Annotated in this window: 101 protein-coding genes and 2 pseudogenes (2 of these 103 cut by a window edge); 77 read left to right on the top strand and 26 right to left on the bottom strand. The window is 36.5% G+C overall.

What is annotated here, in order from left to right; genetic code table 11:
* Positions 1-7197, top strand: the 3' portion of a protein-coding gene (locus EM4838_RS10600) for a QWxxN domain (protein ID WP_071867783.1). It extends 2301 nt beyond the left edge of the window; the window shows 7197 of its 9498 coding nt (coding positions 2302-9498); its start codon lies off the left edge, out of view; its stop codon occupies positions 7195-7197.
* A gap of 576 nt (positions 7198-7773) precedes the next feature.
* Here the strand turns inward: EM4838_RS10600 and EM4838_RS10595 are convergent.
* Entirely contained in the window at positions 7774-8616 is an 843-nt protein-coding gene (locus EM4838_RS10595) for a DUF2238 domain-containing protein (protein ID WP_023520102.1), read from the bottom strand.
* Between the two features lie 281 nt (positions 8617-8897).
* Here EM4838_RS10595 and EM4838_RS10590 point away from each other — a divergent pair, with 281 nt between their 5' ends.
* Both EM4838_RS10590 and EM4838_RS10585 read left to right on the top strand, forming a co-directional pair.
* Positions 8898-10409: a flavocytochrome c gene (locus tag EM4838_RS10590; RefSeq protein WP_071867782.1), complete on the top strand. Its 1512-nt coding sequence runs from the start codon at positions 8898-8900 to the stop codon at positions 10407-10409.
* Positions 10410-10541: 132 nt separating this feature from the next.
* Positions 10542-11978 carry an IS1182 family transposase gene (locus EM4838_RS10585; protein ID WP_071868096.1) on the top strand — a complete coding sequence of 479 codons (1437 nt, stop codon included), beginning with the start codon at positions 10542-10544 and terminating at the stop codon, positions 11976-11978.
* A gap of 51 nt (positions 11979-12029) precedes the next feature.
* Here EM4838_RS10585 and EM4838_RS10580 read toward each other — a convergent pair whose 3' ends face one another.
* The 6 genes from EM4838_RS10580 to EM4838_RS10555 form a co-directional block, all read right to left on the bottom strand.
* Positions 12030-13016 carry an NAD(P)H-quinone oxidoreductase gene (locus tag EM4838_RS10580; RefSeq protein WP_071867905.1) on the bottom strand — a complete coding sequence of 329 codons (987 nt, stop codon included), beginning with the start codon at positions 13014-13016 and terminating at the stop codon, positions 12030-12032.
* Positions 13017-13018: 2 nt separating this feature from the next.
* A complete protein-coding gene (locus EM4838_RS10575) occupies positions 13019-13669 on the bottom strand; it encodes an NAD(P)-binding oxidoreductase (protein ID WP_071867904.1) in 651 nt (216 codons plus the stop codon).
* A gap of 143 nt (positions 13670-13812) precedes the next feature.
* Positions 13813-14427, bottom strand: coding sequence for an ECF transporter S component (locus tag EM4838_RS10570; RefSeq protein ID WP_071867903.1), 615 nt, complete (start codon positions 14425-14427; stop codon positions 13813-13815).
* A gap of 16 nt (positions 14428-14443) precedes the next feature.
* Positions 14444-14995: a phosphopantothenoylcysteine decarboxylase gene (gene coaC / locus EM4838_RS10565; protein ID WP_065095578.1), complete on the bottom strand. Its 552-nt coding sequence runs from the start codon at positions 14993-14995 to the stop codon at positions 14444-14446.
* A gap of 13 nt (positions 14996-15008) precedes the next feature.
* Positions 15009-15737: a phosphopantothenate--cysteine ligase gene (locus tag EM4838_RS10560; protein ID WP_071867902.1), complete on the bottom strand. Its 729-nt coding sequence runs from the start codon at positions 15735-15737 to the stop codon at positions 15009-15011.
* Entirely contained in the window at positions 15734-16723 is a 990-nt protein-coding gene (locus EM4838_RS10555) for an acrylyl-CoA reductase family protein (protein ID WP_071867901.1), read from the bottom strand. Before EM4838_RS10555 ends, EM4838_RS10560 begins: the two co-directional genes overlap by 4 nt.
* A gap of 231 nt (positions 16724-16954) precedes the next feature.
* Here EM4838_RS10555 and EM4838_RS10550 point away from each other — a divergent pair, with 231 nt between their 5' ends.
* The 8 genes from EM4838_RS10550 to EM4838_RS10515 all read left to right on the top strand — a co-directional run bounded on the left by EM4838_RS10550 (position 16955) and on the right by EM4838_RS10515 (position 26438).
* On the top strand, positions 16955-17497 hold the full coding sequence (locus EM4838_RS10550) for a helix-turn-helix domain-containing protein (protein WP_019723760.1): 543 nt from the start codon (positions 16955-16957) through the stop codon (positions 17495-17497).
* 17 nt (positions 17498-17514) lie between these two features.
* Positions 17515-18600, top strand: a complete 1086-nt coding sequence (locus EM4838_RS10545; protein ID WP_010734779.1) for an ABC transporter ATP-binding protein — start codon at positions 17515-17517, stop codon at positions 18598-18600.
* Positions 18601-18611: 11 nt separating this feature from the next.
* Positions 18612-19418, top strand: coding sequence for an ABC transporter permease (locus EM4838_RS10540; RefSeq protein ID WP_071867900.1), 807 nt, complete (start codon positions 18612-18614; stop codon positions 19416-19418).
* Positions 19415-20245, top strand: coding sequence for an ABC transporter permease (locus tag EM4838_RS10535; protein ID WP_071867899.1), 831 nt, complete (start codon positions 19415-19417; stop codon positions 20243-20245). Before EM4838_RS10540 ends, EM4838_RS10535 begins: the two co-directional genes overlap by 4 nt.
* Positions 20242-21315 (top strand): ABC transporter substrate-binding protein, encoded by a 1074-nt coding sequence (locus EM4838_RS10530; RefSeq protein WP_071867898.1) that lies wholly within the window; start codon positions 20242-20244, stop codon positions 21313-21315. The genes EM4838_RS10535 and EM4838_RS10530 overlap by 4 nt, the downstream gene beginning before the upstream one ends.
* Before the next feature lie 439 nt (positions 21316-21754).
* Positions 21755-23023, top strand: a complete 1269-nt coding sequence (locus EM4838_RS10525; protein WP_100917276.1) for a hypothetical protein — start codon at positions 21755-21757, stop codon at positions 23021-23023.
* Between the two features lie 2 nt (positions 23024-23025).
* Entirely contained in the window at positions 23026-24555 is a 1530-nt protein-coding gene (locus EM4838_RS10520) for an AAA family ATPase (RefSeq protein WP_071867897.1), read from the top strand.
* Positions 24556-24863: 308 nt separating this feature from the next.
* On the top strand, positions 24864-26438 hold the full coding sequence (locus tag EM4838_RS10515) for a hypothetical protein (protein WP_100917275.1): 1575 nt from the start codon (positions 24864-24866) through the stop codon (positions 26436-26438).
* A gap of 304 nt (positions 26439-26742) precedes the next feature.
* On the opposite strand, the gene EM4838_RS10510 is transcribed toward EM4838_RS10515, so the two are convergent.
* Both EM4838_RS10510 and EM4838_RS10505 read right to left on the bottom strand, forming a co-directional pair.
* Positions 26743-27204: an ImmA/IrrE family metallo-endopeptidase gene (locus tag EM4838_RS10510; protein ID WP_071867895.1), complete on the bottom strand. Its 462-nt coding sequence runs from the start codon at positions 27202-27204 to the stop codon at positions 26743-26745.
* 28 nt (positions 27205-27232) lie between these two features.
* Entirely contained in the window at positions 27233-27610 is a 378-nt protein-coding gene (locus EM4838_RS10505; RefSeq protein WP_071867894.1) for a helix-turn-helix domain-containing protein, read from the bottom strand.
* 1223 nt (positions 27611-28833) lie between these two features.
* Between EM4838_RS10505 and EM4838_RS10495 the strand changes: the two genes are divergently transcribed.
* Genes EM4838_RS10495 through EM4838_RS10485 form a run of 3 tightly spaced genes read left to right on the top strand, consistent with a single transcriptional unit; the run spans position 28834 to position 29797 of the window.
* Entirely contained in the window at positions 28834-29160 is a 327-nt protein-coding gene (locus tag EM4838_RS10495; protein ID WP_071867893.1) for a hypothetical protein, read from the top strand.
* Positions 29160-29567, top strand: a complete 408-nt coding sequence (locus tag EM4838_RS10490; RefSeq protein WP_071867892.1) for a DUF961 family protein — start codon at positions 29160-29162, stop codon at positions 29565-29567. Before EM4838_RS10495 ends, EM4838_RS10490 begins: the two co-directional genes overlap by 1 nt.
* 35 nt (positions 29568-29602) lie before the next feature.
* Positions 29603-29797, top strand: coding sequence for a hypothetical protein (locus EM4838_RS10485; protein WP_071867891.1), 195 nt, complete (start codon positions 29603-29605; stop codon positions 29795-29797).
* 13 nt (positions 29798-29810) lie between these two features.
* On the opposite strand, the gene EM4838_RS10480 is transcribed toward EM4838_RS10485, so the two are convergent.
* Positions 29811-30221 (bottom strand): hypothetical protein, encoded by a 411-nt coding sequence (locus EM4838_RS10480; protein ID WP_081367467.1) that lies wholly within the window; start codon positions 30219-30221, stop codon positions 29811-29813.
* Positions 30222-30399: 178 nt separating this feature from the next.
* Between EM4838_RS10480 and EM4838_RS16875 the strand changes: the two genes are divergently transcribed.
* The 23 genes from EM4838_RS16875 (at position 30400) to EM4838_RS10355 (ending at position 54616) form a co-directional block, all read left to right on the top strand.
* A complete protein-coding gene (locus EM4838_RS16875) occupies positions 30400-31578 on the top strand; it encodes a C39 family peptidase (protein WP_071867890.1) in 1179 nt (392 codons plus the stop codon).
* A 159-nt stretch (positions 31579-31737) separates the two neighbouring features.
* The gene (locus EM4838_RS10465; RefSeq protein ID WP_071867889.1) at positions 31738-33321 is read left to right on the top strand and encodes a thioester domain-containing protein; all 1584 of its coding nucleotides are present in this window, start codon (positions 31738-31740) and stop codon (positions 33319-33321) included.
* A 53-nt stretch (positions 33322-33374) separates the two neighbouring features.
* The gene (locus EM4838_RS10460; protein WP_071867888.1) at positions 33375-34112 is read left to right on the top strand and encodes a class A sortase; all 738 of its coding nucleotides are present in this window, start codon (positions 33375-33377) and stop codon (positions 34110-34112) included.
* An 11-nt stretch (positions 34113-34123) separates the two neighbouring features.
* Entirely contained in the window at positions 34124-34672 is a 549-nt protein-coding gene (locus EM4838_RS10455) for a hypothetical protein (RefSeq protein WP_071867887.1), read from the top strand.
* A gap of 6 nt (positions 34673-34678) precedes the next feature.
* The gene (locus tag EM4838_RS10450; protein WP_418254962.1) at positions 34679-36190 is read left to right on the top strand and encodes a type 1 periplasmic-binding domain-containing protein; all 1512 of its coding nucleotides are present in this window, start codon (positions 34679-34681) and stop codon (positions 36188-36190) included.
* Between the two features lie 577 nt (positions 36191-36767).
* Positions 36768-37199, top strand: coding sequence for a hypothetical protein (locus EM4838_RS10440; protein WP_071867885.1), 432 nt, complete (start codon positions 36768-36770; stop codon positions 37197-37199).
* Positions 37200-37466: 267 nt separating this feature from the next.
* Entirely contained in the window at positions 37467-38750 is a 1284-nt protein-coding gene (locus EM4838_RS10435; protein ID WP_071867884.1) for a replication initiation factor domain-containing protein, read from the top strand.
* A 23-nt stretch (positions 38751-38773) separates the two neighbouring features.
* The gene (locus tag EM4838_RS10430) at positions 38774-39388 is read left to right on the top strand and encodes a Phi-29-like late activator (protein WP_071867883.1); all 615 of its coding nucleotides are present in this window, start codon (positions 38774-38776) and stop codon (positions 39386-39388) included.
* Positions 39389-39423: 35 nt separating this feature from the next.
* Entirely contained in the window at positions 39424-39861 is a 438-nt protein-coding gene (locus EM4838_RS10425) for a hypothetical protein (RefSeq protein ID WP_071867882.1), read from the top strand.
* A gap of 166 nt (positions 39862-40027) precedes the next feature.
* Positions 40028-41053, top strand: a complete 1026-nt coding sequence (locus EM4838_RS10420; RefSeq protein ID WP_071867881.1) for a conjugal transfer protein — start codon at positions 40028-40030, stop codon at positions 41051-41053.
* A 3-nt stretch (positions 41054-41056) separates the two neighbouring features.
* Entirely contained in the window at positions 41057-41275 is a 219-nt protein-coding gene (locus EM4838_RS10415; RefSeq protein WP_016631968.1) for a TcpD family membrane protein, read from the top strand.
* A 1-nt stretch (position 41276) separates the two neighbouring features.
* A complete protein-coding gene (locus tag EM4838_RS10410) occupies positions 41277-41666 on the top strand; it encodes a TcpE family conjugal transfer membrane protein (RefSeq protein ID WP_071867880.1) in 390 nt (129 codons plus the stop codon).
* A gap of 68 nt (positions 41667-41734) precedes the next feature.
* Complete coding sequence (locus EM4838_RS10405; RefSeq protein ID WP_071867879.1) at positions 41735-44254, top strand: ATP-binding protein; 2520 nt, start codon at positions 41735-41737, stop codon at positions 44252-44254.
* An 11-nt stretch (positions 44255-44265) separates the two neighbouring features.
* The gene (locus tag EM4838_RS10400; RefSeq protein ID WP_081367465.1) at positions 44266-46368 is read left to right on the top strand and encodes a CD3337/EF1877 family mobilome membrane protein; all 2103 of its coding nucleotides are present in this window, start codon (positions 44266-44268) and stop codon (positions 46366-46368) included.
* Positions 46358-47488, top strand: a complete 1131-nt coding sequence (locus tag EM4838_RS10395) for a glucosaminidase domain-containing protein (RefSeq protein WP_100917274.1) — start codon at positions 46358-46360, stop codon at positions 47486-47488. The genes EM4838_RS10400 and EM4838_RS10395 overlap by 11 nt, the downstream gene beginning before the upstream one ends.
* A 112-nt stretch (positions 47489-47600) precedes the next feature.
* Positions 47601-48107, top strand: coding sequence for an EF0163 family protein (locus EM4838_RS10390; RefSeq protein ID WP_100917273.1), 507 nt, complete (start codon positions 47601-47603; stop codon positions 48105-48107).
* Positions 48108-48146: 39 nt separating this feature from the next.
* A complete protein-coding gene (locus EM4838_RS10385; RefSeq protein ID WP_100917272.1) occupies positions 48147-48557 on the top strand; it encodes a hypothetical protein in 411 nt (136 codons plus the stop codon).
* A gap of 68 nt (positions 48558-48625) precedes the next feature.
* Positions 48626-48835, top strand: a complete 210-nt coding sequence (locus tag EM4838_RS10380; RefSeq protein ID WP_071868086.1) for a DUF3173 family protein — start codon at positions 48626-48628, stop codon at positions 48833-48835.
* Between the two features lie 8 nt (positions 48836-48843).
* Positions 48844-50010 carry a site-specific integrase gene (locus EM4838_RS10375; RefSeq protein WP_071868085.1) on the top strand — a complete coding sequence of 389 codons (1167 nt, stop codon included), beginning with the start codon at positions 48844-48846 and terminating at the stop codon, positions 50008-50010.
* 148 nt (positions 50011-50158) lie between these two features.
* On the top strand, positions 50159-51220 hold the full coding sequence (locus tag EM4838_RS10370; RefSeq protein ID WP_071868084.1) for an SIR2 family protein: 1062 nt from the start codon (positions 50159-50161) through the stop codon (positions 51218-51220).
* Complete coding sequence (locus tag EM4838_RS10365; protein WP_071868083.1) at positions 51210-53498, top strand: hypothetical protein; 2289 nt, start codon at positions 51210-51212, stop codon at positions 53496-53498. Before EM4838_RS10370 ends, EM4838_RS10365 begins: the two co-directional genes overlap by 11 nt.
* Before the next feature lie 495 nt (positions 53499-53993).
* Positions 53994-54341: a type II toxin-antitoxin system RelE/ParE family toxin gene (locus EM4838_RS10360; protein ID WP_071868082.1), complete on the top strand. Its 348-nt coding sequence runs from the start codon at positions 53994-53996 to the stop codon at positions 54339-54341.
* On the top strand, positions 54341-54616 hold the full coding sequence (locus EM4838_RS10355; protein WP_071868081.1) for a helix-turn-helix domain-containing protein: 276 nt from the start codon (positions 54341-54343) through the stop codon (positions 54614-54616). The genes EM4838_RS10360 and EM4838_RS10355 overlap by 1 nt, the downstream gene beginning before the upstream one ends.
* Before the next feature lie 216 nt (positions 54617-54832).
* On the opposite strand, the gene EM4838_RS10350 is transcribed toward EM4838_RS10355, so the two are convergent.
* The 3 genes and pseudogenes from EM4838_RS10350 to EM4838_RS10340 all read right to left on the bottom strand — a co-directional run.
* A complete protein-coding gene (locus EM4838_RS10350; protein ID WP_071868080.1) occupies positions 54833-54979 on the bottom strand; it encodes a putative holin-like toxin in 147 nt (48 codons plus the stop codon).
* Positions 54980-55285: 306 nt separating this feature from the next.
* Positions 55286-55432: a putative holin-like toxin gene (locus EM4838_RS10345; RefSeq protein ID WP_010734785.1), complete on the bottom strand. Its 147-nt coding sequence runs from the start codon at positions 55430-55432 to the stop codon at positions 55286-55288.
* Positions 55433-55742: 310 nt separating this feature from the next.
* Positions 55743-55838 (bottom strand): annotated as a pseudogene (locus EM4838_RS10340) (putative holin-like toxin); the annotation flags it as partial.
* 800 nt (positions 55839-56638) lie between these two features.
* Between EM4838_RS10340 and EM4838_RS10335 the strand changes: the two are divergent.
* The 8 genes from EM4838_RS10335 to rhaM all read left to right on the top strand — a co-directional run bounded on the left by EM4838_RS10335 (position 56639) and on the right by rhaM (position 67050).
* A complete protein-coding gene (locus tag EM4838_RS10335; RefSeq protein WP_071867282.1) occupies positions 56639-59497 on the top strand; it encodes an LPXTG cell wall anchor domain-containing protein in 2859 nt (952 codons plus the stop codon).
* A gap of 394 nt (positions 59498-59891) precedes the next feature.
* Positions 59892-60524, top strand: a complete 633-nt coding sequence (locus EM4838_RS10330; protein WP_071867283.1) for a response regulator transcription factor — start codon at positions 59892-59894, stop codon at positions 60522-60524.
* Positions 60525-61655: a sensor histidine kinase gene (locus EM4838_RS10325; RefSeq protein ID WP_071867284.1), complete on the top strand. Its 1131-nt coding sequence runs from the start codon at positions 60525-60527 to the stop codon at positions 61653-61655. It abuts the gene before it with no gap.
* Positions 61656-61719: 64 nt separating this feature from the next.
* Entirely contained in the window at positions 61720-62655 is a 936-nt protein-coding gene (locus EM4838_RS10320) for an ABC transporter ATP-binding protein (RefSeq protein WP_071867285.1), read from the top strand.
* 11 nt (positions 62656-62666) lie between these two features.
* Positions 62667-63767 carry an ABC transporter permease gene (locus EM4838_RS10315; RefSeq protein ID WP_071867286.1) on the top strand — a complete coding sequence of 367 codons (1101 nt, stop codon included), beginning with the start codon at positions 62667-62669 and terminating at the stop codon, positions 63765-63767.
* Entirely contained in the window at positions 63767-64897 is a 1131-nt protein-coding gene (locus tag EM4838_RS10310; protein WP_071867287.1) for an ABC transporter permease, read from the top strand. The genes EM4838_RS10315 and EM4838_RS10310 overlap by 1 nt, the downstream gene beginning before the upstream one ends.
* 357 nt (positions 64898-65254) lie before the next feature.
* Entirely contained in the window at positions 65255-66325 is a 1071-nt protein-coding gene (locus EM4838_RS10305; protein ID WP_071867288.1) for a hypothetical protein, read from the top strand.
* Between the two features lie 401 nt (positions 66326-66726).
* Complete coding sequence (rhaM, locus tag EM4838_RS10300; protein WP_071867289.1) at positions 66727-67050, top strand: L-rhamnose mutarotase; 324 nt, start codon at positions 66727-66729, stop codon at positions 67048-67050.
* Positions 67051-67122: 72 nt separating this feature from the next.
* Here the strand turns inward: rhaM and EM4838_RS10295 are convergent, their stop codons facing one another.
* Complete coding sequence (locus EM4838_RS10295; protein ID WP_071867290.1) at positions 67123-69063, bottom strand: ABC-F family ATP-binding cassette domain-containing protein; 1941 nt, start codon at positions 69061-69063, stop codon at positions 67123-67125.
* 215 nt (positions 69064-69278) lie between these two features.
* Here EM4838_RS10295 and EM4838_RS10290 point away from each other — a divergent pair, with 215 nt between their 5' ends.
* Complete coding sequence (locus tag EM4838_RS10290; RefSeq protein ID WP_010734798.1) at positions 69279-69935, top strand: redox-sensing transcriptional repressor Rex; 657 nt, start codon at positions 69279-69281, stop codon at positions 69933-69935.
* Between the two features lie 249 nt (positions 69936-70184).
* Positions 70185-72428, top strand: coding sequence for an ATP-binding cassette domain-containing protein (locus tag EM4838_RS10285; RefSeq protein ID WP_071867291.1), 2244 nt, complete (start codon positions 70185-70187; stop codon positions 72426-72428).
* 75 nt (positions 72429-72503) lie between these two features.
* Here EM4838_RS10285 and EM4838_RS10280 read toward each other — a convergent pair whose 3' ends face one another.
* The 3 genes from EM4838_RS10280 to EM4838_RS10270 all read right to left on the bottom strand — a co-directional run bounded on the left by EM4838_RS10280 (position 72504) and on the right by EM4838_RS10270 (position 74075).
* Positions 72504-73349 (bottom strand): IS3 family transposase, encoded by an 846-nt coding sequence (locus EM4838_RS10280; RefSeq protein ID WP_157811375.1) that lies wholly within the window; start codon positions 73347-73349, stop codon positions 72504-72506.
* Positions 73346-73624, bottom strand: coding sequence for a helix-turn-helix domain-containing protein (locus EM4838_RS10275; protein WP_071867292.1), 279 nt, complete (start codon positions 73622-73624; stop codon positions 73346-73348). Before EM4838_RS10275 ends, EM4838_RS10280 begins: the two co-directional genes overlap by 4 nt.
* A gap of 100 nt (positions 73625-73724) precedes the next feature.
* The gene (locus EM4838_RS10270) at positions 73725-74075 is read right to left on the bottom strand and encodes a thioredoxin family protein (protein ID WP_071867293.1); all 351 of its coding nucleotides are present in this window, start codon (positions 74073-74075) and stop codon (positions 73725-73727) included.
* 278 nt (positions 74076-74353) lie between these two features.
* On the opposite strand from EM4838_RS10270, the gene EM4838_RS10265 reads away from it, so the two are divergent.
* From EM4838_RS10265 to EM4838_RS10255, 3 genes are all read left to right on the top strand, one after another.
* Positions 74354-75277: a permease gene (locus tag EM4838_RS10265; RefSeq protein ID WP_071867294.1), complete on the top strand. Its 924-nt coding sequence runs from the start codon at positions 74354-74356 to the stop codon at positions 75275-75277.
* A gap of 10 nt (positions 75278-75287) precedes the next feature.
* On the top strand, positions 75288-76127 hold the full coding sequence (locus tag EM4838_RS10260) for a TIGR03943 family putative permease subunit (RefSeq protein ID WP_062804858.1): 840 nt from the start codon (positions 75288-75290) through the stop codon (positions 76125-76127).
* 289 nt (positions 76128-76416) lie between these two features.
* Positions 76417-77601, top strand: a complete 1185-nt coding sequence (locus EM4838_RS10255) for a multidrug effflux MFS transporter (RefSeq protein WP_071867295.1) — start codon at positions 76417-76419, stop codon at positions 77599-77601.
* A gap of 122 nt (positions 77602-77723) precedes the next feature.
* Here the strand turns inward: EM4838_RS10255 and EM4838_RS10250 are convergent, their stop codons facing one another.
* A complete protein-coding gene (locus EM4838_RS10250; protein ID WP_071867296.1) occupies positions 77724-78197 on the bottom strand; it encodes a threonine/serine exporter family protein in 474 nt (157 codons plus the stop codon).
* A 15-nt stretch (positions 78198-78212) separates the two neighbouring features.
* Positions 78213-78965 carry a threonine/serine exporter family protein gene (locus tag EM4838_RS10245; protein WP_023520080.1) on the bottom strand — a complete coding sequence of 251 codons (753 nt, stop codon included), beginning with the start codon at positions 78963-78965 and terminating at the stop codon, positions 78213-78215.
* Positions 78966-79189: 224 nt separating this feature from the next.
* Between EM4838_RS10245 and EM4838_RS10240 the strand changes: the two genes are divergently transcribed.
* The 7 genes from EM4838_RS10240 to EM4838_RS10210 all read left to right on the top strand — a co-directional run bounded on the left by EM4838_RS10240 (position 79190) and on the right by EM4838_RS10210 (position 82833).
* Entirely contained in the window at positions 79190-79579 is a 390-nt protein-coding gene (locus EM4838_RS10240) for a TetR/AcrR family transcriptional regulator (protein WP_071867297.1), read from the top strand.
* Between the two features lie 3 nt (positions 79580-79582).
* Positions 79583-79963, top strand: coding sequence for a hypothetical protein (locus tag EM4838_RS10235; protein WP_071867298.1), 381 nt, complete (start codon positions 79583-79585; stop codon positions 79961-79963).
* A 284-nt stretch (positions 79964-80247) separates the two neighbouring features.
* Positions 80248-80967, top strand: coding sequence for a DNA/RNA non-specific endonuclease (locus tag EM4838_RS10230; protein ID WP_071867299.1), 720 nt, complete (start codon positions 80248-80250; stop codon positions 80965-80967).
* 258 nt (positions 80968-81225) lie between these two features.
* Positions 81226-81492 carry an IreB family regulatory phosphoprotein gene (locus EM4838_RS10225; RefSeq protein WP_002290885.1) on the top strand — a complete coding sequence of 89 codons (267 nt, stop codon included), beginning with the start codon at positions 81226-81228 and terminating at the stop codon, positions 81490-81492.
* A complete protein-coding gene (ruvX, locus tag EM4838_RS10220; protein WP_019723844.1) occupies positions 81489-81920 on the top strand; it encodes a Holliday junction resolvase RuvX in 432 nt (143 codons plus the stop codon). Before EM4838_RS10225 ends, ruvX begins: the two co-directional genes overlap by 4 nt.
* 21 nt (positions 81921-81941) lie before the next feature.
* Complete coding sequence (locus EM4838_RS10215; protein WP_010734809.1) at positions 81942-82247, top strand: DUF1292 domain-containing protein; 306 nt, start codon at positions 81942-81944, stop codon at positions 82245-82247.
* Positions 82248-82398: 151 nt separating this feature from the next.
* The gene (locus EM4838_RS10210; RefSeq protein ID WP_071867300.1) at positions 82399-82833 is read left to right on the top strand and encodes a GNAT family N-acetyltransferase; all 435 of its coding nucleotides are present in this window, start codon (positions 82399-82401) and stop codon (positions 82831-82833) included.
* A 62-nt stretch (positions 82834-82895) separates the two neighbouring features.
* Here the strand turns inward: EM4838_RS10210 and EM4838_RS10205 are convergent, their stop codons facing one another.
* From EM4838_RS10205 to EM4838_RS10195, 3 genes are all read right to left on the bottom strand, one after another.
* Positions 82896-84218, bottom strand: a complete 1323-nt coding sequence (locus EM4838_RS10205; RefSeq protein ID WP_071867301.1) for a 2-hydroxycarboxylate transporter family protein — start codon at positions 84216-84218, stop codon at positions 82896-82898.
* Positions 84219-84481: 263 nt separating this feature from the next.
* On the bottom strand, positions 84482-86122 hold the full coding sequence (locus EM4838_RS10200) for a malolactic enzyme (protein WP_071867302.1): 1641 nt from the start codon (positions 86120-86122) through the stop codon (positions 84482-84484).
* Positions 86123-86325: 203 nt separating this feature from the next.
* Positions 86326-87720, bottom strand: coding sequence for an aminotransferase-like domain-containing protein (locus EM4838_RS10195; protein WP_071867303.1), 1395 nt, complete (start codon positions 87718-87720; stop codon positions 86326-86328).
* Positions 87721-87814: 94 nt separating this feature from the next.
* Here EM4838_RS10195 and EM4838_RS10190 point away from each other — a divergent pair, with 94 nt between their 5' ends.
* Together EM4838_RS10190 and EM4838_RS10185 are read left to right on the top strand one after the other, a co-directional pair.
* Positions 87815-88774: an ornithine cyclodeaminase family protein gene (locus tag EM4838_RS10190; RefSeq protein WP_071867304.1), complete on the top strand. Its 960-nt coding sequence runs from the start codon at positions 87815-87817 to the stop codon at positions 88772-88774.
* Positions 88775-88781: 7 nt separating this feature from the next.
* Complete coding sequence (locus tag EM4838_RS10185) at positions 88782-89564, top strand: PhzF family phenazine biosynthesis protein (protein ID WP_071867305.1); 783 nt, start codon at positions 88782-88784, stop codon at positions 89562-89564.
* 235 nt (positions 89565-89799) lie between these two features.
* On the opposite strand, the gene EM4838_RS10180 is transcribed toward EM4838_RS10185, so the two are convergent.
* Positions 89800-90903 (bottom strand): alpha-hydroxy-acid oxidizing protein, encoded by a 1104-nt coding sequence (locus tag EM4838_RS10180; RefSeq protein WP_071867306.1) that lies wholly within the window; start codon positions 90901-90903, stop codon positions 89800-89802.
* Between the two features lie 242 nt (positions 90904-91145).
* On the bottom strand, positions 91146-91913 hold the full coding sequence (locus EM4838_RS10175; protein ID WP_071867307.1) for a DeoR/GlpR family DNA-binding transcription regulator: 768 nt from the start codon (positions 91911-91913) through the stop codon (positions 91146-91148).
* A gap of 170 nt (positions 91914-92083) precedes the next feature.
* Between EM4838_RS10175 and ulaG the strand changes: the two genes are divergently transcribed.
* The 11 genes from ulaG to EM4838_RS10120 all read left to right on the top strand — a co-directional run bounded on the left by ulaG (position 92084) and on the right by EM4838_RS10120 (position 105531).
* The gene (gene ulaG, locus EM4838_RS10170) at positions 92084-93145 is read left to right on the top strand and encodes an L-ascorbate 6-phosphate lactonase (RefSeq protein WP_071867308.1); all 1062 of its coding nucleotides are present in this window, start codon (positions 92084-92086) and stop codon (positions 93143-93145) included.
* 169 nt (positions 93146-93314) lie between these two features.
* On the top strand, positions 93315-93770 hold the full coding sequence (locus tag EM4838_RS10165) for a PTS sugar transporter subunit IIA (RefSeq protein WP_071867309.1): 456 nt from the start codon (positions 93315-93317) through the stop codon (positions 93768-93770).
* Between the two features lie 182 nt (positions 93771-93952).
* Complete coding sequence (locus EM4838_RS10160; protein WP_071867310.1) at positions 93953-95443, top strand: PTS ascorbate transporter subunit IIC; 1491 nt, start codon at positions 93953-93955, stop codon at positions 95441-95443.
* Positions 95444-95458: 15 nt separating this feature from the next.
* The gene (locus EM4838_RS10155; RefSeq protein ID WP_071867311.1) at positions 95459-95770 is read left to right on the top strand and encodes a PTS sugar transporter subunit IIB; all 312 of its coding nucleotides are present in this window, start codon (positions 95459-95461) and stop codon (positions 95768-95770) included.
* Positions 95771-96412: a 3-keto-L-gulonate-6-phosphate decarboxylase UlaD gene (locus EM4838_RS10150; RefSeq protein WP_019722444.1), complete on the top strand. Its 642-nt coding sequence runs from the start codon at positions 95771-95773 to the stop codon at positions 96410-96412. It abuts the gene before it with no gap.
* A 1-nt stretch (position 96413) separates the two neighbouring features.
* Positions 96414-97265: an L-ribulose-5-phosphate 3-epimerase gene (locus EM4838_RS10145; protein ID WP_071867312.1), complete on the top strand. Its 852-nt coding sequence runs from the start codon at positions 96414-96416 to the stop codon at positions 97263-97265.
* 170 nt (positions 97266-97435) lie between these two features.
* The gene (locus EM4838_RS10140) at positions 97436-98506 is read left to right on the top strand and encodes an ABC transporter permease (protein ID WP_071867313.1); all 1071 of its coding nucleotides are present in this window, start codon (positions 97436-97438) and stop codon (positions 98504-98506) included.
* A gap of 15 nt (positions 98507-98521) precedes the next feature.
* Positions 98522-99190 carry an ABC transporter ATP-binding protein gene (locus EM4838_RS10135; protein ID WP_034687532.1) on the top strand — a complete coding sequence of 223 codons (669 nt, stop codon included), beginning with the start codon at positions 98522-98524 and terminating at the stop codon, positions 99188-99190.
* 17 nt (positions 99191-99207) lie between these two features.
* Positions 99208-99783 carry a TetR/AcrR family transcriptional regulator gene (locus tag EM4838_RS10130; RefSeq protein ID WP_071867314.1) on the top strand — a complete coding sequence of 192 codons (576 nt, stop codon included), beginning with the start codon at positions 99208-99210 and terminating at the stop codon, positions 99781-99783.
* A 530-nt stretch (positions 99784-100313) separates the two neighbouring features.
* Positions 100314-102902: a glycosyl hydrolase family 18 protein gene (locus tag EM4838_RS10125; protein ID WP_071867315.1), complete on the top strand. Its 2589-nt coding sequence runs from the start codon at positions 100314-100316 to the stop codon at positions 102900-102902.
* Between the two features lie 346 nt (positions 102903-103248).
* A complete protein-coding gene (locus EM4838_RS10120) occupies positions 103249-105531 on the top strand; it encodes a glycosyl hydrolase family 18 protein (protein WP_071867316.1) in 2283 nt (760 codons plus the stop codon).
* Between the two features lie 127 nt (positions 105532-105658).
* Here EM4838_RS10120 and EM4838_RS10115 read toward each other — a convergent pair.
* A pseudogene (locus EM4838_RS10115) lies at positions 105659-106560 on the bottom strand (N-acetylmuramoyl-L-alanine amidase family protein).
* A gap of 82 nt (positions 106561-106642) precedes the next feature.
* Complete coding sequence (rnhC, locus tag EM4838_RS10110) at positions 106643-107557, bottom strand: ribonuclease HIII (protein WP_071867317.1); 915 nt, start codon at positions 107555-107557, stop codon at positions 106643-106645.
* Positions 107558-107762: 205 nt separating this feature from the next.
* Between rnhC and zapA the strand changes: the two genes are divergently transcribed.
* The 7 genes from zapA to EM4838_RS10075 form a co-directional block, all read left to right on the top strand.
* Complete coding sequence (zapA, locus tag EM4838_RS10105) at positions 107763-108197, top strand: cell division protein ZapA (RefSeq protein WP_071867318.1); 435 nt, start codon at positions 107763-107765, stop codon at positions 108195-108197.
* A 29-nt stretch (positions 108198-108226) separates the two neighbouring features.
* Positions 108227-108775, top strand: coding sequence for a CvpA family protein (locus EM4838_RS10100; RefSeq protein WP_071867319.1), 549 nt, complete (start codon positions 108227-108229; stop codon positions 108773-108775).
* A gap of 109 nt (positions 108776-108884) precedes the next feature.
* Positions 108885-111245 (top strand): endonuclease MutS2, encoded by a 2361-nt coding sequence (locus EM4838_RS10095; RefSeq protein WP_071867320.1) that lies wholly within the window; start codon positions 108885-108887, stop codon positions 111243-111245.
* A gap of 85 nt (positions 111246-111330) precedes the next feature.
* Positions 111331-111645 carry a thioredoxin gene (gene trxA, locus EM4838_RS10090; RefSeq protein WP_010734835.1) on the top strand — a complete coding sequence of 105 codons (315 nt, stop codon included), beginning with the start codon at positions 111331-111333 and terminating at the stop codon, positions 111643-111645.
* A gap of 267 nt (positions 111646-111912) precedes the next feature.
* The gene (uvrC, locus tag EM4838_RS10085) at positions 111913-113691 is read left to right on the top strand and encodes an excinuclease ABC subunit UvrC (protein WP_071867321.1); all 1779 of its coding nucleotides are present in this window, start codon (positions 111913-111915) and stop codon (positions 113689-113691) included.
* Positions 113692-113834: 143 nt separating this feature from the next.
* Positions 113835-114734, top strand: coding sequence for an ABC transporter ATP-binding protein (locus tag EM4838_RS10080; RefSeq protein WP_071867322.1), 900 nt, complete (start codon positions 113835-113837; stop codon positions 114732-114734).
* On the top strand, positions 114727-115343 hold the beginning of the coding sequence (locus tag EM4838_RS10075; protein ID WP_071867323.1) for an ABC transporter permease. The gene runs 646 nt beyond the window's last position; only the first 617 of its 1263 coding nucleotides appear in the window; its start codon is at positions 114727-114729; the stop codon falls past the right edge of the window. Before EM4838_RS10080 ends, EM4838_RS10075 begins: the two co-directional genes overlap by 8 nt.

Raw genomic sequence — 115343 nt, 5'->3', positions numbered from 1 at the left:
TTGATGCAATGGCGAAATAATAATCTTTTTAAAAATTATCAATTTAAATCTTTAGAAAAAGCATATACGGTAATACCAATATTCAATACTAGTCAATCCATGTCAACTACACCTACGAGAATATCAAAAAAAGGAGATGGCGCAATTCTCCCTCAAATGAACGATGCTAAGCGCCAAAAGAAAAAGGGAGCATCTACGATAAAAGAAAATTCGGAAGTTGATGAAAAAGCTTTTGGCGAACGGTTGAATAAAATTAATAGTATAATTGTTGCATTTTTAGAGGGGAAACCTTCTCCTGTACCAACTTCTGAGAAATTAGCACCTATGTGGTATGAACAGGAGATGTTCAATAAGATCAATCTAACGCAAAATGTCAATGATGCAGTCAAAAAATTTCTATGTGAACAAAAAGTCCCCTGTGAGAATTTATCTCCCCTTCAGTTGATTCTTGCCACACAAGAGTTTCTAAGAAGAGACGGAAAAGAGGTTGAATTAAGTAGAAACAAACAGGTTGCTGAAATCATCCTTAATTCTTCGGGACTAACAGGCCAAACAATAGCGGATACTCGTGCGATTGCTATCATATTGCAATGGCGAAACAATAATATTTTTAGAGACTACAATTTTTTTCCAGCCAAGGGACATGAGGAAGTAGACATCTTAAACAATGATCTAATTGGAATAATCACTTCTGTTCGGCCGAATACCTATGGCTCACTCCCTGTGGATATCGTGACAACGGTGAACAACATGCATGTCGCTTATATGAAGAAATTGCCTTTACCCATTTCTATAGAAGAACCGCTTATCCCCTTATGGTACGACTATGAACTGTTTCAAGATCGGGAAAAAACAAAGAACGCCAATCAATTCGTGCAGAAATTTCTCTATAGTCAACAGTTTTTTAATGATGATCGATCACCACAGGGAATCGTTCTAGCCGCACATGAATGGATAAATGATGGGCAGGTAGATTCAAAGATTTTAGAAAGGCAAAAACAACTTGTTCCGAACATTCTTGCGGGGTACGGAATGGTGAGACAAAATCTAACTGCTGTCGAGGAAACAAATATTTATTTCCAATGGAAAACTAACAATATGTTAAGTAATTACCAATTTATTGAGCTAAAGCTACCAGTAGAGAAGGGAAAAGTGACAGAAACCAGTGAGATGAAAGTGATACCGTCCACTATGGAAGATTCTGATTTAGCATTAGTGCATACAATCGTTGTCGATATTGTCAAGAATGTATCTCCTGTGACACATTATTCCGAACCGTTACCAATTCTCTATTTTCATTTTGGCCTTTTTTTAAGACGAGATGAAACAAACATGGTGAATCAAAAATTGAAGGAGTTTTTTTCTAAAGCAGGAATCGAGATCAAAGACACCACGAGCAATGAGTTAGAAAAAGCACAATTTCAATGGATTGAAAAAGGGGGAACAAGTGAAAGCAATGATACCTCTGAAAGAGAACAGTTCTTAGCATATTTTATCGCAAAAACATATGGACTAACGGACATTCGATTTGGGGAATTTTGGTCCTCTATTAAAACACAAGAGATTTTTAATCAATGGAAGAGTAATACTTTATTGGAAGGATATACTTTCAAGGAAGTGAGTCCTGAGACGATTCATTATCAATTAGGGAAAATAGAAAATCAGAACGTCGTACGATTAAATTTACAAAATAAAGAAAGTAAGCAACTTTTTAGTGATTTCATCAATGATCGCTCGCCAACTATTTCTAAAGCGCAGCCAATCAGTAAGTTCTATCATCATCAGTTGATTTTCGATCAACGAGGAAAAACGCCTGCGGTGAATGAAGTTGTTAAAAAATTTTTGCGGGATCGTGGGATCTCTTTTAAACATCCTACTACAAGTGAATTAGTTCGACAATTACAAGTGTGGCTTCTTGAAGGACCTACGTACGAAGCGATTATCGAAAGGGAAATACAAATAGCAAGGATCATACAAGCGGAATATGGGAGCAGTGAAGAAGAGGTAACAGCAAAAGACGCTCGCTATATTATACTTCAATGGGAGAATAATAATGTACAAATCGACTATACCTATAAAGAGAGCAGGGAATGGGATGCTATCGACATCAGTGAAATTGAAACAACTGTTGTGCAGCAAGAAAAGATTGACGCGTTTACTCGTGAAAATAATGCAGTTCTTATCACAGATATTGCTATCGAGGACCAGAAGGAGAGCATACTTGAACTGACAGAGCAACAAAAAGAGAACATACAGAAAAAAATCGTTTATTTTTTAGCTGCGAGAGATATCAAGGTGGACATCACTAAGCCGAATGAGCTAATTTTAAAAACAGCAGAATGGGCAACGATAAAAGTGAACGATGAAGTGAAAATCAATAGCACTAATGTGAAAATGTTGGCAAATCTTATTCTTGGAAAAAATGCCGGTGCAGAGATTGCAGATGAAAAGGCAGAAGTGACCTTTAAAAACTGGTTATATGATATGGCTAGTGGCCTCCCTATAACGCCTGCTGAACCATCAAAAGAGGAGAAAACCTCCACAAAATCAGTAACACCCACAACAACACCCAAAATAGTAACGAGTACGCAATCTTCCAACATGAATGAGAACCAAAGGCCAAATTATGTAGCACCCAATTGGCGTGATCCTAATTTGAAGGCCCAAGTAGCACAGTTTTTCCGTCAAGAAGGGGTATTAAAAGGGGAAGCAACCCAAGCCAACATCCTCGTTGCAATGGGAACATGGTTTACACAAGAAGGAACAGGGATGGTTCTCAGTTATGACAAACTACAAAAATTCTCTAAAGTGATTTTAAACCAATTAAAACTTTACGGCGGTGGACAAGGAGAAAAAATTTCGGATAGAGCTGCGCGATCGACCATTATGAATTGGGTGTTTGAAAATGTACTAGGTAGCTCGGTTGAGGTATACATGCTCAAGAAAATCCTCGATTCACCCGATCCATCCCAATTTACTATTGGTAGTCTCAGAAAGTTATTTGAAATTGACGAATTGAATGCAGAGACTAAGGTTTTGGAAATCCCTGAAGACAAACTCACAGTTGTTAAAAAATTATGGGTACTGTTTCTCAAAGAAGTGTTACCTAATTATTTACTGGATGTCAGTATGTTACCCGATGAGACCCCTATCTCTAATTATAATTCCTTGATGCAGCTCACAGGAACGAGGTTATTAGAAGATGCAGGAATTCGCACATCGTTCACCCAAGAAGAAATTCAAAAATTTGGTAGTCTATATTGGGAAAAAATCAGTAAAACTGGTGTGAAAAGGTTGGATGAATTGCGTTATATTGTCACGCCCGCTATGTTAGCTGTTGCCCAGTTAAATCCAGGTCTTTTACTTAAAGCCTTGGAAGAAGGAAATTATCAAGAAGTTGCTGTGAACACTTTCTTGAACTATTGGAAAAACAGTTATTTTATTCTTAGAGAAAGTTTGGAATCACTTTATGAAGCTTATGGCACATATCAAAAAGAAGCAATCAATTGGCGTCGAAAACAGGTTTTAGCCAAAGAAGTAGCACAGTTATGCGCTCAATATGACAAAGATCGAGCAAGATTATTTACTTCTTATGCGATAGAACAAGACTATCTCTCTGGAGCACTTACTGCATGCCGTAACTATACGCCCCCGAATCTAGAAGAGTGGTATACGCGATTGACGAAAGCCGTGTCAGACGCCTATTATCCATTCGATCAAAAACTGATAGAGTTTGCTCTGTTAAAGTTTAACGAGAAAGAGCAAGAGTTTATGTTCTCGCCTGAAACGCAGATCTATGAGGCAACTGCCAAATTAAAACATGTCATGGAGGTTTCAACGATTCCCAATGGATATCGTCTTCCACCTGACTTGATCATTGAACTTGAATTAGAGAACACCGATCTGTTTGTGGCAGTGAAAGGAAATGAAGAACGTTGCTATGGATTGAAGAAATTAGATGAATCTGGAGGTTATGTATTCTATCGAGTAGATAACAAGCCTATGTTATACCTCATAAACGGGTTGTTTAACCAGAAAGAGCATTTGCGTGGAGGTTACAAAGAGATAGAAAACGGCGTTCAGATTGGAAACCGTGAATTTTTGTTTTATAAATTTATAAATCGTGATAAAAGACTATCTCAGGGGAAAGAAACACACTCTTTCATTGAGGGATTAGCTAGTAAACATCGGGATAATCTATACCAAAATTTGTATCAATCAGGAAATGATCGTACCATCAGTGATCAGGTGTTGGAGGTGCTTCAGTCGATTATCCCGTTTTACGATTGTGTGATAGGGATTGGCAATCAAGATGCTTCCGTGGCAGTTCCTTCTTGCGTGCTTGATGCCCTTCTGTTGATTCCTTTCTTAGGACAAGTCACTTCTCTTAACATGAAATTTGCTTTAGGGATGGCAAAAGCAATTGCGACCGGAGGGATTAGACAGGCGATTCGTCTAGGTGGACAGTTTATTCCAAATTTTTCTGAATCCAATTTGCTGCTCGTTCATCTAATACGATACATTGATCCAGGAGTTGAACTAATAAGTGATGGCGGAAAATTTATTCTCAAAGAGTTAGTGGCACTGAAAAATGAAATTTGGGTTGCAAGTGACGTAAAAAAAATGCTAGAAAAAGCATCAAATTTGAATACACAACCTCCCGTGTTTCCTAAAGACGTGAGCATCGCTCGTTTGCCAGAGGCTGGTTTAGAAGTTCCTGTAAAACACATGAAAGATGATATATATATGATTGTGACGGATCTAACAACGGGGGATGTCTACGGAAATGCGTTTAATTTGAGAGGGAATCAATTGGAAGTGATTTCGGGTCCTGTGTCATTTACGCAGGAACAAAAAGCACTGATTACCCGTTTATCGAAAGACATTAATCCAGACCAGGTTTTTGTAGAAGCAACAAATTTAAATCCTAGTGCGTATGGTAGTGGCACAGTATTGACGATCCCAGGTCGTGGACAAGAAACTAAGTATTTCATTGATATGAATGGGCAGACCGTTCCTGTAAGGGTTCGACCAGTTAAAAATCACAAAGTACGGTATGATGTGATCGATGGAGAGAATATCTATCCTGTGAACTGCAAGGGGAAAAAATGGTATTTTGAGGAAGCGACTTCTCCCTCCATTCCGAAAGAATTGGCAGAGGATGTGATGAAAAAAATCGATGAATTTGATTCAACAAAGGATCCAAGTTTCATTTCTGCTCCAGATGAAAAAGGGCTGAGATGGAATCAGTGGGGGGAATCTTACATCAAAATTAATGATCATTACATTCCCTTGATATTAATGCCTCAAGGAGAGAATAGGTATTACTTATTGAAAAAAGATGTCAACCAGTGGAAGACAGTTTTGTCTTATACGCCGGATACAGGAAGATTTCGGCTAGAAACAATTGAAGAGAAGGTGATTTCGGACAATCTATTAAAAAGTAGAAGTGGGAAATTCACCTTTCCAAAATTTGGCAATCAAAAACTTCCACCGTTAAAAAAAATGCCAAAGTCACCGGAGAAAGGTCAATACTGGAACGAATTGAGAAATACTATACCTGCGGAAACTAAGTATAAGAAGCCAGATACAAAAAAGAAAATCGATCGTATCAATGATAATATTCTAAATCCCATCTCTACTTTTATTCCTGAGCCGAAACCAGTTGTTTACAACAATCAAAAATGGAATAAAGACCTTATTATGAAAACGATTATTGAAGAATTGCCAAAGGAACCGGCAATTGGCGTTCGAATATATCCCGGTCTTGACGCGAGTAAGAGTCCTGAGTTTCTTCAGAAATTTTTGATTGACTTGCGTAGAGACTTTGATAAATCAATCGATTATTATGATAAAGCAATCGAAGTGTTTGCGGAAGCATTGACAAAAGATAGAATCGCAGAGTCGGAAATAGGAACTTATCTGGTGAAATTTTTTCAGCTGGAGAGCGTACCCAATCAAGAGCCAATCTTATTGGAAAGTTTGAATCGATTGATCTCTGTCGTACAAAAAGGAAGACAATTCCTCCAGCAAACAGCGGATTGGGATTATGAAAATATTTTGGTCGTCTCCTCTGATTTAGTTCGCCAAGGGGACTCACAAGAATTTCGTACATTATATAAGGAATATATAGAAACGAAGGCTGAGGTGTTTCCTTATGATCCAGAATGTCGAATAGTCATTTTCGCAGATGCTTTTCACTTAGATCCGAGTCTTGCGAAAGGGAAAGAAATAGGAGTAAACAAGGTGAGAGCATTACTTCATGAGACGAGTCATCTTAGTTCAGGAACAGTAGATCTCATGGCATATGCAACAACGAAGCTAGGTGTGGTAAAAACTGGAAAAATGATGGTGGATGAATATGTGAATAATTTTGAGAGTATTTTGAACTCAGAAGGTTTCACAAGTCTTGTGGAAGAAATCGCTGAATTTCAAAATAAACCTGGATTAACGAAAGAGACAGTGTGGAATGAGCTAAAAAAAAATAATGTATTACGTGTGAATGTCCAAATATCGGATGCCGATATGGTTGCAATGATCCTAAGAGACGCAGCGGAGGGAAGAGACTTCGATGGTGTAGTTCGTGTTGCTAGAGGCCTCGATGATGTGACATTAGGTAACGGTTTGTTATCGACGTTTTTAGCACTGGAATATGTACAAGATCATAGCTACTTTGACAAATATATCCAATTGAATCAGACGTTGATCCAAGAACACGCCAGCACCATTCCTAGTCAAACGAATGTAACAGCTAAAGTAAGCGATCATCAATTAACAAACCTTAGAAAGAAAAGAGAGATAGATCAACCAGACTTGTTTACGAAAGAGCAATCAAAGAGAGCTCTCTCAAGTATTGAATCTACTATAGAAGAGCCTAATCGTGTAAAGCAATCGGTTTCAAATGAGCGGACAGGTATGGAATCAGCCCCCCCGTCAATGAAGCGAAGTTTCCTAAATCTTGTTGTCACTAGTACAGAAAAAAGTACCAGGGTCAATTCAGAGAGGAGCAATCAACAGGAAATGAAACATCAGACTGTTCCAAATGAACGAACAGGCATGGAATCAGTCACCCCGTCGATGAAGCGAAGTTTCCTAAATCTTGTTGTCACTAGTACAGAAAAAAGTGTCAAGGTCAATTCAGAGAGGAGCAATCGACAAGAAAAGAAACATCAGCCAAAATTAGTTTTACAACTTTAACAAGTAATTTGCGTAGTAGGAAAAAAATGGATAGAAGGAGAGTCTGGCCATTTTTAATCGGCAGGAGAGCTAAATAAACAATGTCTACTTAACAATGTATCAAGCGAATTAAAAAAATGCTTATCTAATGTTTTTTCAAAAAAAGTGCAAGGCGTTTTGCTGAAATACTAAAAAAATTTTGCATGGAAAAGAACCTCACGTTCATTACTTGTCCATTTCGAGCGTAAAATATCTTAGTAGGATTCCAAGCAGGTATTTCTGCCAAGTTTAGCAATTTATCCTAATCGTTCGAATGATTTAGGCCATTCATTAGATAAATGTGTCAATCATTGTTTTTGTGATTGGTTTACAACAGACAGAAAAAACAGATCTTCAAAAGATCATGGCTATTTATCCTACACAATAAAAAAGGGTGGGTCAGAAGTGTTTGGTCTTGAAAAATAAGGTGGAATCCACAAAAATTACTCTTAGAATTTCTGCGGATTTCACCTTATTTCTGGATATTATCACTTTATGGTCCAGCCGCTTATTTGGGCTTGAGATCAAAAACAAAAACCAATTTTACTTTTTCTCCAGCTACTCTTTTTTGTTTCCAGCAGTATCCATCCGTGTGGTCACACCTTTTTTTCTAGGAATGAAGTTCCGGATGAACGTAAATTTCCGATAATCGTTTCGTGTATAAAGATAACCAAAAACGCTGAAGACAAGGGCTCCGATAAAATTGACGAATAAATCTTTCATCGTATCTAAGATCCCGATGTCCAAGTACCCATCTGCCATGACATACTCTTTGGTTTTGCCATGCTCATCTTTATATGTGACAGTTGTTTGTTGGATATCTTTGATCTTATATACGGTGTTGCCATCCTCGCTTAATTTGACACTGTTGATCTGATCAACATAATTGTCTTTTTGCATATCCATCTGTAAGACTTGATCTGCAGAGAATTCAATAAATTCCCAAAACACACCGACAGTCATGGAAAAACAAAATGACACTAGTGCAACTAGTAATGGCGTCAGATTCATTGTTTTCGTGTTTTTGTTCAAGAGGTAGACAAGAGAAAAGCCAACACCACCTGCTAGGAAGCCGCTTAGTGCGTGTAACGCTGTGTCCCATAATGAAAAGTAGCCATAAAAGTCACTTAATTCACCCAAGACAGTGGCACTGAAAATAAAGGATAAGATGATGATTTCCAGTGTGTTAGGGATTTGGATCTTTAGTAATTTTTCTAGTAAATAGGGGATTTCAAACAATAATAAAGTTAATAATAAGAGCATGATATTCCCCATGTTCCGGTCGATCAATTGGTCGACGAGCATGACCACCACAATGATACGTAAAATGATGTAAATCGCATGAGTGACCTTCCCGGCGGACTTACTCCCTTTTGAAAAAAAATGTTTAATAAATTTCATAAATGAACTCCTTCGTGTTTCATATCGATTATACTTGTCTAATGAAAAAAGCCCAAATCTTCTGTTTGGATCAAAAAAACAAATTTTTTTTGCCTGACTATTTATTCAAGAAACTCGACTGTTTTTCGATAGTTACTAACGAAAACTTGAAAATTTTGGAATATTAATGGTTATTTATAAAAGAGAAAGATAACAGTAGTACGGAAAATATAAATTGTTGGTTGAATTTGTGAATGCTATCACTTATGATGGGGTAAGTGTTAAATTTTAGGAGGACAACTATGAAGAAAACAATTAAAGGGTTACTGACAGTTACAGCAATTTTTGCCTTAGGTGCCTGTACGCCTGATGAAAAAGAATCTGCATCCAGTAGCTCTTCCACAAAAGAATCAACAGAAGTATCATCCGGAGCGTCTGCTCAAACTTACACAAATCCAGCTGATATGAAAGAAGAATATGATTTGATCATCGTCGGTGGAGGAGGAGCTGGTATGGCAGCTGCAATCGAAGCAAAAGATGCAGGCTTGAATCCAGTCATTTTTGAAAAAATGCCAGTTGCTGGTGGAAATACATTAAAATCTTCAAGTGGAATGAACGCATCTGAAACAAAATTCCAAGAAGAAGAAGGTATCACTGATTCGAACGACGCCTTTTATGAAGAAACATTAGCAGGTGCGAATGGCACAAATGATAAAGAAATGTTACGCTATTTTGTCGATCATTCGGCTGCTGCAATCGAGTGGTTAGATGAAAATGGCATTAAATTAGATAACTTGACGATCACTGGTGGAATGAGCGAAAGACGAACACATCGCCCTTCTGATGGTTCTGCGATTGGTGGTTATTTAGTCGATGGGTTATTACGAAATGTCCACGAACGCCAAATCCCGATTTTTGTAAATACTGAAGTGACAGATATCCAAAAAACGGGAGATACAGTCAACCAAGTAACAGTTCAAGTGCAAGGGGAAGAACCAAAAGAAATCACTGGTAAGGCTGTAGTTGTTACAACTGGTGGATTCGGTGCGAGTGAGGAATACATCCAAACTTACCGTCCAGATCTGGAAGGATATGTAACGACGAATCAAGTGGGATCAACAGGCGATGGGATCAAGATGATTGAAAAATTAGGCGGTCAAACGGTCGATATGGATAAGATCCAGATCCATCCAACGGTTCAACAAGACGAAGGATTCTTGATCGGGGAAGTGGTACGTGGTGAAGGAGCGATCTTAGTCGATCAAGATGGCGAGCGTTTCGTCAACGAAATGAATACACGAGACAAAGTATCAGCTGCAATCACTGCATTGCCAGAAAAATCTGCTTATTTGATATTTGACCAAGGGGTACGCGATCGCGCAACAGCCATTGAGTTTTATGATGAAAAAGGTTATGTGACTGAAGGTGAGACAATTGAAGAATTGGCAGAGAAAATCAACTTACCAGCAGAAACATTAGCACAAACTGTTACGACTTGGAACGAAGAAGTTGCCAATCAAGACGATACAGCATTTGGTCGTACGACAGCCATGGAACATGATCTGTCTAAACCAAACTACTATGCGATCAAAATCGCACCTGGTATCCACTATACGATGGGTGGAATCAAAATCAATACAAACACAGAAGTTGTGGATAAAGACGGACAACCGATCACTGGCCTTTACGCAGCAGGTGAAGTCACTGGTGGCTTACATGGTGAAAACCGCATCGGCGGAAACTCTGTAGCGGAAATCATTATTTTCGGACGTCAAGCAGGACAACAAGCAGCAAAATTTGTCTCTGCACAATAATAGAAATGATATAAAAAGAGAACCTAAGGCGCATGCCCTAGGTTCTCTCAGATTGTAGACAAAGTACTTATTTATAGTGCTTTGTCTTTTTTTATACGTTAAAATAAAACTATGAATTGGAGGTGTAACCCGATGCTCTCAAAACAAGATATGAGTAAGCGTGCACAGATGGGCTTTTTTGCTCTTGAAGACTTAGTTCCCCAAGACCATTTATTACGACAAATGGATCAGTTTATTGATTTTTCTTTTATTTACGATTTGGTAAAAGATAAATATGATGAAACCCAAGGACGGCCAAGCTTAGATCCCGTTCTTCTAATTAAATTACCGATGATTCAATATTTTTTTGGTATTAAAAGCATGAGACAAACCATCAAAGAAATTGAAGTGAACAACGCTTATCGATGGTTTTTGGGGTTAGGGTTAGAAGATGCAGTTCCTCATTTTTCTACATTTGGTAAAAACTATACGAGACGGTTCAAAGGAACCACTACATTTGAACAAATCTTTTATGAGATTTTAGCACAATGTATGATGGAAGGAATCGTTGATACCTCTGAAGTTTTTATTGATGGGACGCATATTAAAGCACATGCGAATCGAAACAAGAAAGAATCCGTCGAAGTGATGGATCAAGCCTTCTTTTATACGGAAAAATTGACAAAAGAAATTGAAAAAGATCGAGAAAAACGCCTAAAAAAGCCCTTAAAAGAAACAAACGCAGAAACTAAAATAGCTATGAAAAAAACAAGTACGACTGATCCCGAAAGTGGTTGGTTTCATAAAGGTGAGCATAAAGAAGTTTTTGCTTATAGCGCACAAGTAGCATGTGATAAAAACGGCTGGATACTAGGCTATACGACCCACCCAGGAAACTTACATGATAGTCGTACGTTTATTACTTTATTTAGAAAGCTCAAAGGAGCTTTTACTCTAGATAAATTGATTATGGATGCTGGGTATAAAACGCCAGCAATCGCTCAATTACTTCTCGAAGAGAAGCTGACGCCTGTTTTCCCTTATAAGCGACCCATGACGAAAGCGGGTTATTTCAAGAAGAACGACTATGCCTACGATGAATATTATGATTGTTATATCTGTCCTAATGATAAGATCCTCACTTATTCGACAACGAATCGAAAAGGATATTTAGAATACAAAAGTAATCCAGAAGAATGTAAAAATTGTCCTGTTCTATCTACTTGTACAAATTCAAAAAATCATACAAAAGTAATCACCAGACATATTTGGGCGAAAGCAATCGAACGATGTGAGGAAATACGTCACCAAAGAAATTTTAAAGACCTATACAGAAAAAGAAAAGAAACAATTGAACGAATTTTTGGTACAGCAAAAGAATTTCACGGATTACGTTATACGAATCAAATAGGAATTGAAAAAATGCACATGAAAATTGGGCTTACTTTTGCCTGCCTAAATATGAAAAAATTAGTAAAAATCAAAAAAGGCAGAGCAAGAAAGGAGTGTTTTTCTTTAGAAAAACAAAGCTATTTCTCTTTAATTATTGAAAACATACATATAAAAAAGACAAACCTCATTTTTACATAAGGTTTGTCTACAATCTGAGAGAACCTAAGGCGCATGCCCTAGGTTCTCTTTTTAAGATTCGCTGACCGTCAAAATGATTTTTCCAACGTTTTTGTTGGCTTCCATATATTCATGGGCTTCTTTTGCTTCTGATAATGGAAAGGTTCGATCGATGATTGGACGGATCGCACCGGTTTCAAAATAAGGATCGATGTTTTTCATAAACTCTTGGGTCAGTTTTGCTTTGTACTCGTCACTTCTTGGTGTCAATAGCGTACCGATCAATTGGATTCTTTTTTGTAACAAAAATCTTAGGTCAAGAGACTCAACTGTTGTGCCTCCTAGTGTGCCGATCAAGACCCAGCGACCATCTACAGCAATCGATGACAGATTTTTCTCCCAATAAGAGGCACCGACGAAATCTAAGATGACATCAACGCCATTCCCCTCAGTCATCTTTTTTACTTCCTCTGCGAAATCTTGCGTTTTATAGTTGATTATTTCATCTGCGCCTAATTCTTGGCAAAAGGCTAACTTTTCAGCTGAACCTGCGGTAACGATGACGCGTGCTTGCGAATACTGTTTGGCTAATTGGATCGCTGCAGTACCAACACCACTTGCACCAGCATGGATCAAGACAGTCTCATTTTTTTGGAGTTTTCCTAACCAATACAAGGTTTGATAGGCAGTTAAGAAAACTTCAGCGATACCAGCGGCTGAAACGTAGTCAAGGGAATCGGGCAAGAGGATTGCTCGATCTGCTGGGATTACGGCATATTCTGCGTAGCCACCTAAATTCACTAAACCATAGACTCTCGTTCCAGTTGAAAACTCAGAACGGTCACTTGCATTTTCAATGACTTCACCAGCAACCTCTACACCTAAGATAGGGTAAGGCGCTTGAAGTGCAGTATTTTCGCGACGCATGATATCCGTACGATTGACCGCAGCGGTGTGGACTTTTAACAATAACTCCCCAGCTTTTGGAATAGGTCTAGGGACATCCACTTCAGTCAAAACGTCTGCTGAACCGGGATGTTTCATAGAGATTCCACGCATGATCAAGCCTCCTCAACAAGTTGTTTGATGGCGTCCGATACTGTAGCTGATCCTTCAGATAGAACAACAGTTGTTTTTGAGATGTTTGGTTGATCCACTAACGCTGCTAAAACTTCTGCTACCGTTTTTCTGGTAATCGATTGAGCTGGTTTTTCGTCTGGTTTGGTCAATTGGATCGAAGTGACCTCATCGTCGTTCGTCAAAGCTACAGGTTGTAATATGACATAATCTAATGATGTCTGATTTTTCAACCATTCGTCTGCATAATATTTGGTAATATAATAATCAGTCATTGACTCAGGCCATTTTTCACGGTTATCCGCAAAAGCCGCACTGATCATCAAATAACGAGAGATATTTGCTTGCTCTGCTGCAATCATTGTTTTGATTGCGCCGTCTAAATCAACTTGTAAAAGATTTTTTCCTTGAGAACCAGCAGCAAAGATGACAAGTTCACTCTCTTGAAAGGCTTCCGCCATTTTTTCTGAAGACCAAGTTAAATCAAAGGGAACATAGGCGATATTTTCTTCATCATAAATCGCTTGGTTGGCAACATCTCGTACACCCGCGTAAACTTGATGTTCGGTTGTTCCGAGTTTTTGGATCAAATGACGCCCGATTTGTCCGTTTGCTCCTACTACAAAAATATTCATTTTCTTCATCCTTTCGCTACATATCTGTATCAATCATGGTAACACCAAAAGATAAAAAATTCAGGACTAAACACTTATCAACAAAAAAACCAAAAAAGAGCTAGCATACCGCATCACTCTTTTTTGGTTTTTCAATCCGATCATTAACGAATCATTCGTAGTAAAACGGTAGATACCGCAGCTGTGACTAAACCAGCGACGATTGCTTCTGGCACGCCACTAGTAAAGATGACTGCTAAAACTGCGGAATAGACTGCATTGATATTCGTGCCAAGAACCTGTGCATAATCTTGTTGGAATAGAAAATAGATCAAGTTCATCACTAAGATCGTATTGACAAGAGAACCAGCAATCCCAGCAAGAAACAACGAAAGTGGATTCACTTTGTTTTTCGTCAATTTCTGTATGCCTTTATAAACGAAATAAGGAACAACACCAATCAAGATCCTTGGTATCAAGGCAATGATCAACGCTTTCCAACTTCCTTGATCTGTGCCGATCACTGGAATAAACGGTGAGAAAACAAAAGACAAGGGTGTTGGTATGAACGTACTGCGAATCAGACTGATCATACCAAATGTGCCACCTAGAAACGCACCTAGTCGTGGACCTAAAACAATCGAAGCGACGATGACCGGGATATGCATCGTTGTCGCATTGATCGGACCAATCGGGATAAAGCCGAGAGGTGTGACAGCGAGTAAAATCATGATTGCTAAAAACATAGCAGTTAAAGTAAAGTTCTTGGTATTTTTCATCATAACTCCTTAGATACTAGACCGACCTCTGATTCAGCAGAAGTGTGACTTGGTCGATAATGATTTGGTTATCCGCTAAAGCACCTTTTCCGTAATCGCCACAAGCTAAGAGGGATTCTCTAGGTTCAATCTCTTGATAACCGATTTCTTTTAACGTCGTTAGATTCCTTTGATTGATCGGATGTTGGTACATATTAGTATTCATCGCCGGTGCAATCAATTTTGGTGTTTCTGGTAATAGTGCCATGGCGACAGTGGACAATAGATCATCCGCTAGACCATTTGCGAGTTTTCCGATAATATTCGCGGTAGCCGGTGCGATCAGAAATAAATCAGCTTGCTTAGCTAGCTCGATATGGTTGATGACTGAAGGATCATTTTCTTGCATGACATCCGTGTGGACAGCACGCTTTGAGAGGGATTGCAATGTTAAAGGTGTAATAAATTTGGTGCTACTTTGTGTCATGATGACGTCGACTTGATAACCGAGTTTGACCAGTTGATTTGTGATATCTGCGCTTTTATAAGCAGAGATACTGCCAGATACACCTAATAGGATTTTTTTCATCATGAATTCCTCCTTATTCTAGAATCGCAGTGACGATACATTGCGCAATCTCTTGCTTGGTATCGGCTTCTATGACTTCTCCATTTTTAGATAATAAATAGCCATGATGGTGTGTTTCACTGACTTGAGTCAAGTCGTTGGCCAAAATATAATCGGTTTGATTGGTGATCAAACTTTTTTTAGCTACTTCTAATAAGTGGTCTTTCGAGACATCGACTAATAATTTAAAACCAACGATAACAGCATTTGGTTGCCATTGGCGTAACGAACGAATGATCTTCGGTGTTTTCTTCAAGGTCAAAAATAGATAGTCCGTATCAGATGAAATCTTTGCTTCTTTACTAGCGGTCCGTTCTGTTTCTGCAAACCATGAAGGCAGTGAACCAGGAGTCAACGCCTCTTTATTCAAGCGCTCAGCAAACTGTTGTTCAGAAAGACTGAAAGCTGGTGTGAAATCACTAACTGCCATGCTATGGATAATGGCATCATAGGTATTTTCTTGCATCAATCGTTCTAATGTAGTCAATAAGTCTTGAGTAGATTCGATAAGATGGATCTTCAAATGCTCAGAAGCAGTAGGTTTTACAGCAGATCGTGTCGTCACGTAGTCGATTCTCACCGTCTCGTGAGCCAGAAAGGCTTCTGCGATTGCTTGGCCCAATCGTCCAGTCGAATGATTTGTAATCGAGCGGACTTGGTCGATTCGTTCGCTTGTGCCACCAGCGGTGATCAATACCTTCATATTGTTTCACCTACAGTGACAAGTGTTCTTCCTTGGTGTGTCCCATCAAGGATTTTTTTGGTCGTTTCTTCCAATTGATCTAAGGTGATCTCGTTGACGACTAAATGATCTGTTACAGATAGGTCCGCTAGTTGTTGCCAGATATTCAAGCGTTTCTCATGTGGGACATTGACTGAATCAATCCCGATCAACTGGATATTGCGTAAAATAAAAGGTAACACTGTTGTTGTCAATTTGATGCCACCCGCATTGCCGCAAAGAGCAGCTGCGCCATCATAAGCAATCAAAGGCAATAATCGTGTGAGCTGTTCGCCCCCAACAGTATCGATCACATAATCGACTTGTTGTTTATCTAAGGGTTTATTTTTTTCTGGTAGAAAGGCTTCTGGATGAACGACTTGAGTCGCCCCTAGTTTCTGTAGCCAAGTTTTTGCTTCTTCTTTGCGGGAAAATGCGGTGATTTGCTGAAAGCCCATTTTATGCAACATCGCAATTGCCACACTACCCACTCCGCCCGAGGCGCCAGTGACGATCACTTTGTCCTCTGCTTTCATTCCTTGGGTAAGTAAAGCATTCACGCAAAGTGCAGCAGTCAAACCAGCGGTGCCTAAAACCATTGCCTGACGTAGGCTCATCGTTTCTGGAAGAGGGACGAGCCAATCCCCAGATACTTTCTGGTAATCGCTATAGCCTCCAGGTTGACTAACACCCAACCCATAGCCGGTTGCTAGAACTTGATCTCCTGGTTGAAATCGTTTGTCCAAGCTTTTCATGACGACACCAGAAAAATCAATCCCGGGAGTCATTGGATAGTGACGAATCACTTGGCCATGTTCACTACAAGCTAACGCATCTTTATAATTGACATCCGAGTAGGCGATTTTTACCCAAACTTCATTATTAGTCAGCTCAGGAAATTCTTTGTCAACGATGCTTGTATGAAAAGTAGGCTCGTTGTTTACTTGAAACTGTTTGAATGTATTCATTAGATAGAAGGTACTCCTTTCAAAATTTTCCTTAATCATACCATAAAGCGTTTCATTTTCTAGTAGTTTGCTGATTAATTTCTTCTAAAAAAAAGTTGAGATACCCGAAAAAGTACAAAGGAAATTCAAGCAAAAGGGTTGTTTTTTCAGCGGAAATTTGTATACTAATACAGGTGGTAGTAAACTTGGAGTTTACTATTAGAAAACTTCTCATAGGGGGGACAGTGACAAATGGAAATTGGTGAGAAGTTACGAAATCTGCGTATCCAAAAAAATTTGACACAAGAAGAATTAGGGGAGCGTACAGATTTATCAAAAGGCTATATCTCACAACTTGAGCGGGATTTAAGTTCGCCATCGATGGAAACATTTTTCTCTATCCTTGAAGTGTTAGGAGTTACCCCAGAAGCTTTTTTTCATCAAGAAACACCCAACCTTCAAATCGTTTATACGAAAGAAGATCGAACGGTCTATTATGATGAGGAAAATGGTTATGAACTGGAATGGTTAGTGACAGATTCCAACGAAAAAGAAATGGAACCAGTTTTATTGACATTCGATACAGCTGGTGAATATAAAACCTTTGAACCTTCACTTTCAGAGACATTTATCTTTGTCTTAGAAGGAGAGATCGCGCTAAGCTTGGGCGAACGAGAGTATGTAGCAAAAAAAGGTCAATCGATGTACTATCAGGCAACGACACACCATCAATTACGCAATCATCAAAACAAACAAACTAAGGTATTGATCGTCGCAACCGAATCATACTTGTAATATAGGGGGCAGAAAAAGTGGGAAAACCAATCATATCATTCGATCAAGTCGTAAAAAGCTATGATGATGAAACAATTTTGAAGAATGTCAGTTTTGAGATCGAACAAGGGAAATTTTATACATTGTTGGGGCCTTCTGGTTGTGGGAAAACAACGATTTTACGAATCATTGCAGGATTTACGGAAGCAACCGAAGGAGATATTTATTTTGAAGGAAAGCGCCTAAACGATCTACCGGCGAATAAGCGCCAAGTCAATACGGTTTTCCAAGATTACGCCTTATTTCCTCATATGAATGTATTTGATAATGTTGCATTTGGATTGAAAATCAAAAAAATGCCTAAATCAGAAATCGAAAAAAAGGTCAAAGACGCATTACGTATGGTGCAATTACCTGGATATGAAACGCGGGAGATCAGCGAGATGTCAGGGGGACAACGCCAACGGGTGGCCATCGCGCGAGCTATCGTCAATGAGCCGAAAGTCTTGTTATTGGATGAACCGTTATCAGCCTTGGATCTAAAGTTACGTACAGATATGCAATATGAGTTGCGCGAACTACAACAACGTTTAGGGATCACCTTTATTTTTGTGACGCATGATCAAGAAGAAGCGTTAGCAATGAGTGATGAGATTTTTGTGATGAACAAAGGGAAAATCGTTCAAAGTGGTACCCCTGTGGATATTTATGATGAACCAATCAATCATTTCGTGGCAGATTTTGTTGGTGAAAGCAATATCGTCAATGGCGTGATGATTGAAGATAACTTGGTTGAGTTTGTTGGCAAACAATTTGAGTGTGTCGATGGTGGGATGCGCGTCAATGAACCAGTTGAAGTCGTGCTTCGTCCAGAGGATTTAACGATCACAACACCGGATAAAGGGAAATTAGTCGTGACAGTTGACACTCAACTATTTCGTGGTGTCCATTATGAGATCATTTGCTATGATGAGCAACAAAATGAATGGATGGTCCACTCAACGAAAAAAGCACGCGAAGGGAGTCAAGTCGGTTTAGCCTTTGAACCAGAAGACATCCACGTCATGCGTTTCAATGAGTCAGAAGAAGACTTCGACGCACGTTTGGAAAGCTACGAAGAATAGGGGGAGAGAATATGAGAACAATGCGTAGGATCTATTCCATCCCTTATGTTTTGTGGCTTGGATTATTTGTGATTGCGCCTGTTTTGATGATCATCTATCAATCTTTTTTTGATATGAGTGGTCAGTTTACATTAAGCAATTATGCTGCGTACTTTACTTCAGGAACTTACATCGCCATGACGATCAATTCGGTATGGTATGCGTACTTGATTACATTATTCACATTGTTGATCAGCTATCCAACAGCTTACTTTTTAACGAAATTGAAACATAAGCAATTGTGGTTGATGTTGATCATTTTACCGACATGGGTCAATTTATTGCTGAAAGCATATGCCTTTATCGGGATTTTCAGTATCCATGGAAGTGTCAACCACTTTTTCGAGTTTGTCGGCATTGGCCCGCAACAGATTTTATTTACTGATTTTAGCTTCTTATTCGTAGCGACATATATCGAGATTCCTTTCATGATCATGCCGATTTTTAACGCGTTAGAAGAAATGAACCCTTCGTTATTGAGTGCTAGTAAAGATCTAGGAGCAAGTAATTTTGAAACATTTCGCCGAGTGATTTTTCCTTTGTCGTTGAATGGCGTGAAAAGTGGGGTACAAGCAGTTTTCATTCCTTCACTATCGCTTTTCATGTTGACACGTTTGATTGGCGGAAATCGAGTGATCACGCTAGGTACAGCGATCGAACAGCATTTCTTAGTGACGCAAAATTGGGGCATGGGTTCAACGATCGGCGTGATTTTGATCATTGCTATGTTCGTTGTGATGTTACTAACTGGTGAGAAGAAAAAAGGAGGTCGCTCATGAGAAAAAAATTCAAATGGTCGTATCTCTATCTAACAGTTGTCTTTCTATTATTGTATTTACCGATTTTTTATTTGATTTTTTATTCCTTCAATGAAGGCGGAACGATGAACAGCTTTACCGGCTTTACTTGGGAGAATTATCAAGCGGTATTTGAGGATACACGACTGATCATCATCGTATTGAATACATTTATGCTGGCGTTCTTATCGGCTTTGATTGCAACGATCATCGGGACATTTGGCGCGATGGGGATCTATTACACGAAAAAACGACAAGCACGAACGGCGCTATTGAGCATGAACAATATTTTACTTGTTTCTCCCGATGTGATCATCGGTGCGAGTTTTTTGATTTTCTTTACGCTAATTGGCTTTGGGTTAGGCTTTCAAAGTGTCTTGCTTTCCCATATCGCTTTTAGTATCCCTATCGTTGTTTTAATGGTCTTACCAAAATTGCAAGAAATGAACGATTCGATGGTGGATGCTGCGAGAGATTTAGGGGCGAATAATTTCCAAGTCGTAAAAAATATCATTTTACCGTTTTTATCTCCAGGAATCATTGCCGGTTATTTCATGGCATTCACGTATTCTTTGGACGATTTTGCAGTTACTTTCTTTGTGACAGGGAACGGCTTTACTACTTTATCCGTTGAAATCTATTCAAGAGCGCGGCAGGGAATCAGCTTAGAGATCAACGCATTGAGCGCACTTGTCTTCCTATTCTCGATGGTATTAGTGATCGGTTACTACTTTATCAGTAAAGAAAACCGACCAAAACGATTGAGAAAAAATCGCCGCAACCGTGAGGAGGTGGCTCGTTTACGATGAAAAAATTACAGTCTTTGCTGATCGGTATTATCTTGATCATTGGTGTATTGCTTGTCAGTGTTCGACAATTAGAAAAAGCGAGCGGAATGAGCGGCGCGAAAATTGTGACCATCTATAACTGGGGGGACTACATCGATCCTAGTTTAATCACAAAATTTGAACAAGAATCCGGTTATAAAGTGAATTACGAAACATTTGACTCGAACGAAGCCATGTTTACTAAGATACAACAGGGTGGAACCAATTACGACATTGCTATTCCTAGTGAATACATGATCCAAAAAATGATTGAAGAAAAACTTGTTATGCCTTTAGATCATAGTAAGATCAAAGGCTTGAACAATATCGATGATCGTTTCTTGGATTTGGATTTCGATCCTGATAATAAATATTCGATTCCTTATTTCTGGGGAACACTGGGTATCGTGTATAACGATAAAGTGTTCAATGAAGAAGAAATCAAGCACTGGGATGACCTTTGGAAACCAGAATTGAAAGACAGCTTGATGTTGATTGATGGAGCAAGAGAAGTGATGGGCTTGTCTTTGAATAGTTTAGGGTATTCTTTGAATAGCAAAGACATGACCGAACTAAACGAAGCAGCTCAAAAATTGAATAAAATGACGCCAAATGTCAAAGCAATCGTTGCAGATGAGATCAAAATGTATATGATCAACGAAGAGGCATCAGCAGCTGTGACTTTCTCAGGTGAAGCGGCAGATATGATGTATGAAAATGAACATTTACATTATGTGATCCCAACAGAAGGCTCAAATCTTTGGTTTGATAATATCGTCATGCCGAAAACAGCTAAAAACCAAGAAGGTGCGTATGATTTCATCAACTTCATGCTCGATCCGGAGAATGCCGCCCAAAATGCAGAATACATCGGCTACTCCACACCAAATAAAGCTGCCAAAGCATTGCTACCAAAAGAAATCTCCGAAGATGAACAATTTTATCCATCGGATGAAACGATTTCGCATCTTGAAGTTTACGAAAATCTCGGTTCGGAATACTTAGGAATCTATAATGATTTATTCTTAGAGTTTAAGATGTATCGGAAATGATAGCAAAACTCAATAAAACTGGGAAAAACTCAAGGAACCAAAACCTTTGTTTACGTACTTTTGAAAGCTCAGTTTTCCAAATTTCTACCAAAAGCGCCTTTTTAGGTGCTTTTTTTGCGTTATTTTATTTTTTCTACCAGTGATTTTCTACCAAAGTAAAATTAAATAAAATACTGATATAATAAGGATTTTATACTATCCTTTATGATATTTTTGTAACTAATTTTAAATAGGTACATATGATAATATTGGTGTTAGATAAAAAAGAGATAATCTTGAATTTTTTCTCTATGTCTATTTGGGAACGCATTATGAACAAATTAAAGTGAATTAAGTAACATAATATAAGATGATAGAGTAAACCAATATAGAGATACATTAAACTAACATGTTATAATACAAAAGAAATATTAAGTAGGTGGGGTTGGAGGTAGTTACTTTGAAAAAAATGAAAAACAATATAATAACATTAGATTTCTTTGGAGTCATATGTAATTTTCTTACCTATTCATTAATTATGACTATAATATTAGGTGTAGTATATAATAACTTAACAAAATCTGCTTTAGGATATGTTTGGCCACTTTCTATCTTAGTAATCTATATATTTTATACTATGATAAATAAAGTTCTTGATTTGAAAATTTCTAAGATCTTAATGTCTTCATCTTTATTATTTTCTATACTATTAATGTTTATGTATCAAAAAAATATTTTTATTAATATTATAATAAATAGGAATCTCGAAATTTTTTTTAGTGGGACTATTGCATTTATTCTAATAAATATCATAGTTCATTCATCTATTAGAAAAATCAATTTAACAAAAAAGAGCATAGAAAATAAAAATCATAACTTATTTAATTTGTTTTATGTTAATACCCCTAAGATGCATGAAATAGTTATGCTATTAGATAATAAAATCATGAGGTCGATTGAGAGAGAACAGATTTCAGAAGAATTACTAAAATACAACAGTAAAAGTTCATTGAAATTGGAGAAAGCCAATATTGATGCAGGGTATTCCAAAGAAGAAAGTTCTAAGAGAAGAGTGTACGAAAATTTTGATGTCAAAACGACCAAATCAATTATGCTTAGAAAAATTTACGATATAGTAAATCAAAGTGAAGATATACAATATAGAAACTCTAACTTGAATACTAAAAAAAATATTAAAACAGGTGGAATAGTTTTATTTAAGAATGTCCAATTGCAACAATTAAATATCAATGATACGGCTCTATTATTAAGCATATTACAAGATAGCAATTTAAAAGCTGATTCTGATGAAAATTTAGAGCTTAATTTAAATAAAATGATGGATAGAATGCTAGATGATTTTACTATTGATTATCAATTTGAGGAAGACGAAAAAGAATATATAATACAACTACCTTACAAGGATAATGAAAACTTTGAAAATGGTTATCATCATTACGATTTACAGTTGGGTAATTTAAGTATAATAGGTATATATCGAGGTGAAATAGATTTTGGAGTTAAGGATAGTACATCTTCAAAATTCTTAGAGTTAACTATGAACCAAATGAAGAAGGGATCAGAAACGAAAGGGACACTTTTAACTCCTAGTAATGTTCAAGAAGAAAATAACCCATTTACATTTAAATACAATAAGCTAGAAGGAACATTTCATTTGATAGATGTTGTTGCGATAATCCAAGAACTTAATATTGGTAAGGATGATTAATTATGCTCTATATTTATGATATTAAAAATATAAATCAAATGAAAAAAGATATGAAGAATTATAAATTCTATAGCTTTTCTCGTCTTTTAAATGAATGTGAAAATATAAACAATTTATATGGAATGAACTATAACTCTTTAGTTATTGATATTACGATCTTAATTAGAGATAGTAGTTTAAATGATTTATTTTGCGAAAGGTATTTAACAGTTTTATTAGATACTTCAGATAATATTCATTTTAGTTTGCAAAGTGACTTACTAGATGATTTTAAAATAAAATATCCAATGCTTATTGATGATGACAAAATTAACTATAATTATGTAGGTGAAACAGATATTAATTCTACTATTGAACTGTTAGAAACAGTTAAGCCAAATGTATTATATATGTATGAAAATAATACAACTATGCTTAATTTTATAAATCAACAAAAAGCGATATATATTTCCAATTTAATTGATGAAGATAATGGGGTTTCACTTCAATATAATACTGATAAGATAAAAAAATTATTGGGTTCAAAGAATATCTTATATGTTGATATAACTTCTGCAATAAGAACTTTAAAAGTTAGAGATTATTGGGCTTTACAATATGAAATTTTATTTAGAAAAATTATGAAATCGAAAAGTATATTTTTTACAATAGAGAGTTCATTTAAACAATATGCTATGGAGATATTTCCACTGTTTTTTGAGACTACTAAAAATATTTCTGAAGAATCATCTGAAGTTTTTGACGAAAAACAATCTAAAATAGAGAAAAAAAACTACAATGAAATTCTAGATTTAATAACTTCAAAATTAATCGGACATGAAGAATTTAAAAAAGATTTCAGACGTAATTTTTTGAAATTTTCATATCTAAAGGAATTAAAACAGAGAAAAATATTATCAATTCTTATTTGTGGTGAATCTGGTATTGGAAAAACAGAGTTTGCTAAGATTACTTCTGAGGCAATATATCCTGGGAACCCTTTGATAAAAATAAACTTTGGAAACTATTCTACTGAGGGAGTTTTAAATAGTTTAATAGGTTCGCCAATTGGATACGTAGGAAGTGAAGAAGGAGGGGAGTTAATAAATAAAATGATTATCTCGAACTCTAAAGTTATACTTATTGACGAATTTGAAAAAGCGACACCAAGTGTTTATAATTTTTTCTACGAATTATTAGAAGACGGTAAATTTACTGACCGTCATGGAAAAGAACATGATTTAGAGGGATATATAATTATTTTTACCTCAAATATGACTGAGAAACAATATAAAGAACGAATACCTGAACCTCTTAAATCAAGATTTGATATGACTTATAATTTTAAGATTTTAACTGTAGATGAGAAATTAGAATATATAAATAGTACTGCTGAAAAATTGATATCAGATCTTAATAGTAAATATCTTTTTGATTTAAATTTAGATTATTTATCTTCTGATTTAAAAAAATTAGTTGTGAACAACAATTTGAGAAATATTAAAAGGCAAATTGAGGATATTATTTTTAATGAGTTCTTTCAAAAAAAGTAAATGTAAAATATTTCTCAATGGAATAATAGTGGATTAAAAATAGAAACTAAATAATGAAGTTAACTTGATCTATCTGTCTTTATATTACTAAAACAAAGCTCTAATAATAATTTATCTCTTTTGAACGTATTATTAATGATAAGACAACAAGTCGAGTATAGATTTTAAATATATTTTATTTGATATTAAGAAAATAAAATCGATATTAATAAGGTATACTTTGAAAAATTATTTTTCAGCAATCATAATATAAAATTATATTTTAAAGCCTATTCGTGTATTTATAATTTTACTAATGGAGGGTAGAAATGAGTAGTCAGATAGTTGAATATTTATATTATTTGAAAAAAAAATCAGATGAAGATATTGAAAAAATATTCAAAGAAATTATATCTTTTTATGAAAAAGAAAATTTTCTTTATTATGAAGTTAAAGGAAAAAAATTAAGATTTAGCTTTGATGTTATATCCTACAATAGTTCACTACATGTAACTTTTAAATATAATAAATCAGGTAGAATAGGAATAAAAGAAGTATGTGTATTTCAAAATTTTTTAAATGAACTAAATATAAAAGCAAGTAAAGCACAGTTGGGTCATACAACCTTGCTTGATACAAATTCTTTGTTTTTTTCAAAAAAATTATTACCTTATTTGCATAGTTACGAATGGTCTCTAAGAAAATTAATTTACTTGGTGTCCCCAGCGCATTTTTCAGACGACTGGATAGAAAATACATTTTCCGAAAAAGAAATTTCATTAATGAAAAAAAAAGAAAGAGGGGGATTTGACAAAAAAAACCTTTTACAATTGATGGATTTGTTTGATTTTGAAGAATATCTTTTTGGAGAAAATTATATAAAGATTGCTGGTGAGGAAAGTAATACCATACGATTTAAAGAGATGTCACCAGAAAAGCTAGTGAGTTTATTTCAAGAGAAATCTTTTAGGATATCAGAACCCTATTCTTTATGGGAAGAAATATTTAGTGAGTATATAGATATTGAATTAGAAGAAATTCAAAAAGACATGAAACTGATTAGAGAAGGTAGAAATATTGTGGGTCACAATAAAGAGATAACAGAGACCGTATATAAAGACTTGGTAAAGAAGTTAAAATTGTATATACGGCAATTGGAGGAGGCTTTTCAAAAAATATTATCTGGGAACTTTAATGATGATGAACTTAGTAATATGGCGGATGATATTGAAGGATATGTTGGAAATAAATTGAATAGAATAGATTTAACCGGTGTAAATTTAGACATTGAAAATTTAGCTAGTACAATGTCAGCCATGCAAGGATTTGATACAAGTGTAATGAAGCAAACCATTGGCAACCTAGGAAAGGCAACGTCAGGTCTTAAAGGAATGGATTTAACAGGCATAAGATTAGCTACTGAAAACTTAGCTAGTACAATGTCAGCCATGCAAGGATTTGATACAAGTGTAATGAAGCAAACCATTGGTAACCTAGGAAAGGCAACGTCAGGTCTTAAAGGAATGGATTTAACAGGCATAAGATTAGCTACTGAAAACTTAGCTAGTACAATGTCAGCCATGCAAGGATTTGATACAAGTGTAATGAAGCAAACCATTGGTAACTTAGGAAAGGCAACGTCAGGTCTTAAAGGAATGGATTTAACAGGCATAAGATTAGCTACTGAAAACTTAGCTAGTACAATGTCAGCTATGCAAGGATTTGATACAAGTGTAATGAAGCAAACCATTGGTGATCTAGGAAATATACAGTCAGTTCTTAAGGGAATAGATGTAACCGGTGTAAAATTAGCTACTGAAAATCTAACTAGGTTAATGCCAGCTCAAGATAGAACAATAAAGGATTTAGAATCTGAAAATGATGTTGATAGAGCGAAAAGCTAGAAAGAAAAATAATAATAATTTTGAATAGTATAGCTTATAATTAGTGTATCCTACTAACAAGAAGGAGTGAAGGTTCAGATAACTAAATAGAATTTTTGGGATACAATGGGTTAATGAATTTCTTGGAAGTTACTATAGATGAATTCTTTAGGAATGATGTTTTATTGTAAGTAGTGATATGAAAAATAAAAGATAAAAAGTATTGATTTAAACTAGTTTATATACTAGAAAATCAATGCTTTTTCTGACATTGAATCCAAGGAGAATACTTTATATCTTAAACAGATGGAGATATACTATTAGTTTATTGAAAAAATAAATCATATTTTATCTTAACAACTTCATAATCCACATTAAAAAAAGCTGCTAATTCAGTAAGATTCTTACCTTGTATGTAATTGAACTCTTCTTCTAACATTTGATCGTTAAGTAGTAATTCGCAAGAGAAAATATCTGCTTCATGTTCTAAAGAAGATTCAAAAGCTAAACTATGAGTACTCAGTTTAAATATATTGAGATGTCTGTGTAGGAAATAATGTCCTAATTCATGTGCTAAAATTCTATCTTGTTTAGTTTTTTCTTCAATGGATGTATTTAGATGGATTATGTAATTGTGCTTATATTCCTGAAGAAAGCCCTCAACTGATCCTAAATCTGATTTTAAAGTAATAATCCCTAGCAGATCCGCAATTGATTTAGGATCATTAGTTGAGTACTGGTTGATAATATCATATACTTTCTTTTTAATTCTTAAATAAATATCCAATATGAATACACCTCTTACAGCATTAACTCTATTGATGCTTTTTATTTTGCATGTCATCTACAGTTCGTATCGCATTCTTCATGGAGATTTTGAGTAAACGAGCTGTTTCCTCATCTATATCCCCATCTTTCATAAACAACAAAGTATTTTCGTTTTTCAATTCTTCTATTGCACTTTCTAAAGCGTAATCTAATTTATCTTTTTCTTTAGGAGCTATATCTAGTAGATAATCAGCGGATACATTAAAATATTCTGCTATTTTCTTTAAAGTATCTGGATTAGGCGTTGATCGATTATTTTCATAATCACTAATAGAACTTTGCCTTAAATATAGCGCTTTGGCTAAGTCACTTTGTTTTATTCCTTTACTCTTTCTGAGCTCTTTTAATTTATCGGAAAATGCCATTATTTCCACCTCTTTTTATCGATAATATCATTAAAATACGTGTGATTTGATTGGAAAAGCTAAAAAATGTAATAATCGTATATTTTTAGTTTGACAAAAGGTAAAATACGTTATACGATAAAAACGTAAAAAACGTTATTAAAATTATTTAAGAAGTGTTTTTGTTATATAAATATTAAATTTTTAACAGCTGATGATATTTCAAAACTAATGGATTGTTCTAAAACAAAAGCCTATGGGATTATCAAAGGATTAAATAGTGAACTTGAATAACAAGGATTGCTTACCTCAAAAGGTAGAGTTAATGAACAATTTTTTGCAAAAAAATTTGGTTTTGAAAATATCTAAGACAACAGATATTTTGTTTTATTAGAGTATCCGTATATTCGGATATTCTAATAAGGCAAAATGCCTTAAAACTAATAAACAAAAAAAGCGTTCGCGAAAAGAAAAATAAATTTCTGTTCCACAAACACTCAGAATAAATCTAGACAATTTCATTCTAAGGGATTTGCAGGAATAATACAAGAGAGATATTTTTACTTGAGGTTGTAAGTCTTGATGAGGTGGAGTAAGCCAGCCGTTGAATGGTTTGCAAGGTGGCAATGGAATCTGTAAATAGAGCCATGTCAAAGATGATTTGAGATAGAAGGTTTCTAGCTATTATTAAGGACTAGGTTTTCCGTTTTGACTACAAGTAAGTTAGGGCATTGAAAACATTGGAGTAATTTCCGCTTAACAATGGAAGGGTAGCTATACTTAAAGAGTCTGATTATTTTCTATAACCATGTCGTGAGGACACGTTGAAAATAATTGCTGAAGCAAAATCATTAAAAGGTTTTGTTGAGGCTTGGCAAAAGGAGGAGTGTTGTACACCGTATATGGTAGGTCTAGTAACGTGCCGTGATACGATTAATGATCGTTAGCACGTTGAAGAATTGATTCTATGAAACGAATGGATAATGGCTTATTTCATAGTGAAAGTGAACTTTTAAGTTATTATTAGCAGTATGCACATTCTACTACCATGAATAAAGAATCACTAAATTTTTAAAGTTAGTGTTTTATAATAATGGAAAATAGTTTTTCTGAAAAAAACAGTTAACTTTAATTTGAATTATATCTCTTAAGTTGCATGGCTAGAACATTCTAGTTGTGTTTTTTTGTTTTTAAAGGAATACAAGCAAAATAAATTATAAAAATATTGAAAGAAGGAACAAAATATGGCAAATCGTGTTCAAGAAATTGCATTGAACGAAAAACAATTAGGTAAAAAAATTAAAGCAGTGTTTCGTATGGAACGAGATATGTATGTGAATGGCAGTCCAGTAAGAGGACGTGTATTTTCTGCATCAAGTGCTGAACAACGTGATTTTGAAATCTTCGTTCCAGGACTAAGAAACTCCCAATCATTTACTGGTCGTGAAGAAATCCGTTTGATTGATCCTGTTGTTCGCATTAGTGCGAAACGAAACAATATTGGAAATAGCAGATCATTAGATTTAGTTGTGTATGCGAGACGTTTAGAAGTTTTAGGAGGTAATAAATAATGGGATTAAACTTTAAAGACAATGTGATTGAAAATTTTGATGTTGCTGGAACTTTTGGCAAAATGAATTTTTTAGAAGTTGAAACAATTTTTGAGCGTGACACAGAAAATAAAGTCACTGATGTTGCAAGAGAGCAACGTGTAACGATCTATTCTGAAAAATTGAACGATCAAGTAGAAATAGCAATTTCGCCAGACTATGAAGTGAAAGGTATTGAATATGACGATGAAATTGAACTGACAGGGCATATTACTGCACGAGCTTGGTTAAGTACGTACGAAGGCTACAATAATTCTGTTCAATCTGAACAAGCGTTTAAAATTCGATCAGCGGGAATTAGAAAAGTTGGAGGTGCAACGTCAAATGCTCCAGCACAACCAGCGAAAGAAAAACAAGAAAGTAAGTAGTAAAATCATATTTTTAAAAAGGGAAGGGAATTTTTTTGGAAGATCAAATTGTCAATTGGTTAAAGAGTAAACATAAAACGAAAGTATCTGTTAGTGAATTAATTTCTGCATGGCAGATGACACAAAAACAGAAATTAAATTTGTTAGGATCAATGAAACATTTTAAAAAATTGAAACGTACCTATATAGAAAAAGATAACCAAGTACAATGTTGCTTAGTACTTGGTTAAGTCAGTTTAATTTTCATTCAGTTGAGTGATAAGCAAAATATTGTTTATTCTTTTCTGCTAAACCTATAGTGTCAGCAATTTTTAAATCACTAGGTGAATAAAGAATTGCAGGTATGCAGAAAAGATTTTTCTCCTTATCAGTAATCGTGATGGGGAAAGTAAGAGTTTTTCCGTCACTATTTGTTAGTAAGACATTTTGGGTATTAAAATTTACTGTTGAAATTTGATAGGTTCCTAGTAGTTGAATATCTTTGCCTTCGTGTTTTAGTAAATCTTTTTCAGATGGTAAAGTATCAATTTCAACATTTTCGGAAACTACTGTTTGGGAAGATACGTCTCTGACAGTTAAATTTTTGTATTCAATGACAAAAACGATCGATATAATAACGATTAATAATATAGAAATTGGTCCTAATTTTTTCATATTTGGTACTCCTTTCACGATTATGATACTAAAAACACACTTTATGACTAGTATTTTTACAATAATGTTACACTGTTCAAAATGTGTATTTTTAAATGGATAAAAATAAAAAATAACAATTTATATATAAGTATAGAATAGTAGATGTAAATAAAAAATCAATTTTCGGAGGTAAATAATGAAAAAAGTAAACCTTATTGGGAAAACAGTCATGTTAACGACAATTGTTGCTGGGATTATTTGTGTAAAGGCTGTACCAGCCAACGCAACAGAACAAGATGGTGCGTGGGAACCACGTACGGTTGAACAAATCAAAGCGGATATCCAAGGAAACCAATATACTATTGTGTGGGGGGATACTTTAGGAAATATCGGTGAGGCATATAATATTACAGTGGATAAATTGCAATCATGGAATAATATTGCTGACGCTAATCTTATCTATGCTGGAAATACATTATCTGTTGAAGGAAATATCGCAACAGTAAAAAATGAAGATGGTGACACGATTAGTCAAACTGTAATTACAGATCAGGATAAGAATGATCCAACTCAACCTGTGGGTGAAGAAGCAACGACAAACGGGTCAGAGGAACCTGAAGCAGATTCAACGACTAACCCTAATGTAGGTGCTACTACTAGCAGTGAAAGTGCTGTAACCGAAGATACAGCTACGGCGAGTGATACCACAACTACGGATAATGGATCACAATCTAGTGCTGTAGATAATTCAGAGGGTACAAGTAGCAATGAAACCTCTACGCCAGATAATTCAGGTTCACAAGTAACTGATGATTCCCAACAAGGTTCAGCAACTCAAGAAACGGAAAAAGTATTAGGTGTACCATTCATTTCACAAGGAAATACTATGCTTTGTGAAGGAACTTCTTTACTTGAAGCATTAACTTATAAAGGTATAACCAATCAAGGCTTAATGACATTCGTAAATACGATGCCAATTTCTCCAGATAATAATCCTTATAACGGATATTCAGGTGAATGGCGCTATAATGTAAGTGGAACTTATCAAGGTATGATGGCTGATCCTGTCGTACAATGGGCGGCCGCTAATGGTGGAAATGCTGCAAATATTACTGGTGCAGGTTCTGAAGGAATCAAAAATGAAATTCGAAATGGTAATCCAGTAGTTGCTTGGGTAACATATCAGTATGCGTCACCTGAATTCAAGCAAATGCCTTGGGGGAATGCTGTTTGGAATGGTCATGTCGTTTGTGTGGATGGCTTTAAAGATGGTGGGTACCATGTCGTTGATCCAGTTTTTGGTGCTAGTTGGGTAGACAGTACAACATTTGAAAACTCATTTAATACAACAGGTATGGCAGTAGCTGTCCGATAAAATAAATTAAGATAGAACAGGAAAGAAAGACTTCTAAAAAATAGTTTTTAGAGGTCTTTTTTTGTGTTCAGGGGAGGAAAGATGTCGATTCGATCACCGTAATAAATTCAATTTATTTTTAAGTTTAGAAAAAATAAGAGAAGAAAGTAGTGGAATAAAATGAAGTTTGGGAAAAAATTTCTTGCGGTTACAGCAGTCGCTTTAGGGTTAATATCGTGCATGGGAAATAAAAACAAAGTGAATGCTGACGAAGTAACAGAAACAAATCAAGCACCAAGTTCCATGCAGTACCATATGATCGGTGGCGATATCAATGGTTACATGCGTGTAAAATTATCTGATGGTTCGTTAAACTATATGGTCACGCATATGTTCGTTAATGATGATGGTGAGCAAGCCTATTGTTTGGATTCAGAACTACCTTCACCTAATGGAGATGAATTAACACTTGTCGGTCAAAAAGGTGATGAATTCGTGCGTGCATATAATGCTGGATATCATAAGTCAGGGGATTTAAATAATTTACCTGTAGTAAATGAGCAAGAAGCACGCTATGCTACACAAGCTGTCATGTGGGCACTTGCAGGAAACTATAAGGTTGATGATATGGTTTGGTCAACACCCGAACGCTCACAAGAAGAAATTGATCGGGTACACAATGCGTTCAATATTATTTATGATGCAGCTGTCAATGGCACAGAAACAACAGCTACAGCCTATGATTTACAGCTAATAAACAAATTTGATAAAGATGGCTATCATAATTTTGAATTTAAAACAACAGCGAGCCATGATGGGAAAGCTTCAATCTCTTTTAATAAAGAAATTGCTGGAATGCGTTTAGTAAACAGTGAAGGTAAAGAGATTTCAAAAGATAATATTCCCTTAAATGAAACTTTCTATGTACAAGTACCTGACACAACTGCAACAGGTGAGTTGATTCTTTCTTCAACAGGATATATTTCGACGGTTCACGCATTTGAATATGGTGGAAATGCCTCAGTACAAAACGTACTGTCATTAGTGAATGTCGAAGATGAACACAAAGTGGATAATTTGAAAGTCAATTGGACGTTAGCACAAGGGGAAATCAAGGTACACAAAGTTGACGAACAAGGTAAAACATTACCAGGTGCAGAATTCACTTTAACTGATCAAAATGGAAAACAAACGAAAAAAGTGACGGATAAAAATGGATTCGCTCAATTTGATATTCAAGCTGGAAATGTTTATCAAGTAGAAGAAACTAAAAACCCAAATGGTTATAACGGTACTTTTGTTCAAAAAGATATTACAGTAAAAGAAAATGGACAAGTATTTGAATATACAGCTAAAAATACTCAAAATAAAGGGAAAATTACTGTTCATAAAAAAGATGAAAATGGGAGAGCAGTAGTTGGTGCAGAATTTACTTTAACAGATGAAGAGGGTAAGAAAGTAGTTAAAGTAACCGACTCTGAAGGGAATATTACTTTTGATATTGTTTCAAATAATACGTATTCCTTGAAAGAAACGAAAGTGCCCACTGGTTATGAAGGAAGTTTTGAAAAAACAGGCATTACATTAAAAGAAAACGGACAAAAATTTGAATATACTGCAATCAACAAACATGTAGCGAAAAAAATTGTTCAAACTGGGTCAGAAAACTATAAACAAAAAGCACTCGTTGGTTTAGCAGTAGCTGTTATTGCAATGGGAGCTGGAGTAGGACTTTATGTTGTAAATAAACGTAAAAATAGCTAATAGCGAATAAAGGAGGTACTGTCAAAAGTACTTCCTTTTTTAGGAGGTCGCATATGAAAGGATTTTTTCAGAAACATAAGAAAGGCTGTATTCTCTCCCTTATTATTGCGTTATTCATTGGTGGAATGGGAAGCTATTTTTATTTTACGAATGCACAACAAAAAATGAACCAAGAAACAGGAACTCTTCAGTCTGAAGCGATTCAAAAAATGGAAGAAAAAACTCAGTTGAAGGCTGATTCAAAAAAGAGCAAGCAGAAATCAACAGATAAACGTGGACAACAAGCGGAAGCTGAATTACCTATAGATACTTCACGTGTAGATTACACTGGGAAAGATGTCAAACCGTTAACAGTAGAAGAAATGGCGAAAGTGAATACAGAAGAAGTGATTTCGTCTTTTGGTGTTGGTAGTTTATCTATCCCAAGTATTCACATGAATTTACCGATCCTTGAAGGAATCAGCCAAAGTAATTTAAGTGTAGGTGCTGGAACAATGAAATCAAACCAAACAGTTGGAAAAGGAAATTTTGCATTGGCAGGGCATTATATGACAGATAGTGGTTTGCTATTTGGTGGACTAAAAAACGTGAAGATTGGTGATGCAATCAGTCTTACCTATCAGGGCGAACAAGCAAACTATCAAGTGAAAGAAGTAAAGAAAATCAGTGCTAATGATGGGTATGTCATTGATGATACTGAAGGCGATGGTATTTTGACTTTAATTACGTGTGATAGTTCAGTTGCTGGCACTGAAGGTCGATTAATGGTTCGAGCGAATTTAGTTGATTAAGGTGATGTCGAATGAAGTTAACTTTTTTAGGTGAAGAGATTCGCTTATCAGAATATTTATATCGCTATGAAGAGATGGTTTTATATGTCCTAAAAGAAGCTAGTTTTGCAGATTTAAACTCTGAACACACAAAAGCTTTATTAAAAGCAGAATTGCGGAAGGCAGAGGCAAGTTGGTATGAATTTTATAGCAAGAATCGACGTGGACCAGACTATGCTTTTCTTCAAGATCAAATCACTAAGTTTGGAATTTATCGCTTGGATTTGTTTGATCACCGTGATGAGGAACTAACAGAAGATAATTTTGTTCATTATTATATTGAATATATAAAGTTGGACAATTACTTTTCTGTTGAATACTTTGATAGAAAAGATCTTCCGTTCATTGAAAAATATGAGCGGAGAAGAGCAAAAGACTATTTTAATGAGCGTAACCAGTATATCAAAGGGTATGAGAATGATCGGATTTCAGTGAATGAAACTATGCAACAATTAGGATACCAGCAATTGAAACACAGTTTTTTTGCTGATCCACTTATTCGTTCATATCTGCGTAAATAGAGGAAGGTGAGTGCAATAAAAGAACTATTTCGGTATCGAGGGAAAAGAATCCGTTACTATACAAGAAATTTGCTAACACTTTATCGAGTGTTTTTTTTATGTCCTGTTTTAATTTTAGTCGGTTACTTTGTTGGATATAAAAAAATCTATCCATTAGTGAATCAAGGTATTAACGACTGGAAGCTGTATCTCTTTCCTATTTTGACTATAGTTGGAATCACTGCTCTGGCTAGTATCTTGATTTTTATGATTACTCGGCTATCCATTGTAAATGGTGGATACTTTTCTAAAGTAGAACAACGACAAGTGATCTCCCGTATGATTATTAGCAATGGCTACTATACAAAAAAAACAAGCAAAACAAGCAATGGAAAAGCAAAAGAAAAAATCCTGTTTCCTAGGATTTATTATAAAGCAGGGAAAGAAAGTATTTTTGTTTCTTTTGAGACTGCGGGCAATAAGTTTCAAGATAAATTTGAAGCTATCGGTGGTTTCTTAGAGACGGCTTTTCATGCGGATAATATCGGCGTGATAGATGAAAAAGGGTTTATTACCTATGAACTTGCTGTCGAAGTTTATACAAAGCGTATATCCATTAAAGAGATGCAAGCAGATAAAGAAAAAGTTCAACTGATGAAAGGTTTATATTGGTATTTTGACAAGGAACCACATTTACTATTGGGTGGCGGAACAGGTGGAGGTAAGACCTTCACATTACTCTCCTTGATTTACGCACTTTGTCGAATTGGTGATATTGAAATTTGTGATCCTAAAAATAGTGATTTGATGGCTTTGGGCAAGTTACCACTATTTTCTGGGAAAGTACACACAGGCAAAGAAGATATTACCAAATGCCTACAAATGACAGTTGAATTAATGAATACACGTTTTGAAACGATGAACAAGCATGCAGAATATAAAATGGGAAAAAACTATGTCTACTATGGTATGAGACCAAAATTTGTCATTATCGATGAATTTGCAGCGTTTAGAGCCGAAATCGGAACAGATTATAAGACAGATGGGGAAGTCGATGAATATTTAACTCAATTGATTTTAAAAGCACGTCAATGTGGCATCTTTTTCATTGTAGCCATGCAACGTCCAGATGGTGAGTTTATCAAAACAGCATTAAGAGATCAGTTTATGTTTCGAATGTCTGTCGGCAGATTATCTGAAACAGGTCTATTAATGATTTTTGGAGACGAAAACAAGAATAAAAAATTCAAGTATGTAGAGAATGTTCTAGGAAAAAAAGTTTATGGTCGAGGATATGTCGCACGTGGGGGCGAGATTGCTCGTGAATTTTATAGTCCACAAGTTCCAGAAGATTTTGATTTCATTTCTGAATTTGTAAAAATCAGTGAAGAATTAGGTTATGAAAGTATTCCTGAAACGATTAAAGAAGAGGTAACAAACAATCTTTCTAAGCATATAGATAAAGAAGCTCTTGCTGAGATTGATCAAGAGCTTGAGTTACAAAAGGAATTGCTAAATAGTTTAGATGATAAACTTTAATCTGAGTTTCTAGTATTTATTTATACTTTCTATGAGGGAAATAATTAGCTTTTTTTGCTGAGTATTCCCAAATTTTAAATCCACAGTTTAGTGGATATATAGCAAAAAAGTATGCGTCAAAGGGATTAGTTAGCCCTTTAAAAGTGAATATTTTGCACATCAATATTATAAAAGTAAACAAAAGTGTAGTAATTTCAATCACTTGCTTAAGTTTATTTTTGTCAAAAATAAACTTCTGGGATCCAAGAGAGAATATATTAGAAAAAAGAAAACTATTTTTTTTATTCCACTTTTTCAGAAAATAAACTGTTAGAAATACAGTAGGCAAAAAATAGAATATCAACGTGATTAAGGTCCAATTAATTATAGTTTTTTGAATATACAAATAAGTAAAATTAGTGACTACTAGTACTAAAATAGAAGGGAGGATCGGTACTAATGCAATAAAAAATAGGTAGTATAAGTAATTCATTATAGATTCTAGTTTCATTTAAATATTACTCCTTTCGTCACTTGTATATTATTAAAACAAAAATAAAAAACTGTGTAAATATTTCTAAGGTAAGGAATTATTTCTATGTATGATTATAAAGATGTTATTAATGAATTGAATAATAATATTTCATTGAAAACTTTAAAAACTTGGGCAAGTAAAATCGAAAAATTAACCGATACAAAATTTGAACGTAGATACGCAAAAAATCGGAATGGACGTAACTATAGTTATAAAGTTTTTAGTTTTGCTCAAGTTGAACAGTTCAAGCACTTAGTTTATTTGAGATCAAAGAGTATTGGGTTAGATAAAGCAATTTATGATATTTTTATGTCAGAAAAAGGAAAAATAACCAGAGAAGAGATCTCACTATCGAAAAGGGCATTTGAAGAGAACAAAGCAGATACCAAAAAATTAATTGAATTAACTAAAAAGGCATTACAAGAGAATGCAGAATTGAAGAAACGAATTTTGCGATTAGAAAAATCTATTAGTATCAAGACCAGCGACAGCTAGAAATTGTTGCTCACTTCGTCGTATAAAAAGGGGTGGCGCCTTAAGGCGCACACCTCTTTTTATACGTGTAACGTAAGTAGCAACGGATATTTCAAGTGTTGCTGGGCGTGCGTGGGTGGGCTTGTCCCACCCACGCAATCTACCCCCGTTTTATAACATGGGGGTAGAATTTAACATACCATTCCAAAAAGTCACTTACTTCCCTTGTCCCGCAAGGGATTCAGCGTTTTTAAATTTGTCACATTTTAAGTGAAAGGATGTCACATTTTGCGAGGTATTGATTTAAAACGACTCCGAAAAGAATTAGGACTAAAACAAAGGGAACTAGCTGAAAAATTAGCAATTGAACGAAGTTTAGTTTCAAAGATTGAATCGGGTAAAAGATTGATCTCAAAAGAATTAGAGAAAAAAATTATAGAGGCTCTCCACATTGACGGTGGTAAAGCTTCGGTAGAAGCAAAAATAGACTTTTTACGAATTCGATTCAAAACATTGGATGTTCAAACAATCATTGAAAAACTGCTACACATGGATATGAATTGGTTCACTCAAGAAGCGCGTGGGTTTTATCATTACACCGAAACATTTTCGTATGGAGCTATTCGATTATTTAGAAATCCAGAAGATGTGAATATGGGAATCATGTTGGATTTGTCAGGAGAAGGATGTCGGCAGTTAGAAGAAATTTTTGAAGAAGATGGGAATCGTAGTTGGACTGAATTCTTTCGATCGCTCTATGATGACGATATTTTCGGGAGAAATATAATCGTCGACACAAAAATTACTCGTATTGATATTGCATTGGATGAATTGATTGTAGAGGGGAAACAAAACTTCAATCTCTATCAATTGAAAGAAAAAATGGAACAAGGATTGGTGAGTACGACATTTAAGAATTTTGATTTCAACGGTGGCTTTTCCTTTGAAAAAGGGAAGTTGATCAATAAAGGATTGTCACTTTATTTTGGTAGTCGTCAATCGCCACTTTACTTTAACTTTTATCAAAAAGATTATGAGCTAGCTCGTAAGGAAGGAATTTCTGTTGATGAGGCAAGAGAGCGATATGAAATAAAGAATCGATACGAAATTCGCCTTTCAGATGAGAAGGCTTTTTTATTTGTTGAATATTTTTTATCCAGTGGTGAAAGTTTAGATTGGTTAGTTAAAGAAATCGTGAATGCTTCCTTAACCGTTTTTGAAATTGAAGAGGGTATGAAAGTTTACTGTAAAGAATGGTATGACGTGATCGATAAGATGGAAGGTTTGCGGTTATCCGTTCAAGGTGAAAAACCGTCCATTGAAAAAACACTGAGATGGCTATCAAACTATTTAGCTCCGTCTTTAAAGATGATTCGTTTAATTGATTTACGTTTAGGGACAAATGAATTAATGGAACGCATTGATTATGCCGAATTAAAAGAAAAACATGAAGAACTGATCGATCAAGTATGCAGTAGTGCAAAAGATTTACTATTTACCACTGACAGAAACAATGAAGTACGTAGTTATATGAGCCAAGAATTTGATTTAGAAGAAGAATATCCATTTTGATTTGGAAAGGAAGGAATCACTTAATGGCAGAAAAAGAATTAATTAATCGAGTGACAAAAGAAAGTTCAATACTCTCAGAAAAATTAGAGAATACTCTTACGGATTTGCTAAAGTTGATGGATCAATTAAAAGAGTTAGAACGAGCGGGCGAGTTAACTATTCCTTATTTAAAAGGAACTATAAAAAAATCTCTTTCAATCATAGAAGCATGTAACCGTGAAATAAGACAGAAAAATAATATGTACTCTGTTTGTGAAAAAGAAATGCAAAGAGAAAATCCGGTTATTTGGGATGAATATTTCAGAGTACAAAAAACATTTAACAATGTAGTTGCTGATTTTATAAGTTTTACTGAACAGTATAAGTATTTTGTTCCTAATAACAGTAAAGAGTTAGAAAATCAGGTGCAGAAAATATTAGATAAAAAAGGCTATATCGTTGATAGCTATTTTGAAGGAGACTACGATACTTGGATTGGTGTTTATGCACGACCAAAAGACAAGCCAACTTATTTAGATCCAGCAAATGCTGAAGAAGCTACTTTGCAAGAAAAGTATAGCTTAAATGGATTTAAGCAAGATTTCTCAGAATGGTTTGAGTGGGAAATTAAGAATAATGAAGTAGTTTCTACTAACTAAAGCAATCTTAACTTAATTCGATGATGGAGGAAAAAATGAACCCAAATATTATACCGATCTTCTTGGAAAGAACGAAGTTTTATAAAAAATATGCAAAGCTATCCGTACCAGAAATGCTAGAAATTCACGGATTTGATGTAATCGAAAATGAAATGGATGATGAAGATATTGTTTATCTGGAAAGACGAAAAGAATTTTTAATGAGTCGAGGAATTGTAGATGTTCCAATGTATTTCAAAAAAGAGTTTGTTGCAGAGTATCCAATAAAAGAAACGAAATTAATTGCAGAAGGCTGTTATCTTCGAAAGCCGAGTGGGGAAAAAATGTATGGGACTTATAGTTACTATTTCTACAAGGAAGGTTATCGATCCTATAAAGGCTATATAGGGAAAAGAGTTTATGCAGATAGAGTAGATAAAATAGTCTTTCTAAAAATGTTTGAAGAAAATTTTGAAGACCTTATTTTAGAATAAAAAAATCAGCAAGCGGTCACTAGACTTGCTGATACTAACTATAGTCCTCAAAAGATTATTAATTGTAGTGAGATTATGTTTTTTATGTTATGTGTTCTATTTATGAAAAGTGACCAAATTACGTAAATAATCATAACAAATAAAAAATAGAAAGGATAATCAAAAATTGGAATTTAATTATAAGAAAAAAGAGAATGTGCGTGTAGATGAATTACCTAAGAAAAAAGCAATCCAAACGAAAGGAGTTAGACGTATTGTTCTGGGTGGGCTAATCATTGTGTTACTTTCGGGTGTGGGAGCATATATCAAAGCTAGTGCTGTTAGTAATCATATTTCAAAAGTAGAAAAATCAGTTGTGCAGTTGAAAAATGATATTGACGGGTCGAATCAGAATCAAATTTCGTTTACTCCAGAATTACAGTCTTTTATGGATTGCTTCGTGGACGAGTACATGAATATTTCAAATGATGATGAAGCATTTAAAACAAGAGCTCAAAATCTTGAGAAAAATTTCTATGCTGATGGATTAGAAGAAAATGAAGTATCTTTTTCTGCTAAGCGCTCTTTAAAAGAAGCAACGCTGGTGTCGTTAAAAAATATCGATGGTGTGTCAGTGGCAAGTTATCAAGTCAATTATGAGATTGAAACACCAGTAACAAAGAAAGTTGAAGAAAAGCATAAAGACAGTAAAGGAAAAGAAACGACGACTACAAAAGAAGTGACAGATACTAAAAAGGTAGAAGCAACTCAAGTATTGAATATTCCTTTCAGTACAAAAGATCATGCGTTTTGCGTCGTTGCATATCCATATTTTACTGAACCAGTCTCAACCAAAGCAAAAGTAAAATCTATCACTTATGATACGGAAAAATTAAAACCGGTTGATGATGAAACCGATAAAGAAGTACAGGAATTTATTTCTGATTTCCTAAAAAAATATTGTGAAAGTTCGTCTGCTGATATGGCGTATATGATGGATAACCCTGAGGGATTAAATGGAAATTTTACATTAGATAAAGTGGAATCAAAAGTTTATAAAGCTAGTGTTGGTTTACTTGTGAAAGCTGATGTTTCTTTGAAAGATAAAGATACAGCGATTTTGCAAAAAGAGCAGTTAACACTCCATTTAGTAAAAAAATCTGATAAATATTATGTGGAAAAATTAAGTCATACATGGAAGGATAGTGAATAATTGATGGATTTGAAAGGTTTATTAGATTTTGTATTGCAACAAGGAAAATATGTGATCATTGGAATTATTGTTTTTAGCGTAGCCAAACATTTTTCTAAGGCAAAAGTGGCAGGGATTGTGACAGCTTTAGTACTTGGTGGTTTGGCGTGGTTCTTTTTAGGAAATCCTGAAAAAGTACTAGATGCTATTGGAAATGTGTTAAGTAAAGCATTCGGTGGTTAGTATGGATTGGGAAGCTTACAATTATACGTCCATATTTAAAGAGCCCTACCGCATTCAAGATATTCCGAATCTTTTTCGACTCCCATTTTCAATTGTCGTTGTAGACGCTGTGACCGCAATTGTAGTAGCTTTATTCATAAACTTATTTTTTGGAACAATGATCGCAACATTGGCAAAAACATTTCAATTTATGTATATGCTGTGCTATGTTGGTATGCCTATTGGGGCGGTAATGTTAATGAATAAAATCCAGCCTGATGGTAAGAAAATATATTATTATTTTTTGGATTCACTGATTTACTATTTCACAGTACAATTACCAGATAGTATTATTTGTGAAGGGAAAAAATGTAGACGAGAAGAGCTTACGGAGTCGATTCAATTTAAATAATTTCTAGGTCGTATGTTGTCGAAGGCATACGACTTTTTGATTAAATAATTTTAGAAAGAAGGAAAAGTATGATTACTGTGGAAAGCCCGCTTAAAGCGTTAAAAGATCATTTAATGTTAAATAATGAGGGGGATATTTGGGGTTATTATGAAGTCACACCTAAAACAATTTCTCAAAATAATCCAAAAGCCATGCAAGACAATAAAGAAATGATGGCAAGTCTATTAAATCTTTTACGGACATATGAAGATATTGATTTAACCATGTATCCTAGAACCCTAAATTTAAGAAGTCGCTTTGATAAATTAGCTGAAGGGTTTGATCCTGAAAGTCGAGAAATTGGTGAGTACTATGCCAATGAAACGATCCATGTGTTAGAACAAGAATTAGGCAATGTTTATCGTCCGTCCTTTTTGTTAGGGGTAAAAATCAAAGATGCTTACATTGCAGAAGACATAAAGGAGTTAGCGAAAAAAATGTCAGACGTTGTTGTTCAAGAAGTCGTTTCTCTGCTTGGCTATGAATTGGCTGATCCAAGTACTTTATTTGAACAAGTAAAGCTATCAGAACAGGAATTGACACAAATATTATTTTCTTATTCGATCCGACCGTTATCTAAAAATGAAATGATCTACGCTAACCGCATGCAGTATATTCGAGGAATGAAACATAAAATTGAAGATGAAAATTGTATTGCGAATGTACAAAATATCCAGTCTTCCGTTTTAAGTCCTTTGAAAAAAGGAAAAGGAATTTTAAAAATTGAAGATGAGCTAGGCGAAAGTTACGTGTCGTTTTTACCTGTTGGAAAGTTTCCTGACAATATGAAGAATATCAATTTGTTCCAATTTGTACAGGACTTGCGTTTTCCAGTGGAGTTAAGAGTCAAATTACACTATCCCGAAATCAAAGGAGTAAATGGGGTATCCACAAAATTAGGATGGTTAACGAATCGTTTTAAAGAAGAACAACAAGTACAAGAAGCAGAAGGCGGAGAAGCTTCCAGTCGTACGAAATCCATTCGCTTTTTAGCTAGTGCCTTGCGTGAAAAGTTAGAACAAAATCAACCAGTGATGGATTGGTTGGCTTGTTTAGTTGTCTACGGTCAAACTAGAGAAGAAGTGAGAGAACGTTCCTTACAGATTATTAAGTCTTTAGATGATGTAATCAAGGTTTATAAAGGGAAAAAGGATCAATTTTCTTTGTTTTACAAAATGGCAATGGGACAAGCTTTAGGTACACAAAAACACTGGGTACAGCGAACCACGTGTGAAGCAGTGGCAGAATTGTTATTTGCGACGATTGAAGAGCTAGGGATGAGTTCAGGAAATTATATTGGACGATTAGATGTATTAGGTACAGAAGGTTCTAGGGGTGAAAAAACACCATTGGAGGAGTTTATTTATGCGTCTAATAAATATGTGTTCTTAAATCCTTTAGCGATTGCAGAAGGGATTACAGGTGCATTATATGATGCTCCTCATATTGCTGTAACGGGTAAAACTGGGAAAGGAAAATCTTTCTTAGTTGGTTTGCTCTTTTTATATAGCTCCTTTTTAGATGTGCAAAGTCTGTTTGTTGATCCAAAAGGCGAAAAAAGAAAATGGTTTAATAAAGTGATTCATGATCCTTACTACAAAGAAAACTATCCATTGTTCGTGAAGCATTTGGAAAGCTTTAACTATGTCACGTTAGACGCTTCAAAGAAAAGTAATTATGGTGTACTTGATCCAATGATTTATCTTGATCGAAATAATGCGAAACAAGTGGCACAAGATATGATCGATGAATTAAGTCCATTGAAAAATAATTTCTTATTAAAAGGAGCAGTACTTAGTTCCATTGAACAGGTGTTAAATCAGCGAGAACAGCATGAGACAGTTGGCATGATGAATGTCATTGATTTGTTACGTGCGCATGAGAATAAAAACGTCAAGGAATACGGCGATTTTCTTTATTTAACGATTAATGATTCTATTTTACGATTAGGGTTCTCTTATGGTGAAAATGCAGGATTGAGTTTCCAAGAGAAAGTGACAATTTTAGAAATTCAAGATTTGAAATTACCGAAAGATGGGCTCGATCCTTCTTTATATAGTGACGCTGACAGGAAATCTTTGTGCTTAATGATTAGTCTAGGACGTTTTTGTGAAATGTTTGGAAAACGGGATATCTCGCATAAAACAGCAATTTATTTTACAGAAGCTTGGGTCTTTAACAAGTCAAACTCTGGACGTGCGATTATTAGTGCGATGGCTCGTGTTGGTCGTTCACAGATGAATCAATTAGTTTTAGATACACAATTCATTGATGATTTAGGATCTGATGATGAAAAAGGGAATTTTGGCGTGGTTTTTGCTTTTGATGAAGATAGCGAACGAGAAAAAATTCTCCACCATTTAGGACTAGAAGTGAATGATAAAAACATAAAAGAAATGAAACGAATGATTAAGGGGCAATGCTGGATGCGTGATCCTTATGGGCGGTTTGGTAAACTCAATGTTCATTGTCCTTTTGAAGAAATGGCAGAAGCACTTAAAACAACAGAAAAAACAAGTAATAGTGAGGCAGAGGAACAGGTGGCATAGGAGGTGCTCTTTTGAAGTTCTTAAAAAAACTGAATATAGGCAAAAAGAAAGCTCTGTTTCTGACTGGAACAGGGCTTTTTTATTTATTAATTCGCACAGTGCCAGCGTTGGCAGTAGGAAAGAATGTAACAGATATTTACAAGGTAGGAACGTATCATATTGATTCATTTTCTTCTTATATGGTAGATGCTGATTTTTCTTTAACTAGTGTGATATTTGGCGATACTGGGGTTGCTTTCTTTAAAATGATTTCCAATGGTTGCTTTTATGTAAACAAACTGATGTGGCAAGTAAACGACGCTATTATTGAGAAATTATACAAAGGAGCAGAAATGGATCGTTTGATCCATACTTTCTTTACTTTCTCGCAAAATATCTACAATAGTTTATTTAATGTGTTTGGCTTAACGCTAATTAGTGTTTATGTGTTGTACGTGTTTTATTTAAAGATGTTTAAATCGCCCCAACAGGCAACAAGTGCATTTATAAAAATGTGTCTGATCGTAGGTTTTTCAGTCGTTTGGTTTGGTCATGGCAATGTTGCTAGTCAAGGAGAAAAATTCACTAAAAATATTGATACTTGGTCGACTTCTGTGGAAGGATTGATTTTTCAGGCAACGAACGGTGTAGAGGGCTTGGAAGTGGCGACAAATAGTGATGATGCCATTACACAAATTCGTAATATGTATTATCAAAAAGCGGTGGTTGATCCTTATTTATTGTTAAATTACGGTACAACTAACTTACAAGAATTAGATAATGCAGGAATCGATCCAGCAGAGTTCTTAGCAAAAAAATATACAGATAAAGACAAGGAGACTATCAGTGACAAATTAGATGATGCTAAGACAGAAGAGGAAAATAAAAATTATCGTCAGTATATTAAGCCTGAATCAGGATTATATAAAGCTGTAGTAGGTGCCATGACCCCCTTGTTAAATATGACGATTGGTAATCCTATTTTAATGATTGGAATGGTGCGTTTTATCTTCCAATTAGGAGCTATGTTGATGTTGATTGCTCTTCCTTTTCTTCTCCTTTTATCTTTTTTCCCTACACTTGATTACTTGCTTTTTAAAGGATTTCGTTCATTCGTTGGATTTATGTTTCAAAAGTCCATTTATAGTGTATTGATCCTAGTCGCATTTTTAGTCTTCAATGTTGTGGATACGTTGATTCCTATGGGGACGATCGTTTCCTTTATTGTCAATATGATGATTAAAGGAATCATTGGGCTGATTGCTTTCTTTAAACGAAAAACCATTTTACAAAAACTAGGATTAGGGCAGGCAGACGCTACACTTCGTTCGGTGAAACATGGTGCAAAACAAGCGAAACAGGAAACAAAAGAGCGAGTTCGTTCGGGAATGGATCGAACACAAAAAATAGCACTAAAAACAGCGTCAGCCGCTGGCTATGGAACTCGTGGAGGAGTGGCTGTAATCAATGGGATTCAATCTTTGAATCGGAATTTGCAGAACCTTAAAAATCGTCCAAATGAAGCTAGGTCGACTAATGGTCGCGTCATTAATCCTATGGAAATTGGTATGCGAAATAAACAACAAATTCCATATTCGGGTAAGAAAGTAATTTATGGCGATCACATAAAAGGACAACCTTCTAATTTAAATAAAGAAGGTATGATTGCTCCTGTAAGATTACCATTTAATCCGATGAAAAATCGAACGGTGAAAAATGGAGAACAAAGCCAAAAGATGAATCCGCCAAGATTAATGACTTTAACTCGGAACCCGATCAATTATGCAGGACAAAAAATTCCATTGATTAATCGAACGATACCACGTATAACATTGGATTCTCGTTATAGTCAGCCACGTGAAAATGTACGCCGTTTGAATCATAGCAATGTCAGAATGACACGAACACCAATTGATCGTACAGGACAAAAAATACCCTTAATAAATCCATATACGCCACATTTAGTATTGAATAAAAAATTCCATTCGGATGTCAAACAAATTCAGAATGTAACGAATCAATACCGAAAAGAAGTACAGCCGATAGAGGAAAAAGTGATAAAGAAAAATCAAGTTCGCTCTTTACCAAGCGGACGTACACCACAAAGAAAGCTAGGTGGCGTTTATGAAAAATAAAGGCTGTTTTGGTTGTTTCGGGTTCCTTGTACTTCTTATGATGGGGATTCTGTTTCTTTTCTTTGGCGTCGATGATTCTGAGACAAGTGGATCGGCTACTGGCGGAGCAGAATTTATTGGTGTTTATTCAGAAGATTTACCTTCTTATCCTGAGATCAAAGGAGTTGGAAATGTGCCTGATGAAATCGCCCAATTAGCTGTAGGTTCAGCTATAAAATATCACTTGTTGCCAAGTGTGATTATTAGTCAGTGGGCGTATGAAAGTGAATGGGGGCATTCACAGTCTGCAAAGACTGATAATAATTTCTTTGGGATCACATGGTTTGAAGGCTGTCCGTTTCCTAAAGGTACCGCTCGAGGGGTAAGCGGTTCAGAAGGTGGAAATTATATGAAGTTTCCGAATAAAAAATCAGCCTTTAGTTATTATGGCTATATGGTGGCTTCACAATCGAATTTTAATGCGTGTGTAGGGAATAAAAGTCCTAGTGAATGTTTATTGATATTAGGAAGAGGCGGTTATGCTACGGCTGGTATTACAGAAAGTAGTCCTTATTTTACAGGTTGTATGTCAATCATTCAGTCGAATAATCTGACACAATATGATGATTTTGCGATCCAAAAATGGAAAGATTTTGGTAGTAACACAAGTGGTTCAGTTGGTGATGGATGGGGCTGGCCATTTCCTGAAGTTGGACAAGGATCTTTTGCAGGCGGTCAATTATTTGGTAAAAATCCTGGTGGAGAATTTCGAGAAAATGGTTTTCACGACGGATTGGACTTTGGATCAGTGGATCACCCTGGAAATGAAATTCACGCCATTCATGGTGGAACGGTCACTTATGTTGGAAATCCTGGTATTTCGGGGTTAGGTGCTTGTGTGATCGTCATTAATGATAGTGGATTAAATATGGTTTATCAAGAGTTCGCCACAAGTACCAGCAATGCAAAGGTTAAAGTAGGTGATAAGGTCAAATTGGGAGATGTAATTGGCATACGTGATACAGAACACTTGCACTTAGGAATCACGAAAAAAGATTGGTTACAAGCGGAATCAAGTGCGTTCACAGATGATGGAACGTGGCTTGATCCATTAAAGATTATCACTACTGGTAAATATTGATTGTTCGCTTTTTACGTTGGATTTTTTTCATTTTATTTGACTGCAGTCGGAAAAATAAACGCAAAAACCGAATGTTATTTGTGAAATCAATTTTGAAGAAAAGAGGGAAATGATGAAACGAATTACTTGTATCATTTTATTATTGATTGGTCTCCTATTTGTTGGAGTGAAGTATCATGAATTACAAGAAAAGTATTACGATCAAGAAGCTACTATCGCGAACTTAAAAAACGAAAACAGTGAACAGTCGGTTGTTATATCAGAGCCACAAACTGATAGCAATGAAGAAAAAGCCGATAAAATAAAAGAAAAAGATATTCTTGAATCTTTTGTGGACGCTTATGTCAATTTTCATTCCATTGATGATCGAAATCAATCGGTTATGAACTTTGTAACAGAAGATTGTCAAAAAGAAAATGCACTGGATATAGAAGTTCATGCAGATTTTGATAGTACGGGAATGATTGAACGTAGCTATAAAGACTTAACTGATCCAGATAGTTTTATTGTGGTTGGAAAGGAAGAAAGTCGTGGTGCTTCGCATGAATTTTTGATGAAGGTTCATTTTAGCGATGACAAAATAGACTTTTATAATTACCAATATTTGGCACAAAATTAAATATCATTTGTTTTAATAAAACTAAAAGGAGTTTTTTTTATGAAACGTTTAGTAGGATTTTCTTTGTTATTGATCTCTCTAGGGATTTTTGGGGCTTGTAGCCAAACTAATAAGCTTGATGAGAATGCCCAAAAATCAGAAAAAGAAGTGCTTGCTTTTTATAATGAAATAAATAAAGAAAGTCGAGAAGAAGAACATGGCTCCAGCTTTGAAGGAGATTTAACAGAAGAAAATGTAAAGAAAGTTTATTATTCAGGAGAAGATTTTAATGAGTATATCTTTGTTACAGAAGAACAATTATATTCTGATCCACAATTGAAGGAAAAAGAAAATAAAATTACTCGTCATTATCTTTACAAAGATAGCAAATCACATGTAATCAGTGATAAAGAATTTGAAAAATTGATTAAAGATGAAAGTAATAACTTCGAGAAAATTTATGAAGAATAATAAATAGAGATTAGGGACATTGCTTACACAGCAATGTCTTTTTTATATAAAATTAGGAGAGGATTTGAATGGAGAAAGTAGAAAAAACATATGATGTCATGATTGATCGGAATCGTTTAATTGAATTGGGATTTAAACCTAGTCAAGCTTCAAAAATGATTCGAGACTCTAAGGAATATTTAGCAAATGTCGAAGGAATTAGCTTTTATAGCGGAAGGCAGATAGCAGTAGTTCCTGCAAAAATTATTCAGAAATTATTTTATATTGAAATTAGGTAGGTAGCTATATGGTAAAAGAGAAAAATATTTATAAAGACAAAAACACTAAAACATGGTTTTTTCGCGCTTATTTAGGATTCGATGAAAATGGGAAAAAAATTCAAAAGACGAGACGTGGATTTAAGACACAAAAAGAAGCGAAAATAGCCTATGATCGATTTATGATTACGCATGCATTTAATCGTCCACTTACAGAAATGATATCAAATAATAATAAAATGACGTTTGAAGAGTTTTATAAAACTCGGTTTGTTAAATGGTATGAGAAACAGGTGAAAAGTCAAACTTATGAAAATGCTCAGTATATTTTCGAGAAAAAACTTAAATATTTTTATCATATTCCTTTAAAAGATATTACAATGCAAGATGTAGAGGACTGGATGTTTGAATTGAGTAAAACGATAACAAAAAATTCGAGGATGGCAGATTCTAATCGAACTTTATCTAACTCGTATATCAACAGAATTAGAGGACACCTAAAAATTGTGTTAGACCGAGCTTTAAAAGAAGGATTAATACAGGTAAATCCTATTGATAATGTTTCTAAAATCCCTATCCGGAACCATAAGGTAGAATTTTGGGAGTTAAAAGAATTTCAGAAGGTAATGAGCTTGATTCCAGATAATAAAGTACAATTTCACCATAGGAAAATTGTTTATGAATTACTTTTCTTTACTGGTATGCGGATAGGTGAATTACAAGCTTTAACATGGTCAAACGTTAATTTTGATAAAAATACAATTACAATCGATAAGACACTCGTATACAATTCCAAAAATGATTGGTACTTGTCTACACCCAAAACCAGAAATGCTTATCGTACGATTGGAATAGGAAAAGAGCTTGCTGAAAAATTAAAAAAATGGCAGAAGTTACAAATGAGTATTGGAAAATTTAATTTTGTTTGTCAGTTAGACGGAACATTTACACCGAGCTATTCATTTGCTAGTTGGTTAAAATCTTATGCAAAAGAAGCTAATGTAAAACCTATAAAGCTACATGCGTTAAGACATTCGCATGTAGCTTTTTTAATTGAACAAAATATCCAACCATTAATTATTCAAGAAAGACTGGGACATGCTACCATTCAAATCACTTTAGGAACATATGGACATTTATATGCTAAGTCTGATGAAAAAGTTGTACAGATTATTGATCACGTGCAAAAAGTTTAATTCAATAGCTAAGATTTTAGATACAAAATAACAATTTTTCATATTTATAAAACTTGTTTTTAAATAGATAAACAGTTCACTTTTGATAGTCTATAGAGTATTATTAAATTGTTGAATAACATGTAAATGAAAAAATATGGAGAAGCAAATGGAAGAAAATATAATTATATCAAAATATAACACTGCTCAAAAAGAACAATTTTTCATAGAAAGGTTAGTTGAGGCCAAAAATGAAAATTCGCTTATTTGCTTTATTGGAGCGGGAGTCTCAATATCGCAAGGATATCCAAATTGGAATCAGTATGTAAGCCAACTAATAGATTATTGGAAAGGTCATTTAGATGTACTAACAAGTAAAGAAGAAACAGTTAAAGATAAGGTTGATATGAGTGATACTTTATTTTTAGAATCTTTACACAGCATGCCTGCGTCTAATAAACGAAAAGTTGATTTAGTAAACTACCTAATAAATGAGTATTGCAACACCGGTGATGCTGAAAAAACATTAGAGATATATAGAGAGCATGTCCTAGATTTTGAAAGAAAAATATTTACTGAGAATGATCCTATCTTAATTAAAAATGACATTTTAAATGAGTTAATAAAGTTAGAACCTATCTTTATAACTACTAACTATGATAACCAGATAGAAAAGAGTTATGAGCGATCTACTTCAAAAAAAGCCATAAAAATAAATAGTATTGAGGAAATTGAGGGTGCTGTAGAATCTAACACTGTAATACATATTCATGGAGTGCCTGATGTTGGATGTAACCCAGATTATTTTGTTAGTTCTGCTCGTTCATACGCTGATATATATTTTCTAGGTGATAAACAAAAGAAAATTTTAGAATTACTTGATGGAAAAGAATCACCAGTATTTCTTTTTGTGGGTTGTAGTATGGAGGAAGATGAAATTTTGGCGTTGCTAAAAAAAATACGAGAACATAGAGTTGGAGACTTAAAAGCGTATGCTCTTATGAGATTAGAGGATATTCATTCTATTACTGAGGCAAATGATAGAAAGAAAACAATTATAGAAAGTTACTATCTGAATGAACATGATGTTGATATTCTTTGGTTTGGAAAAGAGTTTTCAGAATTAGCTCAATTTATAAAAATATGCGTAACAAAATTCATGGATAAGTTTGAAGATTCTATAAGCAACCCAGAAAGATTGAGAAGGGAGTTAACTTTAAGTGAACAGTGAAGATTCTTTTATTAGTGAAGTAAACAGAGCCTTAAAGCGTGCAGATTTTTATACTCTGGATTCAATTTTTTCAGAATATGGGCAGTACAATGTTAAAAATTTAAATATTGTACTTGGATACTTATCCAAATCACAATTATTTCTAGATAATTATATTTGTGATACCGCAAAATTTTGTAATTTATGGCATATATTTAACTTTAGGTTTGAAGATATAGGAATAGAAATAAAAGAAATGATTTTTGAGAAAATAAAAGAAATTAATACATGGAACCATGATACAGAAGCAAATATTATCTCAATTATTAATAAAATGACTGCAAATATGAATGAATTGGAAAAAGTTCAAAAATATCGTGATTATTTGAAAAAATTCATGGATACCCAATACTTTGATCACAATATTGATGATAGATTCTTTAACTGTGTATTTTTACTTGAAGTTATTGCAGAAGAAAGAGTTCCATTTTTTGATAAACGTAAAGTCTTAACTATTAATTATACACATGAGACTTTTAATATGCTTATCCATATACTTGAAGAGCAAAGTAGAAGTTGGGAATATTATGATTATTCATATTTACTAAAACATACTCCAGTGGGATTACTAACAAAAATTATTAAGGAACAGTCTTTATTGATTGATGGAGATACGCAATATCCAGAGGATTTCTTGAAAATTAAGATTATTCAAAGAATAATTATAAATATTGATTTAGAAGAAAAAAAACTTCCTGAAGATTTAATAAGAAAGATAAATAGAATAATAAATTTTAACGATAAATTTTATGGAAGAGAAATGAATGACTATGTAAAAAAACACAAAATAACTACAAAAGAAGAATTTGTGGATGGCATTGGACCAGTTACAGGAGGATGGGTGAAAACTCATCCATTTATTCCAGTGTCTCCATTAACTAATTTATCTCAAGTAGATGTGTTAGTAGATTTATTGAATAAATTTCCTGATTGGCGAACACAGGTATCTAACGATAATTTTTTAAACGAGCGAAGCAAACAAGGACAGAATGAAGAAATAATTAGAGTTTTAAATCCAATAACAAATTGGGAAAAAAATAAAAAATTTAATGAAATTTTTCTAGAGAGAATCATAAACCAACCGAGTTTGTATACCAATTTAACTCCTTCTATAGTAAAAATGCTTGAGACCGGAACAGAAAATAATTACATTAGTACAAAAATAGCAGAATCCTTTTTAGAAAAAATGAATTTTAAAGATATAACTAATATTTCTTATGAACAGGAAAAAATTATAAAAATTTTGACTAAAAATAATAAGGATAATAATAATATAGTCTTCCGTGTATTATTTGAAGACATTAAACCTAATTTATTAAGTACAGAAAGTATTTACCTAAATAAAGAAAAAACAGTTTTTGTAGAATTAAATGATTTTATTAATACGGGATTAGGAAGGTATTATAATATTGTCGAGAAAATTGATGAAGATGTATTTAGATATTATTCAAGTTCAATTGTAGAGGGAATAAATTCTTTGAAAAAGCCATATAAAGAATATTTAATGGGACAAAATCTTTATCATATTGAGTTTAATATAGAAAAACCAACAAAAAATATGTTTATAGGATTCTGCCATAGATATAATTTGAGACAAGATGAAAAAATGGATTTTTTTGAAGAAATAGCTATTTCATTACTTGAAGACAACACATTTTCAGATGAATTTTGCCAAAAGAATCTTTTAATCATGTTAATATACAAAATAAACCCACAGGACGCAAGAATTACACTAGATAAGAATACAGAGTATAAAGAAAAAATTCTTTATAGATTTTTAAATATCTTATTTGAAAATGCAAATTTTGAGAAAAAAAATGAAGTAGAAAATTGGATTAAATATTTTCTTAAGAAAGATGTATTTGTAAAAACAGCGAGTTCATTTTTATTACTTAACTTAGAAAATAGTGAAAAGGAATTTGCGTTAAGATATATCGGTTTTCTTGAAGACGCAATAGCTAGCGAAGGAATAAAGTTAGGAGACTATGAGTTCTCTTATATTTATCAAATGGATGAATATTGTGAATGGCAATTCAGTATACTTATTAATATGATTAAGATTTTATTGCGGAAAAATTATATTGTTATAAGTCAAAATTTTATAGAGAGTATGTTTATTATTCTTACCGGACTAAGTAAAAAAAATATGATTGAAAATATAAAAAGGCTACTAAATGTACTTAAAAATTATTTGTTAGAAAAAGACTTTAATTATTTGCAAACACAATTTCCTATATAAAGTTGATGCCGATTTAACTTTTTTGACTATTAGTATATAAAAACAAGTTATATATGTAAAAAAGTTAATAATAATTAAATATATTAGTTTTCCAATTTTCTACCACAGTTACTAAAATTCTTATTAAATCAAGTTCAATTATAGATTGTTTTTTAAATAAGATGTATCGGAAATGATAGCAAAACTCAATAAAACTGGGAAAAACTCAAGGAACAAAAACCTTTGTTTACGTACTTTTGAAAGCACAGTTTTCCAAATTTCTACCAAAAGCGCCTTTTTAGGCGTTTTTTTTTTTTTTGATTTAAAGATAGCAATATAGATCAAAATAATAGTCTTTAATTAGCGTAATTGATTGTGTAAAGGATAAATCAACCATGAAAAGAAGGGAAAAATAAACATGAAAATTTGATTTGCCTAAAGAAAAAAGTTTTTAACAAATAGTAGAAAAAAATATAGCTAATTCGCTATATAATGATATGATTAGGAGGAAATAAGTTGAATCATCCTAAATTTAAGTGGGGCGATGAATTTGAAAGATTCCTTGATTCATTGAGTGACAAGGAGGCTGCAAAAATTTTATCAATCATTGATAAAATTGAAAAAACAGATATACATACAGCTATGCGGCAAGAGTGGGTAAAAAAACTGGAGAGCAATCTATATGAAGTGCGAGCAAGTATGAGTAGTAATGCTTTAAGAGGAATATATTTTCAAAGAAAAGGGCATGAATATTTTATTACTCATGGGTTTCGAAAGAAAGCAAATAAGCTTTCCAGACGAGAGTTAGAAAAAGGTAGAAAGTTGCGAGACAATTTTTTAAGTAAGAACGAGAGGTGGATATGATGAGTCAAGTACAAAATTATATAAAAAAAAGAGCGGAAAAAAGTGAAGAATTTCTGCATCTAATGGAAATTGAAGAAGCTAAATTAGATATTGCGTTAAAACTAGCAGAATTAAGGAAAAGTGCTGGATTAACACAAAAACAATTAGCGCAAAAAATTGGGAAACCTCAATCAACCATTTCACGAGTTGAAACAGGTGAAATGAATCCTAGTATTGAGTTAGTGATCGAGCTAGCACAAGGATTGGATAAAAAGCTTGTCATAAATTTTGAGTAATCGTTTTTAAGCCGGAATCTATTGGTCCAGCCAATTAGTTGTCTCCATAAATCCTTCTTATCTATCAATCAGAATTGAAGAAGAAGCCGAAGTTGTGCTATAATAAAAACGAAAAAGGAACTGCGTCAACAGTTCCCTTTTGACAGCACCGCTAAAAGCTAGTGGCAAGAATTAGATATTTTTTGTAGAAATAGCCGACCCTCGCTAAAGTGACGGCTATTTCTTTTTGTCATTTTTGTTGGTCAAGGCTAGGATACCAAAGATCAAAGTAGCGGTAAATGAACCGAAACTAATCATTAGCCCTAACGCTGTTTCAACAGACAAAAGGCTTCTCCTTTCCTTGATTTCAGTACTTATCTCCATAAGCACCACCACCTTTTTTCGAAGTCGCCACCGTCATTCAACTTTACTGTCCCAAAAAGTATAGCATATCGCCCTAGATAGAGTCCTTGAACTTTAGATAAACACTGATGTTTTTTTTGAAAAATTTGTATGTTCACTTAAAATACACTGAATCAGAAATCAGAATTGAACAAGAAGCTGAAGCTGTGCTATAATAAAAACGAAAAAAGGAACTGCGTCAACAGTTCCCTTTTGACAGCACCGCTAAACCCGGTGACAGAATTTTATGCTAATGTGGAAATAGTCGTCTCCGGGAAAAAGTGACGGCTATTTCTTTTTGTCATTTTTGTTGGTCAAGGCTAGGATGCCAAAGATCAAAGTAGCGGTAAATGAACCGAAACTGATCATTAGCCCTAACGCTGTTTCAACAGACAAAAGGCTTCTCCTTTCTTCGATTTCAGTACTTATCTCTATAAGCACCACCACCTTTTTTGAAGTCGCCACCGTCATTCAACTTTACTGTCCCAAAAAGTATAGCATATCGCCCTAGATAGAGTCCTTGAACTTTAGATAAACACGGATGTTTTTTTGAAAAATTTGTATGTTCACTTAAAATACACTGAATCAGGAATCAGAATTGAAGAAGAAGCTGGAGTTGTGCTATAATAAAAACGAAAAAAGGAACTGCGTCAACAGTTTCCTTTTGACAGCACCGCTAAAAGGTAGTGGCAAGTGTAATAGTTAACTCAAAGAGAAGTAAACCATCGGCTCGCTAAAGTGACGGTTACTTCTCTTTGTCATTTTTCAGCATTGTAACAACCAATCCAACTAAAGCAACGGTAAACATACCGAAAGCTATAATTGTTTGGATTGTTTCATATCAAGACAAAAAGGTCAGTTACTTAGAGTTAGAAAAATGACACTATCAATTTAAGCGATTACGTCCTTTTCAATGGGCTTATATTTTGAATATCTAAAAAATAGTTAGTTGTTTATCTGTATCTGCGTAAATCAATTGCTAAGAAAAAGAAAGCAATCAGAAAATACATCCGTGTATTTTCTGGTTGTTTTTCTTTTTTTCTTATTTTTGTCAGTTGAAAGATCCGAAAATACTATCAAAATAAAATAACAAAACAAAATTATTTGTTTTATGATTGATCGAACCATCATTCATGGTGGTTATAGGACACTTTCGCTTTTGATTGCCTGAATTAACAATGATTAACCTTATCATTTTATGAGGAGTAAAATTTACAATGTGCAAGTTGGAGATTGTTTTTTCTATTTTTAGGAAACATTATAATTATCATTCTATGAAACGAAGTAAGAGATCGACAAATTAGTAATTAAACTGGAAGCCGTTAAGAAGATGTTGAAAGTTCTCTCTGTTCAGAGAGGGACATACTTTTATTTTAGTGGAAAATAAAAAAGATTTTTTTTACATAACAATGTTTTAATATCTCGTGTTTCTTTATTAGTGAAAAAGGAATAATAAGAAGTTGCTTTGAGTAAACATGAACTTTCATATACTAAACAAAAAAACATTTGGTTGCAATATAATTAGAGTTATCTAATTATAAGTATTAATTAAATAGCAAAAAAGTTCATTTATCAATTATTTTATGAGATAATTTACACATATATTAAAATATGATTAGAGAGCGAAGGGTGGATATATTTATGGTTAAACTGAACAAGAAAAAACTCATTGCACATATACTTTTAAGTTCAATGGTATTAGCGCAAACAGTACCGACTTTTGCGAACGTTTTAGAGGATATCGATCCAATAAGACATACGTTTTTTGAAGAAGAGACAATAGGTGAAGAAATAGAAACCTTCGATGATGAAATCTCAAATGATGAAACTACATCTAACAAACCGGAGCTTTTGGCTGATGATAACAACGATGACAGTGATGTGGTCATGGTAACTGAAGAAACTGACCAAGAATTGTTAGAAGTACCAGAACTACAGCTTGAGGAGCAATTTCCAGTAGTTGAAGAGATAGAGGAGACAGGTGAAGCAGTTGTTGAGTCTTTCTTTTCAGGGGCTGGTGATGGTTCTCTCACCTCGCCCTTCCAAATCACCACTGAAGCTGAATTGAATGAAATGCGAAATGATCTCGCAGCGCATTACCAATTGATGAATGATATTACACTCACTTCAGATTGGATACCTGTTGGATATGGGACAACTTTAGCAACAAAATTCACTGGAAGTTTTACAGCTGAACCTGGAACAGTGATCCGTAATATGATAGTGAATGCTGGGGTACAACCTGGGGATCTGCATAATCGTGGATTCTTCGGTGTGACAGACGGTGCAACGATTTCTGGGATCACATTAGAAAATCCACGGGTCGTGGGAGGGCTATACGGAAATAATGTTGGGGGATTGATTGGTCAAATCAATGACCTATCTAAAGGACCAACGACCGTCACTGATTCTACTGTTAGTGGTGGAAGTATTGAAGCAAGTGGGAATAACATTGGTGGACTAATTGGTTATATGGCGAATACTGTCGCAGGTACTACGATTGCTCGCTCATCTTCTTCAGCGACGATAACAGTTAATGCAAATCCTTACATGTATCCTCAAGCTGTTGGTGGGTTGATCGGAGTAAATGGGAACACAGTTGTAGATAGTTATGCCACAGGAAATGTCACAGCGAATACAATCAATACTGGTGGACTAATTGGTTTGAATAGCTGGGGTAAAGTCAGTCGTTCGTATGCAACCGGGAATATTGACAGCCCCGAAAGTGAAAACGTGGGAGGTTTGATTGGTGGACACGACTTCTACAGTACAGTAGTCGATTCCTATGCGACGGGCGATGTCATTGGGAGAACGAATGTCGGAGGATTTATCGGGGCCATTCATCCTTATGCGATTGAAGTAGCACGCAACTATAGTACGGGACATGTAACTGGCATTGAAGCTGTTGGCGGTTTTGTCGGTAATGCCGGCTCTCTGACAATCAAAAACAGTTATGGGATGGGAGATGTCACTGGAGAATCCGATGTCGATCATTTCGGTTTAGGTGGAACGAATATCAATAATTACTACTATAATAACTCTGAGGCTTTATACAGTGGAGTTCCAATCGGTGGTCAAGTGATCGAAGAGGTCATTGAACCTTTAGATGTCATTGAATTGCGCACACAAACGACTTATGAATCAAATGGTTGGGATTTCGGTAGCACTTGGGTGTGGGATACTACGACAAATTATCCTAAGCTAGGACTGGGTAACGAGAGGGATACTTTACCGATCAATGCGTTAGGAGAAACGCTTCAAGTGCCATATGGTGGAGCAGAAACAAAGATTCCACTTACTGATGTCTTTTCTTTATTCGGACGCGGTGGAAATCCAGATGATTATCTTTTTGAGACAGATGCGGATGGGGTAAGCATTTCAGCCGATGGTATGGATTTGATCTTGGAAATTTCTAGTGTTGGGATTTATGAAGTGACTGCTACACCAATCAGTCGTATCACTACATTAGAACCTGGACAGAATTGGAATAAAGCAATGATTGAAGTGACTCCGGCTGAGATCATTCTAGAAAAAGGGACAGTTTTTGCTCGTTCATTCAATGGAACGACAGAAATCGATCATTTCGATCTGCCGACGTTAGCTGGGTTAGCGCCTGAGGATGAGGTGATGTGGCAAGAAGCCAGCTTCCAGTATACGAATAGTGCTGCTGGAACGAATACGATCGAAGGAGCGAACTGGATCATTGATTGGGGCACGGTTAACCTTTCTAACTATGAGGTTACCGGCTTACCGACTATTGGGAATCATGAGTATCTTGTCACAGATCTCTTTGATGTCGAAGCAATCACGAAAGCAGCCGGTGCATTTTTGAGAATAGACGAGGAATTAGCAAAACAAAACAATACCCATGAAGTGATCACGATTGCGGATACTGCACTTCTACACCATGACGATACCCCAGATACACCAGGCGAGCACTGGTACCATGACCATGCGGAAGAATTGCTGCAAGATGTGACCTACCTGATTTACGACACAGATCCACAAGCCAATCCGCTTGCGCGAGTCGTTGCATACGCAGATGGTGTACCAGCAGTAGCTGGCGTATTTTTGGGATTGAGTGCAAACACCACATATTGGATCACTGCGATTTCAGACGAGAGTACCAACTTTTTACAAGGGGAAGAGTCTGAACCCATTATGCTTACTACAGCACTTTCAGGAAACGATGGAGATGGTGGTAATGGCAATGGCGGAACCGGAGGAAACACAGGGGATGGTGGAAATAATATTAGTGCTCCTTCTGGAAATGACCAACCAGGAAATGAACAGCCTGTTGCTACTCCGAATGGTGGTAGTGGAAATACTTCGGGAAATAGAGGTGGAAGTATCGCGACAAATGCTACATCGACTAGAAATAATAGAAGAGGCGACAATCTGCCTAAAACTGGTGAAGTAGCCAGTGCATTTGCATTGCTTGGTTTTGGTGCGGTAGGTACAGCATTAGCTAGCTGGCTGAAGCGTAAGAAAAATAATTAAACGATCATTGAAAGTGTGAGATTGAGACAATTGTGTATAGCTTCAAGAAGTATTACGATTCACCTAAGATTTGATTTTCTATTTTAGGGTTTTGTCTATTTCTGGAAACTAACATCATTGTCTCAATCTGTTTTTTCGTTGATTAAAAATAGATAGAGAAGAGCAAGTGAGTAGTCATACCATAGGAATCTATCTGTCGCCTACGGGCTCAAACTTCTATTTGCTGATTCTTTCGAGTATACTATAAGGAAAGATCAAGTACGAGAGGCAAAAGAAATGAATTTATCAAAAAAGATAACACATGCGACGACTACTTTGTAAGTAGAAGCCAACACTTTTTGATTTGATCGCTTGTTACTCCTACTTGCTCAAAATAAAAAAATGGAGAATCACTATGACAAACATTTTATTAGTAGATGATAGTGCACTGATTACAAGCGGCTTAAAAATCATTTTAGAAAGTACAAACGATTTTCAAGTAGTGGGTATTTGTCATGATGGACGTTCAGCTATTGCTTTTTGCGAAAAAAATCAAGTAGATCTTGTATTGATGGATGTCCGAATGCCGGGAATGGATGGCGTCACCGCTACGGAACAGATTACGGAAGAATATCAGATACCTGTCATCATTTTAACTACGTTTGATGAAGATCGTTACATAGAGGAAGGAATACGCAACGGTGCAAGTGGTTACTTGCTGAAAACAACTCCTCCTGAGGCGGTGATCCAAGCAATCAAGAGTGTGTTACAGGGACAAACGATCCTTTCGAAAGAAATCCTCGTGAAGGCAACGCAACAATTAGGTAACAAGAATGATCAAGAAGCAGATCTCTCCTTACTGACGGAGCGAGAGCAAGAAATAGCCTACCTCGTCGCAAAAGGAATGACAAATAAAGTGATTGCGCAAACACTATTTTTAAGTGAAGGAACTGTCCATAACAATCTTTCAATGATTTTAAAAAAACTGAACTTGGATCATCGTACGCAATTAGCGATCTATGTTCTCACAGGTGAGGTTATGACGTAGATGCAAGCAATCAAATTATCGATCAACTTGCTATCGATCATTGGTTTGATCGGGTTGATGATCTATCAAACAACCTCTACCCTTTTGATGTTTGTCATTAGTTTAAGTATGGTATGGTTGACATTTTTTTTCTTAGGCGAAAGTTTTCAGAAACATCGGCCTTGGTTTGTTGCTTTGCAATTGATCAGTGTTCTATTGAGTTTGATTTTTGTCGAACAAGCGATTTTTCTATTGCCACTTTCCTTGCTACAAGGTTATTTTTGCTTCCAAAAGTCATGGTTACTTTTATTTGTAGCCTTGATCAATTATAGCGTTGGCAGCTTTTTTCTCTCTGACTCACTTTATTTTCTCTTTGTACTGTGGGTAAGTGGGATGATCAGTATCGTTTGGTCTGCGGAAAAAATGATGAAACAACAAGAAGAGTTAACTACTTCTTCCGATTTTTTACGGATTGAACGAAACAAGTTATCAAAACTCTTTGCACAAAGCACTTTGAATGCTGAAGCGATGCAAAAAGAAGCAACGTTAGTAGAAAGACAACGGATCATTCATGAAATCCATGACCATCTTGGGCACGACTTAACGAGTTGCTTGATCCAAATAGAGGCGGCAAAGGTCATCAATCGAGAACAACCGGAACAAGCGCATCAATTATTGAGTCAATCTGCTGATCGCTTAAGAAAGTCGATCAACGAAGTGCGCAACGTGTTACATGACGAGCGACCAAAGAATGAAACCTTGAACATCAATAAAGTAAAGGCAGAACTCCAACGTTTCTCCGAGACTCACCAGATTATCGTGGATTTCCAATATAGCGGTACCTTAGATAAAATCAGTCGTTTTCATTGGCAGGTATTAGCGGCGAATTTGAAAGAGTTTTTGACGAATACGTTGAAATATAGTGAAGCTTCAACGGTCACGGTGCGTTTGCATGTGTATCAAAAATTTTTACGATTTGAATCGAAGAACAATGGAAAAAGGGCAATAGACTATCGTAAAGGTCTGGGGATCGTAGGAATGGAAGAACGAACAGCCGTATTGAATGGCAAATTGTTGATTGATGGAACGGATGGGTTTCACATCACCACGATATTACCTTTTGATGAAGAACATGAGATTTCTAATTCGTAAATCATGAGAAACTGTACTATTACAGTTTCTCTTTTTTTATAAAATAAAGAAAAGGAGTGATTGGATGAATATACTCAGTGTGCAAAAATTGACAAAAAAATTTGGACAGAAAATTGCTGTGGATGGTGTGTCATTTGAAGTACCAGAAGGAACGATTTTAGGGTTACTAGGTCCAAATGGCGCAGGAAAGTCAACCGTTATCAATATGATTACTGGTTTATTGAATAAGACATCTGGAACGGTTCAGTTGTTTTCAGAAGAGATGAGCGAGCGAAAAAGAGAACTTAGGCGAAAATTAGGCGTTGTTCCACAAGAGTTAGCGATTTATTATGATTTGTCTGCTGAAGAAAATGTCCGCTTTTTTTGTGGTCTATATGGACTCAGAGGGGAAGAACTAAAAAAGAATGTAGAAAAGGCATTGAGAACGGTTGATTTGTATGAACGAAGAAAAGAGCGACCGAGTGCTTTTTCTGGAGGAATGCAACGACGATTGAATATTGCAATGGCGATTGCCCATCAACCTGCTTTACTGATCATGGATGAACCGACAGTGGGGATCGATCCACAATCTAGAAATTATATTTTAGATGCCATTGAAAAAATGAAAGAAAACGGTACGACGATCATCTACACGAGTCACTATATGGAAGAAGTCGCACGTTTGGCAGATGAGATCGTCATTATCGATAAAGGTCAAGTGATTGCTATCGGTAGTGAGGAAGAATTAGTGAATCTCGTCACGGATAAAATCAATCTGCAAATCACTGTGGAGAATCCAGAGGCACTGGATATAGAAGAAATCAATAATATTAATGGGATCATCAATGTTTCACTCGACAAACAGCAAGTACAGATCGTGACGGTGCTTGAAAGCAAATTATTGAATCAACTATTAATGATACTGATCAAGCAAGAAGTTAGAGTAGTCGATGTACTGCAACAAGCTCCAGATTTAGAAACAGTTTTTCTTAGTTTGACTGGACGTAATCTACGTGATTAGGAGGAGTGAGTATGAATGAAAAAATAATTATCCGGACCCTGATACAAAATTTTCGTGAGAAATCGAATTACATTTATTATCTCGCTTTTCCGATCACGTTGATGTTTATTCTAGGGGCAGTCCTCCAAGGTGTATTCAATAATGACATTACCTCTGATATGGAGCCATTGACGGTACAATATCAGGTAGACGATCAAGAAGTTCGTGAGATATTCCAACAAGTGACTTCTTTTGCAGAAGGTGCTATTCATTTTGAAGAAGTGACAAATGAAAAGGAAGGATTAGCGAATATAAGAAAACAAGAAGCTGATGCTTACTTACATTTTTCCGATCACATCGAAGTGCAGAGTCGGGAATTGACCAATGTAGAAAAAACAATCCTTCAAAGCTATCTAGTAGAAATCGTACAGGAAATCAAACGACAAAGTTTCATTAAGGAACAGCACTTGCCGGCAACCACTGGCCTAGTTTCAGCAGAGCAGTTTACAGAGGCGATTGTGGTCGATCAAGAAAATCAAAGAGAAAGCGCATCTTCCTACCAATACTATGCGATTGCTATGATTAGTCTATTTGTTTTATATTTTTCGGAAATTGGTCTGAGCATGTTTCGAGAAGCACGACAGCATGGAACCGTGCAAAGAGAATTAGTCACACCACTTAGCCGTAAAACGATCATTTTTTCGACATTTTTTGGACATTTCATATTTGGCATGTTGGTAGTGTTGGTCTTGATGCTCATCTCTCAATTATTATTTGATGTTCCATGGTATTTAAGATTTGGTTTTTCTTATCTCAACTTAATCGCACTTATGGGCAGTTTTCTCGCACTCGGTTTATTTTTAGAAACCATTGGAGACCGTGATGAAAAAAGAATTGGTTCTGGCATTACCCAGATATTTATTCAACTCACTGGATTTTTAGGTGGTGCCTACTTTCCAACCAATGAAACGATGATGGGATTGTCACCATTAGGTTGGGTTTTAGCATCTGTAAGAGAAAGTTTGTGGACCGACAATCCCTTGCACTGGTTAGGTATCTATGGGAATTTTGGGTTATTGTTTGTTTTACTCATGTCATCAGTCGTCATTTTAGATAAAAGGGAGGTATTCTAATGAGAGATATCTTTTGGATCGTAAGAGAAAGGTTGGTTCTTTGGAAAAATCGACCATTGCAAATCTTGTTTCTTATAGGAATTCCTTTCTTGAGTGTCGTCCTTTATCTTTTTGCTTATGGCGATCAAGAAACGAATCTCCTGACGATAGGGGTAGTCGATCAAGATCGCTCATCCTATAGTGAATTGCTTATTGAAAGTTTGGAAAAACGAGTCAGTGTTCAGGAAATTGGTTCAGCTGAAGAAATTGATCAAGTTCTTTCCCGACAAAATGCGGTGGCAGTCATCACAATCCCTAAAGGTTATCAAGAAAATGTTTCTGAGAATACGAAACTCTCTCTCCGGACATTCCAAAAAGGAGAACTGTTGGAGAATATCGACCGCTTGACCCAACGTGCATTAGCAGAAGTTTCTAGTATCCATCTGTTAGCAGAAGCTGGAGAGGAGGACGAATCACTTGAACGCTTGAAAGAATCGACAGAAATCGAGATCAATCAAGTAGATCAAAGCACAATGACCGAACGAATGTCGGTGCAAATCGTTGGCTTTTTGTTGATGATGCTTCTTTTCCAAGCAGGTAATTTTGGGACAACGACTATCCAGCAAGAACGACGCAATAAAATTTATACACGTTTGATGACGACTTCGGTAGCTAAAAGCACGTATTTTATCGGGACAACGATCTTTGCGACATTCGCTATGCTGATCCAAGTAATGTTAGCAGTTGTTGTCATGATCGTCCTATTTAACATTGATCCTGGTTTAAGTGCTGTTGATTTGATTGTACTACTAAGTCTATTTAGTTTACTTGCCGTAAGTTGGTCGATTGCGATTGGTGTTCTTGCCCCAAGTACAACTGTAGCAGCGGCTTTGCAAAGTATCTTGATTACCGTCACAAGTTTACTATCTGGTGCTTTGATTCCACATGAGGTGATGCCAGAATTGATGCAGAAAGTGTCGATGGTCACTCCCCAATATTGGATCTTGACGATCATCAAAAACTTTCAATCCGGACAAACATGGGGAAGTAATTATAGCGAAGTGATCATCTTAGTCATTTATACTCTATTCTTTCTAAGTTTGGCGGTATATGGATATACGAGGCGAACAAGGCAAGAAGTATATAGCTGATCAAAAAAGCGTGAGGCAATTCAAGGTGGATACGCCAAATTAGAAGAAAAGTAAGCGATCGGGACAGCAGTGCCTAGCCTCGAGAAATAAGGCGCCATCTGCGATATTTGTTTTTTAAATTTTTGTGGATGGCGCCTTATTTTTCGAAGTGATTATTTTTATTTCCCTCATTTATTCAGTTTTAGATGGTACGAGAGGACTAATGACTCGGACACATGTTTTTCTAAATCTAAAATGAATTGACTAAATTCAATAGAACAGTCAAGTCTTTTTTTTGAATTTACAAGAAAAGAAAGGCGAACGAATCGATTTACAAACTGTATACTCATTTTATCAACAGAAACAAGGAGGGATAATATGGGAATCAGCCAACGGATTAGAAATATCTTTAGTCAAACGCAGGAATCAACTTTGCTTAGTGAAAATCAACAAACTTCTTTTAATGAATTTGAAAAAACGGTCAAAGAAGAAATAGACAAAATCCTAAAACGTCAGATACCAGAAGGAGATTGGTCAAGTAAGGAAGCTGCAATCATCCGTCTCCAACAAGCAGAAAAAATTGCAATCAACTGTAAAAATAATGGACAAAATGAATTGACTACTCAAATAACTAAGTATTACGAGAAAAATTTCTATTTATCAGATTATATACATTTATGGCTAGGTATCGATAAAGAAAAACTTGAGCAATTTCAGCAACAGAAAAATCGAACAGTAGATGCAAATGTTGATGCTAGTGTGCTTACAAATTTAGTTCAATCATTAGAAGAAACTATTGTTATAAGAAGAGGAATCCTCGACTTCTGCTTAAAAAATCCAGACTATAATCGATTGTTAAATGACGAAACAAGAGAGGAAGTGAGTGCGCGAGCGAAACCAAATTTTTTTATGCTTGATCCAATGATTCAAGCATATTTGACAGACATTGACAAAAAAGTAGCCACTACTCCACCAATGAATGCTCAAGAAGCTTCGTCGAGTAACTTTTCATCAGAGAGCGTTTCAGAAAAAAAAGATCGGTTGGAACAAGAGCATATTGCTCGACGATTAGGTGTATTTGAAACGGTCATGGTTAAAAATAGAAAAATGACCATCATAGAAAAAACTAAAGAGCCCCAAGAATTAGGAATAGTCTCCTCAAAAGATAATCATAGTCAAAAAAATCAGTTATCATCAGTGCTAGATGCTAGCAAGAATAGCGCCAGACAAAAAAATAAGAAGGCTATTATCATCGCGAATAGGAAAGTAACCATTTATCAAAAGAAACAAAAATCAATGAATAATAGAAGAAGATTCGTCTTTATTCGGAACCAACTAAGAAAACTTAATTTCAGAAATCGAAAAAAAATAAGTTTCTTAAAGCAACAAGCAAAAGCAAGCAAGAAAGTAAGAAGTAGACGAACCGATTACTTTAACTACCTTAGATAAGGGGAAAACAAGGTGTAAAGTTTATCCTATGGAATGATTATTTTATTAGTAAGTAACTAAAGTACATGGCGTTTTACTTTTTCTTAATGAATTATCCTAACAAAAGACAAATATTGTAGTGAAAATTCTTCAAACTTTTCTTCTATTCTATATACATACCAACCAACAACCCTATACTTTTTCATTTTTACTCCTCAAGTAAAAATAAACTCCTAGACCGCGGCCACCCACCGCGGTCGCTTTTTTGTCCTATGATGAATTCCTGTGAATCTGCCACCGTTATCCTTATTTTTTGCTATTGTAAACGCTTGCTTTAAATTGGAAAATAAAGAAGCAAGTAAGAACCAAAAAATAATTGCTAGCGTCGAGCAGATCGAACAATCAATGAAAGGGGAATAAAGATGATCAAAAAAGCAGTAAAAATGAAGTTGTACCCAGGATACGAAGCAGAGTACCTCAAAAGACACAATGAATTGTGGCCGGAGATGCGTGAAATGTTGGCTGAACATGGTGCGCTCTCTTATTCGATTTTTCTTGATCCAGAAACAAATACTCTCTTTGGGTATTTAGAGATTGAAGATGAAGAAAAATGGCGCCATGTACCAGAAACAGAAATCAATCAAAAGTGGTGGGTGTTCATGGAAGATCTGATGGAAACGAATCCAGACCATTCTCCAGTAACTGTCGAATTGAAACATGTTTTCGATTTATATCAACAAGTCTAAAGTAAAAACGCTGAAAGCAGGACATAAAGTCAGCTTTCAGCGTTTTTGTTTGAGAGGATGACAGGAGCGAGTCTATTGATTATTTTCGATTTCTTCTAACTCAAGACTTAAGTTTTCCCATTCAGCCAACTTTTCTTCTTGTAGCTGATGTGCTTCATCAAGAGCTTGATTCAATTCATTCAATTTGACATGGTCATCTAATACAGCAGGAGAAACCATCTGTTGTTCGAGTTCATCCACTGTTTCTTCTAGTTGAGCCATATCTTCTTCGATTTGCGTGATTTTACGTTGCAAGCTCCGCATCATCTTTTGTTGCTCTTTGCTTTGGAAGTAAGTGGATTTGTTTGTTGAAGGCGTGCTGACCTCAGGTTGTTCAGCTGCTAACAGTTCCGCAATTTCTTCTTCTTCTTTTTTCTTTTCTAAATAATAATCATAGTCACCCAGGTAGACTTTGCTTCCATTTTCTGAGAGTTCAATAACTTTAGTGGCAATACGATTGATGAAGTAGCGGTCATGGGAGACAAAGAGCAATGTTCCTTCATAGTCGATCAACGCATTTTCCAATACTTCTTTATTATCGATATCTAAGTGGTTGGTCGGCTCATCTAAAATCAAAAAGTTCTCTTGGTTCATTGCTAATTTTGCTAATGCGACACGCGCTTTTTCTCCACCACTTAATAAGGGGATCGTTTTTTCGACATCTTCGCCAGAAAATAAAAAAGCGCCTAAAATCGAACGAATATCTTTTTCCGGAACAGTTGGATGCTCATCCCACAATTCAGCAAGAATCGTTTTATTGGTGTGAAGTTCCGCTTGTCCTTGGTCGTAATAACCAATGCTGACATTCGTACCAAGTGTTTCTTTTCCACGTATGAAAGGCAGCTGTTGGATGATCGATTTCAGTAAAGTGGATTTGCCGATTCCATTTGGTCCCACTAATGCGATTGCTTCTTGACGACGGATATCCAAATTGATTGGTTCAGATAAGACGGTGCCATCATAGCCAATAGCGGCATCTTCTACTTGTAAGACAACATTTCCCGAAGGTTTTGCAACGTTGAAGAGAAAATGTGCTTGTTTCTCATCTCCTTGTGGACGGTCTAATCGTTCCATTTTTTCTAATGCCTTTCGACGGCTTTGGGCACGTTTTGTCGTTGAGGCACGGACAAGATTTCTGGCAACAAAATCTTCGAGTTTATTGATTTCTGTTTGTTGCTTTTCATAGGCTTTCCAATCAGAAGCTAATTGTTCAGCTTTCATATCTAAATATTTGGAATAATTTCCTTTGTAGTGACGCATCTTTTTCCGACTTAGTTCATATACTTCAGTCGCCACTTTGTCCAAGAAGTAGCGGTCATGAGAGACGATCAGAAGGGCACCAGTATAACTTTGCAAATAGTTTTCCAACCAAGCAAGTGTTTCGATGTCCAAGTGGTTAGTTGGCTCATCCAAGATCAAGATATCTGGATGTTGTAAAAGCATCCTCGCTAAAGCTAATCTTGTTTTTTGACCACCAGATAACGTATCGATTCTTTGCTCGTAAAACGACGGATCAAATTTGAATCCATGTAATACAGAGCGAATCTCATTTTCATAACTATAGCCGTTCTTATCAGAAAAATCATGCTGTAATTTATCATATTCTTTCAAGAAGGATTGATAAGCCGGCGTGTCAGGGGTGCCTTCACTAATAAATACTTCAAGGTCACGCATTCGCTGTTCCATCAATCGTACGTCTTCAAATGCTTTTAGCATCTCATTCCAGACTGTTTCAGTTGAATCTAATCCTGTATCTTGGGCCAGATAACCAAGGGTAGCTGTTTTGTTTTTTGCGATATTACCTACATCGGGCGCTTCAATGCCAGCAATGATTTTTAATAATGTCGATTTACCGGCGCCGTTACGTCCGACTAAAGCGATACGTGCACCCGTTTGGATCTCTAAGTGGATATTTTCAAATAAAATCTCAGCGCCAAAATGGCGAGCGATTTGATTGGCTTGTAATAGTATCATCGAATCCTCTTTTCTACTTTGTGAATTATCCTAGAATTTCATGGTCTTTTTCTCTTGTAGTCTACCACAAATTCATAGTTACTGCGAGGTTCTGAGAAGCTAGGAAAATGAGAATAAGAATAAAAATTCACAATATACAAGCAACGAAATTGATTTTTTTGTGTAAGTACTGATATGATGTATAAATCGAGAAGAAATACAGTGGAGGTAATGAAGTGAAAGACCATGTAATTCCAAAGGCAACCGCAAAACGCCTGCCTTTATATTATCGTTATTTAAGAATCTTGAATAACGCAGGTAAGAAAAAAGTTTCATCAACTGAACTAAGTGAAGCAGTTCAAGTAGATAGTGCAACGATCCGTCGTGACTTTTCCTATTTCGGCGAACTAGGAAAACGTGGGTACGGTTATGATGTAGAGGACTTGATGCATTTCTTTGCAAAAACCTTGAATGATGATCAATTGACGAACGTCGCATTGATCGGGGTCGGTAATCTAGGAAGTGCTTTATTGAAATATAAATTCCATCAAAGTAATAGTATCCGTGTCAGCTGTGCTTTTGATGTGAACCCAGAAATCGTTGGTCGGATCGTTGATGGTATCCCCGTTTATCCGATGGATGACATGATCGAACAAATCAAGATCCAACAAATCGAAGTAGCGATCTTAACGATTCCTGCTGAAAAAGCACAAGAAGTCGTGAATCGTTTGACAGAAGCCGGTGTTAAAGGGATATTGAACTTTACATCTGCTCGACTAAATGCACCATCCGAAGTATTGATCCAAAATGTCGATTTGACGAACGAGTTACAAACGTTGATCTACTTCTTGCATTCCGATGCGTCCTTGCACGAGCATGACGACAACGAATAACCGGGAATAAAGAAGAGTTAAACAATCAATGACAAACTATTTTTCTGTTCACTAGAAAAATAGTTTGTTTTTTTATGATCTTTTTTAGATATGGATAAAAATAAGGAATATTTCTTTTATTGATGTCTATTCAATTAGAAGGCTGATAGGACAATAACTGAAATCTTCGAAATGTATTATAGTGACACATTGTTTCTGTGTTATAATAATGCTTCACCAAAAAATCCAGGGAATACGGGAGGATCAGCAATGCAGGAATATATCAGGATACATAATGCCAGACAGAACAATCTAAAAGGGTTTGATTTACAAATCCCAAAAAGAAAGATCACGATTTTTACAGGTGTCTCCGGTTCGGGTAAATCTTCCATCGTTTTTGATACGATTGCCCAAGAAGCAGGCAGACAGCTCAATGAAAACTTCTCTAAATTTGTGCAGAATTTCTTACCTAAGTATAGTCAGCCAGAAGCAGACGCCATCGACAATTTATCTATGGCAGTCGTCGTAGATCAAAGCCGTTTAGGTGGGAATTCTCGTTCTACATTAGGAACGATCACAGATATCAATCCACTGATCCGCTTGCTTTTTTCTCGTATTGGTACACCACACTTAGGTCCCGCTTGGAATTTCTCATTCAATGATCCTCACGGCATGTGTCCAGCGTGTGAAGGGATTGGTCGGATCGTTGGATTGAATCTAGACAAAGCGTTAGATTTAGAAAAATCCTTGAATGAAGGAGCGATTTTACTTCCAGGCTATAAAGTAGGATCTTGGTTATTGAAGTCGTTCACGAACACAGGTTTTTTTGACAATAATAAGCCATTAAAAGACTATTCAACAGAGGAAATGGAAAAGTTCTTGTATGCTTCTGGAGAAAAAATCGATTCGTTGTATATGGAAGGGATGAGTTCGACCTATGAGGGATTAGTGGCACGTTTCAATCGTTCCAATATCAAAGGGGGCACTGAGAGCTCTGCCGCGACCCAGAAAAAAATCGCAGCGTTCATGGATGAACAAAGATGCCCAGAATGTCAGGGAAAACGATTCAATCAAAAGGTTTTGGGCTGCAAGATCAACGGATATTCAATCGCAGATTTCTTAGCGATGCAACTGGATGAACTATTAGAAATCTTACCGAGGATCACAGATGAAATGATCCAACCAGTGTTGAAAAATCTCCAATCACGACTACAAGATCTGATCAATATTGGGTTAGATTACGTTTCTTTAGATCGCGAGACAGCGACTTTATCTGGAGGAGAAAGCCAACGAGTGAAAATGGTCAAGCACTTATCTTCTAGTTTAAATGACGTCATTTATATCTTCGATGAGCCAAGTATTGGTTTGCATCCACGAGATGTTCATCGCTTAAATGAATTACTAGTCAAATTGCGTGATAAAGGAAACACGGTAATTGTCGTAGAACATGATCCCGATGTCATCAAAGTAGCAGATCATATCATTGATGTAGGACCAAAAGCTGGTAAAAATGGTGGGTATATCACCTATGAAGGTAGTTATGAAGGATTACTGGCTTCTGATACTTTAACTGGGAAAGCTTTTGGACAAATGATAGGTTTCAAACAGGAGCCAAGAAAAACAGACAAGTTTATTGAAACCTCAAAATCGACATTGCATAATCTTAAAAATACTTCTCTCAGAGTACCATTAGGTATTTTTACAGTAGTGACTGGAGTAGCTGGTTCAGGAAAGAGCAGTTTAGTGAACGGGGTGTTTGCGAAAGAGTACCCGGAAGCAATCAATATCGATCAGTCAGCTGTTGCAGGGAATATTCGTTCCAACCCAGCGACTTATTCAGGGATCATGAACGATATCCGCAAGGTCTTCTCGTTGGAAAATAATGTTTCTGCCGGACTGTTCTCTTATAATTCAGAAGGGGCATGTGAAACTTGTAAAGGACATGGTCATATCAAAATGGAATTATCTTTTATGGATTCTGTAGAGGTCCTTTGCCAAGCCTGTGGCGGTAAACGATTCAAAGAAGAAGTTTATCAATACAAATTAAAAGAGAAATCGATCGATGAAGTACTAGCGATGAGTGTGACTGAAGCGGTGGCATTTTTTGAAGAAAAATCGATTCAACGAAAACTGAAACAAATTTTAGAAGTAGGGCTAGGATATATGACGTTGGGACAACCGTTAAATACATTGTCAGGAGGAGAATGTCAACGGTTGAAACTAGCAAAGGAATTAAGCAAAAAAGGCAATATCTACATTATGGACGAACCAACAACCGGTTTACACATGGCAGATATCAAGAGTATCTTAGAAATCATCGAACGGTTGGTCAATAAAGGAAACACGGTCATCGTCATTGAACATAATCTGGAAATCATGAAGGCAGCAGATTGGTTGATCGATGTAGGGATCGATGGGGGAATTCGTGGTGGCGAGATCCTTTATGAAGGAACACCAGAAAAAATCGGTACTTGTGAACAGTCGATCACAGCTCGTTATTTAATGGATGTTTAAATAAAAAGAGCGACAAGTCATTGTTTGTAGAAAAGGAAGTGCGACTATTTTTTGATACAAAATAAAAAGAGCAACTCAATTTGTGCCTTTCATTCGATAGTCAATTGGAGAATTATAGCCTAATTTGGCTAAAATTCGTTGATTGTTCCAAAAATAGATGTAATTTTCGACAATTTCGATTACTCTATTATTAGAGCCTATTGGTTCTTTTGAAATGTAGAACGTTTCAGACTTTAGTGAGGAATGAAACGATTCTATCGGAGCGTTATCTGAAGGTGTTCCTTTACGGGACATACTTTGGATAACGTTTTTTTGTTTAACAAGTTCGCAGAATACCTTCGAAGTGTAAGTTGATCCTTGGTCGCTATGCAAAATAGTTGTTTCTTTTAAATGGTTTAATTGATTGAATGTGTCTACGACTAACTGAGTATCCGCTTGTTCAGACAATTGATAAGCAACAATTTCACTATTGAAGGTGTCCATAATGGTAGAAAGATATAACATGGATTTGCCAAAGGGCAAGTAAGTAATATCTGTGGTTAGTTTTTCCATTGGTTGGTTTGTCGTCCAATTCTTTTGGATAAGGTTATCAAAGGTTTTGTGTATTTTCCCAGCATGTTTACGTTTTTTTACTTTAGCAAGGCAATTCCATCCGTATTTTTTCATAATTCGTGCAACCTTATTAATACCTACAAACATTTCTCGATTCAATAAAGCATGGATTTTACGATAACCAAATAAGAAATGGTTTGCGACAACTAACTGATGAACACGTTTTTCAATTAAAGTGAGTGCAGAAAACTCTCGATTCCGATTGCGATAATAGGTACTTCTTGAGATACCAAATAATTCCGTCAAGCGTACAATTGACAATTCATTGGTATGCTGGTTAATAAAGTGAACGATGTTTTCTAATGTCACCACCTTTCCTGAGAGAAAAATTTTTTTAAGAGAGACAGTTCCTTGTTCTTTTCTTCTAGTTCTTGTAAGACTGTCTGTTGTTCTTTTCTAGGACGACCCGAAGAAGAATCAAGCCTTTTTAAATTATTAGTAAGATACCATTTTTTCCAAGTAAAAATGGTTCCAGTACTAGGGATATGGAACTCTGTTCGAAGCGCAGTAGCTGATTCACCTGCCAGCAGACGTTTAACAATCTGAATTTTTAATTCTTTGGGATAATAATTATGTTTTGTCATGATAAAAACACCTCCAAATTTATTTTACTAAATTTGAGGTGCTCTTTTTTAATTGTATCTTATTATAGTGTCACTTCCAAATGACTTGTCGCTCTTTTTTCTAGTGATCAAATAAAGTATCGTAGCTGATTTGATCAGTTGATTCATTTAATTGATCTAAACGCTTTGTCAGTTGTTCAAATTGAATAAAGCGGGCTTGTCGCTCGACTTCTTTTCCAAAATGGAAGAGCAAGATCACTGGTGCAGTAAATGCTTGGAATGTGCCAGCTACTTCCGGCATCTCGAAGGCATCTAAATGATACGCTGGGAAAGTATAATGAGTCAATAATTGTTCCAATTTTGGCACTACTGCATGACAAACACTACAATCGGGTGTAGAAATCGCAAGCACGACAGTCGGTTCTTCTTGGATAGTTTTTAAGACTTCAGTTAAATCATGGGTTTCTTTCATGGTGATAACTCCTTAAGGTTGCTTTTAGCACATCGCTAATTCGATGGTGAAAAAGTATTCAGTCGTATACAGATAGAAAATAGGCAAATGACTCTCTTATTTTTACCTGAATCTTCATCTTAGCTGTGCTAAAAATAAATCCATCTGACGTAGATGTCAATAAAAAAGCTTTTTTTGATTTCTTAAACTTATGAAAAAAATTTAAGCTTTCTTGTATTTTATTGAAGAAAAGCGTATATTGATGGGCGAATGAAGTTCAAATGACAAGGAGAAATTATATGTTTTCGTTTATTCCAAATTCGGTATTGCAGATGGGAACGATTTTTTTATCAATCGTTATCGAAGCCTTGCCGTTTGTTTTATTGGGATGTATCATCTCAGGTGCTTTACAAGTATTTTTGACCCCCGAACGTGTCAAACGATGGTTACCTAAAAATCGCTTTTTATCGATTATTGTTGGGTCTATTCTAGGTTTTTTCTTTCCTTCATGTGAATGTGGGATCGTTCCAATCGTTCATCAGTTTGTAAAAAAAGGGGTTCCTGTCCACACAGCATTTGCGTTTATGCTCACTGCGCCAATCATTAATCCTGTCGTGATCTTTTCAACTTTTATAGCATTTGGCAATACTTGGAAAATGGCGGGGTTGCGTATGTTAGGAAGTTTTATTGTCGCACTGATCGTAGGTGTCTGGTTGGCCTATATCCAAAAAGGCACAATCTTAAAGTCTTCATTTGATTCAGCGATGGTTGAGCCTAACTCCCATACACATGAGCATGAGGAAGAGGAAGCAATCGCACCACAGAAATGGGGACATCGAATCCTCCATGTCTTGACTCACTCGATTGATGAGTTCTTCGATACGGGCCGCTATTTGATCATTGGCGGTTTGATTGCTGCAGGGATGCAAACCTATTTACCTACGAGAGTGATGTTGACGTTAGGTTCGACAAAGCTATTAGCCATTTTGATCATGCTAGTATTGGCATTCACGATGTCTCTTTGTTCCGAAGCGGATGCGTTTATTGGTTCCTCTTTGTTAAGTCTTTTTGGAACAGCACCAGTTGTTGCTTTCTTAGTGTTTGGACCAATGGTGGATATCAAAAACTTATTGATGATGAAACGTTACTTCAACACACGCTTCATTGTTTCATTGATCGGGCTGATCGCCTTAAGTGTTATCGGCTTTACACTATTTATTTAGGAGGAGAAACATGCTGCGATTTTTGATTTTATCTGGTTATTTTGAAATGATGATGTATCTTCAAGTTTCAGGGCGTTTAGATCAATACATCAATGTCCATTATCGTTATTTGGCAGTATTATCCATGGTTTTATCTGCCTTACTAGCCTTAGTTCAGTTGTATCTTTGGGTAAAAGCAGATGGGAAAAAAGGAGTCCATGAGTCCCATGATTCTCATGATCACGGATTATCAAAACCCTATCAGCGATGGATTGCTTATCTCTTATTAGCCTTGCCGATCGTTGTAGGAACACTGTTTCCGACAGTTAGTTTAAACACAACGATCGTCGAAGCGAAAGGGTTCAACTTTCCACTAAGCAAAGAATCTGTCGGTGATCCACAAGTGCAAACGCAATATTTGAAACCAGATACGAGTATTTATTTCAATAAATCCGACTATCAAGATCAAATGAATGAGTTAAAAGATAAATACGAAGATGAACAAACGATTGCGATCACAGACGATAATTATTTAGAGATCATGGAATTGATCTATAACTATCCAAGTGAATTCATTGGTAAGAAAGTCTCTTACGAAGGCTTTATCTATCAGTCGAAAAATGATAAGGCTACTGATACTTTTCTCTTTCGATTTGGGATCATCCACTGTGTTGCCGATTCCGGGGTTTTTGGATTGTTGACGCATCTGCCAGAAGGAATGACTGTGAAAAATGATGACTGGTACAAAGTAGAAGGGACGATCCAAACCGATTTTTATCAACCTTTCAAGCGAGAGATTCCTTCAGTCGTAGTGACGAAAGTAGAAAAAATCACTGCTCCTGAAAATCAATATGTGTATCGTGCATTTTAATAAAATTTAATAAAAACAATGGATTTCTTTATTTTTTACAAAAAATTGACAATAAGATAACGATAGTTGTTTATTGTTCGGATTTTTTAAGGTACAATGTCAATCGAACAAGAGAACGATTTTTTTGTTTGGAATGAATGAGGTCATATTGTGGCTTTTCGTTCAATTTAATAATATTTATGAAAGAGGTGAACCTATGAATTTTTACCAATGGATAAAAATCATGATTCCACCATTTCCCATCAAAGGATGTTTTTTTCTAAGATTTTAAATAATTAGGAGTTTTACTATGGAAAAAAACATCAAAACAAAAAAGATTAATTTAGGATTACTCATTTGTCTTGTGGGATTTCCACAAATTAGTGAGACCATTTATACACCATCTTTAACAGAGATTGCGAGAAATTATCGTATATCTCTTAACTTAGCACAAATGACGTTAAGTATTTACTTTCTCGCTTTTGCACTTGGCGTATTTTTTTGGGGTATAAGTTCAGATTTTATCGGACGACGTAAGGCAATGAATGCTGGTATAGTAATATACATTCTTGGTTCATTCATTTGCTTGATGTCACAAGAAGCGCTAATACTTTTTATCGGTCGCTTTGTACAAGCTTTTGGAGCAAGTACCGGGTCAGTTACGACACAAACGATTTTACGTGACAACTATGAAGGAAATAAGCGTCATCAGTTGTTTGCTAAAATTTCAGCGGCATTAGCATTTTCACCAGCTATTGGACCATTAGTCGGTGGATTTCTTGGAGAGTATTCGGGATTTCGTGCAGTCTTTTTATTTTTAGTGATTATGGGCATGGTGCTGTTATTTTGGAGCTTAAAAAGTTTACCAGAAACACATTTGATGGATTCGACAAAATTCTCAATAAAAACGATCATGATAATAGGAAAAGATATGCTACTAAACCGATATACTGCTTCATTTGGTCTGTTGATCGGTTTATTTAACGGAATTTTATTTAGCTACCATGCAGAAGCACCGACGATTTTTATCGAAACTTTTCGTTTTAGTCAAAGTCAGTATGGATTTATGGGATGTGTAGTGGCTTCTGCTGCAATCTTAGGTGCTTGGATGTCAAATCGAGCACTGAAAAATAAGGATCCCCAAAAGATTATTACTGACGGTATTAGACTCTCATTTATAGGTATATTAATACTTTGTGGAAGTTCTTTACTACCGATGACACTTATTATACAACTTACGATTTATATCACTGGTATCTTTTTATTGCTAACAGGTATTGGTATGGCATTACCAAACTGTTTGAGCTTAGCTTTAGTCAAATTTTCAGAAGTAGCCGGAACAGCTGGTGCATTTTTAAGCTTAGGTTACTATTTGATTGTTAGTGGCTGTACATTTCTAATCAGTCTCTTGCATACAGGATCAATTATTGTATTCCCATTATTTAGTGGAGTTTTGTTGATTGGTGCCTATTGCTGTATAAAAATCGCAAAATAAAAGAGAGCAGTAAAAAAGATAAAGAGAAGATAATCAGGCAATTTTACTCACAAAAACAATAGAAAAGAAGCGAGAGGGATAATGTCCCATTCTCGCTTCTTTTTTATAAAGAGGTGATACAGTTATTTTTTCTTTCTTCTCTTCAATACAATCGCTTCACGTTTCAGTTTAAAACTACGGATATTGTGGTTGAATACTTCTGATATCACTAGACCTAAGGCAATCGCTCCAGCAATCATGATTGCTTGAACCGTGAAAAATGCCGCATCTTGATAAGTACCTGTAACTAAACTGCGAACAGCTTGATAGGCTAAGCCTCCAGGAACCAGTGGTACCATACCGGGGATATTGAAAATCGTGACGGGCATTTTTAGTTGCTTAGAAAAAAGATCACTAGCAAAAGCAACGCCTAATGAACCTAGTAATGAACCTAAAGCTGCACCGCCACCCATAGCTAGACACAACCAATAGATCATCCAACCTACGGCACCAGCTAAACCACACCAAACTAAGGCTTTCCTTGGCACATTAGTGATGATTGCAAAAGCAGCGGTCGCTAAAAAGCTAAAAGAAAATTGAATCAATACATGCCACATGGCTAAAGTCCTTTCTTAGTAGAAGATTTGAAAGATAAAGGCGATTGCAAAACCAATCATCGCTGCAGTCATCATCGCTTCTGCTCCACGAGAAACACCAGAAACGTAGTGCCCCGCTAATAGATCACGAATCGCGTTGGTGATTTGAACACCAGGAACCAACGGCATGACACAACCAATGATGATCAAATCCTGATTGAGACCGATTCCTAAACGCACGCTTAAAATAGCGGCAATACCGATAATCAAAGAGGAGAGGAATTCAGCTAAAAACTTGATTCTAAAAAAACGTAAACTGCAAAGATAAACAATGTAGCCCACTCCCCCGATCGACAATGTGATCGGTAAATCTTTCAATTCGCCACCAAATAAAATCATGATCGTCCCACTAATGATAGCAGCGCTGATGATTTGTAGCCATACTGGGAACATCCGTCGATCTTTCTCGACTTCTTGTAATGCGCTATATAGTTCTTCCAAAGTCAATTCATTGGCAACATATTTTCTTGAAAGGTTATTGACCTTGACTACTCTTTCTAAATTGATCGTTCGATTAGTGATTTGTTCCATGCGGATCGTCGAAGTCCGATCAAATCCGATAAATAGTCCTGTTTGGGTCACGTAGCTAACTAAGCGATAATTTCCAGAAGCAGAAGCGATCCGACTCATCGTATCTTCTACACGGTACATCTCTGCATTACTTTCTGTCATTATTTTTCCCGCCAATAAACAGGTATTAAGCAATAAATCTAAATCTCTTTCTGGCATGGCATTTTCTCCAATAGTTGTTTTCTTGTATTTATTTTACTACAAACAAATTGGAAAACGTATAAAAAGAAAACTTGAATCTCAAAAATAAGCAGTGAAAGGTAAAATAAGATCCAAGTGAGAGCAATGCAGAAGAGAGCCAAGTGTTAAGTCATCAGTTAGGATAAATCAAGCTTTTTGATTAATTGTTGACCAATCGTTCAATAATGTGGCATAATTAAGTTATGGGAAGAACGAGAGAATTTAATGAAGAGAAAGTTTTACTAGAATCGGCAAAAATATTTGCCAAAAATGGGTATGCAGGGACGTCGATCAGTCAATTGGTAAAAGCGACTGGCTTGCTTCGAGGAAGTTTATACTCTGCTTATTATAGTAAAGCTGGTTTATTTACGACTTGCTTTAACTATATAGCTGAAGAGGGAGTGACCGATAATGGGTTATTGATTGATTTATTGATCATCGCATTATTAGAACGTACGGCAGATGACAACGAAGTAAAGAAAGTCGCACAGAAGGTAATCACCGCTTTGGAAGAGAAAAACGAAGGTTCGATTGAAACGATCATTGCTGATCGAATCATGCGTCGAGGGAATCTTACAGACAGGGGGAAGTAGAAAATGGCTAAAGTTGAAATCCAAAATGATCGATTGATCATCAGTATGGAGGGCGTACGAAAACTGTGGGCATTGAAAAATGAAATATCCACACCATTATCCAATGTATTAGGCGCAACTGTGGATGCCGATGTCTGGGAAGATACACCGAAATTTGGCGAAAAAAGAATGGGAGTTGATGCCTATGGATATTATTTTGCCGGAACATTCGTCCAAGATTCAAACAAGGTATTTTATGACCTCAAAAGAAAAGAAAACGCAGTCGTTATCACACTAAAAGATGAAGAATTCAATCGTCTCATCATTGGAGTAGAAGACCCAGAAGCAACAGTTGCGATGATCGAACAGGCTATGAACAAAGCAAGTTTTGTAAAAGAAACTTGAAAGAAGAATCGATGTTGAGCACCTAATTGTCCTATCAAAAAAACGTATTCACCTGGTGATAGAATAGACAAGAAGATCAATCGAATCAATTGATGAAGTTTTAGTAACAACCTAGATTTCCTTTCACGTGGAAATTTAGGTTGTTTATTTTAGGAACTAGACTGAAAATGCGTATATAATTTTTGAAGAAGGAATTGTTGAAAGAATTTAAATACTTCTTTATTTAAAAAAAGGGGAACGTATGTTAAGATTTATGGAGTTCGACTGAATAAAGGAGTAGATACATGAACAAAAAAACAACCAAAACAATCATAGGTGTCGCAGTTGCTCTTTTAGCTGGTGCATTAGGGATTTCAACGACGCAAAAAGACTCTGATCTCGTTCAACAACTGACAGGTCTATTTGATGCAAAACCTCAAGTCTCACAAGTGGCAAATCTTCCTGAATACGACGGCACGCACCAAGAAATCGAAATCAATCAAAATAAGCCGACTTTTACAAAAGAAGAACTGAGCTTAGATAAAGGAACATGGGAAAGTTATTCCGATATCGATCGACTGAATCGTGTAGGCCAAGCCAATGCCATGTTAGGAAAAGAGATGTTCCCTAAAGAAAAACGTGAGTCCCTTTATATCGATCCTACAGGTTGGAAACAAAAAAAATTGAGTGACGGACAATGGCTTTACAATCGAAGCCACTTGATAGGTTTTCAGCTAACTGGTCAAAACAATAACATCAAAAATTTGATGACAGGGACTCGTTCGTTGAATACACCTCATATGCTGGCACATGAAAACGATATTGCAGCATACATCAAAGAAACCAATCATCACGTTCGCTATCGGGTAACACCACATTTTGAAGGGGAAGAACTAGTAGCACGAGGTGTTCAGTTAGAAGCCCAAAGCATTGAAGATAACCAAATCTCGTTCAATGTGTTTATCTATAATGTGCAAGACGGTTATACGATCAACTATCAAACGGGACAAGCAAAGAAAACATGATCTATGTGCGTTAGTTATTTGAATATTTTGTGAATTTTTTGAAAAAACAGAGAAAAGACTTATTTTTCATTAAATATCACGTATACTGTAAGAAAGTGTACTCATAAATGTTGGAATCAATACAATCAAATAAGAAATCATTATTATTTTTATATTTCTAGCGAAGTTGGAATATTTATTTGTAGTTTTACCACATTTCGAGTAAAATAAAGGGTGTAGAGGGTAATTTGACTACCCTGCGGAAAGAGGTGTAGAATCATGGGTTTTACAGATGAAACCGTACGTTTTGGTTTTGATGATAGTCGTAAAAAAGAAGTCAGCGAAACATTAGCGATCGTTTATCGGGCTTTGGAAGAAAAAGGCTACAATCCAATCAACCAGATTGTGGGCTACTTGCTTTCTGGAGACCCGGCCTACATTCCTCGTTATCGTGATGCAAGGAATCTGATCCGTCGTCATGAACGCGATGAAATCATGGAAGTGATCGTCAAAGACTATCTCTCAAATCATGGAGTGAATCTATGAGAGTGATGGGCTTGGATGTCGGCTCAAAGACTGTAGGTGTCGCTGTTAGTGATCCTTTTGGCTGGACTGCACAAGGCGTAGAGATCATTCGTATCGATGAAGACAAAGAAGAATTTGGATTTGAGCGACTGGCAGAACTGGTCAAACAGTACGAAGTAGATCGTTTTGTTGTAGGCTTGCCGAAAAACATGAATAATTCAATCGGTCCTAGAGCAGAAAGCTCAATGGCTTACGGAGAAAAGATCAAAGAAATGTTTTCTCTACCAGTCGACTATCAAGACGAACGACTGACTACCGTACAAGCAGAACGTATGTTGGTCGAACAAGCGAATACGTCAAGAGCAAAAAGAAAAAAAGTCATCGACAAGCTTGCTGCGGTGATGATTTTACAAAATTATTTAGATGGTTCGGGAAAACAACTATTTTAAAAAATGAAAAGAGGGGTTCTAATGGCAGAACACAATCATACACATGATCATGAAGGACATGAACATATCACATTGGTCGATGATCAAGGAAATGAAACATTATACGAAATCTTGTTAACAGTCGATGGCCAAGAAGAATTTGGTCGTAACTACGTATTGCTTTATCCAGCCGGCGTACCGGAAGATGAAGATGTAGAATTACAAGCCTATGCCTATGTTGAAAACGAAGACGGAACAGAAGGCGAATTAGAACAAATCGAAACAGATGCTGAATGGGATATGATCGAAGAGGTCTTCAATACATTCATGGCGGAAGAAGAAGAATAGTATTAAAATAGTGGAGAAACCTTGAAATGCCAAGGTTTCTCCTTTTTTTATCATTCTTTTGATCAAGAAATTGACCAAGGTTTATTTCCATAGAAAAAACCATGCTATCCTTGTCTTAGTACATAAAATTAGAGAAGAAAGGAAGAACAAAATGATAAGAACTGCTCGTGTGGAGGATGCAGAAACCATAAACAAGCTAAATAAGGAAGAATTAGGGTATGAGATACCACTTTCGGAAATGACGAAGCAATTAGAATGCATCTTGGCACAACCAGAGATCTATGTCGTCGATGTTTATGAGGAAGAAGGGACGAAGAAAGTATTAGGATATGTCCATGCGCAAAAGTATGAAACATTGTTAAGTCCAACGTTGTTCAATATTCTAGCATTAGCGGTTTCTTCAAAAGTCCAATATCAAGGAATTGGCAGACGATTGATGGAGAGTGTCGAGAAGGAAGGAACAGAACGTGGCTATTTTGGTGTTCGACTAAACTCTGGCGAACATCGCAACGAGGCACACCGTTTTTATGAACGTATCGGCTATCATTCAACCAAATGGCAAAAACAATTTCTAAAGGAATCATGAATGTCATCGTACAAAAAAACTTCTCGAATAAGAATCGAGAAGTTTTTTTACATTTATTCGAATTAAGAGAATAGTTGCATCAAAAATCCTGAAATGATCAAGACGATCGCTCCGCCTAACCGATTGCCCATTTGAGCAAAAGCAATCAATTCCATGCGGTTTGCTGCGGATAAGACGGCAACATTTCCTGTACCACCCATTGAATTGTTACATAGTCCTGCTGTGATCGTTGATTCGATCGGATAAAGTCCGAATAGACGACCGACAAAAGCAGATACAAGAGAGATGACGATGACACTTGTCAAGCAAAGTACGACGAATTGCCATGTTAAAGCAGAGGCTAAAACATTCAAGTTCAATAAGGCAATCCCGATACCCGCTAAAACAGCTGCTGTTAAATTTTTAACAATCAAGTTATTGAACATGATCGCTGCGTCTTCATAATATTCAGGAAGAATATTGGTGATTTTACAAATGACTACGATAATGATCATAAAAGCATACGCATGAACTTTTGGTACAAAGTAATTACCGATTTGTCCAAGAATAAAGAAGGTGATCGACACCATCAAACCAACACCTAATTGAGGGATAGAAGGTTTTACATTGCGTGGTTTGCCGTCGCCTAGATCGCCTTTTTCCATCAGTTTCCCATTACCATTCAATTTTGGCATGGATTGTCCAGCGCGAGCGACTAAAGCGGCACCGATAATGGCAAGGACATTTGTCATTGCAGTTGCGGGAATCAAACGTGAAATAATAGCAGAAGCGTCTGTTCCTAGGACGTTTGCATAAATAGTTGATAGTGGAACAGCACCAGCACCTACACCACCAGCCATGGCAGGTAAAGAGATGTATAATACGGAATTAGCGAAACCATTACCAATCAACATTCCCACTAGTCCAACTGCAAAAAATGAAACAACCATAGAAATAAGTGCAACAGGGATAAAACGAACGGAAGCTTTCATCAATAATTTGCGGTTCATTCCTAGAATACTTCCGGTAATCAAAGCAGCGATATAAAAGTCTAAAAAGCCCATATTATTGACAAAGTTTTCAGTTGATTTCACGACATAATCAGGTAAAATACCAAAGGTTGCGATAGCTGCGGAAGCGAAGATCGCAAAAACAGAGCCACCACCTAAATAACTTTTGACGATTGGGATTTTTGTCCCGATAAAATGGAAAAGATTCCCAAAAATGACGAGGATAGCGATTGGCCCGATCATATTTGTTGGTAATTTACCTAATGCCATCGCAATGATCAACACGAGAACCATGATCAAATAGATAGGTAAACTGACTCCACTGATTTTTGTTTCCCAAAAACCTTCTTTGTTTGTCTTAGCGACTGTAGAAGTCGTTTGTTCTTGATGTAACATTCTTACAGATCCTTTCCTTGATTAACGTAAGAGGAGTTCCCTATTAGTTGAAAAATAATTTAAAGCTATTCTTCAACCGACTCCAGTATTTCTTGGCAAAAAACACCCCTTGGATCAATTCGTTGAAAATAGTTGGTTTTCCTATTTCTCGGTGAACGAATGGTCCAAGGCTTCGATGTTTATCATGCGTAATTTTTACTTTAAGTCTCGTTGTGCTCAGAACTGTTTTAGTAACGAGTTGTTGTAAAAGAGACGAGCGTGAGTTAAGCTTCTAAATCTTGATATTCAGGCACCCATTTAGCTGCTTCGACAGCTGCTTTGATGTCAGTGATTTCTTCACGATTCAATTGTTGATCCACGACGGATTGAGCGACTGTTTCAGCAATCGTTTGTGAGAATTCAGTGATTCTTGCAACAGGTGGTAAAATAGCTGCCCCTGGTTTTGTGACATCAACGATCCCACCTAATGCTCGACTTGCTTGTGAGATGATCTCAGCGTTCACACGAGTAGCTGTTGAAGCAATCAAACCAAGTCCTAATCCTGGATACATCAATGCGTTGTTTGCTTGTCCGATTTGATAAGTCACGCCATTGTATTCCACATCATCCGCAGGGATACCTGTTCCAACTAATGCTTTTCCATCTGTCCATTCAATCAAATCTTTAGCTTTTGCTTCTGCTAATTTTGTTGGGTTAGACAAAGGCATGATGATTGGTCGTGGTGTATGGCTAGCGATTTCTTTGACGATTTCTTCTGTGAATGCTCCTGGTTGAGTAGATGTACCGATCATGATTGTGGGGTGAATTGCTTTGACAACTGCTTCTAAATTAGTCAATTCTTCACTATTAGCAAATTCTGAACGTTTACGTGCAAAAGGAATTTGTCCAGGCGTCAAGCCTTCAGTATCTTCGAATAATAGTCCTTGTTTATCCACTTGATAGAAGTGTTTACGAGCTTCTTCTTCCGGCACACCTTGACGGATCATTTCATCTAATAAGATATTAGCGATACCGACTCCAGCTGTTCCAGCTCCAAATGTTAGGATTGTTTGATCTTTCAAGGCTTCACCAGAAATATTCAATCCGCCGAGTACACCAGCTAGTACGACGATTCCTGTTCCTTGGATGTCATCATTGAATGTTGTGATTTTGTCTTCATATTTTTCTAAGATCGTTGCGGCATTGCCACGACCAAAGTCTTCCCAGTGTAACAATAGTTCAGGAAATAGTTCTGTAGCGGATGATACAAATTGGTCGATGAATTCATAGTAAGAATCACCTTCGACACGCGCATGTTTGTTTCCTAGATATAACGGATTATTCAATAATTCTTCATTGTTTGTACCAGCATCGATCGATACAGGTAATACTTGCGCTGGATTGATACCAGCAGCAGCTGTATAAACCATTAGTTTTCCGATCGCGATGTCAACACCATTGACTCCCCAGTCACCCATACCAAGGATTCCTTCTGCATCTGTGACAACGATCAAACGGATATCACGACCAGCTGCGGCATTTTTCAAGCTTTCTTTGATCAATTCTGGTTCGTCGATCGAAAGAAATGCAGCATCTTGTGGTTTTAAGAAAATTTCATTGTATTGTTCGATGGCATCTGCGACTACTGGATCATATACTACTGGCATAAATTCTACTAAATGTTGTCCCATCAATTTATAGAAAAGTGTGCGGTTTGTATTGAATAAGTTCATTAAGAAAATACGTTTTTCTAAATCAGTTTGTTTGCTTAGGTATTGGCCATATGCTTGCACAGATTGTTGTTCTAATGTTTGGACTGTGCTAGGAAGCATTCCGGCAATTCCGTATTTTTTACGTTCTTCTTTTGTAAAAGCAGTTCCTTTATTTAAAAATGGATTATTTAGTAAGTTTAACCCTGTTAGCATGAATGATTCCTCCTAAGTTTTAATACATACGAAGTATAGGGTTCGCTCAGGGCTATAGTCAAAATAGGTAGTTATGATAAATTTTATTTATATGAAAAAAGAAAAAAGGAGGAACCTATGATCAAAAATAGGTTCCTCCTCGATGGGTTCGAGCAGTTAAAACAAAAAGAATGAGTTGCATCATTTTGATTTTATGTGATAAGTCATCGTTGAAAGTACACGATTTCTTTTTTGACGATTTCAAGCCCTTTCGTTAATACTTCCAAAGGATTAGAGGATAAAGCAATTCGAATAAAAGGATCATGCTGCGGTTGGGTCGTAAAACGATGTGAATGATAGACACGAATCCCTTTATTTAAAAAAGCTTGTTCGATCGTTTCTGGGGACAGATCATTTCGAACAGGGAGATTTCGATAAAAAGGAAGTGGATTGGTCGGTCGTGGCAAGTTGAAAAGTGTATCGAATCGTTCATTTGCTTGTTTTGTATAGTTGGATTTTGTTTCGAGTATGTCCTGTGCGGTTTCTGAGCATAAGATTTGTGTGACAATCTCAGCATCTAAACTCGAGGTTTTGACATTAATGTTGAAAATTGCCTGTTGGATCTTTTGTTTGTACTTTTCGGGAAATACTAGAAAAGCAACACGCAAGCCTGCACAGATAAACTTGGTCATTCCAGCAAGATAAATGGTTTGTTCAGGAAGTAATTGCTGGAATGAAGGTAGTGTTCTTTTTTGATTATAGGTAGTCAAAAAAGAATGGATGTCGTCTTCGATCACGATCAATTGTTGCCTTGCAATGACTTCTTTTAGCTGTTGCCTCCGTTTTGCAGATAGTTGAAAACCAATGGGGTTGTTACAAGAAGGCATCAGAAAAATCCCGTGGATTTCTTTTTTCCGACATTCTTGTTCAAGCAATTCGGGAAGCATACCCTCCATATCAAAATCAATCGGCACGATTTCCATATGGTAAAGGTGCGCAAGCTCAATGAAATTCGAATAAGTATAGCGATCGACAGCCAAACGATCTCCTGGAGAAAACAAAGCAGCTAGTGTGATCGCCAAGCCATTTTGGACACCTGAAACAATAGCGATTTGTTCCCTTGAAGCATAGACACCTTGTGTTTCCAACCAATTTTTAGCAATCGTCAATTGATAGGTTGTCCCTAAAGGTTCACGGTAGCTAAGAAGTCCGTTAGTCGCATGATTTTGTGAAACAGATTGAATAAAAGGAGTGATCATTTCGTTGCATTCATCAAATGAACTGACTAACCCAAAATCAATGACATGATCAGGTACTTGATCAGAAGAAATAGTGATGGAGGTAAACGCATTGGGGGACACAAACGTCCCACTCCCGATACTTGTATAAAGTAACCCTTTTTCTAGTCCCAATTTATAGGCTTGACCAACCGTTGTGAAATTGATGTCTAAGAAATCAGCGAGTTCTCTTTGGGAAGGCAACCTTGTATTTTTTTGTAATTTATTGGATAAAATATCAGCTTCTAGCTGCGTGATAAGTGATTGATAAATCGGGCGATGTAACTTTTTTTTATCTGGACGCCAAGTCAGTGGATAGTTCTCATAAGAGTTGATCGACATGCTCGTTCCTTCTTTCAAAAAATTGTATTCCATACAATTATATCATTGAATGTATTGTTTTTGAACGCTAGGATAGAAAAAAAGGAGGGGAAATATGCAAATCATCGATAATCATGAAGTAATCACTCATTTTAGTTTTACAGAAGCAATCAAAGTAATGGAACAGTGTTTTGAAGATTTTCAAATGGGGAAGATTTCTCAAGAGAAGCGAATGGTCCAACAATTACCAGATGGAGAGGAACAAAATATCTTTGCGATGATGCCCGCTTATTTGGGAAGGAACCGGTACTTTGGTTCAAAAATCATCACGGCTTTTCCCAACAATCACAAACAAAAGCTACCTTCACATTTAGGTGAAATCATACTCTTCGATTCAAAAAACGGACAACCCGTCGCGATGATCGATGCGAATGCCGTGACTTGGATACGGACAGCAGCAGTTTCAGCATTAGCCACGGATTACCTAGCAAAGTCATCAGCAGATACACTCACATTGATTGGAACAGGGCAACAGGCGGTTTCACATCTAGCCGCAATTACCTGTGTCCGAAAGATTCACCGTGTGTTTGTCTATGATTTAGATGAAACACGACGAAAACAATTTATTCTAGAACAGCAAAATAATTATCCAAAACTGCGTTTTATTGATTGTCCGACATTGGCTGACGCGACTATGGAAGCAGATATTATCTGTACTTTAACACCTAGTAAGTATGCTTTTTTATCAAAAAAAGAGGTTAAATCTGGCGCACATATCAATGCAATCGGAACATTTACACCAGATACCCGTGAATTAACAAGTGATTTGATGGCATCTGGGCAACTGTATGTAGATGATTACCAAGCGGTCAAAAGGGAAAGTGGCGACTATTTGATCCCCTTATCAGAAGGAAAAATTGATCAGACAAACATTCTCGGTTCTCTAGGTGAATTAGTCACCTATCAGAAAACAGGGCGTACAGAAGAACGAGTGATCACGATTTTTGATGCGGTTGGCTTAGCAGTAGAAGATTTATGTTGTGCCGAATATATTTATCAAAAAGTAAAGGAGTAGTCTATAAATGAATTTACCCTATTATATAGTTGACGCTTTCACTAATGAAGTGTTTAAAGGAAATCCTGCTGCGGTCTTTGTGTTAGAAGAATGGTTACCTGATGATACTATGCAAAAAATCGCCATCGAAAATAACCTATCCGAAACCGCCTTTACCGTAAAAAAAGAGAAGGGCTATGAGTTACGATGGTTTACTCCTGATCGTGAAATCGACTTATGTGGTCATGCGACTTTAGCAACTGCATTTGTATTGTTCCATTTCTATGGCATCAGTGAATCCACGATTTCATTTTCAACGCAAAGTGGTCACCTATTTGTCACACAAAAAAAGGGGGAATATGCGATGGATTTTCCAAGTATATTACCGCAATCGATCGCTATATTACCAGAATACGAGCAAGTGCTTGGTGCAAACATAAAAGAGGCTTATCTAGCAAGGGACTTGTTTTTTGTTTTAGAAGACGAAGAGACAGTGGCAAATCTGATGCCTGATTATACTGCAATGAGGGAATTAGAAGAAGGGATCGGCGTGATCGTCACAGCCGAAGGAAAGAACCAAGATTTTGTTTCTAGGACCTTTTTCCCAAAACTAACGATCAATGAAGATCCAGTATGTGGCTCGGCACATGCGAATTTGATTCCTTATTGGGCACAAAAGCTTGGAAAGGATGACTTGGTTGCTCAACAACTTTCTGCCAGAGGCGGGTTCTTGACTTGCGAGTGGCTAGGTGAACGCGTGATGATCAGTGGCGAAGCAACGTTGTTTGCAAAGGGCGAAGCGTATATTTAGATAATCCTTCTAACAACATTTATAGTGAGAGGTATACTTAGTTTTTTATAAAAGTAGCGAGCATGATAACAGTATCCAATACCGCTAAATAAGCCAGAAGACCCGAAATTTGTATCAATTTCTGGGGCTTCTGGCTTATTTCTGAAGGAGTTACTTTTTCTGACTGTTTATTCGGTTTTAAGAGTGTCGAGTGGCTAAGGTTATAGCTGTCATTTCTATTTAAGTTTTTTTTGATTTAGTAGAAACGATTTTCCCGTAATGTCACATTTTTGATATCTTCGACGGTTTGGGTTCCAGCTAATTGCATCACCATTTCTAGTTCTTTTTTGAAGAAGTCGAATACTTGTTGGATGCCAGTACTTCCACCAAGAGCTAAACCATAGATAGCAGGGCGACCGATTGCGACTAGATCGGCACCAGAAGCAATTGCTTTAAAGACATGCTGACCACGACGAACACCACTATCAAAGACGATAGGGACACGTTTATCGACGGCTTCTGCTACATATTTCAAAGAATCAAATGCTGCTGGCCCACCATCTAATTGACGACCGCCATGATTCGATACCCAGATGCCATTTGCCCCCGCATCTAATGAACGATAAACATCGTCTTCTGATTGCACACCTTTAACATAAACGGGTAAGTCAGAATGAGCAGCAATAAATTCCACATCTTTTGGACTTAACTTTTGTTTTGAGGACTTATAAACTGCGTCCATCGTTTGTCCGACCCCTGATTGATAGGCTTGAACGATCGGCATTGGCAAAGGAAAAGTGAAACCATTGCGAAGGTCTGTTTCTCGATTACCACCAACGGTTGCATCAGCTGTCAAAACGATTGCTTTTGCGCCATTACGTTTGGCCATCTCTAGAATATCTAAATTGATCCCATTGTCTTTACTCATGTAAAACTGGAACCATTGTGGTGCGTCTGGACCACCGGCCTCGCGGATTTCTTCTAATGTGCATGAAGCGTAAGAACTCGCTGTATAAATCGTATGAAAATCGGCAACTCCTTTTGCTGAAGCTTTTTCTGCATGTGTATGAGCTAAACCATGAGCTGCAATAGGCGCCATGATGATTGGCGCAGTCAATGTTTCTTGGTCAAAATAAGTCGTTGTATCTGGAATTTCGACGTCTTTTAAAACATGAGGAATAATCAATTGATGATTGAATGATTGCACGTTTTCTTTATACGTAAAGAGATCTCCAGCACCACTACTGATATAACCGTATCCGCCAGTAGGAATCACTTGAGCTGCTGCCATTTCTAAGTCTTCTGTATTGATAAAACTGATTTGCCCTTCTTGTGAGCCAGCTTGATAAATCATTTCCATAAAACAAACCCTCTTTCTTAATATCGATCAATAAATAATGTTGCTTTTGTCAGCGTTTACATTTTTATACTACGCCTTGTTTTTAAAACAGGCAAATAATCTGTTTTATTTTATATAACCGAACGAAGAGTTACTGCTATGCAACAGTATAGTCACGCTTTGAATACTTGACTAAAAGAAGAAAACCGAATGATATCTGTTTTTTATCTGTTAGCAACTTTGACGAAATTTTCTTTTTTTTTTTACAAACTTACTCGAATAACAGTGACACCTAGTTGTTCGATTTTTTTGGCAAGTTTAGGTGAACAATGCTGATCAGTGATCAAGTAATCAAAGGCTGAGACATCAGCAATCTTAAACTGTGAAGTCCGGCCAATCTTACGATGGTCTGCAACAAGGATACGACATTTGATACTCTTTTTGATCATCCATTCGTTGATTTTAGACTCGTTTAAAATTTTTGTTGTCACACCATTTTCTAAATCTACTCCGCTACATCCAATAATACAGACATCTGCATTCATATCTGCCAATGTGCGAGCGGCAATATCTCCTACCAAAACTTCTTTCGGTACGCGTAACTCGCCACCAGTGAGAATATACGTATAATTTCCTTGTCTGACAGAAGAAACAACCTTTAGATTATTCGTTACGACGGTGACATGATTCGATTCCAAATAATCGAGTGTAGCTAAGGCAGTGGAACTTGAATTGATAAATACTGTGGCATAGTCTCCAATATATTGACTGGCACAACGAGCGATTTGATGTTTGATCCACGTTGGTCCTGAAAGATCAAAATTTGTTTGATTGTCATAATTGAAAAGGCAATAGCCATGTTCACGAATAATCTCATTTTTTTCTTCTAAAAATCTAAGGTCTCGACGAATGGTGCTGAGTGATACGTGAAGCTTTTCAGACAGTTCAATCGTGGTCATTTGTGTGTGCCTTTGTAATAGATCAAGAATTTCATTACGTCTTTTTTTAATCGTCAACAGAGAATTTTTCATTGTTATCCTTCCTTTTCAATCAATTTTTTCTCTATATGACTAATTATAGCTAAACGAGCATAAAAAAATGGAAACGATCACATAAAGTAATAACAGTCATATAAAGCTATTCCAATCATTTTGATAGCGCTTTATCATTTGTATATACCTAATAAAGAGGAGGATGGCACATGAATATAACAGAAGTAACAAAAGAAGGTTGGCTGCGTTCGACCTTTCCAGAATGGGGAACCTATCTGAACGAAGAAATCGAAATGGAACAAGTAAAAGAAAAAAGCGTATCTATATGGTGGCTAGGATGTACAGGTATATGGCTGAAGTCACATGAAGGTACAAATATCCTTTGTGACTTATGGTGTGGGACAGGAAAACGAACACACGGGAATGGACAGATGAAAAAAGGCCACCAGATGATGCGTATGAGCGGTACAGAAAAGATGCAACCGAATTTACGGACACAACCTTTTGTGATCGATCCATTTGCAATCAAAAATGTGGATGCATTAGTGGTAACACATATCCATTCTGATCATCTGGATATCCACACTGCCGCAGCTGTTCATCAAAATTGTCCGGAGGCTGTATTTATTGGCCCCAAAGCAGTAGTGGAAACATGGCTCTCTTGGGGGATACCAAAAGAAAAGACCCAAGTAGTCAAACCCGGTGATATCGCTTTGATCAATGAAGTAGAGATCGTTGCGTTGGAAGCCTTTGATCGGACGGCATTGATCACACAGGATGATCCTAATGTGCAATTAAAAGATCAGTTACCACAAGAAATGGATACGATCGCTGTCAATTATCTTTTCAAAACATCCGGAGGGACGATCTACCATGCAGGTGATTCTCATTATTCCAACCTCTTTGCCAAACATGGCAATGAACATCATATCGATGTTTGTCTAGGTGCATATGGTGAAAATCCGCGTGGTATCACTGATAAGATGACCGCCAGTGATTTGTTGAGAATGGCAGAATCGTTAAGAGCTCAAGTGGTGATTCCGGTCCATTATGATATTTGGTCAAATTTTATGGCTGATCCTAACGAGATCACTCAATTATGGCGCATGAAAAAAGATCGATTGGCTTATCAGTTTTCCCCTTATATTTGGCAAGTAGGGGGGAAGTATACGTACCCAGATAACAGACAAGACTTGGCATTCAATTTCGATCGAGGCTTCCATGACGTCTTCACCCAAGAAAATGATACGCCGTTTCCATCATTTTTGTAGGAGCCAAGAGATATATGACAATAAATCAGCTGAACTGAGAATTTTTTAACAAAAACAAAAGCGAGGAGGGAGAACGTATCAAAGCAAGTGAACGTAAGACAAAGTCATCTCTGGATGAGAATGCGCTATTGTCAAACAAAGGATTGCCTGCTTGATACTGTTTGTAAATATGTTGAGATATTTCTATGAGAATGACTTAGTCAATTATGTAGAAACTACGATAAATGATTGGCGAGTAGCAATCGAGGAGAGCAGTCGTCACTTATTAGAAAAAAGAATCATTGATCATGTATATGTAGAAGAAATGATCCGCAATGTCGAAGAACATGGGGCATATATACTGATCGCCCCACACGTTGCGATGCCTCATGCCATGCAAGGTGGCTCACATGTTTTTGATACGACGATTTCATTTACCAAAATGAACGTGCCAGTTCCTTTTGAGGAAGGGACAAAGTCTGCCAGCCTTTTCTTCACCTTAGCAGCCAAAGAGCCAAAGCAACACCTAGAAAATATTCAATCATTATCAGAATTACTGATGCAAGACGGGTTGATCGAAGAATTGCTTGCGACAGAAACAATCGAAGATTATCAAATGGTCATGGAGAAATATGAGCCAATATAGGTAGAAGCAGTCTTTTGCTTGATAAGTATGGTCAGCGAGGACCATTAGGTACAAAGCAAATAGATATAAAAGATAAATTATCAACTAAAAAATACGATGTAAGGGAGGGAGTCCGTTTACATGAAAACTATGATATCTAGCATCGTTTGATGATTTGTTCTGGTTTTTGGTAACGGAAAAATATGGGAGCTATCTTGATGGAGATATGGACGTATTTTGCGACAAATATTTTAACACAGCCGGCTTATTTGATCGGTTCGATCGTTTTATTAGGGTATGTACTTCTTGGCCGACCATTATACGAATGTATAGCTGGATTTTTGAAAGCCACTGTAGGTTATCTGATTTTAGCTGTTGGTTCAGGTGGATTGGTGAACAATTTCCGACCGATCTTAGTTGGTTTAAAGGATCGTTTTGATCTTGAGGCGATGGTGACTGATCCCTACTTTGGTCAAAATGCTGTAGATGCAGGATTGATGGAGACTTTTGGGCGAACATTCAGTGATGTGATGATTTTATTATTGATTGCATTTGTGTTGAATATCCTGTTAGTTCGTTTCCAAAAATATACGAAGTTGCGAGCTGTTTTTACGACAGGAAATGTCCAGATCCAGCAAGCAGCTACAGCTTTTTGGATCTTACTTTTCTGTTTTCCTGAATTAGGAAGAGTAGAAGTATTAGTATTTATGGGAATCATTTTAGGGTGTTACTGGGCAGTTGCTTCTAATTTAACTGTTGGTGTGACACAAGAATTGACAGACGGAGCTGGTTTTGCGATTGCGCACCAACAGATGTTTGGGGTGTACCTATTTTCTACCTTAGCGAAGTGGTGGCAAAAGAGTAGTCGTAAAAAAAGTGGGAATAGAAAAGCCGATAAAAAGCTTGAAGATATGGAGCTTCCGGGGTTCTTATCCATTTTCAACGAAAATATGGTGGCGACTTCGTTATTGATGCTGTTCTTCTTTGGCATCATCTTATTAGTATTAGGACAGGAGTATTTGATTGAGGCAGAATTTATGGTGGCAGGACAAAGTTTTGTATTCTACGTACTGACCACTTCTTTGAACTTTGCTGTGTATTTAGCTATTTTACAACTTGGTGTCCGAACCTTTGTGGACGAGTTGACACAATCTTTCCAAGGAATCTCAAATACTATTTTACCAGGAGCTGTGCCAGGGATCGATGTGGCTGCAACTTTTGGCTTCGGATCACCAAATGCAGTCACGATCGGATTTTTATTTGGGGCATTAGGACAATTCTTGATGATCATCTTATTGATCGTCTTCCGATCACCAACGATCGTGATCGCTGGATTTATCCCACTATTTTTTGATAATGCGGTCATCGCTGTGTTCTCTAATAATCGTGGTGGGTTCAAGGCAGCATGTTTGTTCCCTTTCTTATCTGGACTGATCCAAGTCGGTGGTTCTGCAATCTTTGCGACATGGATCGGGTTGTCTAGTTACGGAGGGTACATTGGTATGTTTGATTGGGCGACTGCTTGGCCAATCTTTACTGTTTTGATGAAATTTTTTGGTTATGTAGGTGTTGCACTAGTGGTCGTCGGTTTGTTGCTAATTCCGCAACTACAATATCGAAAAAATCCAGAAGGATATTTTTTGATTGTTGAGGATTATCAAAAATATAAAGAGAAGTTTGGAGACAGTAATTAATAGGAGGGAAAGTAAATGAGAATTTTAGTTTCATGTGCCAATGGTTCTGGTACAAGTTTAATGATGATGCGTAGTGTAGAAAAGGCAATGAGAGAATTAAATATTACAGTGAGTAAAATCCATCATTGCCCGATCTCTGAAGGTAAAAGTTCGGCAAGTCAATATGATGTTGTCTTTACGCCACTCAATTTTATGCCGATGTTCATGCAAGCAATTGAGCGAGGTGTGACGGTCGTGGGGATCAAAAATGTGATGTCACCTACTGAGATCTGTGAGAAATTCAAAGAAACAACATTGTACAAAGAATTGAAATCAAAGGAGAATTAGATGAAACGACCAAAACTACAAATTGCTCTGGATCATAACACGTTAGCGTCTGCGTTGGCAGATGTGAAAAAAATTGGAGAAATCGTCGATGTGATCGAAGTAGGCACCATTCTTTGTCTTCAAGAAGGAAGCAAACCAATCGAATGTATGAGAAAAATGTTTCCAGAAAAAACGATCGTTGCGGATACAAAATGCGCCGACGCAGGAGAAACTGTGGCTGGGAATGTCGCGCAGGCTGGGGCAGATTTTATGACAGTGATCTGCTGTGCCTCCCTTGCTACCATGCAAGCCGCACAAAAGAAAGTCAAAGCGCTTCAAGTAGAATTATACGGAGAATGGACGATGGAACAAGCAAAAAAATGGCGAGAAATTGGGATTTCTCAAGTCGTCTATCACCAGAGTAGGGATGCTTTGTTAGCTGGGGAAGTTTGGGGAGAAAAGGATCTGAAGCTCGTCCAACAATTGATCGATTTAGGTTTTCAAGTATCAGTAACTGGTGGGCTGTCAATTTCAACGTTAGCCTTGTTCCAAGGGATGCCGATCTTTCATTTTATTGTCGGTCGAGGATTGACGGCATGTGCAGATCCGATCATACAAGCCCAAGCATTCCAAAATGAGATCAAGCGACTGTGGGGAGAATGAGATGGCGAGAATCGGACTTTATGAAAAGGCACTACCTAGCGGATGGTCGTGGCAAGAGCGGTTAGATGCAGTAAAAGAATTGGGGTTTGATTTTCTGGAATTATCGATTGACGAAAGCGAGGAACGATTGGCTCGTTTAGATTGGACGAATGAACAAATCGCTGAGTTAAAGGAAGCGATTGCGTCTTCGGGGATTGCTATCCATTCCCTTTGTTTGAGTGGACATCGGCGTTTTCCATTCGGCTCAGTAGATATCAAAAAACAAGAAAAAGCCTTATGTATGATGAAAAAGGCAATACAACTTGCGTATCGGTTAGGCATCAGGATCATACAAGTGGCGGGATACGATGTATACTATGAAAAAAAATCAATAGAGACAAGAGAAGCATTTATCAGAGGATTGCGTGCCAGTATCAAGGAGGCAGCACAGTTTGGGATAATCTTGTCGATTGAAGTCATGGATGACCCATTTATGAATTCCATTCGTAAATTCATGGAGATAAAAAAACAACTCCCTTCTCCTTATTTACAAGTGTATCCTGACTTAGGAAATCTATCAGCGTGGCCAGAAAATAATGTGGCGATTGAACTTGAACAAGGCATCGAATATATTACTTCGATCCACCTAAAAGATACGCAACCCGTAACAGCAAGTAGTAAAGGTAAGTTCAGAGACGTTCCGTTCGGTCAAGGTTGTGTGGATTTTTCTGGATTATTTAAAACATTGAAACGTGTAAATTATGAAGGGCCATTCTTGATTGAAATGTGGAGTGGTCAGGATCAGGATTATGAAAGTCAAATCTTACAGGCGAAAGATTATCTATTGCCAAAGTTAAAAGAATCGGGATTTTAATCTTACTTTTTTGGTGGAATATGTAAACAAACGATTGAAATATTCCTTATTGAATGTGATCAACTCAATTGTTTTCTCTTTTATTGATTATTCTGAGCAGATTATTCCTCTGAAAATTTATCAAGTGATAAGATATATTTATCAGTTGATAAATTTTTAGGGGGAATTTTATGTTTTTAGCATTAAATGAAATCATTCATTCAAAATTACGCTATGCCTTAGTGACAGGCGTCATGTTTCTAATTGCGTACCTTGTCTTTTTTTTGACAGGATTAGCCTATGGGTTGGCACAAGACAATCGAACTGCTGTAGATAAATGGGAGGCAGATACCATTGTTTTATCAAAAGACGCCAATACAAACTTAGGGATGTCGATGATCACGAAAAAGATGGCAGAAGAAGTGAAAGGTGATCAAGTAGCTTATTTAGCTCAAACACCTGGAGTAGTCACGAGTCCAGATCGTCCAGATGCTGATAAAGTCAATGTTAGTTTTTTTGGAATCGATCAAAACCAATTCATCATGCCGAATATCGTGGAAGGAGAAGAATTCCAGTCAAACGATGAAGCAGTCGGTGATATCAGTTTAAAAGAAGAATATGGCTTGGACATTGGAGATACGATCAAATTATCAGGAAGTGACAAGACATTTAAATTGACTGGATTTACGGAGAATGCCAAATTCAATGTCTCTCCTGTCGTTTATACAACGATCAATGCGTACCAAGAGATACGGTTTGAGAAACAGGACGCAACTGATAACGCTCGTATCAATGCAGTGGTCGTGCGAGGAGATGTGGAGAGTTTACCGGATGATTTAGAGAAAATCAGTATTTCGACATTCATCAATGAACTACCAGGATACAATGCACAAGTATTGACATTTGGTTTCATGATTGGCTTCTTGATCGTAATTGCAGCGATCGTGATCGGTATTTTCATCTATGTATTGACTATGCAAAAAATCAATATTTTTGGTGTACTGAAAGCCCAAGGAGTGACTGGTGGATTTATTGCACGTTCAGTAGTTGCACAAACGTTCTTACTTTCATTTTTCGGTGTTGCTCTTGGATTGTTTGGAACATTCGTTACTTCACTTGTTCTACCAGATGCTGTCCCGTTCCAAAGTAACTGGTTGTTTTTCGGTGTGATTAGTGTGATGATGTTGATCGTTGCTATTTTAGGGGCTCTCTTCTCTGTTAGAACGATCGTAAAAATTGATCCATTAAAAGCAATCGGATAGAAAGGAGAATGGGAAATGAAAGCAATTGAATTTATAGATGTTGAAAAAAGTTTTAAAGATGGTGATCAAACCGTTCAAGCATTGAAAAAAACAAATGTCAGTGTTGATAAAGGGGAGTTTGTCGCAATCATTGGACCATCTGGTTCTGGAAAGAGTACCTTCTTAACGATTGCAGGCGGTTTACAGACACCAAATAAAGGAACTGTCAAAATCAATGGAGAAGATTTTAGTGAACAACCGGAGAAAAAACGAGTAAAATTACGGTTCAAGGAAATTGGATTTATTCTTCAAGCTTCCAATCTAGTTCCATTTTTGACCGTCAAAAAACAATTAGTATTGGTCGATAAGATCAAGCATGAAAATCGACAAGAGGAGGCGAAAGAATTATTCCAACAACTTGGTGTGGATAAACTCCTTAATAAGTATCCAGAAGATCTTTCGGGTGGGGAACGACAAAGAGTGGCAATTGCTCGAGCGCTATATAACGATCCTTCGATTATTTTGGCAGATGAGCCAACAGCTAGTTTGGATTCAGAAAAAGCAGTAGAAGTCGTAGATATTTTAGCGAAAGAATCCAAGGAAAAAAATAAAGCAATCATAATGGTCACTCATGATACCCGACTTATTGACAGATGTGATAAAGTATTTATGATAGAAGATGGTGTCTTCCGGGAAAAAAAATAAGTCAGAGGGTGTAAAAGTTGGTCCATCGATACAATAAGGATACACAAGAGAAAATTTTAAAAGAAGCCAATCGTTTGTTTATGTCAAAAGGTTATCAAGGAACGTCAACACGTGAGATTGCTAAAAATGCTGGAATCACGCAACCAAATCTTTATCATTACTTTAGCGATAAAGAAAAGTTATATTGTGCAGTCTTAGAAGAGCATTTGAGTACTGTAGGGACAGACTTAAGAGCAATCTTAGAAGAGAACAAACTTGATTTTAAACAATCTTTGACTAAAATGACGAAGTATCTGATCGATACCCATCTTTTAGACCTATTTATGATGCATCATGATTTAAAATCAAACCTTTCTGCCGAGACACGAAATCATCTTTTTACCTTGTGGAAAAAAAGTTATCGTGAACCATTTGAAGTGATTTTTTCGACAAATCAATCTTTGATGCGCGCTCATGTTACGACAGAAATGGCTGCAAAGCACTTTTTTCTTCTATTAGCACCATATATCACCGAATCTTCTAATTCACTTGAAAACCCATTTAGTGTGGAACGACTGATCGATTTATACCTTCATGGGGTGGTAGCTGATTAAATGCGGTGGTGGCAGAAGTGTCCAGCTCCGAGAAATAAGCCGAGAAACCCAAAAATTGTTTTTCAAATTTTGGGTTTCTCGGCTTTTTATGAAGGAGTTACTTCTGGAACATCGTTTATTTGATTTTTAAGATTAGAAACAAAAATGAATTTAATTTCTTGTCCTCTACACTTTTTTGTTATTATATTTTCTTGGATTGTTATTTTTTAATTAAAATAATGAGGGATATTTAATTTTTCAGGCAATTGAGAAAAAGAGGTGAAAAGCAAGTGATATAAAGATTTTTAATAATAACGATTATAAATTAGTTAAATAACCAAGGTGATTTAATTTGTTTTTTAAATAATTTTAGGAAAACGGTTGAAAAAGCCATTTTCAGGTGATAATATTCTGTTAGCAACAAAAGCTTCACTGAGTTTAACTCACTATTTTAGAGAAATAGAGGGGGAATGAATAACATATTTTCGTGTTAATTGTGTTACATAATTGTTTTTTGAAAAGTGAATAGTGTAAAAAGGGGAGAATTAAAAATGAAAAGTGTTAAAAAAATTGGGTTGGCAGCAATGTTATTTTCTTCTGTTGTCTCAACGACGCTTCCGACAATTGGGGAATTGTCTATCGTCAATGCAGAAGAAATCCAACAAACAGAACAACAAGCAACTTATAGAAACGTAATGTACTATGGTGACTGGTCGATTTGGGGCGGCGAAGGTAACTTTTATCCAAAAGATATCCCAGCAGATCAATTGACTCACTTGAATTTTGCCTTTTTAGATTTTGATAGTGATGGCGAACTAGTCTTTACTGATGCAGACGCAGCGACAGGCGCTCCTGTAGGATTACCGGGCGTACAATGGAACTCTGCTAGTTCTGGTATCTTAAATGCGATTCAAGATTTACGTGGAAAAAATCCAAACATGAAAATTGGTGTTTCATTAGGTGGTTGGTCTAAATCAGGAGATTTCTCTGAAGTAGCAGCAAACCCTACGAAACGTAAGAACCTTGTAGATAATGTAGCAAAATTCATTAAATACACAAATATGGACTTTGTCGATGTTGACTGGGAATTCCCGGCAGATGTACGTCAACCAGATCTAGTGGATAACGTAAATGACGAAGGAACACCAAATGCAAAACCTGAAGATAAAGAAAATTACATAAAATTATTAGATGAAATTCGCGAAACAATTGATAAACAAGGCGAAGAATTAGGGAAAACATATGAACTATCTGTTGCATTGCCAGCAGCTCAAGGTAAATTAGATTCAGGTATCGACGTGAAACGACTATTTGATGTTGTCGATTTCGCAAACATCATGACGTATGATTTAACTGGCGCATGGTCAGATACAAGTGGTCACCATTCAGCACTTTACGGAAATCCGGCTGATCCTAATTATGATGAAGGCTTCTCAGTAGATCAAACAGTAGAATACCTACGTGAGAAAGGTGCGGCGTCAGAAAAAATCGTTATTGGGGCAGCATTCTATACTCGTGGATGGAACGAAGTGGCAAAAGGGGATAATGAAGAGGCACCGGGATTATTCCAAAAAGCAGAATTATCAAGTCAAGATGCCGATCAAACACCAAGTTATGGAGCGAAAAATAAAAATCCATTAAAAGTAGGTGACGGTGGACGTGCTAGTGGTGTATGGCCATACCGTGATATTGAAACGTTACTTGGTGATACATCTGGATTGAAAGAGTATTGGGATGACGTAGCGAAAGCACCATTTATGTACAGTGAAACAACTGGTGAATTCTTTACTTACGAAAATGAAAAATCAGTGACTTATAAAGCTGAATATGTAAAAGAAAACCAACTTGGTGGAATCATTTCATGGCAACAATCACAAGACAAAGAAACAACTGGTACAAAACGTGATGAGTTGACCAATGCAATCAAAGAAGGATTGTTAGGTAGTGAGAAACTTCCAGAATTTGAAATCAAGAGTACACCATTGAATGTGGATGTTGAGATCTCAACTTATACTCAATATGGCGTTAGTGGTTACGACGTAAAAATTACCAACAATGAAAAAATGGAAGAAACTTCTTCTGTATTGAAATTAGTTGAATTTTCACAAGAAACAATCAAATTACCTAAACTAGTGATTCCAATGGCGACAAATGAAAAACTTGGCGCTGGCGATTACAAAGCAGGTACTGTAACAAATGTTGATGGCGCTGCAATCGTTGATTTGTCTTCTGTATATGATGGCAAAGAAATCGCACCAGGTGCATCTTATGAGTTCAGATTGAGTTCAAATGCTGCTGAAGCAGATGTCGCTGTTGACAATATCGACTCAATCACATTAAGCCAGAGAATTGGGGACGAAGGTATCGAAATCAATAAACAAGTGATTTTTGGTGAAGGTTCAACGACTGAACCAGGAACACCTGATACAGAAGCACCTTCAGTACCAACAGGACTTACAGCTTCAACAATCGGTGAAACAAACGTTTCTCTATCATGGACAAAATCAACTGACGACAAAGGGGTCGCAGGATACTACGTTTTCCGTGATGGCAAACAAGTTGGTCAATCAGCAACAACTTCATTTACTGACGCTGATTTAACTGCAGATACAGAATATTCATATACAGTAAAAGCATTTGACCGTGCGGGAAATGTTTCAGAAGAAAGTAAAGCATTAGTTGTTAAAACGTTAGAAAAAGCACCAGTAGATACAGAAGCACCTTCAATTCCATTAGACTTGAAAGCTTCAACGATCGGTGAGAAAAATGTATCATTGTCTTGGACTCGTTCAACTGACAATGTTGCAGTCGCAGGATACTATGTTTTCCGTGATGGCAAACAAGTTGGTCAATCAGCAACAACTTCATTTGCTGATGCTGGGTTAACACCGAATACGGAATACTCATATACAGTAAAAGCATTTGATGCAGCAGGAAATGTTTCAGAAGAAAGCAAAGCATTAGTTGTCACAACTTTAGAAGAAACAACTCCTCCAGCTGAAGGCGAATGGGATGCTAACAAAGTCTATGATTTAGGTGATGTAGTAACTCATAAAGGAAATACTTATCGTGCGAAATGGTGGACACAAGGTGATGAGCCAGGAACTGAACAATGGGGTCCTTGGGAATTAATTGGTTAATTTAGATAAAAAAGAACAGGGCAGCTTGCCTTGTTCTTTTTTTATAATGTTATTCTGTCGTTGTTATTTATCTTATTTACTCGAATTTACCGAAAAAAACATGTTAGTTAAAAAATAAACAAAATCATATGGCTTAAAAATAACTTGAAAAGCGATAGGTGTAATCGGTTCCAATTATTTGCATTAAAAATAAATAAATGTTAAATTCATATTTGCAAGACGTTTCTAATTGAATTTTAGTTGATTTCTAATTTTAGAGGAGTGATAAAATAACTTTTTAACCTGTGATTTGGACGCGCTTGTTTTTCCGTAAATAAACTGATAAAAAAAAGGAGATGAGATTGATATGAAAAGAATTAAGAGTATTAGTTTAGTTGCTTTGTTATTTTCTTCGATTGTTTCAATGACTTTACCAGCATTTAATGAGTCACCAGAGGTTCATGCTGAAGAGGTGCGGGAAACTCAGGTCGCGCCTTATCGCAATGTCATGTACTATGGCGATTGGTCGATTTGGGGTGGAGAAGGAAATTTCTATCCTAAAGATATTCCAGCTGATCAAATCACTCATTTGAATTTTGCCTTTTTAGATTTTGATAGTAATGGCGATTTAGAATTTACAGATACGGATGCTGCTGTTGGTGCGCCTGTAGGACAAACAGGGGTTCAATGGAATTCAGCAAGCTCGGGTATCTTGAATGCGATCCAAGATCTACGTGGGAAAAATCCCAATATGAAAATTGGGGTCTCTTTGGGGGGCTGGTCTAAATCAGGTGATTTTTCTGAAGTAGCGGCTGATCCAGTGAAACGACAAAATCTAGTGGAAAACGTCACCCGATTCATCAAATATACGAATATGGATTTTGTTGATGTCGATTGGGAGTATCCTGCAGATGTTCGACAACCTGACTTGGTAGATAATGTCAATGATGAAGGAACGCCATATGCAGTACCTGAAGATAAAGAAAACTATATCATTTTGCTAAATGAGATTCGTGAGTCGATTGATGAACAAGGCGAAGAACTAGGCAAGACCTATGAATTATCAGTTGCGCTGCCTGCATCTCAAAGTAAATTATCTTCAGGGATAGACATTGATGGTTTATTTGAAGTTGTTGATTTTGCAAATATCATGACCTATGATATGAACGGTGGTTGGGGAGACCGCAGTGGACATCATACAGCGCTTTATGGGAATCCTGCTGATCCTAATTATGACCAAGGACTTTCGGTAGATCAAACGGTTCAGTTTTTAAGGAATGAAGGTGCGCCAGCTGAAAAAATCGTGATTGGGGCAGCTTTTTATACTCGTGGTTGGCATGAAGTAGCAGAAGGCAATAATCCGTTACTACCGGGATTGTTCCAAACGGCTGAACAGAGTAATCGAAATGCTGACCTATCGGCAACATACGGGGCAAAAAACAAAAGTCCATTAGTTGTAGGGGATGGTGGTAGAGCCGGTGGTGTCTGGCCTTATCGAAATATTCCAGATTTGATCAGTGCAACGAGTAGATTGACTGAATACTGGGATGATGTAGCGAAGGCCCCTTACATGTATAGTACAGAAACTGGCGAATTTTTCAGTTTTGATAACGTACGCTCGATCGGTTATAAAACACAATATGTACAGGAAGAACAATTAGGCGGTATGATTTCTTGGATGCAATCACAAGACAAGGAAACGACAAGTACAAAACGTGACGAATTGACGAACGCGATCAAAGAAGGCTTATTTGGGAATACACCATTACCACAGCACGAAATCGTTAGTACACCATTAGACATCTCTGTGGATATCACCCCTTATACAGAGAATAATGTAAGCGGGTACGAAATCACAGTTACAAATAATGAAACATTGACAGAATCATCTACTGTATTAAGCGCTGTTGAGGCTGCACAGAAAACAGTCAAGTTGCCTAAATTTACGATCGACTTGAATAGCAATGAAACATTAAGTGCAGGAAACTATAAAGCTGGAACTGTTTCTATGGATAATGGCACAGTGACAGTTGATCTATCTTCCGTTTATGATGGCAGAGAGATTGCGCCTGGGGATTCTTATGATTTCCGATTACAATCTGATACGTCACAGGTTTTGGTTGATCATATTGATACGATCACTTTAAGTCAACGAATTGGGACTGAAGGCATTGAAATCAATCACCAAGTGATCTTTGGTACAGAAGAGCCAGACCCATCAGATGTTGAGGCACCGTCGATTCCAACAAATGTTGCAGCGACAACGATCACTGCAACAGAAGTGACATTGAACTGGATGGCTTCGACCGATAATCAGCGAGTAGCAGGTTACTATGTTTACCGTGATGGACAATTAGTCGGACAACCAAGAACACCAACATTTACAGATACGGGATTAACACCTGATACAGAGTATACGTATACTGTCAAAGCATTCGATGCGTCAAGCAATGTTTCGGCTGCTAGTCAATCAGTGATCGTTCAAACCTTGGAAGACAGTGTGCCTGGATATGCGGCATGGGGTTCAGGAACAGTCTATCTTATGGGAGATAGAGTCACTCATCTAGGCAATACGTATCAGGCAAAATGGTGGACACAAGGCGATGAACCTGGAACTCAACAATGGGGACCATGGGAATTGATCAATTAGATCGTTTAAATATAAACAGATTCAGGGGTGACCATTTACTGACAACTGGTTGCTGATGAAATTGAAGAACCTCGTTGGGCTTGATGAAACATCAATACCTAACGAGGTTCTTGCGTTTAGAAAAGAATTACTGATTGAAATAAGTGAGTAGCGCTTGTGTGATCGATTGCGCCAACTGTTGTTGATAGTTAACGGTAGCCAATGTAGCTAAATCTTCGTCATTATTCATATAGCCCATTTCGATCAAGAGGGATGGCTGAAGGTTTTCTCTTAACACCTGATAGTTCCCTGTAGCAGTTCCACGAGATGTAATGGGCAGATCCGCCAGTTCATCAGAAACAGTTTCCGCTAGACGTTGGTCTCTATTGTAATAATAATAAGTGGTGGTACCAGTTGCTTCATTGGGCGATTCAGTCGAATCAGCATGTAAGCTGATAAAAAGGTCAGCGGCTTTTTCTTCGCTAAATGAACAGATGTCATCTAAAGAAATGTAGTCATCTGTTTCATGTGTCAAATAAACCGTTGCGCCAGCGGCTTCTAAACTCGTTTGTAACTGTTTTGCGGCAGCGAGTGTCACTGTTTTTTCTTCTGTATGTCCATCTGTGCTAAGCGCGCCTGTATCGTCGCCTCCGTGTCCAGGATCTAATACGATCACCGCTTCTGATAGGTCACTCGGTAGCTCTTGTGTCGAGCGAGTCAGTGATGAGCCGTCCGTAAGTGATAAATAGCCCGTTTCACCATCATTCGTGGTAATTTTGTAGGCGTTGGCTGTAGTTGAAAGAAGCGTAGCCAGTTCACCAGCATTGACGGAAATAAGCGGTTCACTTAATGACGAATCTGCATACAATGTGGCATCTTCTTTTCCGATTTTTATGAGGTCTCTGAAGAAGAATCAGTGGTTGGTATGATGCTAGAGACACTGTTACTTGTCTGTTGTCTCGCATTTGTTTCTTGATTGCTAAGACCAAATTTGAAAAGGGCAATGATCCCGATTATACATAAAAAAATAATAATTCGCATTTTTTTCATCGTTTTCACCTCTTGAACATGAGGATAAACAACAAAACTTAAATCGAACTTAAAGAAAAGTGGAACAAGCTAAAACTAATAGTTAGTTGACTAATTTTTTGGCTTTTTCTGTGTTCGCAAAATGCAATTTTGCATAGTTTGCTAACAAGGCTTCGCCACCTTTTTTTAAAATCGTTGCAGCGACTTGGTCGGATTTTGTACCTGCACCAGAAGGAAGCGTGAGACCAAGTTCAGCAGATTCTTTGTCCAACTCTTCTAAAAAGCTTGCGCGACTAATGATCGAAGCGGCAGCAACAGCTAAATGATATTGTTCACCTTTTGTAACAAAGTAGAGTTTTTCGGTGAGTTGATTTTTTTCTAAACGCGCGTATTTTTTAAAGTTGGCTTCCGGTGTGAACTGGTCGATCAAAATAGCATCCGGCTTGACTGGTGCTATTTTTTGTAACAATAAGTGGATAGCTTGATTGTGTAAAGCGACCTTCATTCTCACTGCATTATACGTAGGTTGGATCTCATTGTATTTTTTTGGTGGCAAGACCAGTAATTGATATGGGATCGTTTCCTTTAATACTTTGGCTAATTGAATGATTTGTCCATCTTTTAATTCTTTTGAATCTTTGACGCCTAACGTGCGTAATTCTTTCAATTGTGTTTGATCGACATAGGCAGCACAAACAGTCAGTGGGCCAAAGTAACTACCGTTGCCGACTTCGTCACTCCCTAAAACAGATAGTGTTTGTAGATCTTTGGGTAAGGAAGAAGAATTAGTTTGTGTCGCTTTTTTTGCTGTAAGTGGATTTCCCCATTTCGCTGCTTCTTGTTCGGCGCCGGTGCCTTGAAACATCACTTTTCCAGAAGTATAGGCAGTGATCGTTGTGCCATTTTTTTTTGCTGAAAAAAGAGTATATGGAATCGGTTTTTGTACTAGAAATGGGCGATACGCCTCTTTCATCTTATTCATTTGATTTGTCGTTACTTTTAAGATAATGTTACTCATGTTTTCCTCCTGTTGCGATCCAGTCGTAAGAAAAGTTGTATTTGACTAGATCCAGCTGATTTGAAATCAATGCACACATAGCATTTTTGCAAAGTTTATCATATAATAGTAAAGTATTTATAATGAAGTTTTTCGTGTACGGTTAATTGCTTAACTATATGGTACACTAGTTAATATTTTTGGCAATAGGAGGAGACAGATTCATATGGCACATGAAAAAACACGCTATAAAGCGGTGATTGCGGACCAAACGTATACTATTATCGGGCAAGAATCAAAACAGCATATGGATATGGTCACAAAATTAATCAATGAACAATTAGCTGAACTGAAAGAATTGTCCCCTCAATTAGACAATGAACAAGCAGCTATTTTATTAGCAGTCAATGCATTTTCCGATCAATTGAAAAGACAGGAAAAAAATTTGAATTTAATAAAAGAAGTCACAGAACTGAAACAAAAAATGGTGAGATTCACAGAAATGGAAAATCGGATCAAACGAATCGAAGCGATTGAAAACGAAGCACGAGCAGTATTGAAAGAAAATGGAAGTGACCATAAGATCAAAAATCATGTGGAAGCACAACAGATTCTAAATGAAAAACGAAAAGGTCAAATCAAACAAAGATCTTCAAATTGATATTATTATAGAAGAGAAAGGAAGAATGTATGCTTAGTCTTTTGATTTTATTTATTTTGCTGATTGCATTTTTTTCTGGAGCCAGTCGTGGTTTTGCGCTACAGGGGATTTATCTGGTTGGTTATTTTGTCTCATTTCTAGCAGCACAAACCTATTACAAAACATTAGCCAATCATCTGCAATTATATATTCCTTATCCTGCGGTAACAGCCAATTCTAACTTAGTTTTTTTTGATCAAGCTTTTTCATTTAAATTAGATGAAGCATTTTATGCAGGGGTGGCTTTCTTGATCATTTTATTTATTGGTTGGCTAGTCACACGATTCATTGGGGTATTCGCTCATGGGTTGACGTTTATTCCTGTACTAAAGCAATTAGACTGGGTGGCTGGCGGGATTTTATCCGTGATCATCACCTATATTTCCTTGGTTCTAGTTTTACGTTTACTGACGTTTATTCCGGTGGGATTTATCCAAAACCAATTTAGTGGCAATAATCTTGCAACATTTATGGTTGAACGAACACCTATTTTAGCAAATAAAATGTATGATCTATGGGTGACACAAGTGATTAACTAAGTAAGAAATGATTTCTTGTCAATGACAGAGGCTATGAAGATGTTGGTTAGTCTTGAAGACTGCTTAGCCATCTATCGGCCTCTTTTTTAGTGAAAGTAAGGTGAAAAAAATGAACAAACGCATTCTAGAAACATTAGAGTTTGAAAAAGTAAAACAACAAGTACTACAGTTTGTGATCACAGCACAAGGGCAAGAAGAATTAGCCCAGCTTGTGCCAGTGAATGAAGCAGAGACGATCAGATATTGGTTGGAAGAAACAGAAGATGGTCTAAAAGTCCAACGATTGCGTGGCGGTATCCCAATCCCCAAATTAGAGAATATCCGTCCGCATATGAAACGCATCGAAATCGGTGCTGACCTTAATGGGGTCGAGCTAGCACAGGTTTCCCGTGTCCTATCAACTACTAGTGAGTTGCGACGTTTTATTGATGATTTAGCAGATAGCGAGATTGAGTTTGCGCGTCTTTATTTTTGGACAGATCAATTAGTTGCTATCCCATCCTTGAGTCGTCGTTTGAAAGAAGCAATCGATGATGATGGACGAGTGACGGATGATGCCTCTCCAGAGTTGAAGACGATCCGTCATAATATCCGTAGAAGTGAACAAGCAGTTAGAGAACAATTAGATGGGATCGTTCGTGGGAAAAATGCCAAATACCTAAGTGATGCCATCATTACGATGAGAAACGACCGCTATGTTATTCCAGTAAAACAAGAATATCGTGGTGTGTTTGGCGGAGTCGTCCATGATCAAAGTTCTTCGGGACAAACACTATTCGTTGAACCAAAACAAGTCGTGGAATTGAACAATCGCTTGCGTCAATATCAAATTGCCGAACGCAATGAGATCCAACGTATTCTAAGCGAGTTGTCGGCGGAGTTAGTTCCTCATCGTCAAGAAATCATCCACAATGCGTATGTCATTGGAAAAATGGACTTGATGAATGCGAAAGCACGCTTTGGGAAAGAACTAAAGGCAATCGTGCCGACGATCAGTACAGAAAACATCGTTGATTTGAAGCAAGCCAGACACCCATTGATCGATCAAGAAAAAGTCGTCCCAAATGATATTTCGATTGGGGAAAACTATCAAGCGATCGTCATTACCGGACCAAATACTGGTGGGAAAACCATCACGTTGAAAACACTGGGCTTATTGCAATTGATGGGGCAAGCAGGGTTACCGATCCCGGCGGATGAAGAAAGTCAGATCGGGATCTTTGAAGATATTTTTGCTGATATCGGAGATGAACAATCGATTGAGCAAAGTTTATCGACCTTCTCCTCACATATGACAAATACCGTGGATATCCTTTCCAAAGTCAATGAAAAAAGCTTAGTTTTATTTGACGAACTAGGTGCGGGGACTGATCCTCAAGAAGGAGCAGCGCTAGCCATTGCTATTTTAGATGATCTCGGAAAGAAATCTGCCTATGTGATGGCAACAACACATTATCCTGAATTGAAAGTCTATGGCTACAATCGCTCGAATACCATCAATGCGAGTATGGAGTTCAACGTTGACACTCTTAGCCCAACTTACCGCTTGTTGATCGGCGTGCCGGGTAGAAGTAATGCCTTTGAGATTTCAAGTCGTTTAGGATTAGACAACCAAGTCATTGATGAAGCCAAGCAATTGATGAACGATGAAAGTCAAGACTTGAATGAAATGATCACTGATTTAGAGAATCGTCGAAAAATGGCAGAAACAGAGTATTTAGAGATGCGTCATTATGTCGATGAAGCGCAACGTCTGTACAATGATTTGAAAGAAGCTTATAGCTACTTCTTTGAAGAGCGTGAACAAGAAATGGCGAAAGCCAAACAAAAAGCCAACGCACTTGTTTCTGAAGCAGAAGAAAAGGCAGAAAAAATCATTGCAGATATTCGCAACTTACAAAAACAAGTGGGGCAGGGTACGGTCAAAGAGCATCAATTGATCGATGCAAAATCACAGTTAGCCAACTTGCATCAAGAAGAACAATTAAAGAAAAATAAGGTCTTGAAAAAAGCGAAAGAACAGAAAACATTGAAACCAGGTGACGAAGTACTCGTGACGACTTATGGGCAGCGTGGAACATTGTTGCGCAAAAATGGCAACCAATGGCAAGTGGAGATCGGTATCCTGAAGATGAACGTTTCGGAAAGTGAATTAACACCGATTGCTCCCCAAAAAGAACCACAACAACGAGTGATCCATACGGTTCGCTCAGATGCTCATTCCACCGTCTCCAACCAGCTGGATCTTCGAGGGAAGCGTTATGAAGAAGCATTAAATGAAGTCGATCTATATTTAGATGCGGCAATTTTGGCTGGCTACCCTCAAGTGACGATCGTTCATGGAAAAGGCACAGGCGCACTAAGAACCGGAATCACCGATTATTTAAAAAATCATCGTAGTGTCAAGAGCTTCGATTTTGCTCCAGGAAATCAAGGGGGCAATGGTGCGACAATTGTTAAATTTAAATAAAACTTACTAAAGGTAAGCAAATAGCTCGAATCTAGGCACCAATAGTGCTATACTTAGAGTAGACTAATAAATGGAGGTCTTTGATATGGCTCAAGTAATTACAGATGCAACATTCAACGAAGAAACAGATAAAGGGTTAGTTTTAATCGACTTTTGGGCAACTTGGTGTGGACCTTGTCGAATGCAAGCGCCAATTTTAGACCAGTTAGAAGAAGAATATGACGAAGACGAATTCAGAATCGTGAAGATGGATGTTGATGAAAATCCTGAAACACCACAACAATTTGGGATCATGAGTATTCCAACATTACTTTTGAAAAAAGACGGCGAAGTAGTAGAAAAAGCAATCGGTGTTCAATCAAAAGATCAATTACGTCAAATGATTGCCCAACACTTATAAGATTAAGTAACTAACACATCAGACTGAGACAACAATCATATGGATTGCTGTCTCGGTTTTTTTGCGACTAATCGAGTCATAAAACTGAACGGAGACGTGGAATAAAAAAGCCATAAATGAAGAGAATAGAATCTTTTGTTAGCGTACAGGATACTTAAAAATTTATACGATAAGCTACGCAAAATTTTTCTTGTGTCTCTTCGCTTGATACTTCTATCTCAACCTCTGTTATAATAGCGATATCAGAAATATAAAGGAGCAGTCACCATGAATGAACGAATAAAAAATAAACTTGCATTACTTCCTGATCAGCCTGGCTGCTATTTGATGAAAGACAAAAACGGTACGATCATTTATGTAGGAAAAGCCAAAGTCTTGAAAAATCGCGTGCGTTCCTATTTTACTGGAAGCCATAACACGAAAACGGAGCGATTAGTTAGTGAGATCGAGGACTTTGAATACATTGTGACAGAATCTAACATTGAAGCGTTACTGCTAGAAATCAATCTGATCAAAAAGAATGATCCAAAATACAATATCATGTTAAAGGATGATAAAACTTATCCTTTTTTAAAGATCACGAACGAAAAATATCCTCGTTTAGTGATCACTCGTAAAGTATTAAAAGACAAAGCCTTTTATTTTGGTCCTTACCCCGATGTTGGGGCTGCGAATGAAACAAAAAAGATTTTAGATCGTTTATTCCCTTTACGGAAATGTAAACCGAGTCAGACAAAAGAACCTTGTCTTTATTACCATTTAGGGCAATGTTTATGTCCCTACTATTTTGATGTAGATCCAGCGGAATATACAAGTATCGTGAATGAAGTCAAACGCTTTTTGAATGGTGGTCATGAGACGATCGAAGCCGAGATCCAAGAAAAAATGGCCAAGGCCGCAGAAAATATGGAATTTGAAAAAGCAGCAGAGTATCGTGATCAAATCAGAGCCATCGAAACGATCATGACAAGACAAAAAATGACAAACACTGATTTGATTGATCGAGATGTGTTTGGTTATGCCATTGATAAAGGCTGGATGTGTGTCCAAGTATTCTTTGTACGTCAAGGAAAACTGATTGAACGAGATGTATCGATCATTCCTTTTTACAATGAAGCAGAAGAGGATTTCTTAACATACATCGGGCAGTTTTATCAAGAAAATGAACATTTCATTCCAAAAGAAGTGGTAATCCCTGATACGATCGACCAACCGAGTGTTGAGGCGTTGTTAGCGACAAAGGTCATCCAGCCCAAACGTGGTGAGAAGAAAAAGTTAGTTGAACTAGCCAATAAAAATGCAAGGGTGGCATTGAACGAACGCTTTGATTTGATCGTTAGGAAACAAGAACGAACGATCGGAGCGATCGAGCGCCTTGGTAATGCAATGAACATCCCAGCACCTATCCGGATCGAGTCTTTTGATAACTCTAATATCATGGGGACCGATCCAGTAGCAGCGATGGTGGTGTTCATCGATGGAAAACCAGCAAAAAAAGAATACCGTAAATATAAAATCAAAACGGTCGTTGGACCGGACGACTATGCTTCGATGCGAGAAGTCATCTACCGCCGCTATGCACGTGTGATACGAGAAGAACTGCCATTGCCTGATCTGATTTTGATCGATGGGGGGAAAGGGCAAGTCGATGTAGCAAAGGATGTATTAGAAAATCAATTAGGTATCGATATCCCAGTCGCTGGAATGGCGAAGAATGATAAGCATAAAACCAATGAGTTGTTATTTGGGAATGAATTAGAAGTTGTTCCGCTTGAACGAAATTCACCAGAATTCTTTTTATTGCAACGTATCCAAGACGAAGTCCATCGCTTTGCAATCACGTTTCATCGCCAATTACGTAGTAAAAATAGTTTTGCTTCGCGCTTAGATGAGATTGAAGGGTTAGGGCCAAAACGAAAAAAAATGTTGTTGAAAGAGTTCAAATCGTTAAAAAACATCACCGCTGCGTCAATTGAGGAGTTACAAGAAATTGGTCTACCAAAAAATGTCGCACAAAATGTTTTCGATAAACTGCATAAAAATTGAACTGAGGGCGCTTTACAAAACCTGTAAACTGTCCTATCATTTTTATATGTACAATAAAAAACAATAACATAAGTTTTTATATATAAGTTATTTTTATATCGTACAGTAAAGGATAGAGGAATTTAGGATGAAGGAGTGAGAAAATGCTAGAGGTAAAGGATTTGGTTAAGACGTTTGGCAGTTATACAGCTGTTGATCATGTTTCTTTTCAAATACCTGATGGAAAAATCATGGGATTGATTGGGCAAAACGGTGCAGGAAAAACAACGACTTTTCGCTTGATTTTAGATTTTTTGACGCAAGATCAAGGCGAAGTGCTATGGAACGGTCATCATTTGAGTGAAAAAGATTATGATATCATTGGGTATTTACCTGAAGAACGAGGGCTTTATCCCAAGGTATCGATCCAAGAACAGTTGATCTATTTTGCTGCATTACGTGGAAAAACGAAAAAAGAAATTGAACCTAAGATCGATTTTTGGATGGAGAAATTTCAAGTAAAAGGGAAAAAAACAGATAAAGTTAAGTCCTTGTCAAAAGGAAATCAACAAAAGGTACAACTGATTGCAACACTGATCCACGAACCTAAGTTGATTATTTTAGACGAGCCTTTTAGTGGGTTGGACCCAGTGAATGCTGAGCTACTTAAAGACGGGATCATCGAATTGAAGAAAAATGGCTCATGTGTCATTTTTTCTAGTCACAACATGGATAATGTTGAAAAGATTTGTGACCACTTGATCATGCTTCGAAATGGGGAGATGGTACTAGATGGGAAAGTCCACGAGATTCGAGAAGCATTTGGACGAACAAAGCTATTTTTAGAGTCTGGATTATCACAGCAAGAAATAGAGGAAATCGACGGGGTCCAAAAAGTGATTCTTCGTGAGGATCAATCGTTGGAAATCACATTGGATCATCCAGATGTAGGGAAAGAGATCTTTACTCGCGCGACGCAATTTGGCTATATTCCAATGTTCAATCAACAACCGCCTACTTTAGAAGAAATCTTCAAGATGAAAGCAGGTGAGCTACATGAGTAAGTTTTGGATCATCACGAAAGATGTCTATTTGAAAAATGTCAAATCGATTTCTTTTATTATTATGATACTAGTGCCGTTTGTTTTGATGGGTGTGATTTACTTAGCAGGTAATTTTGCTCAACAAAACAGTGAAACAGATAAAATCGGTGTCATTGCTGAAGACCAACAAATCACTGATTATTTGAGTCAATCCGATATGGGGGATTTCCACTTTGAAGCTTTTTCATCGGAGGATGAAGCCAAAAGTAAGTTATCTGACGAAAAGATCGATGCGTACATGGTAGTCACGACAGATAATGGAGAAGTATCCGGAGAATTATTTAGTGAAAACTCATTAGGCCAAGCAACGCAACTGTTGATCCAACAGCAGTTGACTGGCTTACAGTCGATGATGCGGGCAAGTAGTTTAGGGATCTCTCCAGAAGAAGTGGCTGCATTAAGTCAACCCGCTGCATTTTCAAGACAAAAAGTCAGTTTTGATGCAAATGGTGAAATGACGATAGGAGAAGATAACTCAGCTGTTCAATATGCGGTCAGTTATGTTGCAACAATCATTCTATTCATCATCATCTTGACGTATGCACAGATCATTGCACAAGAGATTGCTTC

This window comes from Enterococcus mundtii (genome assembly GCF_002813755.1).
GTDB lineage: Bacteria > Bacillota > Bacilli > Lactobacillales > Enterococcaceae > Enterococcus_B > Enterococcus_B mundtii.
The sequence above is the reverse complement of the archived record's forward strand: the minus strand, read 5'-3'. Positions and strand labels throughout refer to the sequence as shown.

Excerpts from the sequence above, each read along its gene's own strand:
- EM4838_RS10385 (WP_100917272.1), top strand. The coding sequence starts at position 48,147 with ATGAAACGTTTAGTAGGATTTTCTTTGTTATTGATCTCTCTAGGGATT.
- EM4838_RS10285 (WP_071867291.1), top strand. The coding sequence starts at position 70,185 with ATGCAGGAATATATCAGGATACATAATGCCAGACAGAACAATCTAAAA.
- EM4838_RS10125 (WP_071867315.1), top strand. The coding sequence starts at position 100,314 with ATGAAAAGTGTTAAAAAAATTGGGTTGGCAGCAATGTTATTTTCTTCT.
- EM4838_RS10515 (WP_100917275.1), top strand. The coding sequence starts at position 24,864 with ATGAGTAGTCAGATAGTTGAATATTTATATTATTTGAAAAAAAAATCA.
- EM4838_RS10230 (WP_071867299.1), top strand. The coding sequence starts at position 80,248 with ATGAACAAAAAAACAACCAAAACAATCATAGGTGTCGCAGTTGCTCTT.
- EM4838_RS10355 (WP_071868081.1), top strand. The coding sequence starts at position 54,341 with ATGAGTCAAGTACAAAATTATATAAAAAAAAGAGCGGAAAAAAGTGAA.
- EM4838_RS10555 (WP_071867901.1), bottom strand. The coding sequence starts at position 16,723 with ATGAATACATTCAAACAGTTTCAAGTAAACAACGAGCCTACTTTTCAT.
- EM4838_RS10190 (WP_071867304.1), top strand. The coding sequence starts at position 87,815 with ATGCAAATCATCGATAATCATGAAGTAATCACTCATTTTAGTTTTACA.
- EM4838_RS10205 (WP_071867301.1), bottom strand. The coding sequence starts at position 84,218 with ATGTTACATCAAGAACAAACGACTTCTACAGTCGCTAAGACAAACAAA.
- EM4838_RS10505 (WP_071867894.1), bottom strand. The coding sequence starts at position 27,610 with ATGGCATTTTCCGATAAATTAAAAGAGCTCAGAAAGAGTAAAGGAATA.
- EM4838_RS10250 (WP_071867296.1), bottom strand. The coding sequence starts at position 78,197 with ATGTGGCATGTATTGATTCAATTTTCTTTTAGCTTTTTAGCGACCGCT.
- EM4838_RS10155 (WP_071867311.1), top strand. The coding sequence starts at position 95,459 with ATGAGAATTTTAGTTTCATGTGCCAATGGTTCTGGTACAAGTTTAATG.
- EM4838_RS10240 (WP_071867297.1), top strand. The coding sequence starts at position 79,190 with ATGGGAAGAACGAGAGAATTTAATGAAGAGAAAGTTTTACTAGAATCG.
- EM4838_RS10185 (WP_071867305.1), top strand. The coding sequence starts at position 88,782 with ATGAATTTACCCTATTATATAGTTGACGCTTTCACTAATGAAGTGTTT.
- EM4838_RS10310 (WP_071867287.1), top strand. The coding sequence starts at position 63,767 with ATGAGAGATATCTTTTGGATCGTAAGAGAAAGGTTGGTTCTTTGGAAA.
- EM4838_RS10375 (WP_071868085.1), top strand. The coding sequence starts at position 48,844 with ATGGTAAAAGAGAAAAATATTTATAAAGACAAAAACACTAAAACATGG.
- EM4838_RS10265 (WP_071867294.1), top strand. The coding sequence starts at position 74,354 with ATGTTTTCGTTTATTCCAAATTCGGTATTGCAGATGGGAACGATTTTT.
- EM4838_RS10440 (WP_071867885.1), top strand. The coding sequence starts at position 36,768 with ATGTATGATTATAAAGATGTTATTAATGAATTGAATAATAATATTTCA.
- EM4838_RS10390 (WP_100917273.1), top strand. The coding sequence starts at position 47,601 with ATGAAACGAATTACTTGTATCATTTTATTATTGATTGGTCTCCTATTT.
- EM4838_RS10245 (WP_023520080.1), bottom strand. The coding sequence starts at position 78,965 with ATGCCAGAAAGAGATTTAGATTTATTGCTTAATACCTGTTTATTGGCG.
- rhaM (WP_071867289.1), top strand. The coding sequence starts at position 66,727 with ATGATCAAAAAAGCAGTAAAAATGAAGTTGTACCCAGGATACGAAGCA.
- EM4838_RS10180 (WP_071867306.1), bottom strand. The coding sequence starts at position 90,903 with ATGGAAATGATTTATCAAGCTGGCTCACAAGAAGGGCAAATCAGTTTT.
- EM4838_RS10140 (WP_071867313.1), top strand. The coding sequence starts at position 97,436 with ATGTTTTTAGCATTAAATGAAATCATTCATTCAAAATTACGCTATGCC.
- EM4838_RS16875 (WP_071867890.1), top strand. The coding sequence starts at position 30,400 with ATGAAAAAAGTAAACCTTATTGGGAAAACAGTCATGTTAACGACAATT.
- EM4838_RS10575 (WP_071867904.1), bottom strand. The coding sequence starts at position 13,669 with ATGAATATTTTTGTAGTAGGAGCAAACGGACAAATCGGGCGTCATTTG.
- uvrC (WP_071867321.1), top strand. The coding sequence starts at position 111,913 with ATGAATGAACGAATAAAAAATAAACTTGCATTACTTCCTGATCAGCCT.
- EM4838_RS10295 (WP_071867290.1), bottom strand. The coding sequence starts at position 69,063 with ATGATACTATTACAAGCCAATCAAATCGCTCGCCATTTTGGCGCTGAG.
- EM4838_RS10595 (WP_023520102.1), bottom strand. The coding sequence starts at position 8,616 with ATGAAATTTATTAAACATTTTTTTTCAAAAGGGAGTAAGTCCGCCGGG.
- EM4838_RS10465 (WP_071867889.1), top strand. The coding sequence starts at position 31,738 with ATGAAGTTTGGGAAAAAATTTCTTGCGGTTACAGCAGTCGCTTTAGGG.
- EM4838_RS10145 (WP_071867312.1), top strand. The coding sequence starts at position 96,414 with ATGGCGAGAATCGGACTTTATGAAAAGGCACTACCTAGCGGATGGTCG.
- EM4838_RS10175 (WP_071867307.1), bottom strand. The coding sequence starts at position 91,913 with ATGAAAAATTCTCTGTTGACGATTAAAAAAAGACGTAATGAAATTCTT.
- EM4838_RS10495 (WP_071867893.1), top strand. The coding sequence starts at position 28,834 with ATGGCAAATCGTGTTCAAGAAATTGCATTGAACGAAAAACAATTAGGT.
- EM4838_RS10095 (WP_071867320.1), top strand. The coding sequence starts at position 108,885 with ATGAACAAACGCATTCTAGAAACATTAGAGTTTGAAAAAGTAAAACAA.
- EM4838_RS10425 (WP_071867882.1), top strand. The coding sequence starts at position 39,424 with ATGAACCCAAATATTATACCGATCTTCTTGGAAAGAACGAAGTTTTAT.
- EM4838_RS10350 (WP_071868080.1), bottom strand. The coding sequence starts at position 54,979 with ATGGAGATAAGTACTGAAATCAAGGAAAGGAGAAGCCTTTTGTCTGTT.
- EM4838_RS10305 (WP_071867288.1), top strand. The coding sequence starts at position 65,255 with ATGGGAATCAGCCAACGGATTAGAAATATCTTTAGTCAAACGCAGGAA.
- EM4838_RS10080 (WP_071867322.1), top strand. The coding sequence starts at position 113,835 with ATGCTAGAGGTAAAGGATTTGGTTAAGACGTTTGGCAGTTATACAGCT.
- EM4838_RS10200 (WP_071867302.1), bottom strand. The coding sequence starts at position 86,122 with ATGCTAACAGGGTTAAACTTACTAAATAATCCATTTTTAAATAAAGGA.
- EM4838_RS10135 (WP_034687532.1), top strand. The coding sequence starts at position 98,522 with ATGAAAGCAATTGAATTTATAGATGTTGAAAAAAGTTTTAAAGATGGT.
- ulaG (WP_071867308.1), top strand. The coding sequence starts at position 92,084 with ATGAATATAACAGAAGTAACAAAAGAAGGTTGGCTGCGTTCGACCTTT.
- EM4838_RS10590 (WP_071867782.1), top strand. The coding sequence starts at position 8,898 with ATGAAGAAAACAATTAAAGGGTTACTGACAGTTACAGCAATTTTTGCC.
- EM4838_RS10370 (WP_071868084.1), top strand. The coding sequence starts at position 50,159 with ATGGAAGAAAATATAATTATATCAAAATATAACACTGCTCAAAAAGAA.
- EM4838_RS10210 (WP_071867300.1), top strand. The coding sequence starts at position 82,399 with ATGATAAGAACTGCTCGTGTGGAGGATGCAGAAACCATAAACAAGCTA.
- ruvX (WP_019723844.1), top strand. The coding sequence starts at position 81,489 with ATGAGAGTGATGGGCTTGGATGTCGGCTCAAAGACTGTAGGTGTCGCT.
- EM4838_RS10150 (WP_019722444.1), top strand. The coding sequence starts at position 95,771 with ATGAAACGACCAAAACTACAAATTGCTCTGGATCATAACACGTTAGCG.
- EM4838_RS10560 (WP_071867902.1), bottom strand. The coding sequence starts at position 15,737 with ATGAAGGTATTGATCACCGCTGGTGGCACAAGCGAACGAATCGACCAA.
- coaC (WP_065095578.1), bottom strand. The coding sequence starts at position 14,995 with ATGAAAAAAATCCTATTAGGTGTATCTGGCAGTATCTCTGCTTATAAA.
- EM4838_RS10160 (WP_071867310.1), top strand. The coding sequence starts at position 93,953 with ATGGGAGCTATCTTGATGGAGATATGGACGTATTTTGCGACAAATATT.
- EM4838_RS10120 (WP_071867316.1), top strand. The coding sequence starts at position 103,249 with ATGAAAAGAATTAAGAGTATTAGTTTAGTTGCTTTGTTATTTTCTTCG.
- EM4838_RS10260 (WP_062804858.1), top strand. The coding sequence starts at position 75,288 with ATGCTGCGATTTTTGATTTTATCTGGTTATTTTGAAATGATGATGTAT.
- EM4838_RS10275 (WP_071867292.1), bottom strand. The coding sequence starts at position 73,624 with ATGACAAAACATAATTATTATCCCAAAGAATTAAAAATTCAGATTGTT.
- EM4838_RS10570 (WP_071867903.1), bottom strand. The coding sequence starts at position 14,427 with ATGAAAAATACCAAGAACTTTACTTTAACTGCTATGTTTTTAGCAATC.
- EM4838_RS10335 (WP_071867282.1), top strand. The coding sequence starts at position 56,639 with ATGGTTAAACTGAACAAGAAAAAACTCATTGCACATATACTTTTAAGT.
- EM4838_RS10405 (WP_071867879.1), top strand. The coding sequence starts at position 41,735 with ATGATTACTGTGGAAAGCCCGCTTAAAGCGTTAAAAGATCATTTAATG.
- EM4838_RS10535 (WP_071867899.1), top strand. The coding sequence starts at position 19,415 with ATGAGAAAAAAATTCAAATGGTCGTATCTCTATCTAACAGTTGTCTTT.
- EM4838_RS10520 (WP_071867897.1), top strand. The coding sequence starts at position 23,026 with ATGCTCTATATTTATGATATTAAAAATATAAATCAAATGAAAAAAGAT.
- EM4838_RS10255 (WP_071867295.1), top strand. The coding sequence starts at position 76,417 with ATGGAAAAAAACATCAAAACAAAAAAGATTAATTTAGGATTACTCATT.
- EM4838_RS10330 (WP_071867283.1), top strand. The coding sequence starts at position 59,892 with ATGACAAACATTTTATTAGTAGATGATAGTGCACTGATTACAAGCGGC.
- EM4838_RS10550 (WP_019723760.1), top strand. The coding sequence starts at position 16,955 with ATGGAAATTGGTGAGAAGTTACGAAATCTGCGTATCCAAAAAAATTTG.
- EM4838_RS10530 (WP_071867898.1), top strand. The coding sequence starts at position 20,242 with ATGAAAAAATTACAGTCTTTGCTGATCGGTATTATCTTGATCATTGGT.
- EM4838_RS10100 (WP_071867319.1), top strand. The coding sequence starts at position 108,227 with ATGCTTAGTCTTTTGATTTTATTTATTTTGCTGATTGCATTTTTTTCT.
- EM4838_RS10395 (WP_100917274.1), top strand. The coding sequence starts at position 46,358 with ATGAAAAATAAAGGCTGTTTTGGTTGTTTCGGGTTCCTTGTACTTCTT.
- EM4838_RS10225 (WP_002290885.1), top strand. The coding sequence starts at position 81,226 with ATGGGTTTTACAGATGAAACCGTACGTTTTGGTTTTGATGATAGTCGT.
- EM4838_RS10490 (WP_071867892.1), top strand. The coding sequence starts at position 29,160 with ATGGGATTAAACTTTAAAGACAATGTGATTGAAAATTTTGATGTTGCT.
- EM4838_RS10215 (WP_010734809.1), top strand. The coding sequence starts at position 81,942 with ATGGCAGAACACAATCATACACATGATCATGAAGGACATGAACATATC.
- EM4838_RS10380 (WP_071868086.1), top strand. The coding sequence starts at position 48,626 with ATGGAGAAAGTAGAAAAAACATATGATGTCATGATTGATCGGAATCGT.
- EM4838_RS10455 (WP_071867887.1), top strand. The coding sequence starts at position 34,124 with ATGAAGTTAACTTTTTTAGGTGAAGAGATTCGCTTATCAGAATATTTA.
- EM4838_RS10320 (WP_071867285.1), top strand. The coding sequence starts at position 61,720 with ATGAATATACTCAGTGTGCAAAAATTGACAAAAAAATTTGGACAGAAA.
- EM4838_RS10315 (WP_071867286.1), top strand. The coding sequence starts at position 62,667 with ATGAATGAAAAAATAATTATCCGGACCCTGATACAAAATTTTCGTGAG.
- EM4838_RS10270 (WP_071867293.1), bottom strand. The coding sequence starts at position 74,075 with ATGAAAGAAACCCATGATTTAACTGAAGTCTTAAAAACTATCCAAGAA.
- EM4838_RS10325 (WP_071867284.1), top strand. The coding sequence starts at position 60,525 with ATGCAAGCAATCAAATTATCGATCAACTTGCTATCGATCATTGGTTTG.
- EM4838_RS10580 (WP_071867905.1), bottom strand. The coding sequence starts at position 13,016 with ATGCGTGGAATCTCTATGAAACATCCCGGTTCAGCAGACGTTTTGACT.
- EM4838_RS10480 (WP_081367467.1), bottom strand. The coding sequence starts at position 30,221 with ATGAAAAAATTAGGACCAATTTCTATATTATTAATCGTTATTATATCG.
- EM4838_RS10165 (WP_071867309.1), top strand. The coding sequence starts at position 93,315 with ATGTTGAGATATTTCTATGAGAATGACTTAGTCAATTATGTAGAAACT.
- EM4838_RS10540 (WP_071867900.1), top strand. The coding sequence starts at position 18,612 with ATGAGAACAATGCGTAGGATCTATTCCATCCCTTATGTTTTGTGGCTT.
- EM4838_RS10460 (WP_071867888.1), top strand. The coding sequence starts at position 33,375 with ATGAAAGGATTTTTTCAGAAACATAAGAAAGGCTGTATTCTCTCCCTT.
- EM4838_RS10410 (WP_071867880.1), top strand. The coding sequence starts at position 41,277 with ATGGATTGGGAAGCTTACAATTATACGTCCATATTTAAAGAGCCCTAC.
- EM4838_RS10235 (WP_071867298.1), top strand. The coding sequence starts at position 79,583 with ATGGCTAAAGTTGAAATCCAAAATGATCGATTGATCATCAGTATGGAG.
- EM4838_RS10415 (WP_016631968.1), top strand. The coding sequence starts at position 41,057 with ATGGATTTGAAAGGTTTATTAGATTTTGTATTGCAACAAGGAAAATAT.
- EM4838_RS10430 (WP_071867883.1), top strand. The coding sequence starts at position 38,774 with ATGGCAGAAAAAGAATTAATTAATCGAGTGACAAAAGAAAGTTCAATA.
- EM4838_RS10585 (WP_071868096.1), top strand. The coding sequence starts at position 10,542 with ATGCTCTCAAAACAAGATATGAGTAAGCGTGCACAGATGGGCTTTTTT.
- EM4838_RS10195 (WP_071867303.1), bottom strand. The coding sequence starts at position 87,720 with ATGTCGATCAACTCTTATGAGAACTATCCACTGACTTGGCGTCCAGAT.
- zapA (WP_071867318.1), top strand. The coding sequence starts at position 107,763 with ATGGCACATGAAAAAACACGCTATAAAGCGGTGATTGCGGACCAAACG.
- rnhC (WP_071867317.1), bottom strand. The coding sequence starts at position 107,557 with ATGAGTAACATTATCTTAAAAGTAACGACAAATCAAATGAATAAGATG.
- trxA (WP_010734835.1), top strand. The coding sequence starts at position 111,331 with ATGGCTCAAGTAATTACAGATGCAACATTCAACGAAGAAACAGATAAA.